This window comes from Kitasatospora sp. NPDC057015 (genome assembly GCF_042673745.1).
In the GTDB taxonomy this organism is placed as follows: domain Bacteria; phylum Actinomycetota; class Actinomycetes; order Streptomycetales; family Streptomycetaceae; genus Kitasatospora.
In genome coordinates this window covers 43,191-155,575 of record NZ_JBHUSG010000007.1, presented here as the reverse complement: position 1 = coordinate 155,575, position 112,385 = coordinate 43,191, and the positions used below count along the sequence as shown (strand labels likewise).

Annotated in this window: 102 protein-coding genes and 1 riboswitch (1 of these 103 only partly in view); of the genes, 40 read left to right on the top strand and 62 right to left on the bottom strand. The window is 73.9% G+C overall.

Going from position 1 to position 112,385, the window contains the following annotated elements; genetic code table 11:
• Together ACFTWP_RS09575 and ACFTWP_RS09570 are read right to left on the bottom strand one after the other, a co-directional pair.
• A protein-coding gene (locus ACFTWP_RS09575) for a LysR family transcriptional regulator (protein ID WP_380263717.1) crosses the window boundary here: on the bottom strand, nt 1-539 show its 5' portion. The gene continues 394 nt to the left of window position 1, outside the view; the window shows 539 of its 933 coding nt (coding positions 1-539); the start codon lies at nt 537-539; the stop codon falls past the left edge of the window.
• A gap of 115 nt (nt 540-654) precedes the next feature.
• Nucleotides 655-1,359 carry an ATP-binding protein gene (locus ACFTWP_RS09570; protein WP_380263715.1) on the bottom strand — a complete coding sequence of 235 codons (705 nt, stop codon included), beginning with the start codon at nt 1,357-1,359 and terminating at the stop codon, nt 655-657.
• A gap of 410 nt (nt 1,360-1,769) precedes the next feature.
• On the opposite strand from ACFTWP_RS09570, the gene ACFTWP_RS09565 reads away from it, so the two are divergent.
• From ACFTWP_RS09565 to ACFTWP_RS09520, 10 genes are all read left to right on the top strand, one after another.
• A complete protein-coding gene (locus ACFTWP_RS09565) occupies nt 1,770-2,597 on the top strand; it encodes a hypothetical protein (protein WP_380263713.1) in 828 nt (275 codons plus the stop codon).
• A gap of 155 nt (nt 2,598-2,752) precedes the next feature.
• A complete protein-coding gene (locus ACFTWP_RS09560; RefSeq protein ID WP_380263711.1) occupies nt 2,753-3,490 on the top strand; it encodes a YcnI family protein in 738 nt (245 codons plus the stop codon).
• Between the two features lie 74 nt (nt 3,491-3,564).
• The gene (locus tag ACFTWP_RS09555; protein ID WP_380263709.1) at nt 3,565-4,260 is read left to right on the top strand and encodes an SCO family protein; all 696 of its coding nucleotides are present in this window, start codon (nt 3,565-3,567) and stop codon (nt 4,258-4,260) included.
• Nucleotides 4,257-4,754 (top strand): copper chaperone PCu(A)C, encoded by a 498-nt coding sequence (locus tag ACFTWP_RS09550; RefSeq protein ID WP_380263708.1) that lies wholly within the window; start codon nt 4,257-4,259, stop codon nt 4,752-4,754. The genes ACFTWP_RS09555 and ACFTWP_RS09550 overlap by 4 nt, the downstream gene beginning before the upstream one ends.
• Before the next feature lie 3 nt (nt 4,755-4,757).
• Nucleotides 4,758-6,875, top strand: a complete 2,118-nt coding sequence (locus ACFTWP_RS09545) for a FixH family protein (protein WP_380263706.1) — start codon at nt 4,758-4,760, stop codon at nt 6,873-6,875.
• Nucleotides 6,876-6,880: 5 nt separating this feature from the next.
• Nucleotides 6,881-8,176, top strand: coding sequence for an iron uptake transporter deferrochelatase/peroxidase subunit (gene efeB / locus ACFTWP_RS09540; protein WP_380263704.1), 1,296 nt, complete (start codon nt 6,881-6,883; stop codon nt 8,174-8,176).
• A gap of 185 nt (nt 8,177-8,361) precedes the next feature.
• Complete coding sequence (gene pheA / locus ACFTWP_RS09535; RefSeq protein ID WP_380263702.1) at nt 8,362-9,297, top strand: prephenate dehydratase; 936 nt, start codon at nt 8,362-8,364, stop codon at nt 9,295-9,297.
• 867 nt (nt 9,298-10,164) lie between these two features.
• The gene (serS, locus tag ACFTWP_RS09530; RefSeq protein ID WP_380263700.1) at nt 10,165-11,448 is read left to right on the top strand and encodes a serine--tRNA ligase; all 1,284 of its coding nucleotides are present in this window, start codon (nt 10,165-10,167) and stop codon (nt 11,446-11,448) included.
• Nucleotides 11,449-11,527: 79 nt separating this feature from the next.
• The gene (locus ACFTWP_RS09525) at nt 11,528-12,373 is read left to right on the top strand and encodes an HAD family hydrolase (protein WP_380263698.1); all 846 of its coding nucleotides are present in this window, start codon (nt 11,528-11,530) and stop codon (nt 12,371-12,373) included.
• 338 nt (nt 12,374-12,711) lie between these two features.
• Nucleotides 12,712-14,472, top strand: a complete 1,761-nt coding sequence (locus ACFTWP_RS09520; protein WP_380263696.1) for an LCP family protein — start codon at nt 12,712-12,714, stop codon at nt 14,470-14,472.
• An 87-nt stretch (nt 14,473-14,559) separates the two neighbouring features.
• Here ACFTWP_RS09520 and ACFTWP_RS09515 read toward each other — a convergent pair whose 3' ends face one another.
• The gene (locus tag ACFTWP_RS09515) at nt 14,560-15,327 is read right to left on the bottom strand and encodes a sporulation protein (RefSeq protein WP_380263694.1); all 768 of its coding nucleotides are present in this window, start codon (nt 15,325-15,327) and stop codon (nt 14,560-14,562) included.
• A gap of 283 nt (nt 15,328-15,610) precedes the next feature.
• On the opposite strand from ACFTWP_RS09515, the gene ACFTWP_RS09510 reads away from it, so the two are divergent.
• Both ACFTWP_RS09510 and ACFTWP_RS09505 read left to right on the top strand, forming a co-directional pair.
• Nucleotides 15,611-16,342 carry a FadR/GntR family transcriptional regulator gene (locus ACFTWP_RS09510; protein WP_380263693.1) on the top strand — a complete coding sequence of 244 codons (732 nt, stop codon included), beginning with the start codon at nt 15,611-15,613 and terminating at the stop codon, nt 16,340-16,342.
• 66 nt (nt 16,343-16,408) lie between these two features.
• Nucleotides 16,409-17,638, top strand: coding sequence for a CynX/NimT family MFS transporter (locus tag ACFTWP_RS09505; protein WP_380263691.1), 1,230 nt, complete (start codon nt 16,409-16,411; stop codon nt 17,636-17,638).
• A 31-nt stretch (nt 17,639-17,669) separates the two neighbouring features.
• Here the strand turns inward: ACFTWP_RS09505 and ACFTWP_RS09500 are convergent, their stop codons facing one another.
• The 9 genes from ACFTWP_RS09500 to ACFTWP_RS09460 form a co-directional block, all read right to left on the bottom strand.
• Complete coding sequence (locus ACFTWP_RS09500) at nt 17,670-18,386, bottom strand: ABC transporter permease (protein WP_380263689.1); 717 nt, start codon at nt 18,384-18,386, stop codon at nt 17,670-17,672.
• 104 nt (nt 18,387-18,490) lie between these two features.
• Nucleotides 18,491-19,408, bottom strand: a complete 918-nt coding sequence (locus ACFTWP_RS09495) for an ABC transporter ATP-binding protein (RefSeq protein ID WP_380263687.1) — start codon at nt 19,406-19,408, stop codon at nt 18,491-18,493.
• 25 nt (nt 19,409-19,433) lie between these two features.
• A complete protein-coding gene (locus ACFTWP_RS09490; RefSeq protein ID WP_380263685.1) occupies nt 19,434-20,333 on the bottom strand; it encodes an ABC transporter permease in 900 nt (299 codons plus the stop codon).
• Entirely contained in the window at nt 20,317-21,372 is a 1,056-nt protein-coding gene (locus tag ACFTWP_RS09485) for an ABC transporter ATP-binding protein (RefSeq protein ID WP_380263683.1), read from the bottom strand. Before ACFTWP_RS09485 ends, ACFTWP_RS09490 begins: the two co-directional genes overlap by 17 nt.
• Before the next feature lie 176 nt (nt 21,373-21,548).
• Nucleotides 21,549-22,697, bottom strand: a complete 1,149-nt coding sequence (locus ACFTWP_RS09480; RefSeq protein ID WP_380263681.1) for a hypothetical protein — start codon at nt 22,695-22,697, stop codon at nt 21,549-21,551.
• Nucleotides 22,694-23,737 carry a hypothetical protein gene (locus ACFTWP_RS09475; RefSeq protein WP_380263679.1) on the bottom strand — a complete coding sequence of 348 codons (1,044 nt, stop codon included), beginning with the start codon at nt 23,735-23,737 and terminating at the stop codon, nt 22,694-22,696. The genes ACFTWP_RS09480 and ACFTWP_RS09475 overlap by 4 nt, the downstream gene beginning before the upstream one ends.
• Nucleotides 23,734-24,792, bottom strand: a complete 1,059-nt coding sequence (locus ACFTWP_RS09470; protein WP_380263678.1) for a hypothetical protein — start codon at nt 24,790-24,792, stop codon at nt 23,734-23,736. Before ACFTWP_RS09470 ends, ACFTWP_RS09475 begins: the two co-directional genes overlap by 4 nt.
• A gap of 40 nt (nt 24,793-24,832) precedes the next feature.
• Nucleotides 24,833-25,624, bottom strand: coding sequence for a hypothetical protein (locus tag ACFTWP_RS09465; RefSeq protein ID WP_380263676.1), 792 nt, complete (start codon nt 25,622-25,624; stop codon nt 24,833-24,835).
• 596 nt (nt 25,625-26,220) lie between these two features.
• Nucleotides 26,221-27,108, bottom strand: coding sequence for an LLM class flavin-dependent oxidoreductase (locus tag ACFTWP_RS09460; RefSeq protein WP_380263674.1), 888 nt, complete (start codon nt 27,106-27,108; stop codon nt 26,221-26,223).
• Nucleotides 27,109-27,170: 62 nt separating this feature from the next.
• On the opposite strand from ACFTWP_RS09460, the gene ACFTWP_RS09455 reads away from it, so the two are divergent.
• Nucleotides 27,171-27,419 carry a hypothetical protein gene (locus ACFTWP_RS09455; protein WP_380263672.1) on the top strand — a complete coding sequence of 83 codons (249 nt, stop codon included), beginning with the start codon at nt 27,171-27,173 and terminating at the stop codon, nt 27,417-27,419.
• Nucleotides 27,416-27,817 carry a DNA-binding protein gene (locus tag ACFTWP_RS09450; protein ID WP_380263670.1) on the top strand — a complete coding sequence of 134 codons (402 nt, stop codon included), beginning with the start codon at nt 27,416-27,418 and terminating at the stop codon, nt 27,815-27,817. Before ACFTWP_RS09455 ends, ACFTWP_RS09450 begins: the two co-directional genes overlap by 4 nt.
• A 159-nt stretch (nt 27,818-27,976) precedes the next feature.
• Here ACFTWP_RS09450 and ACFTWP_RS09445 read toward each other — a convergent pair whose 3' ends face one another.
• Nucleotides 27,977-28,666 (bottom strand): DUF6083 domain-containing protein, encoded by a 690-nt coding sequence (locus tag ACFTWP_RS09445; RefSeq protein WP_380263668.1) that lies wholly within the window; start codon nt 28,664-28,666, stop codon nt 27,977-27,979.
• A 230-nt stretch (nt 28,667-28,896) separates the two neighbouring features.
• On the opposite strand from ACFTWP_RS09445, the gene ACFTWP_RS09440 reads away from it, so the two are divergent.
• The 3 genes from ACFTWP_RS09440 to ACFTWP_RS09430 all read left to right on the top strand — a co-directional run bounded on the left by ACFTWP_RS09440 (nt 28,897) and on the right by ACFTWP_RS09430 (nt 31,218).
• Nucleotides 28,897-29,376 (top strand): hypothetical protein, encoded by a 480-nt coding sequence (locus tag ACFTWP_RS09440; RefSeq protein ID WP_380263666.1) that lies wholly within the window; start codon nt 28,897-28,899, stop codon nt 29,374-29,376.
• Nucleotides 29,377-29,471: 95 nt separating this feature from the next.
• The gene (locus ACFTWP_RS09435; RefSeq protein ID WP_380263664.1) at nt 29,472-30,578 is read left to right on the top strand and encodes a hypothetical protein; all 1,107 of its coding nucleotides are present in this window, start codon (nt 29,472-29,474) and stop codon (nt 30,576-30,578) included.
• Between the two features lie 157 nt (nt 30,579-30,735).
• A complete protein-coding gene (locus ACFTWP_RS09430) occupies nt 30,736-31,218 on the top strand; it encodes a GNAT family N-acetyltransferase (RefSeq protein WP_380263663.1) in 483 nt (160 codons plus the stop codon).
• Nucleotides 31,219-31,301: 83 nt separating this feature from the next.
• Here ACFTWP_RS09430 and ACFTWP_RS09425 read toward each other — a convergent pair whose 3' ends face one another.
• Nucleotides 31,302-33,053, bottom strand: a complete 1,752-nt coding sequence (locus tag ACFTWP_RS09425; RefSeq protein WP_380263662.1) for an LCP family protein — start codon at nt 33,051-33,053, stop codon at nt 31,302-31,304.
• Nucleotides 33,054-33,508: 455 nt separating this feature from the next.
• Here ACFTWP_RS09425 and ACFTWP_RS09420 point away from each other — a divergent pair, with 455 nt between their 5' ends.
• Nucleotides 33,509-34,363: an HAD family hydrolase gene (locus tag ACFTWP_RS09420; protein ID WP_380263661.1), complete on the top strand. Its 855-nt coding sequence runs from the start codon at nt 33,509-33,511 to the stop codon at nt 34,361-34,363.
• A gap of 60 nt (nt 34,364-34,423) precedes the next feature.
• Here ACFTWP_RS09420 and ACFTWP_RS09415 read toward each other — a convergent pair whose 3' ends face one another.
• From ACFTWP_RS09415 to ACFTWP_RS09330, 18 genes are all read right to left on the bottom strand, one after another.
• A complete protein-coding gene (locus ACFTWP_RS09415; protein WP_380263660.1) occupies nt 34,424-35,830 on the bottom strand; it encodes a cytochrome P450 in 1,407 nt (468 codons plus the stop codon).
• 171 nt (nt 35,831-36,001) lie between these two features.
• Nucleotides 36,002-36,916 carry a phosphate ABC transporter ATP-binding protein gene (locus tag ACFTWP_RS09410; RefSeq protein WP_380263659.1) on the bottom strand — a complete coding sequence of 305 codons (915 nt, stop codon included), beginning with the start codon at nt 36,914-36,916 and terminating at the stop codon, nt 36,002-36,004.
• 34 nt (nt 36,917-36,950) lie between these two features.
• Nucleotides 36,951-37,898 (bottom strand): sortase, encoded by a 948-nt coding sequence (locus ACFTWP_RS09405; RefSeq protein ID WP_380263658.1) that lies wholly within the window; start codon nt 37,896-37,898, stop codon nt 36,951-36,953.
• A 49-nt stretch (nt 37,899-37,947) separates the two neighbouring features.
• On the bottom strand, nt 37,948-39,735 hold the full coding sequence (locus tag ACFTWP_RS09400; RefSeq protein WP_380263657.1) for a phosphate ABC transporter substrate-binding protein PstS: 1,788 nt from the start codon (nt 39,733-39,735) through the stop codon (nt 37,948-37,950).
• Nucleotides 39,736-39,773: 38 nt separating this feature from the next.
• Complete coding sequence (gene pstA / locus ACFTWP_RS09395) at nt 39,774-40,937, bottom strand: phosphate ABC transporter permease PstA (RefSeq protein WP_380263656.1); 1,164 nt, start codon at nt 40,935-40,937, stop codon at nt 39,774-39,776.
• A 55-nt stretch (nt 40,938-40,992) separates the two neighbouring features.
• Nucleotides 40,993-42,009 (bottom strand): phosphate ABC transporter permease subunit PstC, encoded by a 1,017-nt coding sequence (gene pstC / locus ACFTWP_RS09390; protein WP_380263654.1) that lies wholly within the window; start codon nt 42,007-42,009, stop codon nt 40,993-40,995.
• Nucleotides 42,010-42,114: 105 nt separating this feature from the next.
• Nucleotides 42,115-44,700: a hypothetical protein gene (locus tag ACFTWP_RS09385; RefSeq protein ID WP_380263653.1), complete on the bottom strand. Its 2,586-nt coding sequence runs from the start codon at nt 44,698-44,700 to the stop codon at nt 42,115-42,117.
• Between the two features lie 255 nt (nt 44,701-44,955).
• Nucleotides 44,956-45,558, bottom strand: coding sequence for a hypothetical protein (locus ACFTWP_RS09380; RefSeq protein ID WP_380263652.1), 603 nt, complete (start codon nt 45,556-45,558; stop codon nt 44,956-44,958).
• A 109-nt stretch (nt 45,559-45,667) separates the two neighbouring features.
• Nucleotides 45,668-46,732 (bottom strand): substrate-binding domain-containing protein, encoded by a 1,065-nt coding sequence (locus ACFTWP_RS09375; RefSeq protein ID WP_380263651.1) that lies wholly within the window; start codon nt 46,730-46,732, stop codon nt 45,668-45,670.
• An 88-nt stretch (nt 46,733-46,820) separates the two neighbouring features.
• Nucleotides 46,821-47,861 carry a substrate-binding domain-containing protein gene (locus ACFTWP_RS09370; protein ID WP_380263650.1) on the bottom strand — a complete coding sequence of 347 codons (1,041 nt, stop codon included), beginning with the start codon at nt 47,859-47,861 and terminating at the stop codon, nt 46,821-46,823.
• A 116-nt stretch (nt 47,862-47,977) separates the two neighbouring features.
• Entirely contained in the window at nt 47,978-49,024 is a 1,047-nt protein-coding gene (locus tag ACFTWP_RS09365) for a substrate-binding domain-containing protein (protein ID WP_380263649.1), read from the bottom strand.
• Nucleotides 49,025-49,303: 279 nt separating this feature from the next.
• Nucleotides 49,304-49,708, bottom strand: coding sequence for a hypothetical protein (locus ACFTWP_RS09360; protein ID WP_380263648.1), 405 nt, complete (start codon nt 49,706-49,708; stop codon nt 49,304-49,306).
• Nucleotides 49,698-50,228: a DUF1508 domain-containing protein gene (locus ACFTWP_RS09355; protein ID WP_380263647.1), complete on the bottom strand. Its 531-nt coding sequence runs from the start codon at nt 50,226-50,228 to the stop codon at nt 49,698-49,700. Before ACFTWP_RS09355 ends, ACFTWP_RS09360 begins: the two co-directional genes overlap by 11 nt.
• Before the next feature lie 154 nt (nt 50,229-50,382).
• Entirely contained in the window at nt 50,383-52,215 is a 1,833-nt protein-coding gene (locus tag ACFTWP_RS09350; RefSeq protein WP_380263646.1) for a GAF domain-containing sensor histidine kinase, read from the bottom strand.
• 153 nt (nt 52,216-52,368) lie between these two features.
• Entirely contained in the window at nt 52,369-56,088 is a 3,720-nt protein-coding gene (gene cydD, locus ACFTWP_RS09345; RefSeq protein WP_380263645.1) for a thiol reductant ABC exporter subunit CydD, read from the bottom strand.
• An 82-nt stretch (nt 56,089-56,170) separates the two neighbouring features.
• A complete protein-coding gene (cydB, locus tag ACFTWP_RS09340; protein WP_380263644.1) occupies nt 56,171-57,196 on the bottom strand; it encodes a cytochrome d ubiquinol oxidase subunit II in 1,026 nt (341 codons plus the stop codon).
• A gap of 13 nt (nt 57,197-57,209) precedes the next feature.
• Nucleotides 57,210-58,754, bottom strand: coding sequence for a cytochrome ubiquinol oxidase subunit I (locus tag ACFTWP_RS09335; protein WP_380263643.1), 1,545 nt, complete (start codon nt 58,752-58,754; stop codon nt 57,210-57,212).
• Nucleotides 58,755-59,406: 652 nt separating this feature from the next.
• Nucleotides 59,407-59,745 (bottom strand): hypothetical protein, encoded by a 339-nt coding sequence (locus ACFTWP_RS09330; RefSeq protein ID WP_380263642.1) that lies wholly within the window; start codon nt 59,743-59,745, stop codon nt 59,407-59,409.
• Between the two features lie 126 nt (nt 59,746-59,871).
• Between ACFTWP_RS09330 and ACFTWP_RS09325 the strand changes: the two genes are divergently transcribed.
• Nucleotides 59,872-60,738: a Scr1 family TA system antitoxin-like transcriptional regulator gene (locus ACFTWP_RS09325; protein WP_380263641.1), complete on the top strand. Its 867-nt coding sequence runs from the start codon at nt 59,872-59,874 to the stop codon at nt 60,736-60,738.
• A complete protein-coding gene (locus ACFTWP_RS09320) occupies nt 60,698-60,901 on the top strand; it encodes a DUF397 domain-containing protein (RefSeq protein ID WP_380263640.1) in 204 nt (67 codons plus the stop codon). Before ACFTWP_RS09325 ends, ACFTWP_RS09320 begins: the two co-directional genes overlap by 41 nt.
• Before the next feature lie 55 nt (nt 60,902-60,956).
• Here ACFTWP_RS09320 and ACFTWP_RS09315 read toward each other — a convergent pair whose 3' ends face one another.
• The 9 genes from ACFTWP_RS09315 to ACFTWP_RS09275 all read right to left on the bottom strand — a co-directional run bounded on the left by ACFTWP_RS09315 (nt 60,957) and on the right by ACFTWP_RS09275 (nt 69,762).
• Complete coding sequence (locus ACFTWP_RS09315) at nt 60,957-61,232, bottom strand: DUF2087 domain-containing protein (RefSeq protein WP_380263639.1); 276 nt, start codon at nt 61,230-61,232, stop codon at nt 60,957-60,959.
• Nucleotides 61,169-61,870 carry a Uma2 family endonuclease gene (locus ACFTWP_RS09310; protein ID WP_380263638.1) on the bottom strand — a complete coding sequence of 234 codons (702 nt, stop codon included), beginning with the start codon at nt 61,868-61,870 and terminating at the stop codon, nt 61,169-61,171. Before ACFTWP_RS09310 ends, ACFTWP_RS09315 begins: the two co-directional genes overlap by 64 nt.
• 114 nt (nt 61,871-61,984) lie before the next feature.
• Nucleotides 61,985-63,532 carry a sensor histidine kinase gene (locus tag ACFTWP_RS09305; RefSeq protein ID WP_380263637.1) on the bottom strand — a complete coding sequence of 516 codons (1,548 nt, stop codon included), beginning with the start codon at nt 63,530-63,532 and terminating at the stop codon, nt 61,985-61,987.
• A 10-nt stretch (nt 63,533-63,542) separates the two neighbouring features.
• Nucleotides 63,543-64,313, bottom strand: a complete 771-nt coding sequence (locus ACFTWP_RS09300) for a response regulator transcription factor (RefSeq protein WP_380263636.1) — start codon at nt 64,311-64,313, stop codon at nt 63,543-63,545.
• Nucleotides 64,314-64,565: 252 nt separating this feature from the next.
• Entirely contained in the window at nt 64,566-65,246 is a 681-nt protein-coding gene (locus ACFTWP_RS09295; RefSeq protein WP_380263635.1) for a hypothetical protein, read from the bottom strand.
• A gap of 18 nt (nt 65,247-65,264) precedes the next feature.
• Nucleotides 65,265-66,476 (bottom strand): ABC transporter permease, encoded by a 1,212-nt coding sequence (locus ACFTWP_RS09290; RefSeq protein WP_190211471.1) that lies wholly within the window; start codon nt 66,474-66,476, stop codon nt 65,265-65,267.
• Complete coding sequence (locus tag ACFTWP_RS09285) at nt 66,473-67,336, bottom strand: ABC transporter ATP-binding protein (RefSeq protein WP_380263634.1); 864 nt, start codon at nt 67,334-67,336, stop codon at nt 66,473-66,475. The genes ACFTWP_RS09290 and ACFTWP_RS09285 overlap by 4 nt, the downstream gene beginning before the upstream one ends.
• On the bottom strand, nt 67,336-68,706 hold the full coding sequence (locus tag ACFTWP_RS09280) for an efflux RND transporter periplasmic adaptor subunit (protein ID WP_380263633.1): 1,371 nt from the start codon (nt 68,704-68,706) through the stop codon (nt 67,336-67,338). The genes ACFTWP_RS09285 and ACFTWP_RS09280 overlap by 1 nt, the downstream gene beginning before the upstream one ends.
• A 126-nt stretch (nt 68,707-68,832) precedes the next feature.
• A complete protein-coding gene (locus tag ACFTWP_RS09275; protein ID WP_380263632.1) occupies nt 68,833-69,762 on the bottom strand; it encodes a helix-turn-helix domain-containing protein in 930 nt (309 codons plus the stop codon).
• 192 nt (nt 69,763-69,954) lie between these two features.
• Here ACFTWP_RS09275 and ACFTWP_RS09270 point away from each other — a divergent pair, with 192 nt between their 5' ends.
• Nucleotides 69,955-71,346: an MFS transporter gene (locus tag ACFTWP_RS09270; protein WP_380263889.1), complete on the top strand. Its 1,392-nt coding sequence runs from the start codon at nt 69,955-69,957 to the stop codon at nt 71,344-71,346.
• Nucleotides 71,347-71,476: 130 nt separating this feature from the next.
• On the opposite strand, the gene ACFTWP_RS09265 is transcribed toward ACFTWP_RS09270, so the two are convergent.
• The 4 genes from ACFTWP_RS09265 to hisC form a co-directional block, all read right to left on the bottom strand.
• The gene (locus ACFTWP_RS09265; RefSeq protein WP_380263631.1) at nt 71,477-71,641 is read right to left on the bottom strand and encodes a hypothetical protein; all 165 of its coding nucleotides are present in this window, start codon (nt 71,639-71,641) and stop codon (nt 71,477-71,479) included.
• Between the two features lie 104 nt (nt 71,642-71,745).
• On the bottom strand, nt 71,746-72,021 hold the full coding sequence (locus ACFTWP_RS09260) for a hypothetical protein (RefSeq protein WP_191288444.1): 276 nt from the start codon (nt 72,019-72,021) through the stop codon (nt 71,746-71,748).
• 95 nt (nt 72,022-72,116) lie between these two features.
• Nucleotides 72,117-73,052, bottom strand: coding sequence for a hydroxymethylbilane synthase (hemC, locus tag ACFTWP_RS09255; RefSeq protein ID WP_380263630.1), 936 nt, complete (start codon nt 73,050-73,052; stop codon nt 72,117-72,119).
• A gap of 187 nt (nt 73,053-73,239) precedes the next feature.
• Nucleotides 73,240-74,319, bottom strand: coding sequence for a histidinol-phosphate transaminase (hisC, locus tag ACFTWP_RS09250; protein WP_380263629.1), 1,080 nt, complete (start codon nt 74,317-74,319; stop codon nt 73,240-73,242).
• A gap of 362 nt (nt 74,320-74,681) precedes the next feature.
• Between hisC and ACFTWP_RS09245 the strand changes: the two genes are divergently transcribed.
• The 3 genes from ACFTWP_RS09245 (at nt 74,682) to ACFTWP_RS09235 (ending at nt 78,516) form a co-directional block, all read left to right on the top strand.
• Nucleotides 74,682-75,839: a LacI family DNA-binding transcriptional regulator gene (locus tag ACFTWP_RS09245; RefSeq protein WP_380263628.1), complete on the top strand. Its 1,158-nt coding sequence runs from the start codon at nt 74,682-74,684 to the stop codon at nt 75,837-75,839.
• 113 nt (nt 75,840-75,952) lie between these two features.
• Nucleotides 75,953-77,362 carry a metallophosphoesterase gene (locus ACFTWP_RS09240; protein ID WP_380263627.1) on the top strand — a complete coding sequence of 470 codons (1,410 nt, stop codon included), beginning with the start codon at nt 75,953-75,955 and terminating at the stop codon, nt 77,360-77,362.
• A gap of 191 nt (nt 77,363-77,553) precedes the next feature.
• Nucleotides 77,554-78,516, top strand: a complete 963-nt coding sequence (locus ACFTWP_RS09235; protein WP_380263626.1) for a hypothetical protein — start codon at nt 77,554-77,556, stop codon at nt 78,514-78,516.
• 138 nt (nt 78,517-78,654) lie between these two features.
• On the opposite strand, the gene ACFTWP_RS09230 is transcribed toward ACFTWP_RS09235, so the two are convergent.
• The 4 genes from ACFTWP_RS09230 to ACFTWP_RS09215 form a co-directional block, all read right to left on the bottom strand.
• Nucleotides 78,655-79,068, bottom strand: a complete 414-nt coding sequence (locus ACFTWP_RS09230) for a hypothetical protein (RefSeq protein ID WP_380263625.1) — start codon at nt 79,066-79,068, stop codon at nt 78,655-78,657.
• Nucleotides 79,069-79,248: 180 nt separating this feature from the next.
• A complete protein-coding gene (locus ACFTWP_RS09225; RefSeq protein WP_380263624.1) occupies nt 79,249-79,638 on the bottom strand; it encodes a PPOX class F420-dependent oxidoreductase in 390 nt (129 codons plus the stop codon).
• 200 nt (nt 79,639-79,838) lie between these two features.
• Nucleotides 79,839-80,288, bottom strand: a complete 450-nt coding sequence (locus ACFTWP_RS09220; RefSeq protein WP_380263623.1) for a VOC family protein — start codon at nt 80,286-80,288, stop codon at nt 79,839-79,841.
• Nucleotides 80,289-80,423: 135 nt separating this feature from the next.
• Entirely contained in the window at nt 80,424-81,020 is a 597-nt protein-coding gene (locus ACFTWP_RS09215) for an NADPH-dependent FMN reductase (protein ID WP_380263622.1), read from the bottom strand.
• Between the two features lie 112 nt (nt 81,021-81,132).
• Here ACFTWP_RS09215 and ACFTWP_RS09210 point away from each other — a divergent pair, with 112 nt between their 5' ends.
• Nucleotides 81,133-81,969 (top strand): helix-turn-helix domain-containing protein, encoded by an 837-nt coding sequence (locus ACFTWP_RS09210; RefSeq protein WP_380263621.1) that lies wholly within the window; start codon nt 81,133-81,135, stop codon nt 81,967-81,969.
• Between the two features lie 140 nt (nt 81,970-82,109).
• Nucleotides 82,110-83,015 carry a Bro-N domain-containing protein gene (locus ACFTWP_RS09205; protein ID WP_380263620.1) on the top strand — a complete coding sequence of 302 codons (906 nt, stop codon included), beginning with the start codon at nt 82,110-82,112 and terminating at the stop codon, nt 83,013-83,015.
• A gap of 105 nt (nt 83,016-83,120) precedes the next feature.
• On the opposite strand, the gene thiC is transcribed toward ACFTWP_RS09205, so the two are convergent.
• On the bottom strand, nt 83,121-84,959 hold the full coding sequence (gene thiC, locus ACFTWP_RS09200; RefSeq protein ID WP_380263619.1) for a phosphomethylpyrimidine synthase ThiC: 1,839 nt from the start codon (nt 84,957-84,959) through the stop codon (nt 83,121-83,123).
• A riboswitch (TPP riboswitch) is annotated at nt 84,955-85,089 on the bottom strand. It overlaps the preceding gene by 5 nt.
• Before the next feature lie 114 nt (nt 85,090-85,203).
• Here thiC and ACFTWP_RS09195 point away from each other — a divergent pair.
• The 7 genes from ACFTWP_RS09195 to ACFTWP_RS09165 all read left to right on the top strand — a co-directional run bounded on the left by ACFTWP_RS09195 (nt 85,204) and on the right by ACFTWP_RS09165 (nt 92,575).
• On the top strand, nt 85,204-85,404 hold the full coding sequence (locus tag ACFTWP_RS09195) for a hypothetical protein (RefSeq protein ID WP_380263618.1): 201 nt from the start codon (nt 85,204-85,206) through the stop codon (nt 85,402-85,404).
• Nucleotides 85,405-85,546: 142 nt separating this feature from the next.
• Nucleotides 85,547-87,055: a flotillin family protein gene (locus tag ACFTWP_RS09190; RefSeq protein ID WP_380263617.1), complete on the top strand. Its 1,509-nt coding sequence runs from the start codon at nt 85,547-85,549 to the stop codon at nt 87,053-87,055.
• Between the two features lie 173 nt (nt 87,056-87,228).
• The gene (locus tag ACFTWP_RS09185) at nt 87,229-88,233 is read left to right on the top strand and encodes a 3-oxoacyl-ACP synthase III family protein (RefSeq protein WP_380263616.1); all 1,005 of its coding nucleotides are present in this window, start codon (nt 87,229-87,231) and stop codon (nt 88,231-88,233) included.
• Nucleotides 88,230-88,991 (top strand): glycosyltransferase family 2 protein, encoded by a 762-nt coding sequence (locus ACFTWP_RS09180; protein ID WP_380263615.1) that lies wholly within the window; start codon nt 88,230-88,232, stop codon nt 88,989-88,991. The genes ACFTWP_RS09185 and ACFTWP_RS09180 overlap by 4 nt, the downstream gene beginning before the upstream one ends.
• A gap of 73 nt (nt 88,992-89,064) precedes the next feature.
• A complete protein-coding gene (locus tag ACFTWP_RS09175) occupies nt 89,065-90,534 on the top strand; it encodes an AMP-binding protein (RefSeq protein ID WP_380263614.1) in 1,470 nt (489 codons plus the stop codon).
• Nucleotides 90,531-91,673, top strand: coding sequence for a cytochrome P450 (locus ACFTWP_RS09170; RefSeq protein WP_380263613.1), 1,143 nt, complete (start codon nt 90,531-90,533; stop codon nt 91,671-91,673). The genes ACFTWP_RS09175 and ACFTWP_RS09170 overlap by 4 nt, the downstream gene beginning before the upstream one ends.
• The gene (locus ACFTWP_RS09165; RefSeq protein ID WP_380263612.1) at nt 91,664-92,575 is read left to right on the top strand and encodes an NAD-dependent epimerase/dehydratase family protein; all 912 of its coding nucleotides are present in this window, start codon (nt 91,664-91,666) and stop codon (nt 92,573-92,575) included. Before ACFTWP_RS09170 ends, ACFTWP_RS09165 begins: the two co-directional genes overlap by 10 nt.
• A gap of 120 nt (nt 92,576-92,695) precedes the next feature.
• On the opposite strand, the gene ACFTWP_RS09160 is transcribed toward ACFTWP_RS09165, so the two are convergent.
• The 3 genes from ACFTWP_RS09160 to ACFTWP_RS09150 form a co-directional block, all read right to left on the bottom strand.
• On the bottom strand, nt 92,696-92,896 hold the full coding sequence (locus ACFTWP_RS09160; protein WP_380263611.1) for a DUF5326 family protein: 201 nt from the start codon (nt 92,894-92,896) through the stop codon (nt 92,696-92,698).
• 217 nt (nt 92,897-93,113) lie between these two features.
• Nucleotides 93,114-93,842 carry a thiaminase II gene (gene tenA, locus ACFTWP_RS09155; protein ID WP_380263610.1) on the bottom strand — a complete coding sequence of 243 codons (729 nt, stop codon included), beginning with the start codon at nt 93,840-93,842 and terminating at the stop codon, nt 93,114-93,116.
• Between the two features lie 182 nt (nt 93,843-94,024).
• The gene (locus tag ACFTWP_RS09150) at nt 94,025-94,342 is read right to left on the bottom strand and encodes a cupin domain-containing protein (RefSeq protein WP_380263888.1); all 318 of its coding nucleotides are present in this window, start codon (nt 94,340-94,342) and stop codon (nt 94,025-94,027) included.
• A gap of 228 nt (nt 94,343-94,570) precedes the next feature.
• Here ACFTWP_RS09150 and ACFTWP_RS09145 point away from each other — a divergent pair, with 228 nt between their 5' ends.
• A complete protein-coding gene (locus tag ACFTWP_RS09145) occupies nt 94,571-94,948 on the top strand; it encodes a phage holin family protein (protein WP_380263609.1) in 378 nt (125 codons plus the stop codon).
• A gap of 184 nt (nt 94,949-95,132) precedes the next feature.
• Here the strand turns inward: ACFTWP_RS09145 and ACFTWP_RS09140 are convergent, their stop codons facing one another.
• Both ACFTWP_RS09140 and ACFTWP_RS09135 read right to left on the bottom strand, forming a co-directional pair.
• Nucleotides 95,133-95,558: an SsgA family sporulation/cell division regulator gene (locus ACFTWP_RS09140; RefSeq protein WP_380263608.1), complete on the bottom strand. Its 426-nt coding sequence runs from the start codon at nt 95,556-95,558 to the stop codon at nt 95,133-95,135.
• A gap of 314 nt (nt 95,559-95,872) precedes the next feature.
• On the bottom strand, nt 95,873-96,598 hold the full coding sequence (locus tag ACFTWP_RS09135) for an IclR family transcriptional regulator (RefSeq protein WP_380263607.1): 726 nt from the start codon (nt 96,596-96,598) through the stop codon (nt 95,873-95,875).
• A 427-nt stretch (nt 96,599-97,025) separates the two neighbouring features.
• On the opposite strand from ACFTWP_RS09135, the gene ACFTWP_RS09130 reads away from it, so the two are divergent.
• Nucleotides 97,026-97,550 (top strand): NUDIX domain-containing protein, encoded by a 525-nt coding sequence (locus ACFTWP_RS09130; protein WP_380263606.1) that lies wholly within the window; start codon nt 97,026-97,028, stop codon nt 97,548-97,550.
• A 30-nt stretch (nt 97,551-97,580) separates the two neighbouring features.
• On the opposite strand, the gene ACFTWP_RS09125 is transcribed toward ACFTWP_RS09130, so the two are convergent.
• The 4 genes from ACFTWP_RS09125 to pdhA all read right to left on the bottom strand — a co-directional run bounded on the left by ACFTWP_RS09125 (nt 97,581) and on the right by pdhA (nt 102,952).
• Entirely contained in the window at nt 97,581-99,248 is a 1,668-nt protein-coding gene (locus ACFTWP_RS09125) for a globin domain-containing protein (protein ID WP_380263605.1), read from the bottom strand.
• 232 nt (nt 99,249-99,480) lie between these two features.
• The gene (locus tag ACFTWP_RS09120; protein ID WP_380263887.1) at nt 99,481-100,800 is read right to left on the bottom strand and encodes a dihydrolipoamide acetyltransferase family protein; all 1,320 of its coding nucleotides are present in this window, start codon (nt 100,798-100,800) and stop codon (nt 99,481-99,483) included.
• A 5-nt stretch (nt 100,801-100,805) separates the two neighbouring features.
• Entirely contained in the window at nt 100,806-101,801 is a 996-nt protein-coding gene (locus ACFTWP_RS09115) for an alpha-ketoacid dehydrogenase subunit beta (RefSeq protein WP_380263604.1), read from the bottom strand.
• Nucleotides 101,798-102,952, bottom strand: coding sequence for a pyruvate dehydrogenase (acetyl-transferring) E1 component subunit alpha (gene pdhA / locus ACFTWP_RS09110; RefSeq protein WP_380263603.1), 1,155 nt, complete (start codon nt 102,950-102,952; stop codon nt 101,798-101,800). Before pdhA ends, ACFTWP_RS09115 begins: the two co-directional genes overlap by 4 nt.
• Nucleotides 102,953-103,212: 260 nt before the next feature.
• On the opposite strand from pdhA, the gene ACFTWP_RS09105 reads away from it, so the two are divergent.
• Nucleotides 103,213-103,680 (top strand): Lrp/AsnC family transcriptional regulator, encoded by a 468-nt coding sequence (locus ACFTWP_RS09105; RefSeq protein ID WP_380263602.1) that lies wholly within the window; start codon nt 103,213-103,215, stop codon nt 103,678-103,680.
• A 101-nt stretch (nt 103,681-103,781) separates the two neighbouring features.
• Here ACFTWP_RS09105 and ACFTWP_RS09100 read toward each other — a convergent pair whose 3' ends face one another.
• Entirely contained in the window at nt 103,782-104,366 is a 585-nt protein-coding gene (locus tag ACFTWP_RS09100; protein WP_380263601.1) for a TetR/AcrR family transcriptional regulator, read from the bottom strand.
• A 32-nt stretch (nt 104,367-104,398) separates the two neighbouring features.
• Entirely contained in the window at nt 104,399-105,457 is a 1,059-nt protein-coding gene (locus ACFTWP_RS09095; protein WP_380263600.1) for a glycosyltransferase family 2 protein, read from the bottom strand.
• A gap of 207 nt (nt 105,458-105,664) precedes the next feature.
• Here ACFTWP_RS09095 and ACFTWP_RS09090 point away from each other — a divergent pair, with 207 nt between their 5' ends.
• From ACFTWP_RS09090 to paaN, 3 genes are all read left to right on the top strand, one after another.
• Nucleotides 105,665-106,120 (top strand): GtrA family protein, encoded by a 456-nt coding sequence (locus ACFTWP_RS09090; RefSeq protein ID WP_380263599.1) that lies wholly within the window; start codon nt 105,665-105,667, stop codon nt 106,118-106,120.
• 76 nt (nt 106,121-106,196) lie between these two features.
• On the top strand, nt 106,197-107,462 hold the full coding sequence (locus ACFTWP_RS09085) for a hypothetical protein (protein ID WP_380263598.1): 1,266 nt from the start codon (nt 106,197-106,199) through the stop codon (nt 107,460-107,462).
• A gap of 194 nt (nt 107,463-107,656) precedes the next feature.
• Entirely contained in the window at nt 107,657-109,357 is a 1,701-nt protein-coding gene (gene paaN / locus ACFTWP_RS09080) for a phenylacetic acid degradation protein PaaN (protein ID WP_380263597.1), read from the top strand.
• Between the two features lie 7 nt (nt 109,358-109,364).
• Here the strand turns inward: paaN and ACFTWP_RS09075 are convergent, their stop codons facing one another.
• Nucleotides 109,365-110,642: a glycosyltransferase gene (locus ACFTWP_RS09075; protein WP_380263596.1), complete on the bottom strand. Its 1,278-nt coding sequence runs from the start codon at nt 110,640-110,642 to the stop codon at nt 109,365-109,367.
• A gap of 100 nt (nt 110,643-110,742) precedes the next feature.
• Between ACFTWP_RS09075 and ACFTWP_RS09070 the strand changes: the two genes are divergently transcribed.
• Nucleotides 110,743-112,251, top strand: a complete 1,509-nt coding sequence (locus tag ACFTWP_RS09070) for an FAD-dependent monooxygenase (RefSeq protein WP_380263595.1) — start codon at nt 110,743-110,745, stop codon at nt 112,249-112,251.
• Nucleotides 112,252-112,385: the final 134 nt, after the last annotated feature.

Genomic DNA, 112,385 nt, shown 5'->3' with positions numbered 1-112,385 from the left:
TGCCCCGGCGGCAGCGCCACGTCCAGCGGGTCGCTGAGCAGCGGGAACCGCAGGAACCGCGGGTCGTCCGCGGACGGCAGCTGGACGGAGAGCGACAGTGCCAGGTCCACCTCCCCGACCGCGAGCAGCCCGTACGCGTCGGCGGCCTCGGCCTCCACCACCCGGACGGTCAGCTGCGGCGCCTCCGCGCGCAGCCGGCCGATCGCCGGCACCAGCAGCCCGGTGATCGCGGTGGCGAACGCCCCCACCCGCACCTCGCCGGCCTCGCCGTGCAGATACCCCGCCAGCTCCGCCTCGGCCCGCTCCAGCTGCCCGAACACCCGCTCGGCGTGGCCGAGCACCAGCCGCGCCGCGCTCGTCAGCCGAACCCGCCGGCCGTACGGCTCCAGCATCGGCGCCCCGAGTTGCCGGGCCAGCGCCGAGAGCTGCTGGGAGACCGCCGAGGGCGTCATCCGCAGCCGCTCGGCGGCGGCCGTGACCGTCCCGCACTCGTCGAGCGCCTGCAGTACCCGCAGGTTCCGGAGGTCCCAGTCGGTCATCGGGCCAGGGTAGGACGGCCGCCGGGGGCAGTCGGACCGGCGGCGGCCGAGCGAGGCGCGGGGCCCGGTGGGGCGGCGGGCGGACGCCGGGGCGGCGCGGCGGCCCGGCGAGCCGTCAGGAGGCCATCCCCAGCCGGGAGCCGTCCTGCCACGTGAGGATCTTGTCGAAGCTCACGATGGCGCCGCGCAGCGGGTGGTTGCGCAGTTGGACGTGGTCGGTGAGGGCGTGGATGAGGAAGAGGCCCCGGCCGCTCTCCGCGCAGAGGTCGGGGAGGGTCTCCCGGTCCACCGGGCGCGGGGCCGGGGCCGGGCGGCCCGGCGGGAGGACGTGGGTGTCGTAGGGGGCCGGGCCGCCGGTGGGCCCGGTGCGGGGGGCGGTCAGGGCGGCGGCGGGCAGCGAGGCCCGGCCGCGGCGGGTACGGCGGCGGACGGCGGGCCGGCCGACCCCTCCGATCGGCCGGCGCGGGGCGCGGCCGACGGCGGGTGGCGGCGCGGCGGACGTGTCGGGCGCGGCGAACACGGCGGACGCGGTGGACGCGGTGGACGCGGCCGACGCGGTGGGCAGTCCGGGGCCCGAGTCGGTCACCTCGATCCGCAGGCGGTCGCCGGTCATCGAGGCGGTGACCTGGAACCCCTCGTCGGGACAGCCGCCCGCCGCGTGTTCGACGGCGTTGGCGCAGGCCTCGGTGAGGGCGACGCCGAGGTCGTAGGAGACCTGCCGGTCCACCCCGGCGGTCTCCATCGCGCCGAGCAGGATGCGCCGGGCCAGCGGGACGCTGGCGGGGTCGCGCTTGAGGTGCAGAGTCCACCAGATGTCCACGGGAGGTCCCTCCTGGCTGCGGCTCCACATACGACTAGGTATCTCCGGGCGATCCGGCGGCGAACCGTCCGTAAGGCGCACCATCACTCCTTCGGCGGATGGACTGAGGCCCGGGGGTGTGCCGAGCGGCGCACGAACGGGTGCGCACGCCGGGGCCGAACGGGCTATTCGTAGCGAAATCACCTCTCCGGGCCGGCCCGCACCGGCCGGACGGCGGCGGGATCGGGCAGCCCCGTGAGGCGACCCGGCGACGGGATCCGGGAGCACCGGGAGAGGGCCCCGCGACGGGACCCGGCGGCCGTCCGCGGCGGCGGGATCAAGCCGCGGCGGGAGGATTTCCGGCCCCCGGCGCCGGGGATTTCGTACCCTGCCCCATGGCGCCGGGGCCTCGGTGAGATGATGTCCCGGCCATGACTGACCACCCCGCCACCCCGCACCCGGGTGCCGCCGTACCGGATGCGCCGGTTCGGGCGGCCGCCTGGGATCTGCGGCTGGCGCGGGCACTGCCGTTCGCCCTGGTCTGCACGCTGATCGCGGCGGCCGGGCACGCCCTGGCCGGCGGCGGGGACGTCACCCTGCCCACCCTGGCGACCGGCTTCGCCGCGGTGCTCGCGCTCGCGGCGCTGCTCGGCGGGCGGGAACGCTCGCTGGCCGGTATCGCGGGCGCCCTCGGCGCGGGCCAGCTCGCCCTGCACGGGCTCTTCCACGGGTCCGGCGCCGCGCACGCGACCTCGATGGCCGCGATGGGACACGGCGCCTCCGGCCCGATGACGGCGCCGCAGCTGGCGGTCCGACTGCTCTGCAACGAGGCCCACCCCGGCACGCTCACCGGCCTGCCCGGCGGCACCAGCGCCGAGCAGATCATCAGCAACGCCGGCCTCGACCCGAACGACTACGCCGCCGCGGCCTGGTGGCAGGGCGGCCTGTTCGGCCTGACGCCCGCCATGCTCGCGGGTCACCTCGCCGCCGCCCTGGTGGCCGGCTGGTGGCTGCGGCGCGGCGAGGCCGCGCTGTGGCGGCTGCTGCGGATCACCGCCGCCGCCGCGAAGGAACTGGCGGCGCCGCTGCGGACGGCCCTCGCGCTGCTCGCCTCGCTGCTGCGCGGGCTGCTCGGCACGCCCGGCGGGTCGGTCCGCCCGTACGGCACCGGTGAGGGGACGTGGCGGCTGCCTCCGGCGGCGGCGCTGCGGCACAGCGTGGTCCGGCGAGGTCCGCCGCGGGTGGCCTTCGCGCGCTGACGGGCCTGCCGCAGGGCAGCCGCAGGGCGCGCACGCGAAGCCGTACCCGTCGAGCGGTACGGCTGTCCGGCCAACCCCACGGCGTGGTCCGCCCGTGGTGCGGGAACCCCCGTGCCCGTCGCGGCCGCCCTCCTCCGATCGGAGACCCCACAGCCATGCGTTCCACTCCTGCCCGTCGCATCGTCGGTATCGCCCTCGCCACCGCCGCCGGCGTCGTAGCCCTGGCCGGCCCGGCCTTCGCCCACGTCACCGTGCAGCCCGGCAACGCCCAGCAGGGCGCCTACACCGCCGTGGACTTCCGGGTCCCGAACGAGAGCGACACCGCGAGCACCGTGAAGCTCGAGGTGAACCTGCCGCTGGACCACCCGCTGGCCTCCGTCCGCACGCTGCCGCTGCCCGGCTGGACCGCCACCCTGGAGAAGTCCAAGCTCGACAAGCCGATCAAGGTGCACGGCAACGACGTCAACGAGGCCGTCTCGAAGATCACCTGGACCGCCGACCCCGGCACGAAGATCGCCGCCGGGCAGTTCCAGGAGTTCCGGGTCTCGATCGGCCCGCTCCCGACCGACACCGACAAGCTGACCTTCAAGGCGCTGCAGAGCTACGACAACGGCGAGGTCGTCCGCTGGATCGACGAGGCCAAGGAGGGCCAGCCCGAGCCCGCCAAGCCCGCCCCCGTGCTGACCCTCACCAAGGCCGCCGCCACCGACGCGGCCGCCGACGGCCACCACGTCGAGGCCACCACCTCGCAGGACGCCGCCGCCCACGCCACCGTCAAGAGCAGCGACTCCACCGCCCGGATCCTCGGCGTGGTCGGCATCGTGGTCGGCGTGATCGGCGCCGGTGTCGGCTTCCTCGGCCTGCGCCGCAAGGGCGACAGCGCCGCCTCCTGACCGAAGCACCGGCCGGGCCGTACGCACCCGTACGGCCCGGCCGGTGAGACCCGCGCGCACGATCGGACCCCGCAATGCCCCGTACCCCCGCCACCCGCACCCCCGCCGCCCGCCGCACCGCACCGCGCCTGCTCGGCGCGGCCGCCGCCGGCCTGGCCGCCGTCCTCGCCCTCACCGCCTGCGGCTCCGGCGGCTCACCCGCGGCCGGGCCCGCGAAGGTCTCCAAGGAGGCCAAGGACTCCCCGTACGAGGGGACGGTGCTCGGCAAGCACTTCGACAAGCCCGCGCTGGTGCTGAACGACACCTCGGGCCAGCCCTTCGACCTGCGCAAGCAGACCGCCGGCCGCAGCACCCTGCTGTTCTTCGGCTACACCAGCTGCCCGGACGTCTGCCCCACCACCATGGGCGACATCGGCGTGGCGATGCAGAAGCTCCCCGCCGAGGAGCAGCAGAAGATCGACGTGGTCTTCGTCTCCACCGACCCCCAGCGGGACACCCCCCAGGTGCTGCGCACCTGGCTCGACTCGATGGGCAAGGGCTTCATAGGCCTGACCGGCGACCTCGACCAGGTCAAGGCGGCGGCGAAGACCCTCGGCATCCTGGTCGAGGACCCGGTGGTGAACAAGGACGGCAGCGTCACCTCCACCCACGGCGCGCAGGTGCTGGCCTTCCTGCCCGACGACAAGGCGCACCTGCTCTACCTGAGCGCCACCTCGCCGCAGACCTACCAGCACGACCTGCCGCTGCTCGCCCGAGGGGTTCCGGCGTGAGCAGCCGTTCGTTCCGGACCACCGCCATCACCGGCGCACTGGTGGCGACCGCCCTCGGCGCGGGCACCCTGCTGGTCGGCTGGGGGCCGGACGGCGGGAGCGGCACGGGCGGCGCGGCGCGGCTGAGCATCGCCGACCCCTACATCCCGCTGCCGGCCGGCGGCGGGATGGCCGCCGGCTACCTGACCGTGCGCAACACCGGCGGCGAGGACGAGCTGGTCAAGGTCAGCAGTCCCGGGGCATCCTCGGTCACCATGCACCACTCGACCGAGAGCTCGATGGAGAGCGCCGGGCCGCTCGCCGTGCCGGCCCGCGGTGCCCTGGAGCTCGCCCGGGGCGGGACGCACCTGATGATCATGGGGTGGTCGAAGCAGCCCGCCCTCGGTGACGAGCTCGAACTCGACCTGACCTTCGCCAAGTCCGGCACCATCGCCGTCAAGGTGCCGGTCACCTCGCTCACCTACCGGCCCGGCCAGCAGGACTCAGGAAACTAGGGGATGCGCCAGATGCTGAAGGCCAGTCACCGCAGGCTCACCGGACTGCTCGGGATCCTCGGCGCGCTGCTCGCGCTGATGATCGCGGGGGCCGGGCCCGCCTCCGCCCACGCGACGCTGGAGTCCACCGACCCCGCGCAGAACTCGGTGCTCGCCACCGCGCCGGGCTCCGTCACGCTGACCTTCAGCGAGAGCGTCTCGCTCTCCGGCGACTCGGTCCGGGTCCTCGACCCGGCCGGCAAGCCCGTCGACACCGGCAACCCCGGGCACGCCGACGGCCACCAGAACACCGCCCGGGTCGGGCTGACCGGCGGCCTCGGGAACGGCACGTACACCGTCGCCTGGCGGGCCGTCTCCGACGACTCGCACCCCGTCGGCGGCGCCTTCACCTTCTCCGTCGGCGCGCCCTCGGAGACCTCGGTCTCCACCGCCGCCCTGCAGGACGCCAAGGCCGACAGCGTGGTGGCCGCCCTCTACGGCACCGGCCGCGCCGTCGCGTACGGCGCCTTCGCCCTGCTGATGGGCACGGCCGGCTTCGTCCTGCTCTGCTGGCCGGCCGGCGCGGCGGTGCGCGCGGTGCAGCGGCTGCTGATGACGGGCTGGGTCTCGCTGCTGGTGTCCACCGTCGCCGTCCTGCTGCTGCGCGGGCCGTACGAGCGCGGGTCGGGCCTCGGCCAGGCCCTGGACCTGTCACTGGTGCGCACCACGCTGGACGAGCGGATCGGCACCGCCCTCGCCGCCCGGCTGCTGCTGCTCGCCACCGCGGGCGTCTTCCTCTCCCTGCTGGTCGGCCAGCTCGGCGGGCCGGTGCCGGCAAAGGCCGCCGGGCCGGCCGGCGACGAGCGGCCGGCCGACGACGGTGACGGTGACGGTGGCGGTGAGGCGGACGAGCTGCGCCGGCTGGAGCAGCGCGCCGCCGAGCGCCCGCAGCGCGAGGCCCGGATCGGCCTCGGCGTGGCCGGGGTGCTGCTCGCCGTCGCCCTCTCCGCCACCTGGGTGGGCGCCGACCACGCCTCGGTCGGCATCCAGGTCTGGCTGGCGCTGCCGTTCGGCGTCGTGCACCTGATCGCGATGGCCCTGTGGCTGGGCGGCCTCGCCACCCTGCTGCTCGGCCTGCGGCACGGCCTGGGGGCCGAGACCGCCGACCGCTTCTCGACGATCGCCTTCGGCTCGGTGGCCGCGCTCACCGTGACCGGCGTCTACCAGTCCTGGCGCGGGCTGGGCAGCTGGAGCGCCCTGGTCGACACGGAGTACGGCCGGCTGCTGCTGATCAAGGTCGGCTGCGTGGCCGTGATGCTCGGGGTGGCGTGGATCTCGCGCAGCTGGGTGGCCCGGCTGCGCGCCGCCGACGTCGAACGCCAGGGCGCCGCCGGCGCCGAGCACGCCCCGACGGCCCGGCCGACCGGCGCGGGCGGGACGGTCCGGACCGGCCGGACCGGCGAGGAGGCCGCCCGGGACGTGCGGGAGCTGGTGGCCGCAGGTGCCGGGGGCGGCGGCGCGGCCGAGACGGCGGATCCCGTCCGCCGGGCGCAGCTGGAGCGCCAGCAGGCGGCCGAGCGCAAGGCCGACCGGGAGCGGGGGTTCACCCCCGCCAAGGCCGGACTGCGCCGCTCGGTGCTGGTCGAGGCCGGGGTCGCGGCGGCGGTGCTGGTGGTGACCACGATGCTCACCAACGCGCCGCCCGGGCGGGTCGCCCAGGCGGTCGCGGCCGGCGCGGACCGGCCCGGGGCGAGCGCCCCGGCCGGCGGCGCGCAGGCCCCGCAGACCGTGCCCGGACAGACCCTGGAGCTGAAGCTCCCCTACGACACCGGCGGCCGGACGCCGAACGCCAAGGGCACCGCCACCGTCACGCTGAACCCGGCCCGGACGGGTGCCAACGAGGTGCACCTCAAGCTGGACGGCCCGGACGGCGGGCCGGTCGAGGTGCCCGAGGTGCAGCTCGCCTTCACCCTGCCCGACCGCGACCTCGGCCCGCTGCCGGTCACCCTCAGCGCCGAGGGCACCGGGCGCTGGACGGGCACCGCACAGCTGCCGCTGGCCGGGAACTGGGTGGTGTCGGTGGCGGTCCGCTCCTCCGACATCGACCAGGCCACCGAGACCAAGTCCCTCACGATCGGTTGAGCACCATGACCAGCACGGCCGACCCGGACGGTTCCGGACCGGGCGCCCCCGCCGCCGGCACCCCGGTCGACGGCCGCCCGAGGGCGGCGGGGTTCTCCCGGCGCGCGCTGCTGGGCGGAGCCGGCGCCGGGCTGGTCGCCGGCGCGGCGGGCGGCGCGGCGGGCGACCGGGCCGCCCGGACGGCGCCCGCCGCCGCCGGAGCGCCCGTCGGCCTGGGCGCCGGGCGGATCCCGTTCCACGGGCCGCGGCAGGCCGGCATCCTCGAACCGCAGCAGGCCCGGGTGCACCTCGCCGCCTTCGACCTGGTGCCCGGCGCCGGCCGGGAGGAGCTGCGGACCCTGCTGCGGCGTTGGTCCCGGACCTCGGCCCGGCTCACCCGGGGCGAGCCCGCCGACGAGTACGAGAGCCGGACGGCCGCCGACGCCGGACCGTGCTCGCTGACCGTCACCTTCGGCTTCGGCGCGACCCTCTTCGCCAAGGCCGGCCTCGCCGACCGCCGCCCGCGCGCCCTCGACCCGCTGCCGGACTTCCCCGAGGACGCCCTCGACCGGGCCCGCAGCGACGGCGACCTCTGGGTGCAGATCGGCGCCGACGACGCCCTGGTGGCCTTCAACGCCCTGCGCGTGCTCCAGCGGCAGGCGGCCGGCACCGCGGCGGCCCGCTGGCAGATGGCCGGGTTCAGCCGCACCCCCGGGGCCACCGCCCGCCCGATGACCGGCCGCAACCTGATGGGGCAGGTCGACGGCACCAACAACCCCCGGCCGCAGGACCCGGACTTCGCCGCGAAGGTGTTCTGCGGCGCCGAGGAGCCCGGCTGGCTGGCCGGCGGCTCGTACGTGGTGCTGCGCAGGATCAGGATGCTGCTCGACAACTGGGAGAACCTCCCGGAGGACCGCCAGGAGCGGGTGATCGGCCGGCGCAAGTCCGACGGCGCGCCGCTCTCCGGCGGCGGCGGGAGCACCGCCGTCGACCTCGCCGCGCAGAACGCCGACGGCACCCTCGCGGTGCCCGCCGACGCGCACGTCCGGGTGGCCGCGCCGGCCTCCAACGGGGGCGCGGCGATGCTGCGGCGGGGCTTCTCGTACCACGACGGCATGCTGCCGGACGGCTCCCCGGACGCCGGGCTGCTCTTCCTGGCGTTCCAGGCCGACCCCGGGCGCGGCTTCGTCCCGGTGCAGCGCAGGCTCGCGCGCGGGGACGGCCTCTCGCGCTTCCTGCGGCACGAGGCGAGCGGCCTGTACGCCGTACCGCCGGGCGCCCCCGAGGACGGCTACGTGGGCCAGGCCCTGCTGGAGGGCTGACCGGGGACGCGTCCGTCCGGCCGGGCGGCGGGCACTCTAGCCGACGGACAGCGTTCGCGTGCTCACCATGCGGATGCTTCGTTGCCCGGTGCGGCGAGTGACTAAGGTGGCAAGCCTGGTACCGCTGTGCAACACCCCTGCGCACCCACCCCTGCGCGGCACCCCTTTCTCGTACGGAGGCGGCAATGTCGGCCACCCGCTACACCTACCTCGGGCCCGAGGGCACCTTCACCGAGGCGGCCCTGCGGACCCTGCCCGAGGCGGCGACCCGGGAGCTGGTGCCGCTGACCTCGGTGCCCGCGGCCCTGGACGCGGTGCGCGAGGGGCAGGCCTCCGGGGCGTTCGTACCGATCGAGAACTCCGTCGAGGGCGCCGTCACCGCGACCAGCGACGAGCTGGCCTCGGGCGCGCCCCTGATGATCTACCGCGAGGTGCTGCTGCCGATCGCGTTCGCCCTGCTGGTGCGGCCCGGCACGGCGCTGGAGGACATCAAGACCGTCACCAGCCACCCGGTGGCCCAGCCGCAGGTGCGCCGGTGGCTCGCGGCCAACCTGCCGGACGCCCGCTGGGAGTCCGCCGCCTCCAACGCCGACGGTGCCCGGCTGGTGCAGGAGGGCCGCTTCGACGGGGCCTTCGCGGGGGAGTTCGCCGCTCCCGTGTACAACCTGGAGCCGCTGGTCAAGGACATCCACGACGCCGAGAACGCGGCGACCCGGTTCGTCCTGGTCGGCCCGCCCGGCCGGGTGTCCTCGCCCACCGGCCTGGACAAGACCTCGATGGTGGTCTGGCTGCCGGACGACCACCCGGGCGCCCTGCTGGAACTCCTCCAGGAGTTCGCGGTGCGCGGGGTCAACCTGATGCGGATCGAGTCCCGCCCGACCGGCGAGGGCATGGGCAACTACTGCTTCCTGATCGACTGCGAGGGGCACCTGGCCGAGCGCCGGGTGAGCGAGGCCCTGATGGGGCTGAAGCGGATCTGCCCGCAGGTGCGCTTCCTCGGCTCCTATCCGCGGGCGGACCGCCAGACCTCCACGTACCAGCGTCCGGGGACTTCGGACCGCGACTTCACGCAGGCGGCGGACTGGCTGTCGCGCTGCCTGGACGGACGCGGCGAGGTCTGAGGCCCGCCACCGCCTCTGACGCCTCCGCCCCGGACGCCGGCCGGGCCAGCGAGCAGCCCACTCGACCAGAGCGATCAGTGCTGATCGGAATCGACTGAATTTCGGCGCTTTCCGACGCGCCGGTGAGTTCACCCGCCCGGGCCACCCGATCACGGTCCACCCGGGCGGGTGGGCTCCGCGGCGCCCGGCCGCGCATCCCCGGTCGACCGGCGCCCTTCGTCCACAGGCGGCCCGGGCCGGGCGGCGGCCGTCCACGGCTATCCACAGGCGGCCCCTGGTATCCACAGGCCCGAGTTATCCACAGGCGTACGGGTGAGTCGACAAACCGGTATAGCCACTGACAGTCATGGTCGGATCATCGGTTTGCGGCACAGAGATGACTAATCGGACCGGAGTCACCCTTGTGCCATCAAATCACCCGTCCGAGCGGACTAATTCCCCCGCCCGAGAAGGTGGAATGAGGTTTCAAACCTCAATTCCTCAGCAGATCTCAATCTGGACCTTGAGTTCCCCGCGATCCACAGGCGCCGCCCGCGCCCTGTGGATAAGCGCCCGCGCAAGGTGTGATCCCCAGGGTTATCCACAGGATCCGAGGGGTTATCCCCAACCGGAATCAACAGGCTCCACGGGGCGCCCGTCGGTGCCTCGACCGCCCTCCGCAGGCCCTCCGACCTGCGATCCCTCCGACGGGCCGGCTCATGGTCGCAGAGAACCGGGCAGAAAGCGACATATCCGGATGAGTGGCGACCGGCCGTCGCCGGCCCGGTGCCGCCCCCTCCTCCATCCGCCCTCTGCCGGCACCCACCGTCCGCCGGCCGACGGAAACCGGTACCGATACCCCGGTCCCGTCCCGGTAGGCTTGCCCCCGTGATTGACCTTCGCCTGCTCCGTGAGGACCCAGACCGAGTGCGCGCCTCGCAGCGCGCCCGTGGCGAGGACGTCGACCTGGTCGACGCCCTCCTCTCCGCCGACGAGCGGCGGCGGTCCTCGGGCAGTCGCTTCGACGAGCTGCGCAACGAGCAGAAGACGCTCGGCAAGCAGGTCGCCAAGGCCCAGGGCGAGGAGAAGACCGCCCTGCTCCAGCGCACCAAGGCGCTGGCCGAGGAGGTCAAGGCCGCCGACGCCGAACAGGGCGCCGCCAAGGAGGAGGCCGACCGCCTCGTCCGCCGGCTGGCGAACCTGATCGACCCGGCCGCGCCGATCGGCGGCGAGGAGGACTTCGTCACGCTGGAGGAGATCGGCACCCCGCGCGACTTCGCGGCCGAGGGCTTCGAGCCCAAGGACCACGTCGAGCTGGGCCAGATCCTCGGCGCCATCGACACCGAGCGCGGCGCCAAGGTCGCCGGCTCGCGCTCCTACTACCTGACCGGCGTCGGCGCGCTGTTGGAGCTCGCCCTGGTCAACATGGCGATCGCGCAGGCCGTCGCCGCCGGCTTCACCCCGATGATCACCCCGGCGCTGGTCCGCCCGGCCGCCATGGACGGCACCGGCTTCCTCGGCCAGGCCGCCGAGAACGTGTACTACCTGCAGGACGACGAGCGCTACCTGGTCGGCACCAGCGAGGTCCCGCTCGCGGCCTACCACATGGACGAGATCATCGACGCGGAGAAGCTCCCGCTGCGCTACGCCGGCTACTCCTCGTGCTTCCGCCGCGAGGCCGGCACGTACGGCAAGGACACCCGCGGCATCATCCGGGTGCACCAGTTCGAGAAGGTGGAGATGTTCGTCTTCACCACGCCGGAGGAGGCGGAGGCCGAACACCGCCGCCTGCTCCAGTGGGAGAAGGACTTCCTCAACGCGCTCGACCTGCCGTACCGGGTGATCGACCTCGCCTCCGGCGACCTCGGCTCCTCGGCCGCGCGCAAGTTCGACATCGAGGCCTGGGTGCCGACCCAGGGCAAGTACCGCGAGGTCACCTCCACCTCGAACTGCACCGAGTACCAGGCCCGCCGGCTCTCCATCCGGGTCCGCGAGGACAACAAGGTCCGCCCGCTGGCCACCCTGAACGGCACCCTGGTCGCCGTCCCGCGCGTCATCGTGGCGATCCTGGAGAACCACCAGCAGGCCGACGGCTCGGTGGTGGTCCCCGAGGCGCTGCGGCCGTACCTGGGCGGACGCGCGGTGCTCGAACCGGTCAAGGACCGTGTCTGACGAGGCCCGGCAACCGGCGCCGCGCGGCACGGCCGCGCGGCGCCCGCACGACGACACCGATCCCGGGAGACGCAAGGCCATGAGCACCGACCGCGCCGACTCCGTCTCCCCCGGTGGTGGCGACCTGCCCTTCCGGCTGGTCGCCACCGACCTCGACGGCACCCTGCTGAACAGCGCCGAGACCGTCTCCGCGCGCAACCGCGCCGCGCTGGCCGCCGCCACCGCCGCCGGGGCCTCGCACATCATCGTCACCGGACGCTCGGCCGGCTGGGCCCGCCCGGTCTTCGACGAGATCGGCTACACCGGGACGGCGGTCTGCGGGCAGGGCGCCCAGGTCTACGACGCGGGCGCGCACAAGCTGATCACCTCGATGACCCTGGACCGCCGGCAGGCCGCCCTCGCGATCGCCAAGATCGAGGCCGAGACCGGCCCGCTGGCCGTCGCCGCCAACCAGGACGGCCTGGACGGCCAGGTGCTGGCGGGCCCCGGCTACGCGCTGCAGATCGGCACCGAGCTGCCGATCCTCCAGGTGCCCTCCGACGAGCTGCTGAGCACCCCGGTCAGCAAGCTGTACATCCAGCACCCGGGCCTCACCGACGACGAGCTCGCCGAGGCCGCCCACCGGGTGGCCGGCGACCTGGTCGGCGTCGTCATGGCCGGCCCGGGCATCGTGGAGCTGCTGCCGCTCGGGCTGAGCAAGGCGACCGGACTCGCCGTGGCGGCCCGCCGCCTGGGCTTCCGCCCGGCGGACACCATCGCCTTCGGGGACATGCCCAACGACGTGCCGATGTTCGCCTGGGCCGCGCACGGCGTCGCGATGGCCAACGCCCACGAGCAGCTGCTGGCGGTGGCCGACGAGGTCACCGTGAGCAACGACGAGGACGGCGTGGCCGTCGTCCTGGAGCGGCTCTTCCCCGCGGTCTGACGGGCCGGACCGGCCCCGCCCGCGGCCCGCGACTCCGTGCTCCCCGGCCCCGCGACCGGCCGCCCGGAACGTGATCGTCGCCACCCGGATGCCGTCCTCACAGGAAGAGTTTGTATGCTCCGCTGAAGCTCCATGCCCAGGCCGGAGCTCTGTAGGAGGTATCACCGAGCGAACCCCCGGGGACGCTCGACCGCTCCTGCGATCCTCGTCCGTGCAACCTGAGGGCCTTCTCGATCGTCTCTTTGGGTGCGGTGCTCCTTTGCACACGGCGCTCTCCGGGTGCGGTGCTCCCCAGGGGCAGTGCGAGGTTGCTGCTTCCGCCGGTGAAAGGTACACGCATGTCAGGCCAGTGGGACGAGAGCCCCTACCGGGGCGACGGGCAGTGGCATGACGACGCGACGGACGGCGCCGTGCGCACCGACCAGCCCGGTACGGGCGGCGGCTCGGTACCCGCGCCCAGGACGGGCGGCCGGGCCGAGGCCCGGCGGGCCGCGCAGGGGCGCGGCGGCCACGGCAAGTCCGGCGGGGGGCGGGCGGCGGGCGGCGGGCGCGGCAGGAAGCCCCAGCGCAACAACAGGAAGAAGTACGTCGCCTGGACCGCGGCCGGCGCCATGGTCCTGATAGTCGCCGCGGGCGGCGCGCTGTACCTGAAGCTCAACGGGAACATCAAGACCTTCGACTCCGACGCGATCAGCGCCGACCGCCCGCCCGAGACCCAGGCCGACGCCAACGGCAACAAGCCGGTCAACGTCCTGCTGATCGGGTCCGACAGCCGCAGCGGCAACAACAGCGACCTCGGCGGCGGCGACGAGGGCGGCGCCCGCTCGGACACCACGATCCTCTTGCACGTCTACGCCGACCACAAGCACGCCGTCGGCATCTCCATCCCCCGCGACGCCCTGGTGACCGTTCCCTCCTGCAAGCTCCCGAACGGGAAGTGGAGCAAGGAGCTGACCAACCAGATGTTCAACTCGGCCTTCTCCACCGGCAACTCCGAGGAGGGCAACCCGGCCTGCACGCAGAACACCGTGGAGAAGCTGACCGGCATCCGGGTGGACCACACCATCGAGGTCAACTTCGAGGGCTTCGCCGCGATGACCGCCGCGGTGAACGGCGTGGACGTCTGCCTGCCGAACGCCATCTACGAGAACGACCTGAACGAGAAGCTCCCCAAGAAGGGCGCCGAGGTCTTCAAGAAGGGGCAGCAGACCGTGCAGGGCAAGCAGGCCCTGGACTACGTCCGGCTGCGGCACGGCATCGGCGACGGCTCGGACATCGGCCGGATGAAGCGCCAGCAGGCCTTCATGGGCTCGCTCATCTCCAAGGTGAAGAAGCAGGGCCTGAGCCCGACCACCCTGCTGCCGCTGGCCGACGCCGCCACCAAGTCGATGACCGTCGACCCGGACCTCAGCACCGCCGACAAGCTGCTGTCCTTCGCCCTGTCGATGAAGAACATCGACATGCACGACCTGAAGTTCATCACCGCGCCCTGGGTCTTCAGCACCACCCACACCGGCCGGATCGAGCTGGTCCACCCGGCGGTGGACAACCTGTGGGCGACCCTGAAGGCCGACCGCACCATCGACGGCCAGGACGCCACCGGTCAGCAGCCCGACGCCGCGGCCTCGCCCGCCGCCGACCAGGCGTCCGCCCCGGCCGCGCCGGCGCCCGCGCCCGCCCCGGCGGCCGACACCGACGGCGCCGGCATCAAGGTCGCCGTCTACAACGGCACCACGGCCCCGGGCATGGCCGGCAAGGCCAGCGAGGCGCTGAAGGCCTCCAACTTCACCGTCACCAAGGTCGCCACCGCCTCCTCCACCAACCACAGCAGCACCGTGGTGGAGTACGGCCCCGGGATGAAGGCCAAGGCGGACAAGGTCGTCGCGCTGTTCCCCGGTTCCACCGCCGCGGCGAGCAGCGCGGCGGGCATCAGCCTCGTCCTCGGCAAGGACTACGCCGCCGCGAACGGGGGCGGCACCACCCCCGGCGCCACCGCGGCACCGACGGTCCCGGCCCCGCTGCCGAGCAGCGTCACCGCCGAGGCCCGCTCCGCCGACGACGACATCTGCGCGAACACCACGTACGGCGCCGGCGGCTGATCCGCCCGAGGCGTGCGAAACGGGTGTGCCCGCCGGTCAGGACCGGCGGGCACACCCGTTTCCACCCGGCGTCGGCGCCGGGGCCGCTCAGAGCGCCGCGCGGACCCAGCCGTCGACGAGGGCGGTGAGGTCCTGGTCGGCGGCGGAGTGCTCCACCACGTGCGTCCTGATCACGTCGCCGCCGCCGTGGCCGAAGATCCCGCCGCGCTTGTCGGCCTCCAGCACGACCTCGACCCGGTGCGGGGTCGCCAGGAAGGTCACCTCGACCGAGTTGCAGGCGTGCGCGTACTGCGGCGCCGCCGAGAACTCGATCTCCTGGTAGAACGGCAGGCTCTGGCCGGTGCCGCGGATGTGGCCGGCCTCCAGGTCGGCGGAGCGGAAGCGGAAGCCGAGCGCGAGGAAGGCGTCCAGCAGCCGGCGCTGGACGGGCAGCGGCTCGACGTCCAGCGGGTCGGAGTCGCCCTTGTCGAGGGCGCCGCTGATGTCCACCTCGGTGCGCACGCCGAGTGCCATCCCGGACAGCCGCTGCCCGGCGATCGCGGTCACCGGGGTCTCGTACGGCACCGGGAAGGCGAACGGGATGCTGCGCGTCTCGCCGGGCGCGAGGTGCAGCGGCGGGGTGACGGAGAAGCGGGCGAACGGGTGGAGACCGGTGCTCTCGCCCTCCTCGTGCTCGATCTCCACCCGGGCCACCAGGGTCAGGGTGATGCCGGCGATGTCGGCCGCGACCGTGCCGCCGGTCAGGTTGACGTGCCCCTGGAGCGAGCCGCCGGGCTGCACCACCGGGGTGGTCAGGACGGTGTCGACGGCGGGGCCGCCGACACCGAGGGCGCCGAGGAGCTTCTTGAACACCATGCGGGTGCTCTCCTTGAGTGTGTGCGGGTGCGGGTGGACTCGGGTGCGACGCGGGATCCGCCGTTCCGGCCGATCGGAGGAACGCCACGCGGCGCCGCGCGGTTCCCCGACCTCGTCGACACGAGTTGTAGGATGACCGGACAAGCAGTTGTAGGATGACTGCCGAAGCCGCCCCGGGCCGACCCGGAGCGGCCGCGCAGCAGCGCACCGCGGCAGAGCACCGCAGCGGCGCACCACGCGCGGAGCACCGCGACCGAACCGCATCCGACCCCGGGGGCCGACCGTGACCAGCCCGAACGACAGTCTGCAGGCCGCCGGCAAGCGTTCGCTGGTGGACGCCGCCATCGAGCAGCTGCGCGAGCAGCTCGCCGCCGGCACCTGGCCCGTCGGCACCCGGATCCCCACCGAACACGAGCTGGCCGAGCGCCTCCGGGTCGGTCGCAACACCGTCCGGGAGGCCGTCCGGGTCCTGGTGCACGCCGGCATGCTCGTCACCCGGCAGGGCGAGGGCACTTTCGTCCGCAGCAGCAGCGACCCGGCCTCCGTGCTGCGCGGAGTGCAGCGCTCCGGCGTCCGGGACGTCCTGGAGGTCCGGGCCGCACTGGAGACGGAGGCGGCCCGGCTGGCCGCGCTGCGGCACACCCCCGAGGACATCGTCCGGATGCGGGCCGTGCTGGCCCGGGAGGCCGAGGTGATCGCCGGCCACCCCGAGCGGGCCGGCCGCGAGGCCACCGTCGAGCACGACCTGGAGTTCCACACCGCCGTCGTCGAGGCCGCCAACAACCCGGCACTGACCGAGGTGTACCGCTACTTCGGCGCCTCGGTGCGCGAGTCGATGCGGACGGCCTTCGGCGACCACGAGATGCCCGAGGTGGTCGTGGCCACCCACGAGGCCCTGGTGGACGCCATCGAGAGCGGCGACCCGGACCGGGCCGAGGCCGCCTGTCGCGAGCTGCTGAACGGCCCGATCGCCGCCGTCGAGCAGCTCCTCGCCAGCATCGCCGCGCGGAAGTGACCCGGCGGGGCACCGCCGCCCCGTACCGCTTCCCCGAAACCGCACCCCGGAAAGAGCCCCCGTCCCATGGCAGTCACCCGTGCCCGGCAGCCGCTGGTCACCTCCCCGATCCCCGTCCGCGCCCGGCTCGCCCACCCGGCGCTGCTGCTCACCGGCATCCTGCTGGTCGCCCTGAACATGCGGGCCTGCCTCGCCGCGATCTCGCCGATGGTGGGCGAGATCCAGCAGACCCTGGGCCTCTCCTCCACCGTGAGCGGCCTGATCACCACCGTTCCGGTGCTGTTCCAGGGCCTCGGCGCACCGCTCACCCCCCGGCTGACCCGGCGGTTCGGCACCGAGCGGGTGGTGCTCGGCGCGGTGCTGGTGCTCGGCGCCGGCGTCCTGCTGCGGGTGCTGCCCTCGATCGCCGCGCTGTTCGCGGGCTGCGTGGTGATCGGCGTCGCGATCGCCGTCCTGAACGTCTCGCTGCCCGGCCTGGTCAAGCGGGAGTTCCCCGGCCGGGCCGCCACCATGACCGGCGTCTACTCGACCACCATGCTGGTCGGCGCCACCCTGGCCGCCGGGGTCTCCGTACCGCTGGAGAAGGCGCTCGGCGGCGGCTGGCAGGCCTCGCTCGGCGCCTGGTCGGTGCTGGCGCTGATCGCCGCGGTGGCCTGGCTGCCGCAGGTCCTGCGCTCCCGCCAGGAGCGCGCGGTGGTGGCCGCCGCCCCCGCCGGGCCGCCGATCGAGGGGATCTGGCGCTCGCCGCTGGCCTGGCGGATCAGCCTGTTCATGGGCATCTCCTCGCTGCTGGTCTACACCCTGGTCGCCTGGCTGCCGACCATCCTGGCCGACCACGGGATGGACCGCGGCGAGGCCGGCCTGGTCTTCGCGTTCAGCAACCTCGTCCAGGTGGCCGGCGCCTTCCTGGTCCCGCTCGCGGCCGGCCGGATGACCCGCCAGCGCGGCCTGGCGGTGGCGATGGCGGGGCTGAACGCGCTGGGCATCGCCGTCCTGCTGCTCTCGCCCGTCCCCGGGGCCTGGGTGTCGGCCACCCTGCTGGGCATCGCCCAGGGCGGATCGCTGGGCCTGGCCCTCGCCTTCATCGTGCTGCGCACCGGCAGCGCGGCGGGCGCCGCCCGGCTCGGCGGCATGACCCAGGCGGTCGGCTACCTGGTGGCGGCGGCCGGCCCGGTCGGCGCCGGCGCCCTGCACCAGCTGACCGGCAGCTGGAACACGCCGCTGGTGCTGCTGCTGGTGCTGGCCGGCGTCGCGGCGGTGGCGGGCTGGGGCGCGGGCCACAACCGGACGCTCTGAGCGCCCCCGCGTCCGACGGGTACGCTCCCGCTCAGTCCTCGGCGGCCAGGGTCAGCCCGGCCAGCCGGACCGAGGCGAGCACGGTGGCCGCCACGGTGACCACGACCAGCAGCGGGACGGCCGCGCCCAGCGCCACGTCCGCCGTGATCGCGCCCTCGGCGGCCACCGCCTCGGCGACCGACAGGCCCCACTGCTGCACGCTCAGGGTCCTGGCCCCCTGGACGAAGTTGCCGATCAGGCTCTCCCAGACCAGCGCGTACGCCAGACCCGCCACCACGGCGTGCCGGGTGACGACGCCCAGCAGCAGGAACAGCGCGCTGTACGCGGCCCCGGCCACCAGGGTGGCGACGGTGAAGGCGAGCGCCAGCCCGTCCTTCGTCCCGTACAGGATCAGTCCGGCGACGAAGGTGGGGACGGCCGCGATCACCCAGGTGGTGCCGATCGCCACGGCCAGCTTGGTGGTGATGATCTGCCAGCGCGGCAGCGGCTTGGAGAGCAGGTAGACGATCGAGCCGTCGTCGATCTCGGTGGCGATGACACCGGTGCCGACGACCAGGCCGAGGATCGGCACCAGGGTGCCGAGCGACAGCTGACCGAGGATCTTGACGGTCAGGTCGTGCTCGTCCCCGCTGGAGGTCGTGGCGATCACCGAGATGATCAGCAGCAGTGCGGGGACGACCAGCAGCAGGACGCCGCGGCGGCGGCCCAGCAGGCCGCGGACGGTCAGCCTGGCGACGGTCGTGTTCACGGTGATCGGCCTTCTTTCGGTGACCGGGTCGGTGCCGGGTCGGTGCCCGGCGGATGCCGGGTCGGGGGCGGGTGGCGGGGCGGCGGCCCCGGGGCGGGCCCGGGTCAGGAGGAGACGAGGTAGGAGAAGACGCTCTCCAGCGACTCGTCCGCCGGGGAGACGGTGTACAGCCGGATGCCGGCCTCCCGGGCGACCTTCGGCAGCAGGGTGGTGAAGCCCTGGAAGTTGATCGCCTGGATCCGCAGCGCCTTCTCCTGCCAGTCCAGCTCGATGCCGGCCGTCGAGCCGTCGGCGATCAGCGCGGCGGCGAGCCTGCGGTCGTCGCTGGAGCGCACCAGGTAGCGGTGCGGGCGGTCGGTCATCAGCCGGCGGATCCGGCGGAAGTCGCCGGAGGCGGCGTGCCGGCCGGCCACCACGACCTCGATGTGCCGGGCCAGCTGCTCGACCTCCTCCAGGATGTGCGAGGAGAACAGCACCGTCCGCCCGTCGGCCCCGAAGCGGCGCAGCAGCTCCATCAGCTGCAACCGCTGGCGCGGGTCCATGCCGTTGAAGGGCTCGTCGAGCAGCAGCACGGACGGCTCGTGGACCAGCGCCGACGCCATCTTGACCCGCTGCTTCATGCCCTTGGAGTAGGTGCCGGTCTTCCGGTCCTGCGCGTACTCCATCTCGACCAGGCCCAGCGCCCGCCGGGCGGCCGCCCCGGGGTCGGCCAGGCCGTGGAGCTCGGCGTTGGCGAGCACGAACTCCCACCCGGTCAGGAAGTCGTACATCGACTCCCGCTCGGGGACGAGCCCGATCCGCCGGTACACCTCCCGGTTGCGCCAGATCGGGGCGCCGTCCAGGGTGACCGCACCCGAGGACGGGGCGAGGAAGCCGCTCATCATGTGGATGAGGGTGGACTTGCCCGCGCCGTTCGGCCCCAGCAGGCCGGTGACACCGGGGCCGATCGTCATGCTGACGTCGTTGACGGCGACGACGTTGCCGAACCAGCGGGAGACCTTGTCGATGGTGATGGTGGCCATGGCGCCCTCTCAGAAACTCGGTCGGTCAGATGCCGCGGTAGCGGCGCCGCAGCAGCCAGTACGAGCCGGCGACCAGCGCGGCCGCCTCCAGCGCGAACACGGCGACGCCCAGGCCGCCCGGGGCGTGCAGCGCGTCGGCGCCGCCCAGGCCGAAGAGCTGCACGGACAGGCCCTCGACCAGCCAGGCGGGCGAGAGCAGGCCGGCCCAGTTCGCGGACTCGGGCGGCGAACCGGCCAGCCCGCCGGCGATGCCGTAGACGATCAGCGCGATGGCCTGGCCGACCACCAGGAAGCCCATGATCGCGGCGACCCCGAAACCGCGCCGCGGCGTGCTCGCGGCGATCAGCAGCCCGATCGCGGAGTACACCAGGGCGAACATCGCGACGGTCAGCAGCCCGTACAGGAGGTGCACGGTGTTGTGGCCGAAGGGCATCCCGCCGAGCACGGCCCCGAGGTAGAGCACCACGAGCGGGGCGGTCATCAGCAGCAGCATCGCGACGACCATGGCGGCGGCCTTGGCACGGACGTAGTCACCGCGGGTGATCGGCCGGGAGAAGTAGAGCGGCACCGTGTGGTACCGCAGGTCCCGGGACATCAGCACCGGCGCCTGGGCGGCCACGAAGAGCTGGACGACCAGACCGAACGCGCTCGGGTAGCCGGGGTAGTCCAGCGGCAGGTCGGGCCGGCCCTGCACGATCGCGAGGGCGACGATGACCACCGCGGGCAGCGTGACCACCGCCAGCACCAGCATCGGCAGCACCTTGGACTTCCCCGAACGGCCGAGCCCGTAGGCGGCGCGCAGGCTCTGGGTGAAGAGCGAGCGGGTGGCGTAACCGCGGCCCAGTCGCGGACCGGTGTAGCCGCGGTAGCCGATGTCGTGGATGACGCCGGTGTCGACCGTCCTGCTCTCAGGGGGCAGCGACATGTGCGGTACCTCCCTCGGGTGCGTCAGGCTCGGATGCGGCCGGCTCGGATGCGTCCGGGTGCGGGGTCGGCCGCCCGGCCGGTGGGACGGCGGGGTCGGCGGGCGAGGTCCCGGCCGCGGCGGTGAAGATCTCGGCGACCCGGTGGCGGCGCTGCTCCAGCCGCACCAGGCCGAGGCCGAGGCCGGCCACGGTGTCGCGGATCGTGTCGTAGGTGTCGTCGTCCTCGATGCCGACCAGCAGCACCCGGGAGCCCTCCACGCCCACCGTCAGGCCGGCCGCGACGAGCCGCTCGCGGACGGCGCCGCCGCTGTCGTACGAGGCGTCGTCCGGACGGTCCGTCACCTCCACGGCGAGCAGCTGGGTGGCCTCGGTGAAGGAGGCCGTCGACGAGGACCGCAGCAGCCGACCGCCGTCGATGACCACCAGGTGGTCGCAGGTGCGCTCCAGCTCGCCCAGCAGGTGGGTGGTGACCAGGACGGAGATCCCGAAGTCGGAGTGCACCCGGCGGATCAGCGACAGCATGTCGTCCCGGCCGACCGGGTCGAGGCCGTTGGTCGGCTCGTCCAGCAGCACCAGGTCGGGGTCGTGGACCAGCGCCTGGGCCAGCTTGACCCGCTGCTTCATGCCCGTGGAGTAGCCGCCCATCGGGCGGTACCGCTCCTCGTAGAGGCCCACGTGGCGCAGCGTGTCGGCGGTCCGCTCGCGGGCCGCGGCGGCCGGCAGGCCGGCCATCCGGGCCATGTGCACGACGAACTCGGTCGCCGACACGTCCGGCGGGAGGCAGTCGTGCTCGGGCATGTAGCCGACCCGCTCGCGGATCGCCGATCCCTCGGTGGCGATGTCCAGGCCGAGCACCTGGCCGGTGCCGGAGGTGGCCGGGGCCAGCCCCAGCAGGATCTTGATGAGTGTGGACTTGCCCGCGCCGTTCGCCCCGACCAGACCGACCACCCCGGGCTGCACCTCTACGGTGAGCTGATCGAGGGCGGTGACCCGGGGGAACCTCTTGGTGAGGCCGTCCGTCTTGATGACAGTGGACACGCTCACAACGTAGTGGGCGGCGGCCGCGCAGGATATGCGCTGGAATGACGAGCTTTCGCAGTACTCCGGGATGACGGCGGATCAGCCGCCCCCTAGGGGTCGACCGCCGCCGCCCGCCGGACGCCCCCGGGGGCGGCGCCTCGCGGCGCTGCGGGGGCGTCCGACGGACCCGGGCCTCAGCCCAGCAGTTCGGACTGCAGCAGGACGACCTGGTGGAAGGCCTTCAGCGGCACGCCCGCCGGGTTGGTCATCACGACCAGGCCCACCACGTCGCCGGCGAGCAGGAATCCCGCCCGGGTGCTGTCCGGCGTCCCGGCCGCCGGGTCGCCGCTGTGACGCAGCTGCGCCCCCACGCCGACGGTGGTGGGCAGGCCCTTGCCGTCCCGTTCGATGGTGAGGCTCTCGACGTCCTTCAACGCACCGCTCAGCCAGAGGTAGTTGGAGACCTTCGAGGCCTCCTCCCGCGAGCCGAAGCTGAGCAGCCTGATCCGGGCCTTGGTGCCGTCCTTCGCCGTCCACTCCCGGACGGCACCGGCACGGCAGGCGTTCTCCAGCAGGCTGGCCTTCATCTCGGCCTCCGCCTTCAGCTCGGCGGCCAGGTCCTCGCAGGCGGCCCACTCCGCCGGAGGCGGACCGGCCACCGGAGCCGGGGTCGCCGGGACCGAGGCCGACGCGGACGCGGTGGCGGACGGCGCGGCGGACGGCGCGGCGGACGGCGCGGCGCCGCCGGTGGCGGCCGGGCCGACCGCCTCCTTCGGTGCCGGGAGCACCAGGTACCGCAGGTCCGCCGCGTGGCGCAGCTCGGCACCCGAGGCGCTCGGGGCGGGCCGGCCGGAGGGCAGCGGCGGCAGCACGAGCTGCGGGAAGGTGTAGCGGCCGTCCTTCGGCGTGGCCAGCCCCGGCAGGTCGGTGCGGTCCGGCGTGGTGACCGCGTAGGCGCTCGCGGTGCCCGCGATCAGCAGGACGAGCGCGGCCGCGCCCCTGCGCAGCAGCGTGGCCCGCCGGCGGCGGATGCGCTCCAGGCGCTGCTCCTCGGTCTCCGGCGGCCCGAACGGGCTGACGGCGCCCCAGGGGCCGTACGGATCGCCGGAACCGTAGGCGCCGTACGGGTTGTGGGGTCCGTGCCCCTGGGGCTGCCCCGCGCCGGCCGCGGCCGGTGCCGGACCCTCCTCCAGGATGATCGCCGTGGCGGGAGCGGCGTCCCCCCAGGCGGCGGGCGGACCGGCGGCGCCGGCGTCCGGTGCGGTGGCGGCGGCATTGGGTGCGGTGCCGGCGGCGTTGGGTGCGGCGGCGGCGTTGGCCGGCGGGCCGATGCGGTCGGTCATGCGGACGCTCCAGGGCTGGCGAGCCGGTCCAGCTGCGCGGTGAACAGGCTGACGATCTTGTCCTTGGGCAGCTGTGCCACGCCCTCGACGTCCATGACGACGAGCAGGTCCCCCTCGGCGGCGGAGCACTCCAGGTAGTCGATCTGCGCGCTGGGCGCCACGGGCATCAGGTAGCAGTGCGCCTCGGGGTGTCCGGGGATCTCGGGGCCGGTCCGGAACAGGCCGGTGTCGCCGGTGAAGATGGCGGTGTACTGGTTCTCCTTCTGCACCTCCTGCTGGTTGAACTGACGCAGCTTGAGGCTGACCACCAGTTCACCCGCGGAGGCCTTGAAGGTGCGCACTCCGGTGCCCTTGACGTGCAGGCCGTCCCAGTAGGCCTTCACCTGCTGGCGCTTGTCCGCCGGCACGTCCTTGAGGCCCTCGTCGATCTCGGCCGCCAGCTGCTCGGCCGTCAGCTCGGTGTCGTTGCCGTACGTGCCGTAGTCCGGCCCGAGGCCGAAGCCGGCCGGGACGGGCAGCAGGAGGTCGCGCAGCCCGCCGAAGTGGTTGCCGTTGGACTTGGCACCGAACGGGGTCGGGCTCGGCGCGGGGGCGGCCGGAGCGGGCCCGGCGGCCGGCGCCGCGGCGACCGGAGCGTCGTCGTACCCGACCTCGATGATCCCCACGCCGACGACCACGCCGACCAGTGCGGCCGCCACGGTCGCGGCGCCCGCGCGCAGGATGCGGCGGCCGGTGCCGCCGGGCCCGCGCGGCGCCGGGGCCGGGGCCGGAACGGGCCCCGCGAACGGCTGGGCGAACGGATCGGCGAGCGGCTCGGACGGGCTCGCGGCCGGCTCGGACGGGACGGCGACGGGCTCGACGACCGCCTCCGACGGGACGGCCGGGACCGCGACCGGCTCGGACGACTCGGTCGGGACGGCCGGGACGGCCTGCTTGGTCAGCAGATCGGGCCGGCGGCTCGGGTCGGGCTGCTGACCGGACCCGCCGGGCGGGGTGTCGGCCGCGTCGGACGGGACCCGTCCCACGGTGGTGTCGCTCATGCCAGCCGCTCCCACTGCTTCTTGGCGAGGTCCTTGAGTGCGGCGGCGTCCACCAGCTGCGGTGCGAAGACCTCGATCTCCATCACCAGGGTGCCGCGCCGCGCGACGGCGTAGCCGTACCAGTACTTGTCGGTGCTCTCGGCCCAGTTCTCGGGCTCGGTCTGCACCTCGTAGGCACCGTTGACGCCGTCGGCGAACTTGGTGCTCGCGGCGCTCGACATGTCCCTGACCTCGGTCGCGGCACTGTCCGAGTCGTCCGGGCCGAACTGGACCAGCGTCACCCGGTACCGGGTGTTGTCCTTCTTCCAGTCGACGCCCGCCGCGCGGCGGAAGCCCCGCTGGTTGAGGAGGGCGAAGACCTTCTTGGCGTTGCCGGTACGCTCCGCCAGCTCACCGACGGAGATCCAGCTCGGGACGTCCGGGTTGTCCGCCCACGGCTCGGTGCCGCCCGGACGCTCCATCACCAGCTTGCGCAGGTCGCCGTCGATGGCCAGCGGCTTGGGCGCGGCGTCGGCGGCGGCCTTGGCGTCGAGCACGGCGGCCGGGTAGCCGGGGAGCGCGACCTGCAGCGGCGGCAGCGGTGTCGGCGGGCGTCCGGCCTGGATCCCGTAGCCGGCCCCACCGCCCAGCAGCAGGCCGAGCACCAGAGCGGAGGTCAGCAGCAGGACGGGTCGCGGGCGGCGCACCCGGGCCGGCGGGCCGGACTCCGGTCCGCCGGCCGCCAGGAAGTCGACGGCCGGACCACCGGCGGCGGGACCGTCGGCGGGCGACGGGACGCCGGCCGGCCCGGCGGCAGGGGCGCCGGTGACCTGGCCGGGAGGGGCGTACGGGTCACCCGAGGGCGCGTACGGGCCTGCGGCGGGGGCGGCGGCCGACCCCGGCGCGGCCCAGGGGCTGACCTCGACGGGAGGGTTGGAGCCGGGCGTCGCCTCGGCGGCGGTCGTGACCGGCGCGGCGACAGGTGTCGTGACCGGCGGCTCGGCGGGCGGTGCGGCAGGTGGTGCGGCGGCGGGAGGCGCGTCGGGCGACGACGGCTCCACGGGATCGGTGCTCACGGAGTGGCTCCAGAAGAATGGGAGGGAGGGGAGGCGGGGCTCAGCCGCCGGAGGACAGGCGGTCGACCTGACGCTTCATCACGTCGGCGAGCACGGCCTTGTCGGGGTCGCCCTTCACCTCGATCGTGATCTCGAACTCCACGTCGCCCTTGCTGGCGACGCCGACCATCGCGCCGGTGTAGGCCTTCTGCTCGGGCTTGAACATGAAACCGCGGGCCCCCGGAACACCCCCGACCTCGAAGCTCTCGCCCTCCGAGAAGCTGGCGCCCTTGGCGAACTCCGAGGCATTGCCGGTGGAGGAGAAGCGCATCAACCGAATACGGACGTTCGCAATTCCGTCGACCGTCCGGTAGGAACGCTCCGCCGCCTCCTTGTAACCGTACGAACCGAGGACGGACATGATGTTCTTCTGGCCGTCGTACTCCGCGACGAGGTCCTCGTCCGTCATCTTGAAACCGTCGGCCGGCCCGAAGGACTCGCCGCCGTCGGGAATCGGGGCGAAGAAGTACCGCAGGTCGCCACCGTGCGTGCCGCCGCTGACCGTGCCGTGCAGGGTGCTGGCCGGCTTCGGCGCCGGGGCGGGCGGCGAAGGCAGCGGCACGGCGGGGGAGGGCGACGGCGACGGCGAGGCCGAGGGCGAGACCGACGCGGACGGTGCGGCGGTGCCCGGCGCCGGCGACGGAGCGCCCTGCGCCACGGGCCGCCGGTCGTCCGGTCGGCCGACCGCCACCGTCACGGCGGCGCTGGTCGCGGTCACCGCGAGCAGGGCGAGGGCGGTCAACGCCACCCGGGCCGCGCGCGGCAGCCCGCGCCCGCCGACCTCCTGGTCCACGGGTGGGAGCCCGGCGCCGACGGCCGCCCAGGGAGCCCCGACGGGGACCGGAACGGGCTGCGGCACGGCCCCGGACCCGTCCACGGCCGGCGCCTCGGACGCGGCGACCGCACCCGGAACCGCCTCGGGAACGGCCTCCGGCGCAGGGGCGGAAACGGCTGCGGCGACGGCCGGGGAGGCTGCCTCGGACTCCGTCGCGGGGCGGGGCTCGGGTGTGTCCCGCGCCGTCGGCGCGGGAGTCCCCTCGGGTACGGGCGTCACGTCGGCCGGATCAGCCGGTGACGAAGTGTCGGGCGCAGACAAAGGGATCCCCCAGAGCAGGTGAAATGGGCCGCGTGCGGGCCCACCACAGGCCACCCCCGAGGCCCCTCCAGACCGACGATCACGCGCGTCAGCTGGAATTATGAGAGCCGCCGCTCCCCCCCGCCAACAGAGTTAACCCAGACACTCCACCCAATGATCAACTAATCGGACATGCCGTGATCGAACCGCAACGAGAGCGGCACCGTTGGCATCCGAAGCGCCCGCCGGGCCGATGACGCACGAGCGCCCGGCCGGCCCCCGCGTGCGGGCCGACCGGGCGCTCCGGCGGGGCCTCAGCCCAGCTGCGCGAGACCCTCGGTGGCGATCCGTTCGAAGACCGCCAGGTCGCCCGCGAAGATCGAGTTCGGCACCGGCCAGTGGATGACGAGCTCGGTGATGCCCAGCTCCCGGTACCGGCCTGCCCAGTCGACGAACGCGTCCAGCGACTCCAGCGGCCGCTCCGCCGTGGACCCCTGCAGGAGCACCTTCTCCAGCGTCGCCACGTCCCGGCCCCGCGCCTCGCAGGCCGCCGCCAGCTTGGCCAGCTGCGCCTCGATCACGGCCGGCGCCTGCTCCACCGGCACGTCCGCCGGTCCGCGCGCGTCACCGTACGTCACCCAGCCCTGGCCGTACTCGGCGGCCAGCCGCAGCCCGCGCGGGCCGGTGGCGGCGACGTAGAACGGCACCCGCGGACGCTGCACGCAGCCCGGGATGTTCCTCGCCTCGACGGCGGAGTAGTACTGCCCCCGCTCCGTCGTGGCGTCCTGGGTGAGCAGCTTGTCCAGCAGTGGCAGGAACTCGTCGAAGCGGTCCGCCCGCTCCTTCGGCGTCCACTCCTCCTGCCCCGTCACCGTCGCGTCGAAGCCGGCCCCGCCGACCCCGATCCCCACCGTGAGCCGCCCGTCGGAGACGTCGTCGACGGACATCAGGTCCTTGGCCAGCGTGACCGGGTGCCGGAAGTTCGGCGAGGTCACCAGCGTGCCCAGCCGGATCCGCTCGGTCGCCGTCGCGGCGGCCGTCAGGGTCGGGACGGCCCCGAACCAGGGCTCCTCCCGGAAGGACCGCCAGGAGAGGTGGTCGTAGGTGTACGCGGCGTGGAAACCGAGGTCCTCGGCCCGCCGCCAGATCTTCTGCCCCTCGCTCCACCGGTGGATGGGGAGGATCACTGTGCTCAGACGCATAATCCCGACCTTATGTCCCGAGCAGCCCCCCACTCAGGTGCATACCGGAGTATGCTCCACTCATGGCAGCGACCACGCGCATCACCGTCACCCTTCCGACGGAACAGGTGGAAGAGCTCAGAAAGCTCACCGACAACGTCTCCGGGTATGTCGCGGAGGCAGTCGCCCGCCAGATCAGGCACCAGCTCATTGCGGACGACCTGCGTCGCTACCAGGACGAGCAGGGCGAGTTCACCGATGTGGAACTCTCCGAGGCGCACGCCAGGATCTTCGGCTCCACCGGTTCGGCGGGTTCGGCGAGCGCCGCGTGACCGAACGCTTCGAGACTGTCGTACTGGACTCCGAGGGACTGTCCTCGTGGATCACGCAGGACCGCAGCGTGTTGGCGATGCTTCAGGTCTTCCACGCCATGGGGGCCGATTTCGTGGTCGGCGCGAACACGATCGTGGAAGTCACGCACGCCCGCGTGAACGAAGCACGGTTGAACTGGACGCTCTCCCGGGTCAAGGTCGAGGCGGTCACCGATCAGGCCGCGAGGGCCTCGGCCAGGCTGCTGAAGCAGGCCGGACTGCACGGGCACGAGTACGCGATCGACGCGACCGTGGCAGAGATGGCGCTGCGGCAGCCGGGGTCGGTGGTCATGCTCACCTCGGACATCGACGACATGGCCAAGCTCTGCGGCACCCGCGTACGGCTCATCGCCATCTGAGCCCGAACGGGACTCGAACCCTCTCAATGGGTGTTCCCGCAGGTCAGGACGCGATAGGCGAACGAGGCTCGCCCGAGGTCACCAGCGTCCCCGGCCGGATCCGCGCGGTCGCCGTCGCGGCGGCCGTCAGGGTCGTAACGGCCCCGGACCAGGGACCGGCTACGGCACCAACCGGCCCGCCCGTCCGGCGTGCTGGTGCCAGAGGCCGAGCAGGACCGACGAGTCGTAGGGGGCCGGCTCCTCCGGGCAGGCGTCGAAGTGGCTGATCCGGCAGGTGCCGGACGGGTCCGCCACGCCGAGGGCGACCGCGGTGCCGTCCGCGGTGATCCGCCACCGCTTGCCGACCGGGACGGCACCGGTCGGCCAGTCGCCGGGCTCCAGCAGGACCCAGCGGCCCCGGAGCGTCCGGTGCCAGCGTGCCCGCGCGCCGCAACGGAGGCAGCCGGCGAAGGCGTTGGCCGGGCTGCCGTCGGACGTACCCTCGCCGGACGTGCCGTCGCGGCCGGACGCACCCCCACTGTCGGACGCACCCCCGCCGCCGGCCGCCGCGCGCTGCGCCGGGAGCAGGCGGCCGGCCCGGGCGGTCCGCGCGACCTCCTCGAAGGCGCCGACCAGGGCCTCGGCCAGCGGGACGGGCTCGCGGTCGTGGTCGGGCCGGCCGCCGCCGGGCCGGTCGTGGTCGGGCCGGTCGGCTGCGCAGGCGGTGCAGCGGGTCGCGCCGAGGGCGGCCGTCCACCGCGGGAGGGGTCGGCGGCAGGAGTCGCACGCGGAGGATCCGGGGCTGCCGGCCCGGCGCGGTGCGGCGGGGCCGGTCGGGTCGCGCTCGTCGTTGCGGTAGCGAGTCGGCATCGGACTTCCCTTGGGCCGGGGTTGCCGAGGTGATTCCTGCCCAGATCCCCGCCGCTGATACCTCGACCGGCGATCAATCGGCCGACGCCTGCGCCGGCGGGGCCGACACGACCGACAGGGTCAACAGGGCCGGATCGGGGACATCGGGCGCGGGGGCGGCCGGGCCTATACGGAGAGGGGGTATTGTCGGCAGCCGAAGACCACCCGTCGGAGACAGGGGCCGGAGGACGATGAGCGGCGGCAGACGGACGGGCGGCCGGGCAGTGGCCCACCTGCTGCTGCTCTGTGCCGTGCTGGCCGGCCTGTTCCTGATGCACGGCGCCCCCACCTCGGCCGGCGGCTGCCACGACGCGGTCGTCGCGGCGACGCTCCCGCACCCGATGCCCGGCGCAGCCCGCCCGGGCCTCCGGCCGGAGGACGGCCGGCACGAGCAGCCCCGGCACGAGGCCGCCCGGCACACCGCCGGCGCCGCCGAGCTCTCCTCGCGGGCGCCCGGCACCCCCGGGCCGCACGGCCGGGACACCCGTTGCCTGGCGACCAAGAGCCGGGACGGCGTACCGCTGCCGGCCCCCGCGCCGGTGACGAGCGGCGCGCCCCGCGCCCTGCCCACCGCCCTGGCCACCGGGCCGCGGCCACTCGCCCACTGCCGGCGGGCACCGCCCGGCACCGGGCGACGGATCCTGCTGCGGATCTGCGTCGCGCGGACGTGACGGGGCCCGCCCCGGCTCCCCAGGAGCCCGGGCGCAGCGCCCCTGATCCCCGCGCGCCGCCGACGACGGCGCCCACCCCGGAAAGCCACCGAACCATGCCCACCGAGTCGTACCCGCCCGCCCTCAACCACCCCGGCGCCACCGACCACCCCGGCACCACCTACCACCCCGGCGCCACCGACCGCCCCGGCACCGCCAACCGCCCTCGCCGCAGGCCCGCCCGGGCGGCGGCGCTCGCCGCCGCGGCCACCGCGCTGGCCCTCACTCTGGGGGCCTGCGGCTCCCCGGCCGGCAAGTCCGGCGCGGGCGACGGCCACGGCGGCCACAGCCATGCCGGCACCGGCCCGACCGGCTCCGCCGGGCACTCCGATCACGCCATGCCCGGTCACGACATGCCGGGTCACGACATGCCCGGCATGACACCCGGAGCAGCGGCCGGCGGGCCGGGTGCCGCAGCCGGTCTGGCCGCCGAGCGGAACGGCTACCGCTTCACCGCCGCCGCCGACAGCCTCCCGGCCGGTGCGCCCGCCGAGTACCGGTTCACCATCACCGGTCCGGACGGCGGCCCCGTCACCGCCTTCGCCGTCGAGCAGACCAGGCGGCTGCACTTCTACGCGATCCGCACCGACCTGACGGGTTTCCAGCACCTGCATCCGGAGATGGCGGCCGACGGTACCTGGACGGCCCCGCTGGCCGCACTCGCCCCGGGCGACTGGCGCCTGTACGCCTCCTTCACCCCGGACAGCGGGGCCGGCCGGGGGACCGCGCTGGTGCTCAGCCGCCCGGCGACCGTCACCGGAGCGGCCGCCCCCGCCCCGACGGCCACCGGCACCGAGGCCGGCGGCACCGCGACCGGCAGCGGCAGCGCGACCGGCAGCGTCGACGGCTACACCGTCACCGTGGAGGGCGCACCGACCGCCGGAGTCGCCGCCGAGCTGCGGGCGACCGTCAGTAGGGACGGCAAGCCCGTCACCGACCTCCAGCCGTACCTGGAGTCGTACGCGCACCTCACCGCCTTCCACGCCGGTGACCAGGCCTTCGCCCACCTGCACCCGGAGGCCGGGGTGTCGGGCGCGGCCGGCGGTCCCACCCTGCCGTTCCACGCCGAACTGCCGGCCCCCGGCGCATGGCGGCTGTTCGTGCAGTTCCAGACCGCCGGGACGCTGCACACCGCGACGGTGGACCTGCGGGTGGCCGGCTGACCCCGGTCGCCGGCCGGCGCTCCCGTCGGCGACCGCCCACCGGTCGCCGACGGGGGCGCCGGCCCCGCACCCGCCCTCTCGGAGGGGGCCCACCAAGGCGCCCGGGCCCCGCGGAAATGCCGGCGACCGGCGGCCGGTCCGCGGGTAGGGTGCCGCGATGACCTCAGCATTTCGCCTGGTGGAGATCACCACCGAGAACGTGGAGGACGCCTGCCGGCTGTCCGTCCGCCCCGACCAGCGGAACCTGGTGCAGCCGGTCGCGCAGTCCCTGGCCCTGGCCTACGCGTTCGGGGAGCGGGCCTGGCCCCGCCTGGTGACGGACGGCGAGGAGATCGTCGGGTTCCTGATGGCCTTCGTCGGAGTGCCGTTCGACGCCGACCCGCCCGGCGTGACCCGGGCCGGGCTGTGGCGGTTGAACGTGGCGGCGGACCACCAGGGCCGGGGCGTCGGCCGGTTCGCGGTGGACCGGGTCGCGCAGGAGCTGCGGCGGCGCGGCTGGGGCCTGCTCACCACGTCCTGGCACGTGGCGGAGAACGGACCCGAGCCGTTCTACCGCCGGCTCGGCTTCCGGGTGACCGGCGAGCTGGTCGAGGGCGAGGTCGTCGGCGAGCTCGACCTGGGCGGCGGCGCCCCCGCCTGAAGCGCCCGCCTGAACCGCCCCCGCCTGAACCGCCGGCGGCGCCCCCGTGGGGGATGGCGGGCGCCGTCAGACGCCGCGCGCCGTCACCCGCCCGTCCCGTACGTGGTGTTCTCGCAGATGTCGTCGTCGGCGGACCGCGCGTCGGCGGTGTCGGCGGGGGCCAGGGCCGGCGGCGGAGCGGCCGTGGCCGGGGCCCCGGGCTTGGCACCGCCGTTGGCGTCCGCGTAGTCCTTGCCCAGGATCAGGCTGATGCCGGCGGCGCTGCTCGGGGTGAGCGTGGCGCCGGGGAAGAGCGCGGCCACCTTCTCGGCGCCGGCCTTCTGGCCGGAGCCGTACTCGACCAGGGTGGTGGCGTGGTCCTTGCGCGGGGCGTCGGCGGTCTTGGTGACGGTGAACTTCGCCGCCTTCAGGGCCTCGCCGGCCTTGCCCGCCATGCCGTCGGCCGTGGTCCCGTTGTAGACGGCGACCCTGACCCCGGCGCCGTTGGAGTCGGCGGCGGGCGGCGCGGCCGGCGTGCTGACGGGCGCGGCCGGCGCGGACGCGGTCGCGGCCGGGGCCTCGGCCTGGCCGGTGGCGTCCTGGCCGTCGATGGTGCGGTCGGCCTTCAGGGTGGCCCACAGGTTGTCGACGTTCGGGTGCACGAGGTCGATGTTCTCGGCGTGGTACTGCCAGCGGGGGGTCAGGAACTTCAGGTCGTGCATGTCGATGTTCTTCATCGAGAGCCCGAAGGAGAGCAGCTTGTCCACGCTGTTCAGGCCCGGGTCGACCGTCATCGACTTGGTGGCGGCGTTGGCCAGCGGCAGCAGTGTGGTGGGGCTGAGGCCCTGCTTCTTCACCTTGGAGATGAGCGAGCCCATGAAGGCCTGCTGGCGCTTCATCCGGCCGATGTCCGAGCCGTCGCCGATGCCGTGCCGCAGCCGGACGTAGTCCAGGGCCAGCTGCCCGTCGACCTTCTGCCTGCCCTTCGGCAGGACGACCTTGCCCTTCCTGCCGAGGTTCGGGTTGATGTCCCCCTCGTAGATGGCCTCGGGCAGGCAGACGTCGACGCCGTCGACGGCCTTGGTCATCGTGGAGAAGCCCTGGAAGTCGACGACGATCGTGTGGTCGACCCGGATGCCGGTCAGCTTCTCGACGGTGTTCTGGGCACAGGCCGGGTTGCCCTCCGGGGTGCCGCCGAGCGCGAACGCCTCGTTGAAGAGGGCGCCGGTCTTCTCCTTGGTCCACTTGCCGCTCGGCAGCTTGCACGAGGGCAGCGTGACCAGGGCGTTGCGCGGTATGGATATCCCGACGGCGTGCTTGTGGTCGGCGTAGACGTGCAGCAGGATCGTGGTGTCCGAGCGGGCGCCCTCCGCGTCGCCGCCGCCGAGGTCGCTGTTGGCGCCGCTGCGGCTGTCGGAGCCGAGCAGCAGCACGTTGACGGGCTTGTTCCCGTTGGCGTCGGCGGCGGCCTCCGGCGGGCGGTCGGTGGAGACGGCGTCCGGGTCGAAGCTCTTGATGTTGCCGTTGAACACCAGGTAGAGCGCGCCGCCGCCGGCCACCATCAGCAGCAGGGCGCCGGCCGCCGTCCAGGCGACGAGCTTCTTCCGGTTCCGCCGGGGCCTGCGCCCGCGGCCGCCGGCCTGGCCGGCGCCGCCCGCCGCACTCCGGCCGCCGCGTCCCTGTGCCGCCTTGCGGGCCTCCGCGCGGCCGCCCGGTCGGGGCGCGGGCACGACGGCCTCGGGCCCCGCCCCGGTGGCGGGGCGGGAGGTGGCGCCGGTGCGCACGGCGGTGTCGGGCGCGGCGTCGCGCTGCTCGCCGCCACCCCCGTAGGGACCTTCGTTCCACTGCCCCGACACACGCGCACCCTTCACCGATGGAACCGGCACGAACGTGAGCACCGTATCCATACAGACGCTCGAAAGATGGTCGGATGTTACACATCAGAAGATTACCGAACGTCAACAGGCTTGCCGTGCACGGGTCCTCGCACGTCGGAAACCCCAACCGGCGCCCGGGGTACGGCTACCGGCGGCCCGCGGTGCACCCCACGCGACCGTGACGTTCTGCGACCACGCGGACACGGCGCCGTCCGCCCCGGGGTGCAGCGCTCCGGAGCACCGACGGAGCACGACCGCGTACCGACCGCGTACCGACCGCGGTCCGAGCGAGCACCGGCCGCGTACCGACCGAGCGCCGACCGGGGCGCGCTGCCGGGCGCGCCCGCCGCCGAGGGGCGCGGGGAGCCCGCCCGGGGGCTCCACCGGGCGACCGGATCGGCGCCCGCCGACGACCGGTGAGCGAAGATGGACCGGTGACCACCTCCCCGGGCCACCCGACGCCCCGCACCCGCCTGATCGCCACCGACCTGGACGGCACCCTGCTCTGCTCCGGCGGCACCGTCTCCGCGCGGACCGCCGCCGCGCTCGCGGCCGCCGAGGCGGCCGGGGTGCACGTGGTGTTCGTCACCGGGCGGCCGCCCCGCTGGATGCAGCAGGTCAGCTCGCACGTCGGCGGCCACGGCGTGGCGATCTGCTCGAACGGCGGTGCGGTCGTCGACGTCCGGCGCGGGGAGCTGCTGGAGTCCTTCCCGCTGGCGGCCGAGGACGCGCTCGCGGTGATCACGGCGCTGCGGGCCAAGCTGCCCGGCACGGCGTTCGCCTTCGAGTACCCGGGCGGCTTCGCCCGCGAGCCCGGGTACGAGGTGCGGATGTGGGGCTCCGACGAGTCCCACCCGATCGGCCCGGCGGAGGAGCTGCTCGGCCCCGGCGGCGAGGTCCGCGGCCTGTTCAAGCTGCTCGCCAAGCACCCGGACCTCGAACCGGACAAGCTGCTCGCCGAGGCGCGGAAGGCCGCCGGGCACCTGGCCGAGATCACCCGGTCCAGCCCGATCCCGCTGCTGGAGATCAGCGCGCCGGGCGTCACCAAGGCCAGCACCCTGGCCCGCTGGTGCGCCGGGCACGGGATCGACAGCAGCGAGGTGGTCGCCTTCGGCGACATGCCCAACGACCTGGAGATGCTGGCCTGGGCCGGCCGGGCGTACGCGGTCGCCAACGCCCATCCCGAGGTGCTCGCCGCCGTCGCCTCGCACACCGTGAGCAACGAGCAGGACGGCGTGGCGGCCGTCCTGGAGGCGCTGCTGGCCGCCGAGGCCGCGCCGTCGTCCTGAACCCCGTGGCTCAGGACGCCGGCCGCGTCGCCCAGGACGCCGGCCCCGCGGCCCCGGGCGTCAGCCCCGCGGCCCCAGGCGCACCGGCAGCCGGGTCAGCCGCCAGCCGTCCGGCACCGGCGCGTGTTCGAGCTGCTCGGGGGCGACCGCGAGGCTGAGCCCCGGGTGGCGCCGCAGCAGCGCGGCGAGGGCGACCTCGGCCTCCTGACGGGCCAGCGCGGCGCCCAGGCAGTGGTGCAGGCCGTGCCCGAAGCCCACCTGCTGCTCGCCCGGGCCGACCGGCTCCCTGGTCAGGTCGAGCCGCTCCGGGCGGGGGTAGCGGCGGGGGTCGAAGTCGGCCGCCACCAGGACCAGCCGCACCGCCTCGCCCCGCCGGATCCGGGTGTCCCGGAAGGTCAGGTCCTCGGTGGCGTAGCGCAGGCCGGTCATGTGGACCGGGCCGCACCAGCGCACCAGCTCCTCGACGGCGCGCGGCCACAGGGCCGGGTCCGCGTCGAGGCGGGCCCGCTCCCCGGGGTGCGAGAGCAGGGCGGCGGCGCCGTTGCCGATCAGGTGGGCGGTGGTCCCGTACCCGGCCGGGACCAGCGCCAGGACCAGCGAGACGATCTCCTCGTCGGTGAGCCGGTCACCGTCCGGCCCCACCCGGCCCGCCTCGTCGGCGCCGGTGGTCCGTCCGCCCCCGTCGGCCGGGACGCCCCCGTCGGCCGGGCCCGGGCGGAGCAGTGCGCCGATCAGGTCGTCGGCCGGCTCGGCCCGCCGGCGGCCGACCAGCTCCCGGACCTGCCCGACCAGGGCCGGTGTGGAGACCCGCAGCCGCTCGGGGTGACCGGCGGCGAGGTCGGCGCTCCAGGTGTGCCACAGCGGCCGACCGGCCGGCGGCACGCCCACCAGCTCGCAGAGGGCGCCGAGCGACAGCGGGGACGCGAAGTGTTCGACGAGGTCGACCACCCCCGCCTCGGCGTGTCCGGGCAGGGCGTCGAGCAGGTCCTCGGCGAGGGCGCCGACCCGGGGGCGCAGGGCCTGCAGCCGGCGGGCGGAGAAGGCCCGGGCGAGCGGCCGGCGCAGCCGGGTGTGGACGGGCGGATCGCTGTCCGGCAGCGCGGCGAGCAGCAGCGGGTGCAGCTCGGCCGGCAGCCCGCTCCGCTCCAGCTCCGCGACGCGCGGGTCCTCGCCGGTCCAACCCGGCACCGCGGTGAGCGAGTTGACGAACCGCTGGTCGCGCAGCAGCTCCCGGACGTCGTCGTGGCGGGTGACCAGCCAGACCGGTGCGTCGTCCGGCATCCGGCCCCGGACGATCGGGCCCTGCTCGCGCAGCCGCCCGTAGCCGCCGAACGGATCGGCGAGCAGGGCGGGATCCATCAGGGCCGGCTCCCCCGGATGCGCCGCCGCCCGCTCACCGAGTCCGGCCGGGGCCTCCCTGGCGGGCGGCACGGCAGTGGCGGTCTCGGCTCTCGCGGGCGTGGGCATCGTCCGGTCCTCTCATCGGTGAACAGGTCCACCCGGCCCAACGAGAACTGTTCGAACCGGTAACGGCGGGGCCGGGCACCCGGGCGGCGGCGCCCGTGCGGTTCCCCCCTTCGGCCCAGCGGCCGGGTGCGGCCCCGGGCCGCACCCGGTCACCCGGCCGCCGGACAGGCGCTAGCCGAAGCGGCCGTTGACGTAGTCGGCCGTCCGCTGGTCGCGCGGACTGCCGAAGAGCTGCTCCGTGGGGCCGGCCTCGACGATCCGGCCCGGGGTGTCGTGGGTGGCGAGGAAGAACGCGCAGGACTGCGAAACCCGCTGCGCCTGCTGCATGTTGTGGGTGACGATCACGATGGTGAGCCGGCCGCGCAGCTCCGCGATGGTCTCCTCGACCCGGCGGGTGGAGGTCGGGTCGAGCGCCGAACAGGGCTCGTCCATCAGCAGGATGTCCGGCGACACGGCCAACGACCGGGCGATGCAGAGGCGTTGCTGCTGGCCGCCGGAGAGGGCGCCGCCCGGGGTGTGCAGCCGGGTGGCGACCTCGTTCCAGAGTCCGGCCCGGCGCAGGCTGGACTCCACCAGGTGCTCGCGCTCGGCCTTGCCGACCTTGATGCCGGCCAGCTTGAGGCCGCTCGCCACGTTGTCCTGGATGGACATCGCGGGGAAGGGGTTGGGGCGCTGGAAGACCATGCCGATCCGGCGCCGCACCTCGGCGGGCCGCCGGCCCGGCCGGTAGACGTCGTCGCCGTCCAGCAGCACCTCGCCGGAGAGGGCCGCGCCGCGCACCATCTCGTGCATCCGGTTGAGGATCCGCAGGTAAGTGGACTTGCCGCAGCCGGACGGGCCGATCAGCGCCGTCACCTCGCCGGCGGCCATGCCGAGCGAGACCCGCTCCAGCACCTTGTGGGAGCCGAACCAGGCCGACACGTCCCGGGTTTCGAGGCCGGCCAGGCCCTCGGTCGGCGGCACGTCGGTGACGGCGTCGGCCGGGACGGGCGGCAGGACGAGCGTGGTCTCGGCGGCGCCGGGCACCGCCGAGGAGGCGGAGCGGGCGACGGGCAGGGCGGCGGTCAGGTTCGGTGCGTCGGTCATCGGTGCGGTCCTCCGGAGCGCGAGCCAGCGCGCGTCAGTAGAGATTGGGCAGCAGGGCGGCGGCGTTCTCGTACACGCTCCAGAGCAGCGCGCCGAGCACCGGCGCGAGGCTCAGGTAGGCGGCCGAGCGGCGCCACCAGCGGGCCGCGACGGTGGCGGCCAGTACGGCGCCCAGCAGCCCGAGGGTCCAGAGCTGCAGGGCCGCGAGCGCGCCCTTGTCGGCCGCGAGGGCCTTGTCGTAGCCGATGGTGGCGGGCCGGCCGCCCGGGTTGGGCTGCGCCTCGCCGTCGAGCCGGGCGCCGATCAGCACGGTGCCGGAGGGGATCCAGCCGGAGTCGCCGGTGACCAGCACCAGCCGGTTCCGGGCCGGGTCGGTGATCGGCTGGTCGGCGTCCCCGTAGACGTTCACGGTGTACGTGAACCGGCCCTGCCCGGTGGTGGCGGTGATCTGGTCGCCGACCCGCAGTTCGGACAGCCGGGCGAACGGCGCGCCGAAGCTCGCCCCGCGCCCGAACAGCACGCTCACGCCCGTCTGTCCCGGCAGCGCGGTGTCCCGGCGGTGCCCCGGACCGCGCATCAGGTCGCGGCCGGTGGTGCCCTCCACCACCACGGCCTGGCGCAGACCGATGGCGGGGATGTCGATCAGTGCCACGGGCTCGCCGTCGGCGGCGGCGCCGGTGGGCGCCACCGCCTTGGCGAGCTGGTCCCGGAAGCTCTTGTAGGAGGTCGACTGGAAGTGCCGCTCCTGCAGGTGGGAGAGGGTGAAGAGGTAGCCGACGAAGCCGGTGAGCAGCGCGGCGGCCAGGCTGGCCGCCCAGGCCGCCTGGAGGAAGCGCCGCCGGGCGGTGGAACGGCCGCCGGCCGGGGGCGCCGCGGCGGGGGCCGGCGCCGGGGCCTTCGACGGGGTCGCCGCGGGCACCGCCCCGGGGCCGGCCGGGGCGGGGGCGGCTACGGACGCCTGGTCGATCGTGGGTGCGCTCACCGTCTCCTCCTCTGCGTCGTCGCTGCGGGCGTGGTGGTCCGGCGGTCGGTCATGCCGGGCCGCCCGGGGTCTGCCGGCGTCGCCGGAGCAGGTAGCCGCCCAGCAGCGGCGGTACCGCGACCACGGCGAGCAGTTCGAGTGCGGTGAGGGTGGTCAGCAGCCAGTCCTCGGGCCGCCCGTCGACGGCGACCACGGTGGCCGGGAGTTCGCCGGCAGCGCCGCCGCCGCCCCGGGCCACCACCTGGCCGGTCTGCGGGTCGACCACCTGCTCGGCGGCGGCCTCCTCGCCGTCGGCCGGCGCGGGGGCCGCGCCCGCCGGGTCGCCGCCGCTCCCGCCCGTACCGCCGGTGCCGCCCGTGCCGGAGCCTGCGCCGCCCGTACCGCCGGTGCCGCCGCTCCCGCCCGCGCCCGGGGTCTTGCCGCCGCCGCTGCCGGCCGTGCCGGCGCCGGTGCCTCCGGTGCCGCCCTTCGGCACGGCCTGGCCGCCCTGGACGGTGCAGTCGAGGGGCGTGCCGACCTTGTCGCAGGGGCTGGGCTGCGGCGCGTTGGTGAGCACGGTGAGCTGGCCGGCCGAGTTGAAGGTCGGGTTGGCGCAGTTGTTGAGCGAGTTCGGGTCCACCGGACTGGCGTTGCCCGGGATGTGCTGGACCTGCAGCATCCCGCCCTTCACCAGGCCGCGCGGGATCGGCGAGTACCCGAGGCCGTCCGCCTCGCCCTGGCCCTCGCAGAGCACGTAGGCGATGAACCGGCTCAGCGCGCTGCCCTTGTCGTTGTTGAAGCGCGGCGGCACCGGCAGGCTCGCCGCGGCGCGCGGCACGATCAGGTAGCTGTAGCTGGAGATCGGGTACGAGCGCGGGTCGTTCATGGTGTAGACGCCGTCGAGGTTCTGCTGCAGGTAGTCGGGGTCGTCCGGGGAGGTGGCGTCGTCCACGCCGCGGATCTTGGCCGCGGTCAGCGCGATGGCCACGTTGGAGGCGGTCGGCAGCGAGTAGTACCCGGCCGGGTTGAGCACCTTCACGACCGGCCAGTTGCTGCGCTTGGCGAAGGCGTACTCGTCGTAGCCGATGGTGCCGAGCCCGGACTGGGACTTGATGTAGCCGGCGACGACGTCGGAGCCGTTCTGCGCGACCATCCGGCCGGACGGCGGGAAGAACTCGGTGTAGTCGCCGCAGCTGGTGCCGTTGATCTGGCCGCAGTACGCGTCCCACTGGTCCTTGTGGGTGTGCGACATCCAGCGGGTGAACTGGGCGGTCGCACCGGAGCCGTCGGAGCGCACGACCGGGGTGATCGGCAGCTTCGGCAGCGCCCGGCCGTAGTCCGCGGTGATCTTGGGGTCGTCCCATGAGGTGATCTTGTTGGTGAAGATGTCCACCACGGTCTGCGGCGAGAGCCGCAGGTCACGGACCTGCTTGCCGGCCACCACCAGGTTGTACATGAACGTGGTGCCGCCCGCCGTGATCGGCACGTACGAGAAGCCGTACCGCGGCGACTCGGGCTGCCCGCTCCCGGCGCTGTGCGCGGCGTCGCCGAGACCGTCGTCCCGCTTGGTCCGGAACGGGACGTCCGAGGCGGTGAAGTCGTCCTGCCCGAGGCTCCACTGGGCGCGGCCCGCCGCCGAGCCCACCGGGTTGAAGTTGATCTGGATCCCCTGCGGCGAGACGTCCTGGCGCCACTGGTCGATGGCCGGGCCGGCCCAACTGGAGCCGTCCGCGTTCAGCGAGGTCGACGCGTACGCGGACGTGCTCTGTCCCAGCAGCACGGCCATGGCGACGGTGAGCACTGTCAGCAGCAACGCCACCGGTCGCGGCACAGGGCGGCTTGTGGCCTCCCACGACATGGGAACTCCTCTTTGGCGCAAGGCGGTTGGGAAGGACATCAGTGCTCCCGGATGGCGGGGTGGGCGGCACGCGCGATCCGCCGGCGCTGGCGCCGGGTCAGCCGGCCCGGCGTACGGCCGCCGACCACGCGTGCGGTGACGAACAGGATCAGCACCACGACCATCAGCGTCAGCGCGGCGGCGAAGGCCCGCGAGACCATCTCGGGGTAGGGCTGCTTCACGTAGTTCCAGATGTACAGCGGCAGCGAGACCTGGTGCTCGGCGAACGGGTTCCCGTTGAACTGCGAGGTGAAGCCCGAGGTGAGCAGCACCGGCGAGGTCTCCCCCACGCCGCGTGCCATGCCCAGCACCACGGCCGTGACCAACCCGGGCCTGGCGGTGGGCAGCACGACGTTCCACACGGTCCGCCACTGGCTGCCGCCGAGCGCGTACGAGGCCTCCCGCAGGGTGCCCGGCACCAGCCGGATCACCACCTCGGCGGCGCGGGTGACGATCGGCATCATCATCACGGTCAGCGCGAGGGAGGCCGCGAAGCCGCTCTTCTCCCAGCCCAGCGTGACGATCACGATGCCGAGGATGAACAGGCCGGCGACGATCGACGGCAGTGCCGTCATCGCCTCGACCAGGGTGCGTACCGGCCGGGCCATCCGGCCACCGACCTCGGACATGAAGACGGCCGCGGCGATTCCGAGCGGCACGGCGAACAACGTTGCCAGGCCCAGCTGTTCGAGCGAGCCGACGACCGCGTTCAGGGCGCCGCCGGAGGTGATCGGGGAGAGCGCGGCGGTGTGCTCCATCGACTCGGTGAAGAAGTTCAGGTGGCTCGCCGCGTGCAGCCCGCGCACCAGCACGTAGCCGATCTGGTCGACGATCGCCCCGAGCACCAGCAGGCCCGAGCTCCAGGCCAGCACGGCCACCAGCCGCTCGCGGACCAGCTGCGGCCCCCACTGGAGCCGGCCGAGCAGGACGTAGCCGGCCAGGAACAGGACGTACCAGCCGACCAGGAAGCCGAGCGCGCCGCTGAACGCGAGGATCCGCTCGTACAGCATCCAGTCGAGCGCGAGGGAGCCGGTGACGGCGCCGGCCAGCGTCAGCACGTCCTCCCGGGTGACGCCGCCGAGGCGCACCCGCCGTTCGGGTTCGGCCACGGCGGCGGCGGGGGCCGTCGCCACGGGGGCGGCGGGCAGGTCGAGGGTGGTCATCCGGTGATCCCTTCGGGGCGGCGGGGCGGCAGGACTACGGGCAGGTCGGCCACGGTCAGTCCGCCGTGGCCGCGCCGGAGCGGGACCGGTTGATGACGACGCCGGCCGCGACGTTGACCAGCAGCGTCAGCAGGAAGAGCACCAGTCCGGCCGCCATCAGGGCGGACAGCGACAGCTGGTCCGACTCCCCGAAGCGCAGGGCGATCAGCGCCGAGATCGAGTTGGCGCCGTTCTCCAGCACGTGGGTGATCGCCTTGAAGTTCGGCGAGATGATCAGCGCGACCGCGATGGTCTCGCCCATGGCCCGGCCGAAGCCGAGCATCACGGCGCCGATCACCCCGCCCCGGCCGAACGGCAGCACCACCGTGCGCACCATCCCCCAGCGGGTGCTGCCGAGCGCGTACGCGCCCTCCCGCTCGCCCTGCGGCGCCTGGGAGAACACCTCCCGGCTGAGCGAGGTCACGATCGGGATGATCATCAGCGACACGACCACGCCCGCGATGAACGTCGACGAGGTGTACGAGGTGCCGATGTCCCCCGTCCGCACCTTGAGGAACGGGATCGCCCCGCCCAGGTGCATCGCCGTCCACCGGACGAAGCCGATGATCCGCGGCTGGAGGAAGAACAGCCCCCACAGCCCGTAGACGATGCTCGGGATCGCCGCCATCAGGTCGATCAGCGAGACCAGCGTCGCCCGCACCCGGACGGGTGCGTACTCGGCGACGAAGACGGCCGTGCCGAGCGCCACCGGCACCGCGATGACCAGCGCGATCACGGCGATCAGCAGGCCGTTCGGCAGCACGGCCGCGATGCCGAAGTCGTACGTCTGGGTCCGCCAGCGCTGTTCGGTGAGGAACGACCAGCCGACCGCCCGCAGGGCGTCCGAGCCGCGCAGCAGCAGGAAGAAGGCGATCAGGCCCATGATCGCGAAGACCGAGAGGCCGGCGGCCCGCAGCACCCCGCGGAACACCCGGTCCCCGGGAGTCGCGGGCGCGGTGATCGTACGCGGTACGTCGGGATCGTCGGGCGGGGCCTGGGCGAAGGGTGCCGCGGGGCCGATGGCGGCTGTCATGGTCTGCTCTCCGGCGCACTCGGATCGGAAGGAGGGTCATGCCTGCGGGCCGGCTGGCCGGCACCCGCCCGGCGGGGCCCGGTCAGGGCCCCGCCGGACGTACGGTCAGCTCCCGCCCCGGCGCAGCCGGGCCCAGCCGGTGCGCAGGCCGCCCACGATCCGCGCGCCGGCGGACGTGCCGCCCAGCACCAGCGCGGCGGGCCCGCCGACCAGCAGCACCAGGCCGGCGATCAGCGCGACGGGCAGCAGCAGCCGCGCCGTCCCCGCCCGGTCCGGCGCGGGCCTGCCCGCGGCGACGGGGGCGGCGGTCAGCGGCGTGGCACCCGGGGAGGCTCCGGGGGTCGCGGCGCCGGCCTTCGCGGGGGCGGTGGCGGGGGCGCCGGGCGTACCGCCGGCCGCTCCCGCGGTGTCCGTCGTGCCGAGGCCGCCACCGGTGGTGGAGTCGGTGCCGGTGCCGCCGCCCGAGGTCGTACCGGACTGCGTGTCGCCGCCGGACGCGGTCGTACCCGCTCCGGCGCCGGAGTCGGTACCGCCCGTGGTGCCGCCGCCGGTGACCGGCGGGGCGGTCTGGTTGCCGGGAAGTGCGCTGTCCTGCGCGGCCACGTGGGTCGTGGCGGCCTTCGCCTGGGCGACCTGGGCCGACGTCAGCCCGAGGAAGCCGGGTGCGAGCTGCCCGGGGTTGGTGCCGTAGACCTGGCCCTCGCCCTGGTCGGTGACGCGCCCGAGGAAGGAGGACAGGGCGGTCGCCTTCGCCGCCGGAAGGCCCGCGGTCGGCACCATCGCGTACTGCACGGTGGTCAACGGGTAAGCGGCCCGGTCCTTGGCGAAGTCGGTGCCGGACACCCCGTACGGCAGCTGCTGGGTGCCGGTGAGCGGATCGACCGGCATGTCGGCGAGAGCCGCCTGGAACGAACCCAGGCTCGGCGTCACGAAGTCACCCGCCGGGTTCCGCAGGGCCGCCTCGGGCATGGCGAACGCCGTCGCCTGGCCGGCGTCGAGAATGCCGAACAGGGTGCGCCCACCGATGATCTGCGGCGGGATCTTCGGGTGGTTGCCGCTCCCGTCGGCGACGGTCGAGAGCGCCGTGCTCTGGAACTGCAGGAGATTGCGGCCCACCTGGCCCAGCCCGCCGAGCAGCGGGTTCCACTCGTACATCTTCCACTTGCTCCGGTCGTCGGTCGCGCCGACCACCCCGGAGAAGTCCTGCGGCTGGAACGCCTCCGTCGGGTAGCCCTCGTACTTGGGCCGCATGTAGAAGGTGTCCACGTGCATGCCCCACGGATCGGGGGAGCCCTGGAGGAACTGTGCGGCCTCCGGGTCGGCTGCGATCCATGAGGTCACCTGGTGGGCCAGGTCCGTGGTGCCACCGAGCACGACGGGCGTCGTGGCATCGCCGCAGGCCGGCCAGTGGAGCCCAGCGGCGGTGGCCTCCGCGTTCAGCTTCAGGAACTCGGGGTCGGCGAAGATGCAGACCGGGTTGTCCGCAACCGACGGAAGGTCACCGTTGCCCAGTCGGTAGGACTGGGTCAGCATCTTGGCCAACAGCCGCGCGTTGAGGCGAACGTTGCGGATCTGCGCTCCGGTCACCGGATCGTCGAGCAGGAAGACCACCGAGATGCCGGTCGTCGCCAACGGCGCGTAGACGTAGGGCCTGGGCGCGGCTGCCCGGTCCGGCCTCGCCGTGAGCGCCACGTCGGCGCCCGCGCCGCCGAGGAAGTCCGCCCGGGCCTGCGGCTCGCCACCGGCGGAGGTGTACTGCAGGCTGATCGGTGCGGTCCCCGCGCAGAGACCCGCCCGCCACTGCTGCATGGCCCGGTTGGCCATCTCCAGTCCGGCGGCGGTGAAGTCGGCGTGGGCGGCCTTGCAGTCGTCGGCGGTCGGAGCGAACTCCAGGGGGACGACCGCACGGTGCGTCCAGGCGCACTGCTCACCGGTCTGGTGGTTGGTGTTCGGGTTGGACCGTCCCGTGTACACGATGTCCGTGGCGTTGTCGGTCTCGAAGTCCATGTCCATCGAGTGGTCCGAGCAGTCCGCGGCCCCACCGCGCCGGTTGAGCCAGTCGAGCGGGTCGCCGCCGTAGTTCGGCTCCACCACGATCGAGCAGGGGTGGGTCGCGTCACAGCCCAGGGAGGTGCTCTGGCGAGAGGTCCAGACCTCGAAGCCGGCGGTGCCGGAGCCGTCCGGGCCGGTCACCGCGATCCGGTGGTTGGAGGGGAAGTCGGGAGTGGTGGTGCCCGGCGGGCGGGTCTCCTGCTCGAAGCCGAGGGCCGGATCCCCTCCGTACATGGTGTTGCCGTAGCAGTCGGTCGGCTTCGGATCAGTGCCCCGGCACTGGTAGATCCGCACCGCGTACATCACCTGCTGGTTGAACTCCACAGCCGTGGCCGCGGGAGTGCCGTCCCAGTTGACCGTGGGCGTGAAGCCGCTCCAGGAGACCTGGACGACCTCGTTGGTGAGGTTCTTGCCGTGCGAGACCGAGACCTGGCCCTTCGCTCCGTACGTCCCGGTGGCCGGGATCCAGATCTCCGGCCCCTCCACGGTCACCCCGGCCGCCGCGCGCGCCTCGGTGGCCGGCCCGAAGCCCAGGGGCAGCAGCGAGAGCGTGGCGACCACGGCCCAGGCGAGCGCCAGCGCAGGCAGTCTCCTCCGCCACCACCCCTGGTGTCTCGGGTCTGGCAGGCGGACTCTCATGGCGGGCACCTCCGTGCGAATGCGCAGCAACAGTGCGCGGGTGAAGGACAGTTGAGCGGACGGACCAACGGTCTCGGTGCGTACCTATTCGGCCATCCGGAGATGGCCGGATCCGGTCGGCGGGATGTACGAGGCCACAACACGCTCACTTTTCAAGCAAGTTGCTCGAAACGGCGGTGCGGACCCACGCGGGAGCACGCGTGGGTCCGCACCTCGGCACCGCGGCGGCAGCCAGCGGGCTGCCGGAGGCGTCGGTCAGCCGGCCGGGGTGAAGGTGATCGAGAGCGAGCCGATGGACTGGCCGCCCTGGAAGAAGGTGGTGTTCAGCTTGCCGTCGACGTACTGGGCGCCCTCGGCGTCGACCTTGAGGTCCGAGGCCTCCAGCGTCTGGGTGGTGCCGGTGCGGCCGATCTGGTTGTCGCCGGCCGGGGTGAGCAGGTTGACCGGGGCGGTGGCGCCGAGCGGCACGCCGGTGAGCTTCCAGGTGTCGGCCTGGAAGGCCAGCTGCTTGAAGATCGCGGTCTTGCCGGTGAACAGGTTGACGAACAGCAGGCCGCCGCCGAGGTCGATCTTGTCGTAGTAGGCCTGCAGGTTGGCGTCGCCGCCGGTGGCCGGGAAGGTCGCCGAGAAGCCCGTGGCGCTGTCGTAACCGGGCTGGCCGGCGGGGAGCGGGACCACCACGACGCCGGCCGCGGCCGTCTGCTGGATGAACGCGGTGCTCTCGTGGACCACCACGCTGCCGCTCGCCGCGGTGGCCGGGGCCGGGGTGGTGTCGGCGGCGGCCGCGCCGGACAGACCGGTGACGGCGAGGACCGCGGTGGCGGCGGTGGCGGCGAGGCGAACGCTGGTGCGGGACATGCTGGTCTCCTTGGGATGCGCACTGGGCGGGGTGGAGCAGCGGGACGGCCGGCCGCCGTGGAGCGGCGGCCGGGTCCGACCCTTGCCGTCAGGCGGTGCTGACGGACGATCAGTGGGGCGAGACGGTGCCGCACGCGTTCGCGGGCAGCGCCAGGAAGCCGTAGCTCTGGACGTCGGCGGCCCCGTTCGTACAGATCCAGCCGTTCGGTCCGAAGACGGACCGCAGCGCGATGCCGTGCGCGTCGGTCGCGGACCACTCGGCGGCGCGGACCACGTTGTGGACGTACCGGCCGAACGCGCCGTAGGTGAACGTCGCGTTGGCGAAGGTCGGGTTGATCGTGTGCGCGGCGGTCAGCGGGGCGACGCCGTTCACCGCGCGAACGGTGAGCGGGCCCGGCGCGTCCGCGGTGGTGGTGTGGCCGCCGTAGACCTGGCCGATCCAGTGGCCCACCGAATACGGGAAGATCACGTCCGGGTCGCTGAACACCGGTGCGGTGCCCTCGTTGTCGTCCGTGGCGGCGACCACGGCGGGCGAGAGCAGCGGGGATCCGATGGCCTTGAGGAAGACCGCTCGGATCCCGGAGCCGACCTGCGGCAGGTACGGCTTGATCACACTGTTCGGCCCGACGTAGCCCGGGATGTCGGTGATCTGGTTCCAGGTGGTGTAGACGCCGCTGTAGATGTTCCTCAGGTCCGCCGCGGTCAGGTTGGCGGGGGCGTTGCCTCCCGCCGGGGCGGACCAGCTCACCGCGTCCTTGGCGAAGCGCACGAAGGTGGCGTCGGGCACGACGTAGCCGGGGAGGTCGGCGGGGAGCGCCTCCACCCGGACGAAGTCCACCGTGAAGTGCGTGTACTGGTCGAGCGCGAGCACGCTGACCGCGACGCCCGGCCGGCTCAGCTGCGTGGCCCCCACCTTGGTCGTGAGCTGCGCCGAGCCCTCGGAGTCCCAGTTGTAGAGCCGCGGCGAGGTGGTGTCGCCCAGGCCCGCCAGGTAGGCGTTGTAGTCGGTGGAGAACCGGTCGAGCACACCCTGGGTGGTCTGCCCCCCGAAGCCCACGACGGCGGTGGCCGGCGGCAGGGCGGGCGGGTCGGCCACCGCGTCCACGGTGACCCCGGAGACCAGTGCCGTCGCGAGCGCGACGGCGCCGAGCAGCCTGCTTGCGGTCGTGCGCATGGTGCCCCCTGGGCGGTGGTTGCGGGTACGGGACCGGTTCGGCCCGGCAGGTGCGGTACCGGCGGAGACCGGGCGACGAGCGCGAGGGTCAGCTGTGCGTGGTGCCGCCGCAGGCCGCGACGGTCAGGAAGCCGTAGCTGCGGATGTCGGCCTGGCCGGCCGTGCAGATCCAGCCGCCGGGTCCGAAGATGTTCCGCAGCGCGGCGCCGTGGGCGTCGGTGGCGTTCCACTCCGCCACCCGGACCACGGAGTAGAAGGTCCGGCCGTACGGGCCGGCGGCGAGGGCGGGGTTGACCGTGTGGGTCGGGGTGATCGGCGCGACGCCGTTGACGGAGCGCAGGCTCAGGTAGCCGGGCGCGTCGGTGACGGTGGCGTGGCCGCCGTACACCTGGCCGACGTAGTGGCCCACCGAGTAGGGGAAGACCACGTTCGGATCGCTGAACGCGACGTCCGTGCCCTCGTCCTCCTGCGGGCCGACCAGGACGTTGGCGCCCGGGGTGGTGACGCCGATCGTCTTCAGGAAGAACGCCCGGGTCGAGGAGCCGGTCTGCGGCAGGTACGGCTTGATCGCCACGTGCGGGCCGGCGTAGCCCGCGATGTCGGTGATCTGGTCCCAGGTGGTGTAGACGCCGTTGTAGATGTTCTTCAGGTCGGCCGTGGTCAGGTTGGCGGGGGCGTTGCCCCCGGCGGCCTTGGCCGACCAGGTCACCGCGTCCTTGGCGAGGACGACGAAGAGGTCCGACACCGGGTCACCGGCCTGCGGGCCCCGGTCGCTCCGGACGTAGTCCACCGTGGCGGCGGTGGTGGTGTCGAGCAGTTGCAGACCGGTGTCCGAGGTACGCGGACGGGGGACGGAGCCGGCCCCGACCTTGGGCACGATCGTCGCGGAGCCGTCGGCGTCCCAGCTGTACAGGCGGGGCGAGGTGGTGTCCCCCGCTCCGGTGAGCTGGGCGTTGTAGTCGGTGGAGAACTGGCCGTAGAGGGCCTGGGTGACCCGGACCCCGACTCCGACGATGCTGTTGGCGGGGGGCGCCACCGGCGGGTCCGCCACTGCGGTGCCGGTCGCCGCACCGAGCAGCGAGGCGGCGAGGGCGGCGGCGGTGAGCAGCTTGGCGGCGGTCGTGCGCATCGTCTGGCTCCCTGGTCCCGAGTGGTGCGGAAGTCGCCGGTCGGCCCGGCGGCCGGGGGCGTGCTGCCCCCGGCCGCCGAGTGTGTGACGGTGGATCAGATGTGCGTGGTGGTCGATCAGATGTGCGTGGTGCTGCCGCAGCCACCGATGGTCAGGAAGCCGTAGCTGGCGATGTCGGCGGCGCCGTTCGTGCAGATCCAGCCGCTGGTGCCGAAGATGTTGCGCAGGGCGGTGCCCTTGGTGGTGGCGGCGGTCCACTCGGCGTTACGGACCACGTTGTACAGGGTGCGGCCGTAGGTCGGGTTGGCGAAGGTCGGGTTGATCGTGTTGCTCGCGGTGAGCGGGGCGACACCGTTGATCGAGCGCAGGCTCAGCACGCCGGCCGCGTCGGTGCCGGAGGAGTGGCCGCCGTAGACCTGGCCGACGTAGTGGCCGACCGAGTACGGGAAGATCACGTTGGCGTCGTTGAGGGCGGCGTCGGTGCCCTCGTTCTCCTCGGGGCCGGTGACGACGTTCGCACCCAGGGTGGTGACGCCGATGGCCTTGAGGAAGAAGGAGCGGGTGCCGGAGCTGGCCTGCGGCAGGTACGGCTTGATCGTGACGTTCGGGCCGGTGTAGCCCGTGATGTCGGTGATCTGGCTCCAGGTGGTGTAGGTGCCGTTGTAGATGTTCTTCAGGTCGAGCGTGGTCAGGTTGGCCGGCGCGTTGCTGCCGGTCGACTTGGCCGACCAGGTGACCGCGTCCTTGGCGAAGCCGACGAAGATGTCGGTGGCCAGGTCGCCGGTCTGCGGCGCACGCGAGGAGCGGGCGAAGTCGATCGGCAGGACGGTCGGGCTGGTCTGGTTCAGCGCGGTGATGCCGGCGCCGGAGCCGTTCGGGCGGGCGAAGGCGGTGGTGCCGGCCTTGGCGGTGATGTTCGCCGAGCCCGTCGCGTCGAAGCTGTAGAGGCGCGGGGAGGTGGTGTCGCCCAGGCCCGTGAGGTAGGCGTTGTAGTCGGTCGAGAACTGGTTCAGAACGGTCTGCGTGGTGTCCGAGCCGACGCCCACGATGTCCTGGGTGGCCGGGACGACGGACGGGTCGGCCATCGCCGTGCCGCTCGCAATGGAGACGAGCGAGGTCGCGAGGGCGGCGGCGGTGAGCAGCTTGGCAGCGGTCTTGCGCATGTTCCGATTCCTCCGGTGGGAGAGACGTACATCGCTACCCGGGGCCCTGATGAGGCCCGGGGCCGGAGTCCGCGGCGGCCGCTCCGGCAGACCTGATCCTGTCGGCCCGGGCGGGACTCCCGGAAGGCCCGGCCGGCCGGCGGCGGCGCCCGGCGCATCGGACGGCGCACGGGCGTCCGGGCAGGTGGCGGGGGCAATGGAGGGGGGCGTGGAGAGGCCGTCGGCCCGGCGACGTTCTTCTCTCGGTGGCGGTTCGGGACCTTGCCGGAAACCTTTGATTCACCAGGGCCACCGGTCGCCCTGGCCGCTGCGGCGGAGCTCCCGGCCGAGCGTCTGGAGGGCGGCCAGGAAGCTGTCCACGCCGCCCTGGCACTGGTCGCGGCGCAGGTAGCCGCGGGCGCTGCGGGCGATCGGTTCGGCCTCCTCGGCGCCCGGCCGGGTGCTGCGCGGCGGGAGGTAGGCCGTCCAGACCCAGAGCCGGGCCTCGGACTGGCCGACGGTGCACCGCAGGGCCGCCCGCTCGATGAGCAACTGTCTTATCGCGGCGGACAGTTCGACCTCACCGCGGTAGGCGCGGGCACCGACGGCGAGCTGCCGGCCGTTGGCGGCGCGCATCGACCAGCCGACCCCGCGGTCCGCGCCGTGCACGGTCAGCAGCCGTGGTCCGCGCGGCTCAGCGGGCATCGGAGGGTCTCAACCGTCTTATCTCCGGCGGGAGTTGCTCCGCGACCTCGGACTTCGGAACCTCGGACTTCGCAGCCTCGGGCGCGGTGGCCAGCTCGGGCGCGGTGGCCGGCTCGGGCGGCTCGGCGGGCTCGACCGCCGGCTCGGCCAGCTTGGCGAGTAACACGACGAACCTCCGGAAGGCGTTCTGGCAGGTCGCGTACCGCTCGTACGGCCGGCTGGAGCGGATCTCGGGCAGTCCGCGGGTGCCGGGGACGACCCAGATCCAGCCGATGCCGTCCCGGACATGGGTGATCCGGGCCACCAGTTCCGGCGCGGCGGTCCGCAGGCTCTCGAAGCTCCGCTCGGCCTCGGCCGGCGTCTCGAACGCGGCCGGTGACACCGCCACGAGCCGTCCGTTCGACGCCTTCAGCTGCCACCGGTACCGCCCGTCGGGCCCGCGTTCGGCCCGGAACCCACCCCTCGGTCCTGCTTTGCCTAAACCTGGCGATACGGCGCGACCACGGGCCGACGCGTCCACTGCTCCCCCCGTCCGATAAGCGAGACGGAGCAAAACTATGTGTGCACACGAGCGCACAGGAAGGGCAGCAAATACACAACTTGCTCCGTTGGCCGGGAAGTTCTCCCTCGTTAAACTTTCACCAAGTGCACACCTCGCGTTGCCTGCGACGTCGTCAGAGCCGAGCCGTCCAGCGCACCGAGGTGCCCTTGCCGTACGGCCCGGGCTCGTGCCAGGCGTCCCCGCCCAGCGCCTCCGCCCGGCGGGCCAGGTTGCGCAGCCCGCTCCGCCGGCCGCCGGCCGGGATGCCCACCCCGTCGTCCGTCACGGACAGCAGGACACCCGGGCGCCCGGACCGCTCCAGCGACTCCGGATCACCCGGGACGGGGTGGCCCTCGTCGTCCAGGTGGACGGTGGCGTCCACGTCCACCCGCACCCGGGACGCCCGCGCGTGGCGGGCCGTGTTGGAGAGCATCTCCCTTAGTGCGGCCAACAGTTGACGACCTGCCTTCTCGCCGACCAGGCTCTCCACCGGGCCGGTGAAGGCCACCGACGGCTTGAACCCCAGCGCGGCCGCGGCCTGGCTGCCCTCGCGCAGGACCCGGGTGCGCAGGGTGTCCGGCTCGTCGCCGCCCTGCCCGTCGTGCTGGAGCGCGTAGATGGTGGTGCGGACCTCCTGGATGGTCGCGTCCAGCTCGTCGACGGCCCGGCCGATGCCGGTCTGCACCTCCGGCACCACCGCCCGCCGGGCGGCGCTCTCCAGCATCATGCCGGTCGCGAACAGCCGCTGGATCACCAGGTCGTGGAGGTCCCGGGCGATCCGGTCGCGGTCCTGGAACACCGCCAACCGCTGCTGGTCGCGCTGGCCCTCGGCCAGCCGCAGCGCCAGCGCCGCCTGCGACGCGAAGGTCTGCGCGAGCTGCTTCTCCGCATCGGTGAACGAGGCCGCGCCCTTGCTGCGCCACACCCCCAGCGCGCCGAGCACCCGGCCGGCGGCCACCATCGGCACCGCCATCGACGGCCCGAAGGTGCGGGCGAGCCTGATCTCCACCGTGGGATCCCCGGACATGTCGTCCAGGTAGACGCTCTCCCCCGCCAGCAGCCTGGCCGCGAACCCGCTCTGCGGCACCAGCTCCCCGGTGACGAACTCGGCCGCCTCCCCGGAGGCGTGCGAGACCCGCAGCTGCCCGTCCCCCGTCGGCAGCAGGATCATCCCGAGCGCCGCCCCCGCCAGCCCGCGGACCTGCTCGGCGGCCACGGTCAGTGCCACCTGCGCCTCGTCGGTGGACAGCAGCGCCGTCGTGACCGCGTTCGCCCCGGCGATCCACCGCTCGCGCCGCCGGCCCTCCTCGTAGAGCCGGGAGTTCTCGATCGCGACGCCGGCCGCGGCGGCCAGCGCGTGCAGCACCTGTTCGTCCTCGGGCGTGAACGCGCCGCCGCCCGTCTTCTCGGTCAGGTAGATGTTGCCGAACACCTCGCCGCGCACCCGGATCGGCTCCCCCAGGAAGGAGGTCATCGGCGGGTGGTGCGGCGGGAACCCGGCGGAGCGCGGGTCCTCCGCCAGATCGGTCAGCCGCAACGGCTCGGGCCGGTCGATCAGCGCCCCCAGGATTCCCCGGCCGGCCGGGAGCTCACCGATCCTGGCGGCCGTCTCCTCGTCCACCCCCACGTGGATGAAGTCGGCCAGCCCGTGGCCGGTGGGCGAGATCACGCCGAGCGCCGCGTACCGGGCGTCAACCAGCTCGGCCGCCCCGATCGCGATCCGCTGGAGCGTGGCGTGCAGGTCCAGCCCGGCGCCGACGGAGACCACGGCCTCCAGCAGCCGCTGCATCCGGTCAGTGACGGCGGCGGCCGACTGCAGCCGCTCGGCGACCTCGGTGACCAGGGTGTCCAGCCCGAGCGAGGCGATCTCGGGTACGCGGTGGGTGCTCGGGGGAGGCCCGGCGGGGGCGGGACCGCCCTGGGCGCGGTCGTCGTGCTGGTCGGGGGAGTCCGGGGTGCGCGCCATGCTTCGAGCCTAGTTTGGGCGGATTTGGACTGCTGGGCGGATGGCGGATCCGGCGCGTCGGACGGTAGGCAAGAGGATGGTGGCGAGGGGATGGTGGGGAGGGGTGGGGAGGGGAGGGGCAAGGGGGACGGCGGGCGCGGCGAGGGGGAGGGGCTAGGGCGCGTCGAGCAGGAGCAGGCCGTCGGCCGCGCGCTCGCGCTGCCACATCGCGTGCAACCGGCTCTCCGGGTCGGCGGTCAGCTCGGCCCAGCCGCCGCGCTCGACCACCCGGCCCCGGTCCAGGACGAGGATCTCGTCGACGGCCCCCGGAGCGGCCAGGCCGGCCAGCCGGTGGGTGATCAGCAGGGTGGTCCGACCGGCGGTCGCCGCCAGCAGGTCGGCGGTGAGGGCGTCGGCGGTGGGGAGGTCGAGGTGCTCGGCGGGCTCGTCCAGGACCAGCACGGGGAAGTCCGCGAGCAGCGCGCGGGCCAGCGCGAGACGCTGGCGCTGGCCGCCCGAGAGCCGCCCGCCGTGCTCGCCGACCATGGTGTCCAGCCCCGCCGGCAGGGTCTCCACCCAGTCGAGCAGCCGGGCCGCCCGCAGCGCCGCGCGCAGTTCCTCCTCGGTGGCGTCGGGTCGGGCCAGCCGGAGGTTCTCGCGCAGTGAGCTGTCGAAGACGTGCGCGTCCTGCGCGCAGAGACCGATCACCCGGCGGACGTCGTCGCCGGCCAGCTCGGCACTGTCCACAGCCTGTGGACGACCGTCGGCCAGCGTGACCGTCCCGCCCGTCCGGTCCAGGAACCGCAGCAGCGCCAGCGCGAGCGTGCTCTTGCCGCTCCCCGACGGCCCCACCACGGCGATCCGACGGCCCGGTGCCAGGGTGAGCGTGACCCCGCCGACCGCGTCCCGCTCCTGGCCCCGGTGCCGGGCGCTCAGAGCCCGGACGGCGATCGGCAGCGGCTCGGCGGGCAGCCCCGCCGGAGCGGCCGGCTCGGTGACGGGCACCGGGGAGTCCAGCACGTCCGCCAGCCGAGCCCGCGCCGCCCTGCTGCGCCCCCGCGCCTGGACGGCGAGCGGCATGCCCGCCACCCCCTCGAACGCGGCGAGCGGCAGCAGGACCACCACCGCCAGGCAGACCGGCGCCAGGGTGCCGTCGGCCACCCCGCGCAGACCGACGGCCGCCGCCGCCGTCACCGTGAGGCCGGTCAGCAGCGACACCAGGCCGGCGCCGAGCGCCGTGGTCGCGGCCGACCGGGCCGCCAGGGCGGTCAGCGCCGCGTCGGCCGCCCGGACGGCCGCCAGCCGGCCGGCGAGCGCGCCCGAGACGGTGAGCTCGGCGGTGCCCGTGAAGGTGTCGACCACCGTGTTCGCGAGCTCGCCGCGGGCCGGCGCCTGCTGTCGCTCCGTCCGGCCGGAGAAGCGGGCCGCGAGCGCCGGCACCACCGCGCCCGCCAGCAGCAGGCCGATCGCGAGGACCACCCCGGCGGCGGGCAGGAACAGCCCCAGGGCGACCGCCGAGACGACGGAGACCGCGCCGGCGATCGTGGCCGGCAGGCGCCAGCGCAGGTAGTGGTCCTGGATCGCGTCGACGTCCGCGACCAGACGGGAGAGCAGGTCCCCGCGGCGGTAGGCCGGCAGGCCCGCCGGGGCCAGCTGCTCCAGCCGGCGGTAGACCGCGGTGCGGAGCGTGCCGAGGGTGCGGAGCACGGCGTCGTGCGAGACCAGCCGCTCGGCGTAGCGCAGGACGCTGCGGCCGATGCCGAAGGCGCGGACGGCGGTGACGGCCATCATCAGGTAGAGGACCGGGGGCATCTCGGAGGCGTACGAGATGAGGTAGCCGGAGGTGGCCATCAGGGCTACGGCGCAGAGGAGGGCGGCGGTGCCGAGGGTGGTGGCTGCGGTGAGGCGGGGTGCTCTGGGGGTGCTCTCGGGTGGGTGGGTGCGGGGGCGGCTCCCGGGGTGGGCACTACGGGGGGCTGCACGATTATCCGACTGCCGACCCTCGTGTGCCGGGTCCTCACCGTTGGCAGTCGGATAATCGCGCACCACGCCCCCCTCCGTGCCCACCCCGTCCGCCGCCCCCTCGCGCAGCCCGACCCTCTCGCTGGTTGGGGTGGGGGGAAGGGGGGTGGTGGGGGTGGGGAGGTGGGTGCGGGTGGTGGGGGTGGGGAGGTGGGTGCGGGTGGTGGGGGTGGGGAGATGGGTGCGGGTGGTGGGGGTGGTGGGGGTGGTGGGGGTGCTCAGGTGGGTGTGGTGGTCGGCTGCTGCCAGGAGGGCGGGGCGGTGGGCGATCAGGAGGACGGTGCGGGTGGGGTCGGTGGTGAGGGTGCGGACGGCGGCGACCACGGCGGCCTCGCTCTCGCCGTCGAGGTTCGCGGTGGGCTCGTCGAGCAGGACGAGGGGGCGGTCGGTGGCGAGCAGGGCGCGGGCCAGGGCGAGGCGTTGGCGCTGGCCGGCGGAGAGGCCGGTGCCGCCCTCGCCGAGGGGGGTGTGGATGCCCTGGGGGAGGCGGGTGGTGAAGTCCAGGGCGTGGGCGGCGGCGAGGGCGGTGCGGACGGCGTCGTCGGTTGCGTCGGGGGTGTTGAGGCGGACGTTGTCGGCGATGCTGCCGGCGAAGAGGTGGGGGTGCTGGGGGACCCAGGCGATCTGGCGGCGCCAGGTGGCGAGGTCCAGGTCGGCGAGGTGGTGGGCGGTCCCGTCCGGAGTGGTCACGGTGACGGTGCCGGCGTCCGGGGCGGTGAGGCCGAGCAGGACGGCGAGCAGGGTGCTCTTACCGGCGCCGCTGGGGCCGGTGAGGGCGGTGGTGGTGCCAGGGGCGAGGGTGAGGGCCGCGTCCTGGAGGGCGGGCGTGCTCCGGCCCGGGTGGGTGACGGTGAGGCCGGTGACGGTGAGGGTGGCGCCGGCCAGGGCCGGGGCCGGGGTGGTGCCGGCGGCCGGGAGCGGGGTCTCCAGGACCTGGAAGATCTCGTCGGCGGCGGTCAGGCCCTCGACGCTGGAGTGGTAGAGGGCGCCGACCTGCCGGATCGGGAAGTAGACCTCCGGGGCGAGGATCAGCACGAGCAGGCCGGTCTCCAGGTCGAGCGTCCCGTCGACCAGCCGGAAGCCGATCGAGACGGCGACCAGGGCGACGGACAGGGTGGAGAGGAGTTCCAGCGCGAAGGAGGAGATGAAGGCGATCCGCAGGGTGCGCAGGGTCGCGCGGCGGTAGTCGGCGGTGATCCGGCCGATCGTCTCGGCCTGGGCCTTGGCCCGGTTGAAGACCTTGAGGGTGGGCAGGCCCGCGACCACGTCCAGGAAGTGGTGGGAGAGCCGGGACAGCCCCGCCCACTGACGGTCCATCCGGGCCTGGGTGGCCATCCCGATCAGGGCCATGAAGAGCGGGATCAGCGGGAGCGTCCCGGCGATGATCGCGGCGGAGGTCCAGTCGGCGCCGACGATCCGCAGCAGCACGACGACCGGCACCACCACGGCCAGCGCCAGTTGCGGCAGGTAGCGGGCGAAGTAGTCGTCGAGGGCGTCGACGCCCCGGGTGGCGAGGGTGGTGAGCTCGCCGGTGCGCCGGCCGGCGAGGTAGACCGGCCCGAGCGCGGTGGCGTGGTCGACCAGCCGGCGGCGCAGGGTGGACTTCACCCTGGCCACCGAGCGGTGCGCGGTCAGTTCGGTCAGCCAGGCGACCAGCGCCCGACCAGCGGCGGTGAGGGCGAGCAGCAGCAGCGGGCCGGTGAGCTGGTCGAGCCCGGCCCGCTGCTGGAAGCCCCGGACGACGATCTCGGCGATCAGGCTCGCCTGCGCCACCACCAGGACGGCGCCCGCCCCGCCGAGGATCACCGACCCCGCGAGGAAGGCGCGGGTCGTGCGGGCGTACCCCAGCAGGCGGGGGTCGACGGGCTTCACGACGGTTCTCCTTGGCGGTGCGGACGGCGCTACGACCGGCCGGGGAACGTGACGGCTGGTCGAGCGCGGCGGCCGGGGAACGTTACGGCTGGTCGAGCGCGGCGGCCGGGTCGTGCCCCGGGATGTGCTGGACGCCGATCCGCTTGCGGAACACCCAGTACGTCCAGGCCTGGTAGAGCAGCACGATCGGGGTGAAGATCGCGGCGACGATCGTCATCAGCTTGAGCGTGTACGGCGAGGACGAGGCGTTGCTGACGGTCAGGCTCCACTCCGGGTTCAGGGTGGAGGGCATCACGTCGGGGAAGAGCGCCAGGAAGAGCATCCCCACCGCGGCCACGATGGTCAGCCCCGAGAGGCCGAACGCCCAGCCCTCGCGGCCCAGCTGGTTGGTCACCAGCGCCCCGACCAGGGCCAGCACCGCGATCACCAGCGCGGCCAGGCTCCAGCCGTCGCCGCTGTCGGCCTGCGTCCAGATCAGGAAGACCAGCGCGAGGACGGCCGTGGCCAGCCCCAGCTGGAGGGCCATCGTCCGGGCCCGGCCCCGGATGTCGCCGACCGTCTTGAGGGCGGCGAACACCGCGCCGTGGAAGGTGAAGAGGAACAGCGTCACCAGCCCGCCGAGGAGGGCGTAGGGGTTGAGCAGGTCCCACAGGGTGCCGGTGTAGTTCTTCTGCTGGTCGATGTCGACGCCCGCCACGATGTTGGCGAACGCGACGCCCCACAGGAAGGCCGGGATCAGCGACGTCCAGAAGATCGCGTGCTCCCAGTTGCGCTGCCAGCGCTCGCCGTCCCGCTTGTGCCGGTACTCGAAGGCCACGCCTCTGACGATCAGGCAGACCAGGATCACCAGCAGCGGGATGTAGAAGCCGCTGAACAGCGTCGCGTACCAGTCGGGGAAAGCGGCGAAGGTGGCGCCGCCGGCCGTCAGCAGCCAGACCTCGTTGCCGTCCCAGACCGGCCCGATGGTGTTGATCAGGACCCGGCGCTCGGCGGTGCCGCGGGCCAGCAGCTTGGTGAGGATGCCGATGCCGAAGTCGAAGCCTTCGAGGAAGAAGTAGCCGATCCACAGGACGGCGATGAGGATGAACCAGACGTCGTGGAGTTCCATGGTCTCTCTGTCCTCAGTAGGCGAAGGCGAGGGGCTTGTCGGCGTCCTCGTCGGAGGACGGTCCGCGCAGCGTCGGGTCCTTCGCCGGGGGCAGCTCGGCGGTGTCCGGGCCGGCCTTGGCGTACTTGACCAGCAGCTTCACCTCGACCACGGCGAGGATCGCGTACAGCAGGGTGAAGGTGCTGAGGGCGATCACCTGGGTGGTCACGCTGACGTTCGGCGAGACGGCGGCGGCCGTCTTCATCAGCCCGAACACGGCCCACGGCTGGCGGCCCATCTCGGTGAAGATCCAGCCGAAGCTGTTGGCGATCAGCGGGAACCCGAGGGTGACGATGCCGATCCGCCAGCTCCACCGGGTGAGGAACGGCCCGAGTTCGCGCTCGGGGGTGAGCATCAGCTTCGGCACCTCGTCGTCCGCGGTGCGGTGCTCGGGCGCCAGGAATCTTCTCTTCCGGGTCGTCCAGAGGCCGAGCAGGCCGACCACGAAGGAGGTCATCCCGAAGCCGATCATGAGGCGGAAGCCCCAGTACGTGACGAAGATGTTCGGGATGTAGTCCTTGGGGTCGCCGCCGTACTTCGCGGCCTCGGCGGCGGCGGTGTCGTTGATGCCCGGCACCGGGGAGCTGAAGTTGCTGTTGGCGAGGAAGGACAGTATCCCCGGGATCTCCAGCTCGACCGAGTTGTGCCCGTCGTTGACGTTGCCGACGGCGAAGATCGAGAAGGGCGCCGGGTCCTGGGTCTCCCAGAGCGCCTCGGCCGCCGCCATCTTCATCGGCTGCTGCTTGAACATGACCTTGGCCAGTTCGTCGCCGCTGAGCGCACTGCCCAGACCGAAGATCACCGCGAGGACGAGCCCGAGCCGCAGCGAGGTGCGCATCACGGCGGTCCGCTTGGGGTCGGCGTTCTCGGGCTTGCGCTTGGCCCGCCAGAGGTGAAAGGAGGAGATGCCGATCACGAAGGCCGCGCCGGTGAGGAAGGCCGCGGTGAGGGTGTGCAGGACGACGACCACGGCGGTGTCCTGGAACAGCACCCGCGCGATGTCGTTGAGCTGGGCCTTGCCGGTGGCCGGGTTGATCTCGTAGCCGACCGGGTGCTGCATCCAGGAGTTCGCCGCCAGGATGAAGTAGGCGGAGAGGGCGGTGCCGATCGCGACCATCCACATGCAGGCGGCGTGCAGCTTCTTCGGCAGCTTGTCCCAGCCGAAGATCCACAGCCCGATGAAGGTCGACTCGAAGAAGAAGGCGATCAGCGCCTCCATCGCGAGCGGGGCGCCGAACACGTCACCGACGAAGCGCGAGTAGTCGGACCAGTTCATCCCGAACTGGAACTCCTGCACGATGCCGGTGACCACGCCCATCGCGATGTTGATCAGGAAGAGCTTGCCCCAGAACTTGGTGGCGTGGAAGTACTTGTCCTTGCCCGTCCGCACCCAGGCTGTCTCCAGCCCGGCCACGATCGACGCCAGGCTGATCGTCAGCGGGACGAAGAGGTAGTGGTAGACGGTGGTGATGCCGAACTGCCACCGCGCAATGGTCTCGTGAGCGACTGCTAGGTCCACTTCGCCCTCTCTCCGGCAGGGTTCCTTTTGATCACATAGCGGACAAACTTCATCTATAGCGACAGAGCATCACGTTGCCACGCAAGCTTGTCCGCTTGTGAACGTGAATACATTCACAAGGGCAGTATCCATCATACTTATGGAGCTGCCGCAAGGGGGGTGGGGGTAGCCGGTGAAGCACTCGATGGAGCACCCGGCGAAGCACCCGGGGGACGACCGGGACGCGGACGGTCGGGCGCGCGCGGGCCGGGCGCGGGGCAGGCGCGCCCGGGTTCGCCGTCGCTGCTTCCCTGCCCCTGCCCTGCCGCTGTCCCGGCCAGTGTGCGCAGCGGCCTCCGCGCCCCACAATCAGCAGCCGGTCGGCCCCGGCGGACGTTTTGGACGATCAGGCGCTTGACACCGCCCGCCCGTCGCCACGGCGGCACTCCCCCAGCAGCCCCAGAACCGCCCGGACGGGAAGTGCGCGCCCCAGCGCCGGGCCGTACCGAGCGCCGCCCAGGCGGCCACCTGACGGTGGGGATCCGGCGGCAGCCGGCCGCAGAGATGGTGAGCGCGGCAGGACCACACCTCGGCCCCCAGCTCCAGGAGGAGGCCGGCCGCGGCGCCCGGCACGCAGAGGCCGACGCCCCCGGGCCCTCCGGGACCGTCCCGGTCAGACGTGCGGGCCATCGATCCACCGCGGCTCGACGTCCCACTCCACCCCGCCGGACACCGGCCGGAGGAAGACCGCGTTGCCGAGGCGCCCCATGAAGACCCCCGGCCTGCCGTTGAGAGCGTCCCGGACCAGTTCCCCGACCCTGCGGGGAACGTACGGATCGACGGGCGGCCGCACCCCGCCGCCGGACGGCGGGACCTGCGGGTACGGGCTGACGAGTCTCAGCCCCGCCTCGGGCCGGCCCCCGCAGTCCCGCGGGCAGCGGCAGTCGGCCAGCTGCCGGTCGTTCAGCGGGTCGGGGGCCGGTTCGTCGACGCCGGGCTGAGTGCTCGTCATGATCGTTGCTCCTGGCAGTACTTGACGGCCATCACCGTCTGTACTCCAAGCGTCGCCCTGCGCAGCTACCCTGGGGAAGTCCGACCGTGTTCCACGACCGGACGGGGAACACGAAGGAGCCACCGGATGGTCTTCAAGGGACGTGACCTCCACCCGGAACGATCCGCCCGGGACCTCTACGGCGCCGAGATCCGCCGCCACCGCCTGAGAGCGGACGGGATGTCGTTGGCGAGACTGGCCGACGTTCTGAACTTCTCCAAGGCCCATCTGTCGCGCATCGAGACGGCGGAGTCCGCCCCGCCCGAGGGCCTCTCCGAGCGCCTGGACGCGGCCTTCGGGACGGACGGCCTGTTCGCCAAGCTCTACCCGCTGGCTCGACGGGAGGAATTCCCGGACAGGTATCGACGACAGATGGAGTTGGCCGGCGTCGCCGCACTCCACGAGAGCTACACCGTCACGATTCACGGGCTGCTCCAGACACCGGCCTTCGCGGAGGCGATGCTGCGCGCGGGCGACCCCTTCGCCACCACGGACGAGATCGCCGACAGGCTGGCGGCACGACTCAGGCGGCAGGAGCGACTTCACGGACCGAACCCGCCGCGCTACTGGTTCATCACGGACGAGGTCGCCCTCCACCGGCCGGTGGGCGGCCCGACCGTCATGCGGGAGCAACTGGGCACACTGCTGGCCGCGGGCGAGCTGCTGCACGTGACGATCCAAGTCCTGCCGTACACGGCAGGGGAACACTCCGAGATGGGCGGCTCACTCACCCTGCTGACACTGCCCAACCGGTCCGAGATCGCGTACGAGGAGGGCAGCCGGTCCGGATCGCTCATCGACGACCCGAAGGCTGTCGCGAAGCGACGGGCGCTCTACGATCTTCTCAGGGCGCAGGCCCTGTCGCCCAAGGAGTCCACGGCGATGATCAGTTCAGCACTGGAAGGATTCAGCAATGAGCTCCGACGCACATCCCGCCCGGTGGCGGAAGAGTAGCTACAGCAACGGCGACGGCGGAGAGTGCATCGAGGTCGACGACGCCAACCCCGGCCGCGTCCGTGACTCCAAGGACCCGCACGGCCCGGTCCTGACCTTCGCCCCCGCGGCGCTGAACGTCTTCGTACGGGCCGTGGCGGCCGGGGAGTTCGACGGGGTGTGACCCTCGGAGTACTCCCTGACCGGGTCTCACATGTTCGAGGGGCGACGCGGGCCGGTCAGCCGGCCCGGCGGTAGCTGCTGCCGTCCCTGGTGCGCTCGAGCAGGTGGGCCTCGACCAGGTAGCGGCGCAGGGCGGAGTGGTCGTCGTGGACGGTGAGCAGGGCCTCGTTCACCTCGCGCTCGGTGTAGTCCCGGCCGGGCTCGAAGAGGGTCTGGGCGAGGTGGCTGAGCAGCTGGTCGCGGCGGGCCGCCTTGCGGGGGATCGTGGTCAGCCGGCCCTGGCTGAAGAGGTTCTCCACCCCGCGTGAGCTGCTGTTCTCATGGTCGGACATGGGTCGAAGCCTCCCCTGCCGGGCCGTCGGGAGCAAGGAGATTTCGGGCGGCGCCGGTCACAGCGCGGGCCACCGGTGATGTCGGGCCCGATCACGAAACCCTTGGCGGGCCCCTCCGGGATGATCGCCTCCTCGCCGTACGGGGTGCGGACCGAACTCGCGTAGCTGCCCCTGACGGGGTCGGGGCCGGAGAGCACGGTGACCGAGCCGCCGTCGTCGAAGTCGTCGATGATCACGTAGATCGGGATGCCCGCCGTGGCGTACGCGCGGTGCTTGCGGACCAGGTCGCGCTTGCGCCTCTCGCTGCCCGGCGAGACGGTCTCGGCGACCGGCGCCACACCGGAGGCCAGGACGCCGAAGCCGTCGGGGTCCCCGAACTCCGCGAGATCGTCGGGGGCGACGAAGACGTCCGGAACGAGGACGTTGAGGCCGTGGATGACGTTGCCGCCGCTCGCGGGACCACGGCCGGTGCCGCCCAGGTGGTCGAGCAGGGATCCGTGGAGCCGCCGGTTGACGGTGAAGTGCCGCACCCCTTCGGTGGGCGACAGTTCGACGGCCTCCCCGATGACCTCCGCCCGGAAGCCCTCCGGGACGTCCATGGCCTTCCATACCTGCCACAACGCCCCGTCCAGGTCCACGACGGCTCCCCATCCTCGGGCGGGACCTCGGGACCCCCCGGGGTCGTGGCCGTACCGTCGCACACGATCACCGGCCGACGGGTGCCGTCCGGGCCGGATCACCCCTTCGGGTGGTCACCGCTGGCGCGGGATCTCCATCCGGAAGACCGCGCCGTCGCCCGGGGCGCTGTGCAGGGTGAGGGTGCCGCCGTGGGCGTGGGTGAGGGCGGTGGCGATGGCGAGGCCGAGGCCCGCGCCGCCGCCGTCGTTGCGGCTGCGGGAGGCGTCGACGCGGTAGAAGCGGTCGAAGACGCGTTCGGCCTGGTCGCGGGTGAGGCCGGGGCCGGAGTCGGCGACCTCCAGCAGGCAGTCGCCGTGGGCGGTGCCGACGCCGATCCGGACGGGGGTGCCGGGCGGGGTGTGCTTGACGGCGTTGCCGACCAGGTTGGTGACGACCTGCCGCAGCCGGGCCTCGTCGCCGAGGACGGGCGCGGCGCCGGGCGCGCCGTGGCCGGAGGGGCCGGTGAGGGCGACCGGGCGGGAGGGGTCGAGGGCGGTGAGGTCGTGCAGGGCGTCGGCGGCGAGGGTGCGCAGGTCCATCGGCGCCAGGTCGAGCGGGCGTTCCTCGTCCAGGCGGGCGAGCACCAGGAGGTCCTCGACCAGGGTGCCCATCCGGACGGCCTCGCTCTCGATCCGGGTCATCGTGCGGGTGACGTCGGCGGTGGTGGGCAGGGCGCCCATCCGGTAGAGCTCGGCGAAGCCGCGGATGCCGGCCAGCGGGGTGCGCAGTTCGTGCGAGGCGTCGGCGACGAAGCGCCGCATCCGGGCCTCGGACTCGGCGCGGGCCGCGAAGGCCGCCTCGATCTGGGTGAGCATCCCGTTGAGGGCGGCGGAGAGCCGGCCGACCTCGGTGCGGGTGGAGAGCTCGGGCATCCGGTGCGAGAGCTCGCCGGAGGCGATCCGGGCGGCGCCCTTCTCGATGCCGCGCAGCTGCCGCAGTCCGGCCCGGACGGCGAAGAAGCCGAGGGCGGCGATCAGCAGCAGGACGACCCCGCCGATGGCCAGGAAGGAGGTGCGCAGCTTGGCGACGGTGGCGTCGACCTCCTCCCGGGAGACGGCGACCAGCAGGTACGAGGCGTTCGGTGCGGCGAACTCGCTGCCGACGGCCTGGCGCTGCAGCGGCAGGACGACGGCCCGCCAGTTGCCCCGGCCCCGGGTGTCGGGCAGGTCGAAGGCGACCTGCGGGGTGGTTCTCACGGGGTCGAGGCGGCCCAGCTCCGGAGCCGGGTCGGACTCGCTGAGCGGCTGGCGGACGACCTGCTGCACCTTGCCCTCGGCGGACAGGTACAGGACGGTGTACTGGCTCGGCAGCGCGGCCAGCAGCGGTTGCGCCCGCTTCCCGGCGACGGCCGGCGGCTGACCCTTGTCGCCCCAGGTCTGGCGGCCGGCCGCGCGGTGCGACAGCGGATCCGCTACCCGCTGGAGCTGCTCGTCCAGGCGCTGTTCCAGCTGGTGGCGGACGGTACCGAGGACGACCGTGTCGCTGACCGCGAGGCCGGTGGTGACCAGGATCAGGGCGAGGACGAGCAGCCGGGCCCGCAGCGAGAGCCGGGACATCAGCGAGCCGGGCCGCGGCAGCCGGGGTCGGGGCAGGCGGGGTCGGGGCAGCGCGGGCCGGGTCATCCGGGGCCGGTCAGTTCTGCGGCGGCCGGCGCAGGGCGTAGCCGATGCCGCGGACGGTGTGGATCAGCTTGGGCCCGTGGCTCGGCCCGGAGTCGAGCTTGCGGCGCAGGTAGGAGATGTACGACTCGACGATGGAGAGGTCGCCGCCGAAGTCGTACGCCCAGACGTGGTCGAGGATCTGCGCCTTGGAGACCACCCGGCCGACGTTGGCGAGCAGGTAGTGCAGCAGCTTGAACTCGGTCGGCGAGAGCGAGACCGGGACGCCGGCCCGGGTGACCTCGTGGGCGACCGGGTCGAGGGTGAGGTCGGCGACGACCAGGCGGCCGTCCTCGGCGGGCCCGCCGGCCCGGCGCAGGATCGCCCGGATCCGGGCGATCAGCTCCTCCAGGCTGAAGGGCTTGGTGACGTAGTCGTCCGCGCCCACGGCCAGGCCCTGGACCTTGTCGCCGACGCCGTCCTTGGCGGTGAGGAAGAGCACGGGCAGATGGTCGCCGGTGTGCGCCGGCCCGGCGATCCGGTCCCGGCCGGTCTGCTCGCGCAGCCGCTCGACGACGGTGAAGCCGTCGAGGTCGGGGAGCATCACGTCGAGCACGACCAGGTCGGGGCGTTCGGCGGCGACGGCGGCGAGGGCCTCCTCGCCGGTCGCGGCGGAGGAGACCCGGAAGCCGGAGAACCGCAGCGAGGCCGAGAGCAGCTCGCGGATGTTCGGTTCGTCGTCGACGACGAGGAGGAAGGCTTCACCCGAGGTGCCGGCGCTCGCCGCGGTCCCTGATGTCGACACGATCCCTTGCACGGCTGTTGCGCCTCCCGGTCGGACGATGACACTCATCGGACGATAGCCCTGGGAGGCTACGCATGGTTGATGAATGTTGGATTAACCAGCTTAACCGGGGGGGGATTTCCCGGGACAAGGGCCCTTCGCAGCCGAACACCCGGTCGAAGCCCTCCTGCGGGCTCCTCAGAACCTACCCCGGCACGGAGCCGGCCCGGCCGGCTGACGCCGGCCGGGCCGTGGATTCCGGCGACCGCGGGGTCAGCCGCCGGAAGGCGTGCGGGCGCCGCCGAAGCCGCCGAAGCCGCCCGTCGCCGCGCCCTCGACCAGCTGGGTGGCCGCGTAGGCACCCGAGGCGTCCGGGGTCCCGACCACCGTGACGCTCTGCCCGGGCTGCAGGTCGCCGACCTTGCCCTCCTTGTTGAGCTGCACCTTGGTCGAGTCGCCGGTGGTCACCTTCACGGTGTTGCCGTTGGCGTCGGTCAGGTAGACGGTGGTGCCGTCCACCACCTTCACGGTGCCCCGGGTGAAGCCGCCCGCGCCGGTACCGCCGGGCGCACCCGCACCACCGGCCGCGCCGGTGCCGCCCGTCTGGCCGTTGCGGCGGCCGGTGCCCTGACCGGCCGCGCCCTGGCCCGCCGTGCCCTGGCCGCCGAAGCCGCCGGCGGCGCCCTGGCCGGTGGCCCGCTGCTGCCCCCCGCCGCCCGCCGCGGTCTTCTGGGTGCCGTGGTTCTGCTGGTACCAGACGCCGCCGCTGAACGCGGCCGCGGCGAGCACCCCGCCCGCCAGGGCGAGCGTCACCCAGGGCAGCCGGCGGCGCGGCGGCGCGGCCAGCTCGGCGGTGATGTCACGGGCGTCCGGCGCACTGGAGAGCAGCTCGACCTGCGCGATCGGGCTGTTGTCGTCCTCGCGCGGCACCAGCGAGTGGTTGTCGTTGCTCATGGTGGTCAGGGCTCCTTGTCACTCGTGCCGGAGGGCGTCGATGGGCCGCAGCGAGGCGGCCCGGTTGGCCGGGTAGCTGCCGAAGAACAGGCCGATGGCGACCGCGATGCCGAACGCGGCCAGCACCGACTCCGGGATCACCACCGGTTTGATGCCGACGATGCTGAAGTGCGAGCCGATCAGACCCGCCAGCACCCCGAGTCCGGCCCCGAGCACCGACAACAGGGTCGACTCGGTCAGGAACTGCCCGAGGATGACGCCCTTCGGCGCACCGAGCGCCTTGCGGATGCCGATCTCCCGGGTCCGCTCGGTGACGGTGACCAGCATGATGTTGGTGATCCCGATCCCGCCGACCAGCAGCGAGATCGCCGCGACCGCGCCGAGCAGCACCGTGAAGGTCTTGCCGGTGCTCTCCCTCGCGGTCAGCAGCGAGGCCTGGTTGCTGATCCGGAAGTCCAGCTTGGTGGCGTCCGCCAGGGCGTGGGTGCCCATCAGGATCTGGGTGATCTCGGCCTGCGCGGCGGTGGTGGTCTCCGCCGAGGTCGCCTGCACCAGGATCTGGTTGACCGAACCGAAGCCGGTGAAGGCGTTCTGGACGGTCGGCAGCGGGGCGATCACCAGGTCGTCCGGGTCGTTGAACCCGGTGCTGCCCTTGGTCTTCAGCACGCCGCTCACCGTGAACGGCGTACCGCCGATGGTGATCTGCTTGCCCACCGGGTCCTCGGTGTCGAACAGCTGCTTGGCCGTGGTCGAGCCGAGCACCGCGACCTTGCGGGCGTTCAGCACGTCGTCGTTGCTGAAGTAGTCGCCCTTCTCGACCTTCTGGTTCGAGGTCTCGAAGTACGCCGGGTAGGTGCCGACGATCGAGCCCGGCGTGTACGAGATGTCCCCGTACAGCGCGGCTCCCGTGGTGGTGACCACCGGCGCCACGGACTTGATGTCCGGCGCCTGCGCCGAGGAGGCCAGTGCCTTGGCGTCGTCGACCGTGAGCTTCTTCGCGGTCGACGCGCCACGGGCCCCGCCGAAGGAGGAACCGGCCGACACCGTCAGCGAGTTCGTCCCCAGCGCGGTGATCGAGTCCTTCACCGCGACGGAGGAGCCGTTGCCGACCGCGAGCAGCAGGATCACCGAGGCGACCCCGATCAGCACGCCCAGCATGGTCAGGGCGGAGCGCACCTTGTTGGCGGCCAGGCCGCCGAAGGCGAAGCGGAGCATCTGCCAGAGGATCACGACCGGCCTCCGACCAGCTCGGGGCGGATCGCCGGCGGCGGGCCGGCCACCGGGCCCTGCCGGACGTCCGACACGATCGCGCCGTCCACCAGCCGGATCACCCGCTTGGCGTGCCGGGCGACCTCGTCCTCGTGGGTGATCAGCACGACGGTGCGGCCGATGGCGTTGAGCCCGTCGATGATGCCGAGCACCTCCTCGGTGGAGCGGCTGTCCAGGTTGCCGGTCGGCTCGTCGGCGAGCAGCATGGCGGGCGCGGTGACCAGTGCCCGGGCCACCGCCACCCGCTGCTGCTGACCGCCGGAGAGCTCGTTGGGCTTGTGCCCGGAGCGGTCGGCGAGGCCGACCAGCGAGAGCGCCGCCAGCGCCCGGCGCCGCCGCTCGGCGGACCGTACGCCCGCGTAGGCCAGCGGGAGTTCGACCTGGGCGAGGGCCGTGGTGCGGGGCACCAGGTTGAAGGACTGGAAGATGAAGCCGATCTTGCGGTTGCGGACCAGCGAGAGCTGCCCCTCGTCGAGGTGGCCGACGTCGGTGCCGTCCAGCAGGTAGCGGCCCCCGGTGGGGACGTCCAGGCAGCCGAGGATGTTCATCAGGGTCGACTTGCCCGAGCCCGAACTGCCCATCACCGCGACGAAGTCGCCCTGCTCGATGTCCAGGGTGACGCCGAGCGGCTCCCCGGTCACCGGGTCCGACGGGCCGCGCAGCGCGTGCACGGTCGCGTCCCCGTGGCCGTAGGACTTGGTGACCCGGCGGATCTGGATCACCGGCGGGGGGCCGGAGTCGCCCCCGGTGGCGGCGCCCGCGCGGGCGACGGTGCCGGCGTGCCGCCCGCCGCCCCGCGGGCCGGAAGTGACGCGGCCCATCAGCGGTTGCCGCCCCGCGCGCCGGTCCCGGCGCCGCCGGGGATCGCCGCGCCCTGGCCGCCGGCCGCGCCGCCGAGCCCCGGGAAGTTCCCGCTGGGGAACCCGTTGCTCGATCCGGAGGTGGTGGAGGCCAGTTCGACCTTGTCGCCCTCCTTCAGGCCCTCGGTCACCTCGACCGTGGAGTCGCCGACCACGCCGACCGTCACCGTCACCCGGGAGGTGCTGCCGTCCGCCGCGACCAGGGTCGCGGTGCGGCTGGCGCCGGTGCCGGCGAGTGCGGCGGCGGGCAGCGACAGGGCGTTGTCCGCCTCGCCGGTGACCACCGAGACGGTGGCGCTCAGGCCGGTCCGCAGCTTGCTGGTGTCACCGGTGATCTGCAGCGTCGCGCCGTACTGCACCGCGCCACCGCTCCCGCTGCTGGTCGGCAGCGAACTCACCGACAGGACGGTGGCGTTGAGCTTGGTGTCGGACTGCGCGTTGAGCGTGACGGTGGCCGCCTCGCCCTTCTTCAGCTTGAGCGAGTCCAGCTCGGAGAAGGCCGCGGTGACCTGCATCCCGGTCGGGTTGGTCAGCACGATGAAGCCGCTCGGCGTCGCGGAGCCCGAGGTGCCCGTCGTGCCGGTCGTCTTGCTGCTGGTCGAGCCGGTCGAGCCGGTGGCGCCGCCCGAGGCTGTGTCGCCGACCTTGCCGCCGACCGAGGCGACGGTACCGTCCACGGAGGCGGTCAGCGTCGTACCGGCCAGCGTGGCCTGGGCGTTGGTGAGATTGGTCTGTGCCGTGTCCACCTGCTGCTGGGCCTGGGCGACCGCCGCGTCGTCCACCTTGGTGGTGGTGATCGTGGTGGTCTGCGGCGTCGGGGTGGCGCTCGCCGTGGCGGTCGCGCCGGTACCGCGGCCGCCGCTGCCCGAGGAGCCGGAACCGCCGCCGGAGGAGCCCGAGCCGGTGGAGGCGGGCAGCTGGGAGGTGGTCGTGGTGGTGACGCCGGCCTGGGCCTTGGTCAGGTTGGCCTTGGCCGCGGTGAGCGCCGACTGGGCGGCGGCCACCTGCTGCTGGGCCGCCGTGGTGTCCACGGTCGCCAGCACCTGGCCCTTGGTCACCGTGTCGCCGACCGCGACCTTGACCGCGGTCAGCTTGCCACCGGTGACGAAGTCCTGCCCGGCGTCGGTCGGCGAGGCAAGGGTGCCGGTTCCGGACACGGTGGCCAGGACCGTGCCCTTGGCCACCGTCGCCGTTCGTACCTGGGCCTTGCCTGCCGCCACGCTGGTACCGCTGTCCAAGGTGGTGTACACCAGGGCGGCGCCCCCCAGGAGGGCCACGCCGAGTGCGGAGTTGACGAGGACGGCACCACGCCGTCGCGGGAACACCTTCATGGGGGCAAGCCTCGCCCCGGGCTCTTGCGGAGTCCTGGGGCGCAACTGGGAGATCCCTGAGCCCGGAAAACCGGACATTCGGGGTTCTAACGACACACCCTTGGCCGGTCCGGGCCGACCGCCTCATCAGCGGTTGACCGAACTCCCAGGAAGTTCCCAGCCATCCACAGTGATCCCGCAGTCCGGGCCGGCCGCGCCCGCCGACGCACCGGCCGCCGCGCCCGCCAGCAGCCGCAGGGCCGCCTCGTCGGCCGACCCCGGCGCGGCGCTGTACAGCAGCATCCGGTGGCCGCCGCCCTCCGGCAGCGGCATCGCCTCGAAGGCCGGCTCCAGCCGGCCGACCACCGGGTGGTGCAGCACCTTGGTGCCGAACAGGCAGTCGTTGACCGGGTGCCTGGCCCAGAGCGCGGCGAACTCCGGGCTGTTCATCGACAGTTCGCCGACCAGTGCGGCCAGCTCGCGGTCGTCCGGGTGCCGGCCCGCCGACAGTCGCAGGTACGCGACGTTGGCCCGCGCCTCCTCCTCCCAGCACGGGTACAGCTCCCGGGTGTGCGGGTCGAGGAAGAGCATCCGGGACAGGTTCGGCCGCTCCCCCCGGCGGTCCGGGCTGCCCGGATCGAGGTGGCCGGCCAGCAGCGCGTGGCCGAGCACGTTCCACGCCAGCACCTCGTTGCGGTGCCCGACCACCACCGCGGGCACCTCCCGCATCGCGGCGATCAGCTGCCGGGTGCCGGGCCTGGCCCGCTCGAAGCGGTCCGCCGGGCGCGGCCGGACCCGGCCCGGGCGGGCGATGTTGCGCAGGTGGGCGTGCTCGTCCGGGCTGAGCCGCAACGCGCGGGCCAGCGCGTCCAGCACCTCGTCGGAGGCGTTGAGACTCAGCCCCTGCTCCAGCCGGGTGTAGTACGTGACGCTCACCCCCGCCAGCTGGGCCAGTTCCTCCCGGCGCAGCCCCGGCACCCGGCGGCGCGCGCCGTACGCGACGAGGCCGACGTCCTCGGGCTGCAGACGGGCCCTGCGGGTGCGCAGGAAGTCACTCAACTCCGGCGGTGTGTCCATGACTCCAGTGAACACCGGCCGGGCCCGCGCAGCCTGCCCCTGCCAGTGCTACCCACCGCAGGGGGCTGGGTCCGCGCGGCGGACGCGCGCAGGCTGCTGCCCGTACCCACCGCACCGCACCGATCCGGAGGAACCGCCGTGACCCTGCTCGACAAGACCCCCGCACCGCCGGCCGCGCCGGCGACCGCCGCCATGACCGGACGCCAACGGATCGTCCTGGTCGTCCTGTTGGCGGCCCAGTTCATGCTGGCCGTGGACTTCTCCATCCTGAACGTCGCCCTGCCGGTGATCGGCCGCGGCCTCGGCTTCCCGCTCGGCGGCCTGCAGTGGATCGTCACCGCCTTCGCGCTCGGCGCGGCCGGGTTCAGCCTGCTGTTCGGCCGGGTCGCCGACCTGTACGGCCGCCGCCGGGTGTTCCTGCTCGGGCTCGGAGTGCTGGCCGCCGCCTCGCTGGTCGGCGGCCTGGCCACGACGCCGGCGGTGCTGCTCGCCGCCCGGGTCGTGCAGGGGCTGGCCACCGCCGCCGTCACCCCCGCCGGGCTCGCGCTGCTCACCACCGCCTTCCCCGAAGGGCCGCTGCGTGAGCGGGCCCTGGGCCTGAACGGCGCGCTGATGTCGGCCGGCTTCACCTCCGGCGCCGTCCTCGGCGGGCTGCTGACCGACCTGCTCAGCTGGCGCTGGGCGTTCTTCGTCAACGTCCCGGTGGCCCTGGCCGTGCTGCTCGTCGCGCCGCGCCTGATCCCCGAGTCCGCCGCGGCCGCCGGCGCCGGGCGCGGCAGGATGGACCTGCCGGGCGCCGCCACCGTCACCGGCGGCCTGCTCGCCCTGGTGTACGGCCTCACGGCGGCCGGTGAGCACGGCTGGGGCGACCCGCTCGCGCTCGGCGCGCTGGCCGTCGGCGCGCTGCTGCTGGTGGCGTTCTGGTTCGTCGAGCGGGCCGCCGCCCACCCGCTGGTGCCCGTCCGGGTGCTGCGGCGCCGGACCGTGGTCTGGGGGAACGCCGCCGGGCTGGTCGCCTTCGCCACCGAGACCTCGCTGGTGTTCCTGATGACGCTCTACCTCCAGCGGGTTCTCGGCTACTCCGCCCTCGCCACCGGCCTGGCCTTCGGCGTGCTCGGCGCCGGGACGGTCCTCGGCGGGATCCACGCACCCCGGGTGATCCGCCGGCTCGGGACGCGGAACGCGCTGGTCACCGGTCTGCTGGTGCAGGCCGCCGCCACCGCCGCACTGCTGCTGCTCGGCACCGGCCACGGCTGGCTCACCCTGTTGCTGGCGGCCACCTTCGTCGGCGGCGTGGGCAACATGCTGGCGATCGTCGGCTTCATGGTGACCGCCACCTCCGGTCTGCCCGACCACGAGCAGGGCCTCGCCACCGGGGTCGCCACGATGACCCAGCAGGTCGGCATCACCCTCGGCACCCCGGTGATGAGCGCCGTCTTCACCGCCCGGACGGCCGCCCTCGGCGGCGGCACCGCCGCCGCCACGGTGCTGGGCGGCGTCGACCTCGCCGTCCTGGTCAACACCGCGCTGGTGCTGGTCGGCGCGGTGGCCGCGGCGGTCTTCCTGCGCCGGCGCAGCGGGTGACGGACGGCGACGGCGTGCACGTCGACGGGCGGACCGGGGGCCGGGCGGGCGGGCCCCCGGTCTCCCGGTCCGCCCGCCTTCGGCGCCGGGTGCCGGATGCCGGGTGTCGGGTGCCGGGTGTCGCGCGGACTCAGCCCGCGTGCGGCGTCCCGAAGCGGGGCGGGCAGTGCCAGAGCCGCTTCAGCGCCTGCGGGTCGTACCGGCCGGTGCCGGCGGCGCAGCGCCTGCTGCTGCGGGGAGCGGACGTGTCGGCGGTCGTCCCGGCAGTCTGCGCGCCACCGGGACGCGAGGGCACCGGAATCCTCCGCCCTCCCGGGTCGGGGCGACGGACGCCGGACCGCGGGGACGCCGGGCCTCGGACACGCCGCGGGCGCCAGGCCGGGCACTGGGCGGCGCGCCTCACAGACTCCGCAGGGCCGCCTCGCACTCGCGGCAGCGCCGGGTGCGGTGCAGCGGCGGGTACCAGGGCTCCCCCGGTCCGGACGGGCGGTAGGGCTCGGGCTCCAGGGGCGTGGTGTCGAGGCCGCAGAACGTCCGCTCCCCCGGGTCGCCGGGAGCCTCCGGATCGCCCGGTGCGGCGTGCACCCAGCGCACCCGGGCGCCGACGTCGACCTCGCCGGCGTCGAGCACCTCGGTGGACGGCTCCAGCTCCAGCAGCACGATGATCGAGGCCATACCCCGACCCTGCACCGCCGGGCCGCCGGCCGCATCCGGGCGGCGGCCACCGGTGCCGGGGCCCGGTGCGGGCGGCGGTCCGACGGTGCCGGGGCTCAGTGCGGGATGGTGTCGATCAGCTCGCGCGCGCCCTGGCGCAGCAGGGCGACGGCGACGGAGGTGCCCAGGGTGGCCGGGTCCAGCGGGCCGGCCCACTCGTGGGCGTCGAGCACGGTCTTGCCGTCGGGGGAGAAGACCCGGGCGCGCAGCGAGAGGCGGCCGTCGCGCTCGGCCTTGGCATAACCGGCGATCGGGCTGTTGCAGTGGCCCTGGAGGACGTGCAGGAACATCCGCTCGGCGGTGGTCTCCCGCCAGGTGTCGGCGTCGCCGAGGCCGGAGACGGTGTCGATGGTGCGGGTGTCGTCCTCGCGGCACTGCAGGCCGAGGACGCCCGCGCCGATCGGCGGGCACATCGTCTCGACCGGGAGGATCTCGGTGATCAGGTCGGGCCGCCCGATCCGCTCCAGGCCCGAGACGGCCAGCAGCAGCGCGTCGGCCTCGCCGGCCAGCAGCTTCTCCAGCCGGCGGTTGGCGTTGCCGCGCATCGGCACGCACTCCAGGTGCGGGTGCGAGACGGCCAGCTGGGCGCGGCGGCGGACGGAGGAGGTGCCGATCCGGGCCCCGGCGGGGAGCTCGTCGAGGGTGCGGCCGGCGGGGTGCACCAGGGCGTCCCGGATGTCGTCGCGCTTGAGGAACCCGGCGAAGACCGTCCCGGCGGGGAGCGGCCGGTCGGCCGGCACGTCCTTGACGCAGTGCACCGCGAGGTCGGCCTCGCCGGCGAGCAGCGCGGCGTCGACCTCCTTGGTGAAGGCGCCCTTGCCGCCGAGCTGGGCGAGGTCCCCCATCCAGCGGTCGCCCGAGGTGGTGACGGGGACGACCTCCGTCCTGATCCCGGGATGCAGCGCGGCCAGCTCGGTGCGGACCCGCTCCACCTGCGCGAGGGCCATGGGGGAGGAGCGGGAGACGATGCGGATCAGCTCGGCAGAGGACATGCCGAAAACGATAGACCGTCAGATTCCCGGTTTCCCAAACTCCCTGGTGGAGTCGGGCCGACCACCCGGACGCCGCACCGGCGGGCCGCACCGCGGGGCGGCAGCGGCACCGGGGGCGGGCAGCACGAAGGGGTGCACCGCCGGCGGCGGGCACCCCTTCGATCCGAACAGGACCGGCGGCCGGCGGCTACAGCGCCTTGCGGAAGGTCTCGGCCGTCGCGAGGAAGATGTCGTTGCCGGCCACCTCGCCGATGGTGACCCGGACGCCCTCGCCGGGGAACGGGCGGACGATCACACCGGCCGCGCCGCAGGCGGCGGCGAAGTCGAGGGTGCGCTCGCCGAGGCGCAGCCAGACGAAGTTGGCCTGCGAGTCGGTCACCGTCCAGCCCTGCTCGGTGAGGGCGGCGAGCACCCGGGCCCGCTCCTCGACCAGGGCCTCGACCCGGACCAGCAGGGCGTCCTCGGCGCGCAGCGAGGCGACCGCCGCGTCCTGGGCGAGCCGGCTGACGCCGAACGGGACGGCGGTCTTGCGCAGCGCGGTGGCGACCGGCTCGTGGGCGACGGCGAAGCCGACCCGCAGGCCCGCCAGGCCGTACGCCTTGGAGAAGGTCCGCAGGACGCAGACGTTGGGGCGGTCGCGGTAGAGCTCGATGCCGTCGGGCACCTCGGCGTCGCGGATGAACTCGATGTACGCCTCGTCGACGACGACCAGGACGTCGGCCGGGACGGCGTCCAGGAAGCGCTCCAGCTCGGCGCGGTGGATCGCGTTGCCGGTGGGGTTGTTGGGGTTGCAGACGAAGATCAGCCGGGTCCGCTCGGTGATCGCGGCCAGCATCGCGTCGAGGTCGTGGTCCTCGGTCGCGGTGAGCGGCACCGGGACGGGGGTCGCGCCGGCGACCTGGGTGATGATCGGGTAGGCCTCGAACGAGCGCCAGGCGAAGATCACCTCGTCGCCGGGGCCGGCCGCGGCGAGGATCAGCGACTGGGCCACGCCGACCGAGCCGGTGCCGGTGGCGATGTGCTCGACCGGGACGCCGAACCGGGCCGCGAGCTCCTCCGTGAGCTCCGAGACCGCCATGTCGGGGTACCGGTTGAACGAGCCGGCCGCCGCGACCGCCGCGTCGAGCACGCCCGGGAGCGGCTCGTACGGGTTCTCGTTGGAGGACAGCTTGTAGGCGTCGGCTCCGGCGGGCTTGCCGGGCTTGTAGGTGGGGATGCCGTCCAGGGTCGGCCTCAGCCGTGGGCCCTGCGCTGCCGTACCGCTCACGCTCGTCTCCTTCTGTGCTCTGCCGCCGCACCCCCTGTTTGAGGGGACGCAGTGCTGATCATGTCCGCCGCGCCGCGGGATCGCCGTGCGCGGGGTACTCGGGTGCGCACCGCCCCGCCCCCGGTCGGGTGCCATGAACGATACCGACCGCCCTCACCCGTAGGGGTGACATGCCCGAGCGGTCGAGGGGTGCAGATCAGCCATTCTGCCGGGTTCCAATGGCACATGTCAGAGGTAAGACGGCTGATTTCCGCCGGGTATCGAAGGGAGTGCCTCCGCCTCGTTCATGGAGAAACGTATCTTCTCCGCTTCCGAGCGCCTCGGTCACGGGGAGCCGTCATGAGCCATACGATCGGTCCGCCATGACAGCAGCAGCCAACCAGAGCGGTCGGCGACCCACCACCTCACGACGTCTGGAGCGGGCCGGCATCCGGGATGTGGCAGCAGCCGCCGGAGTGTCGATCACCACGGTCTCCGACGCGCTGAACGGTAAGGGCCGCCTACCCGACGAGACCAGAAGCCGGGTCCGCGAGGTCGCCGAGCGCCTCGGCTACCGCCCCTCGGCCGCCGCCCGCACCCTGCGCACGGGCAGGTCGGGCCTGATCGGACTGACCGTCACCACCTACGGCGAGGAGCCGTTCACCTTCACCGAGTTCGCCTACTTCGCCGAGATGGCCAGGGCCGCGACCAGCGCGGCCCTCGGGCGCGGCTACGCCCTGGTGGTGCTGCCCGCCTCCTCCCGGCACGACGTCTGGAGCAACATCGCCCTGGACGGCACCGTGGTGATCGACCCGCCCGACCAGGACCCGCTGGTCAGCGAGCTCTACCGGTCCGGCGTGCCGGTGGTCAGCGACGGCAAGCCCGGCAACTGCCCGGTCACCGCCTGGGTCGACAACGACCACGAGGCCGCCGTCCTCGGCATCCTCGACCACCTCAGCGAGTCCGGCGCCCGCCGGATCGGCCTGCTCACCGGCACCAGCACCGACACCTACACCCGGCTCTCCACCGACGCCTACCTCGGCTGGTGCGTCCGGGTCGGCCAGGAGCCGGTGTACGAGACCTACCCGGCCCACGACCCGGCGGCCGGCGCCGTGGCGGCCGACCGGCTGCTCGCCCGTCCGGACCGCCCGGACGCCGTCTACGGCCTCTTCGACCCGAACGGCACCGACCTGCTCGCCGCCGCCCGGCGGTACGGCCTGCGGGTGCCCGACGACCTGCTGCTGGTCTGCTGCAGCGAGAGCGACGTGTACGCCGGCACCGAGCCGCCGATCACCACCCTCTCGCTCAAGCCGCGCCGGATCGGCACCACCGTGGTCAATCTGCTGATCGACGCCATCGAGGGGGTCGACTCGGGCACCGGCGTGGACGTCGGACGGCTCTTCCCGCCCCGCTACCGGACCGCCGGGACGGGCCCGCCGCCCGGCACCCTGATGCCCACCGAGCTCATCGTCCGGGCCTCGTCGCAGCGCCGCAGCTCCCGAAGGACCGTCAGCCCGCCCCGCTCACCAGGCGAGGTCTAGACCATCCCAGGACGGGATAAAACGGACCGCACGGACCGCACGGCTGACGCTCCGGAGAATTGGATACCCACCAGGTGAGGACGGCGGGAGAGTGCTCTTCCTATGATGGGCGGATGACACCCGAGGACCGCTTCCCCGGGCCTGAACAGCCGGACTCAGGCCCCCGCCATCAGCCGGACCTCGACGTGCTGCCCTACGGCTCCTACTTCGAGCCCGCCGAACCCACCGGCTACACCGACGGCTACTCCGAGACGTACAGCGCCTACGGCGGAGCCCGCTACCTCGAACAGCACTGGCCCGCCGGTGCCCACCAGGGCGCCCCGCACGGCGAGCGGCAGCACGGGGAGCGGCACCACGACGCGCCGGCGCACGGGGTCAGCCCGCACGGTGTCCCGCACCACGACACCCCGCACGACCAGGCCTTCCACGAGTCCGGCTTCGCCGAGGCGGGCTTCCCGGGGGAGCCCGCGTACCAGGAGGCCGGGTACCCGGAGGCCGGCTACCCGGACGCCGACTACCAGGACGCCGACTACCAGGAGCCGGGGTACCACGAGCCCGCCTTCCACGCGCCCGCCGGGCACGAGCCCACCCTGCACGACCGGGCCGCCCAGCCCCTGCAGCGCGAGGACCCGCCCACCATCGAGCTCGGCCCGCCGCTCACCGAGGACGGCCTCCCCTACTCCACCCCGTACCCGGCGCCCGAGCCCGGCGACCCGCCCGGCCCGCTGTACGTGGTGGGCGACGTCCACGGCTACCTCGACGAACTGGTCGCCGAGCTCCGCCACCAGGGCCTGATCGACGCCGACGGCCACTGGTCGGCCGGCCGCTCCCGGATCTGGTTCCTCGGCGACTTCACCGACCGCGGCCCGGACGGCATCGGCGTGATCGACCTGGTCATGCAGCTCGCCGCCGAGGCCGCCGCCGCCGGCGGGTACTGCCGCGCCCTGATGGGCAATCACGAACTGCTGTTCCTGGGCGCGCACCGCTACGGCGACGAGCCCGTCCAGTCCACCGCCGGCACCGCGTCCTTCCTCGCCGCCTGGCGGCTCAACGGCGGCCAGCAGCACGACCTCGACCGGCTGGAGTCGCACCACATCAGCTGGCTCTCCCGGCTCCCCGCGATGGCGCTGGAGGACGGGCACCTGCTGCTGCACTCCGACACCACCGCGTACCTGGAGTACGGCGAGTCGATCGCCGAGGTCAACGACGCCGTCCACCACCTGCTCGCCGACGAGGGCGCCGACGAGTGGTGGGACGCCTTCCGCCGCTTCACCAAGCGGTTCGCCTTCCGCGGCGAGGCCGGCCCGACCGCGGTCCACGAGCTGCTCGACGCCTACGGCGGCGGACGCGTCGTGCACGGCCACAGCCCCATCCCCTACCTCACCGGTGCGGCGCACGCCGACGACGGCGCGCCCCCGCACATCCCCGGCCCGTACGTCTACGCGGACGACCTCGCCATCGCCATGGACGGCGGCGTCACCATGGAAGGCCGGCTGCTCATCGCCCGACTGCCCGTCAACTGAAGGGGCTCGGAACGGATCGCCCGGGCGCATCACACGCCCCGGGCGCTGAAATTCCGGAAACCGACTGTCTGTGCGCCCCCACCCGCCCCTACCATCGAGGCACACCGCACCAGGCCGCCCCGGCCCCACCCTCCGAGGGCACCGCCCCCGGTGCGGAAGTCCACCTCCGTGACGGAGCGAACGGGGTCCGCATGAACAACGCCCCGCACCTGCTGGCCGAGGACCGCCCGGACTTCGAGCGCCTCCTCGACGAAGCACTGCGCGACGGAACCATCCTGGCAGCGCTGCGCGAACGCGAGCCGGGCACCGGAGCCGGCACCATCGGCACCGGCAGCACCACCCGCCTCACCTCCGAGCAGCTGCGCACCAAGGCACTGCTCGCCGCGAGCGCCATCGCCTCCGGCGCCGCCGTCGAGTACGAGCACTACACCCGGCTGCGCGAGAACCTGCGCGACGGCGCCGGACGACCACGGCCCGTCCCGGTCCACGAGTCCACCCCCCGCAGCACCGGCCCGCAGACCGTCGGCGAACTCGCCTCCCAGCTCCGCTCCGAGGACGGCGCCGGGCTCTTCCCCGTGCTCACCGTCCTCGCGCCGATCCTGGCCGGCGCCGCCGGACTGGTCTTCCTGCTGCTCGGGTACGTGCTGCGCACCACCGCGCCCGAACTGCTGCTGGGCCGCTCGCTGCTCACCGCGGGCTGGCTGGCGCTGGCCATCGGCGCCGCCGCCATGGTCTTCGGCATCGTTGGCCTGGTCCTCACCGCCCTGCGCGACGGCGCCGGACCACCGGACGAGAGCGACCCGGACCTGCGCGCCGAGGTCGCCGACGCGCGCCGCGCCTGGCACCTCGCCCTGCGCGACCGCGCCCTGCTGCCGTACCTGCGGGCCAACCTGGACTCCGAACCGGCGCTGTCGCCGTTCACCCCGGCGCCCCGACCGGCACCGCCCGTCGAATCCACCGCCGAGCGCCCCGATCCCCCCACCCCGCCGGACTTCAGCAGCCCCGGCTACACCGGCGCGAGCTTCAGCAGCCCCGGCTTCTCCAGCCCCGGCGTCGAGGGCGTCACCGACCCCGAGGGCCGCCACCCCCGCCCCGCCGAGTTCAGCAGCCCCGGCTACAGCCCACCGGCCTTCACCAGCCCCGACGACGTCTGATCCGGACCGGGGCCGAACCCGCCCCGGGGCCGTGACGGGCCGGGGCCGTGACGGGCCGGGGCGAACGCGGGACGCCGCCCCGGCAGGCCGGGGGCCTGCTGTCGGGACGGCGTCCGTCGCTGCTCCGGTGCGCTCGGCTCAGCCGGCCGGGTGCTCCTGGGCCGGCTGCGCCGGCTGCTGGGCCTGCGGAGCCGGCGGGTAGGCCGCCTGGCCGGGCTGCGCCTGCGGGTAGGCCGCGGGCTGCGGCGGCAGGAAGGGCTGCGGCGCGGGCGTGTTGCTCCGGTTGGCCAGCGAACGCACGAAGTTGAAGATCATCACGCCCGGCAGGATGAACGCCTTGAAGAACAGGAGGTAGCTGCCCCCCTCGAAGATGAACCCGAGGTAGATGCCGTAGCCGAAGAAGCCGACACCCGCCACCAGGTTGAATATGCGCCAGCCGGTGCTGAGTGCGCCGAAATTGATGGCACCCATGACGACCATGGCGACACCGCTGAAGCACAGCAGCACCACGTACCAGGAGAAGAGGGGTTCGGCGCTGAAGTCGAGATTCATGAGCATTCCTGTGGGTTCAACGGACGATCAGTCGAGAAGGACGACGGCGTACGCTACTGGACCGCGCCCTGCCGCGTCTCCTCGGTTTTCCCTCGCGGTATCCCCGCGAGAGCTGATGTCCTGACATTCCCTACGGAATTCCCCCACCGCGACACCGAACCGCAATTCGGGCCCGCTCGCTCAGGGCGAGAACGTGACCACCCGGCTCGGCAGCACCCGGACCTCCAGCCGTACCACCTCGGCCTCCTCGGCCGGCGGCTCGATCCCCAGGTACTTGCGGGAGAGCACCCTCGGCAGCTCCCGCGCGGGATCCTCCCGCAGCTCGGCGACGCCCCGGATCTCCACCGTCCGGTACGGATCCGCGCGGTCGAAGAGCGTGAGGCTGACCCGCGGATCCTTCAGCAGGTTGCGTGCCTTCTGCCGCCCGGCCGTGGTCGAGAACACCACCGTGTCGCCGTCCCGCATCACCCAGACCACCGAGGTCTGCGGGCCGCCGTCCGGGTTCAGCGTCGCCACGGTCGCGAAGTTCCTCCCGTCCAGCATCCGGCGGGTCGCCTCGTCCAACGTCACTGCCGCTGCCGCTTCCACTGCCACGTGCCGGCCCTGCCCCGTGCTCGCGACCCACCCGCGGGCCGTGCCCGCCGGAACGGCGTCCCGGTGGCCGCTCGGTGTGATCGGCCCACACGCTACGGGCCGGCGGCGGCCGACGGCCGCTCCGAACCGGCTTCTCCTCCGATCGAGTGAACGGCCGCCGGCGACGGCCGCGCCCGCTACTGGACGTCGAACTCGTTGCCCTCCGGGTCCGTCATGGTGACGTGCGTCGAGCCGTGCTCGTTCACGACCCGCAGGACGGTCGCCCCCAGCCCCTCCAGGCGCCGGACCTCGGCGTCCCGCTGCTCGGGCCCCGCGTGCAGGTCGATGTGCAACCGGTTCTTGACCGTCTTGGGCTCCGGTACGCCCTGGAAGAGCACGCGCCGGCCCAGCCCCGTGCCGGTGTCCGGATCGACCGGGTCCTCCGGGTGGCGGACCGCCGCCAGGCCGCGGAAGTCCTTCCGCCCGTCGACCTCGACGTAGTCCTGCTCACCGATCGCACCGAGCCCGATCAACCGGTCGATGAACTCGCCGTGCTCCTCCACCTCGTACCCGAGCGCCCGCGCCCAGAAGCCGGCCAGCCGGTGCGGGTCCGAGCAGTCGACGACGAGCTTCCAGTTCAGGGCCATCCAGTCCTCCGCGAGCTCCGGGACGCCGCCCGTCGCGGCCAGCCCAGGCTAGGCCGTCCGGCCGGGGCCCGCGACCGGGTCGGCGATCCCCCGGCCCCTGCGGGCACCCGTCACCCGGGCACCCGCCCGATCCGCTCAGGCCGGGTAGGGGGCGGCCGCCCGCGCGGCGCGGAGCGCCTGCGCCCACCAGGCCAGTTGATCGAGCAGCGTCTTCGCGTACCCCGGGGCCCCCGGGTCGAGCGGGCGACCGTCCTGCCAGGCCGTGAAGTAGTTCGGGAAGGCCAGACCGTCGCGGACGGTCACCGCGTGCAGCTCGGTCAGCACGTTCTCCAGATGCAGGACGGCATGCCGCCCGCCGGCCGCACCCCCGTAGCTCACGAAGGCGACCGGCTTCGCCGTCCACTGGGTGAAGTGCCAGTCGACCGCCGCCTTCAACGACGCGGGATAGCTGTGGTTGTACTCGGGCGTCACCACGACGAACGCGTCGGCGCCCTCCAGAGCCGCGGTCAGCGGCGCCATCCCGGCCGGCCGGGGGTACTCCTCACCCGCGTACTTCGGCGAGGCCGCCGGCAGCGCCAGCGGGATGTCGATCCCGGCCAGATCGACCACCTCCACCTCGAACCCGCCATGGGTGCGCGCCTGTTCGGCCACCCACCCGGCCACCACCGGGCCGAACCGGCCCTCCCGGACGCTTCCGACCACGATCACGAGCCTGCTCTTGCGCTTCTCCATGCCCACCACGATCGGCCCGGCCGGCGACGGCAACCAGACCGTGCCCGGGCTGGCCCCCGCAGGGCCACCCTGAGCACTCCACGGCCCGCCGGGACGCCGCTAACCTCGAAGCATGGGTACGCCGTTGGGGGACTTCATCCGGGCCAGGCGCGACCGCATCCAGCCGGAGTCCCTGGGGGTGCCGGACCACGGGCGCCGCAGGTCACCCGGTCTGCGGCGGTCGGACCTGGCGACCCGGGCCGGCATCAGCGTCGAGTACCTGACCCGGCTGGAGCAGGGCCGGGACCGCAACCCCTCGGTCGCGGTGGTGAACGCGCTGGCCGACGCCCTCGGCCTGGACCCGTCCGAACGCACCCACCTGCGCTACCTCACGAAGATCACCGGCGGCGAGTGCACCGCACACCCCCGCCCGGAGCCGCCGCGCCGCGAGGTCCGCCCCGCCGTCCGGGAGACCCTGCGCCTGCTGGAACCGGGGATCGCCGTCCTGACCAACCGGCTGGGCGACGTCCTCGCCCGCACCAGCGGCTACGAACTGCTGATGGGCGCCGGCGGACTGCTCGACGCCGACACCCCGAACCTCACCCGCTACGTCTTCACCGACCCCCGGGCCAGGACCTTCTTCGCCGACTGGGACGACGTCGCGGACGAGCAGGCCTTCGACCTCTGGCTCGGCCCCTCCGTCGAGAACAGCGAGTGGCTCACGGCCGAACTCGCCCCCACCGCCGGCCCCGAGTTCACCCGCCAGCTGAACAGCCACCTGGTACCGGCCCGGGGCGTCCTGCGGATCGACCACCCGTCGGGGCACGCGCTCCGGCTCCTGCGCGAGACCCTCGAACTCACCGCCGACGCCCAACAACTGGTCGTCCTCCTCCCGGCCGACGACGCGAGCGCCCAGGCCCTCGACCAGCTCCGCCACCGGGCCCCCGGCCGGCTGCGGGCGATCTCGTAGGGCGCCCCCGGCCGCCGCAGCCACCCCGGGCACACGGCTGCGGAACGCACGAGTCGATGCGCCGATGGTCACTGGTCGTACCGCATACGAGTGAAGTTGCGCATCCGTATCCGCCGACCAGGTGAATCGTTGGACGGGGCATGACGACGCAGAGCAGTGCCCTCGCCCAGTTCGACTTCCAGGGCCACGAGGTCCGTGTGGTCACCGTCGACGGGGAGCCGTGGTGGGTCGCCGCGGATGTCGCCGCGGTGCTCCAGATCGCCCGCGTGCACAGTGCTGTACGCGGGCTCGACGACGACGAAAAGGGTGCGCATACTATGCGCACCCCTGGTGGTGACCAGCAGCTTTCCATCATCAGCGAGTCCGGGCTGTACTCACTGATCCTTCGTTCCAGGAAGCCCGATGCCAAGAGGTTCCGCCGCTGGGTGACCCACGAGGTGCTCCCCGCGATCAGGCGGACCGGCCGCTACCAGGCCGAGGACAACCCGGCGTCGGAGCTCCCTGCCGAGACCGCCGTGATCTTCAGGTCGGTCGCGCGAGCCGGCCTGGAGGCCCTCCTCGCCCTGGCCAGGACCGACCCCCGGGACGCCGCCGCCGTCATCGCCGAGGCGCTGTCCCGGGCGAGTCCGGAGCAGGCATCGGGCGTCCTCGCCGGCCTTCGGGTCGACCACGACGCCGCACCGCCCGCCGTGCCTGCCCAACGGGAGCCCTCGGCCCCCCTCTGGCATCCGCGGATCCCCGAGGCCGCCGTCTCCTTCGGCGCGATGGCCGAGGTCCTCGGCTGCGAGTTCGACCGCCCCGACCTCAGCCGCGACCAGCTCTTCGCGATCGCCCGGGACGCCCGGCTGCTGCAACCGCTGGCGGCACCGTACAGCGGCAACACCCTCGCGGACCCGCGCCTCTCGACGCTCTTCGTGATCCGCCGCATCGCCGGAGCCTCGCACGGCTGGCCCTGCACGCACCACTACCAGCCGCTCGCCCTGCCGCCGGGTCTCATGATCATGCGCCAACTGGTGGCGCAGGACATCGACCGCGGAGTGCTGTAGCGCCGTGTCCGGCGCGGCTCGACCCACTGCCGGAGCGCCCCGGGCTCGCCGATCCCCGGTCCGCGCCCTCCCCTGCGGGGCGCGGACCGGGACTCGGCCGTGCCGTCAGTCCGCCAGCGGCAGGTACACCCGGTTGCCCTTGGCCGCGAACTCGGCGGACATCGCGGCCATGCCGGCCTCCGCCTCGCCGTCCAGGGCCGAGGCGACGGCGGTGGACCCGTCACCGTGTTCGTCGCGGATCTTCTGACTGATCTTCATCGAACAGAACTTCGGCCCGCACATCGAGCAGAAGTGGGCCGTCTTGGCGGGCTCCGCCGGGAGCGTCTCGTCGTGGAAGGCGCGGGCCGTCTCCGGGTCGAGGGCCAGGTTGAACTGGTCCTCCCAGCGGAACTCGAAGCGGGCGTCGGAGAGGGCGTCGTCCCAGTCGCGGGCGCCGGGGTGGCCCTTGGCGAGGTCGGCGGCGTGCGCGGCGATCTTGTAGGTGATCACGCCGGTCTTGACGTCGTCCCGGTTCGGCAGGCCCAGGTGCTCCTTGGGCGTGACGTAGCAGAGCATCGCGGTGCCCCACCAGGCGATCATCGCGGCGCCGATGCCCGAGGTGATGTGGTCGTAGCCGGGTGCGACGTCGGTGGTGAGCGGGCCGAGGGTGTAGAACGGCGCCTCGTCGCAGATCTCCTTCTGGAGATCCATGTTCTCCTTGATCTTGTTCATCGCGACGTGCCCGGGGCCCTCGATCATCACCTGGACGTCGCGCTCGCGGGCGATCCGGCCGAGCTCCCCGAGGGTCTGCAGCTCGGAGAACTGCGCCTCGTCGTTGGCGTCCGCGGTGGAGCCGGGGCGCAGGCCGTCACCGAGCGAGAACGTGACGTCGTAGCCCGCGAGGATGTCGCAGAGCTCCTCGAAGTTGGTGTAGAGGAAGTTCTCCCGGTGGTGCGCCAGGCACCAGGCCGCCATGATCGAGCCGCCGCGCGAGACGATGCCGGTCTTGCGGCGCGCGGTCATCGGCACGTACCGCAGCAGCACGCCGGCGTGCACGGTCATGTAGTCGACGCCCTGCTCGCACTGCTCGATCACGGTGTCGCGGTAGACCTCCCAGCTCAGGTCCTCGGCCTTGCCGTCGACCTTCTCCAGCGCCTGGTAGAGCGGCACCGTGCCGATCGGGACGGGGGAGTTGCGCAGGATCCACTCGCGGGTGGTGTGGATGTTGCGACCGGTGGAGAGGTCCATGACGGTGTCGGCGCCCCAGCGGGTGGCCCAGGTCATCTTCTCCACCTCCTCCTCGATCGAGGAGGTGACCGCCGAGTTGCCGATGTTGGCGTTGATCTTCACCAGGAAGTTGGTGCCGATGATCGCCGGCTCGACCTCGGGGTGGTTCACGTTCAGCGGGATCACCGCGCGGCCGCGGGCCACCTCGGAGCGGACGTACTCCGCCTCCATGCCCTCCCGCAGGGCGATGAACTCCATCTCCGGGGTGATGATCCCGCGCTTCGCGTAGGCGAGCTGGGTGACGGCGGCGGAGCCGCGGCCGCGCAGCGGGCGGCGCGGGCGGCCGGGGAAGACGGCGTCCAGGTTGCGCAGGTCCCCGCCGCGCGGCGAGGTGTGCTTGATCCCGTCGTCCTCCGGGCGGGCCTCCCGGCCGTCGTACTCCTCGACGTCGCCGCGCTGACGGATCCAGGAGTCGCGCAGGGCGGGCAGCCCGCGGCGGACGTCCGGCTCGTAGCCGGGGTCGGTGTACGGGCCGGAGGTGTCGTACAGCGGGACGCTCCCGCCGTTGGTGAGCACCACCTCGCGGTAGGGAACCCGCAGGTCGGGGCGGGATCCCTCGCGGTAGGCCTTGCGCCACGCGGGGGTCGGGTAGCCGGTGGCCGCGCTGCTGACGGTGCTTCCGGACGTGCCGTTCGCCGGATTCCGGACAGACTTCTCCGGTGTTTCGAACATGGTCATCTGACCTTCTACTCCCTACGCCGGCATTACCCGGTCCAGGTTCCTGCGGTCGACGCAGCGGTCGGTACGCGTGGTGCGTGCCGTTCAGCGCCCTCTCAGCCCGGTGCTCCGAGCTCCCGTGTCTACGGACGGTTTTGTCCGCAACAAGACCTCAACACCGTAGCGGGCACTCCGGCGGTGGTCCAGAGGGGGTCCGCGGAGCGGCCGGCGGGCAGACTGGGACCGGACGGAGAGAGGAGCCGCGGTGGTCGGCAGCACGGGACGGGTCACGGGGACGGTCGGCGACGGCCTGGTCGGCGAGGTGATCATCCACGTTCCGGCCCGGCAGGGGTCGGAGGCCTTCCTCGCCCATCCGGCGTTCCCGGGGGAGCGGTTGGCGGTCGGCTCCCGGGTGGTCGTGGTCGAGTACCAGCCGCCACGGACCGTGTACGTAGCACCGGCCTGACCGGCTGATACAGAATCAGGACATCAACTGCTTCCCAACTGATCGGAACAGGCGCAGAATCCTGCTGCCACCGCGTTCCGCGCCACCCTGCACAACCGAGCGCAGCCACGGAACCGGTGTGCCCTGAAGGGGGAATCAGCCGATGCTCATCGGCATCGCAGGGGCGGCCGTCGCCTCGATCTTCATCCTGATCGTGCTGTTCAAGCTCATGTGGCGGGTCGCCGAGCCCAACGAGGCACTGATCATCTCCGGGTCCAGGCACCGCGCCGAGGGAGTCGGCGAGGGCCTGGGGTTCCGGGTCGTCACCGGCCGCGGGACGCTCGTGACCCCGGGCGTCCAGGTCGTCCGCAAGCTGTCGCTGGACCTCAACGAGGCCGACCTCGACGTCGAGTGCGTGACCTCGCAGGGGATCCCGGTGCACGTCAAGGGCGTCGTGATCTTCAAGGTGGGCGACGACACGGTGTCGATCGCCAACGCCGCCCGCCGCTTCCTGGACCAGCAGCAGATGATGGGCCACCGGGTCCACAACGTCTTCGCCGGTCACCTGCGCTCCATCGTCGGCGGGCTGACCGTCGAGGACATGATCCGCGACCGCGAGCGGCTCACCGGGGAGACCCGGGCGGCCTCCGGCACGGAGATGGAGAAGCTGGGTCTGATCATCGACTCGCTGCAGATCCAGGAGATCCTCGACCCGACCGGGTACATCCAGAACCTCGCCGCCCCGCACGCCGCGCGGGTCATGCGGGACGCCCGGATCGCCCAGGCCGAGGCGGACCGCCAGGCCACCGAGGCCGAGCAGGAGGCGTTCGCCCGCAAGGCCGAGGCGACCCGCAACAGCGGCATCCAGCAGGCCGGCTACCAGGCCGAGATGGAGACCGCGACGGCCCGCGCCATGCAGGCCGGACCGCTCGCCCAGGCCGCCGCCCGCCAGGAGGTCGTGGTCCAGGAGACCAAGGTCGCCGAGCTGGAGGCGCACCGCAAGGAGCAGCAGCTCCAGGCGGACGTCCGCAAGCCCGCCGACGCCCGTGCGTACGAGACCCGGACCAAGGCCGACGCCGACCGCGACGCCCGGATCTCGGCCGCCCAGGCGCAGGCCAAGGAGACCGAGCTGAAGGCCGGCGCCGAGGCGAACCGGGTGAAGATCGCGGCACTCGCCGAGGCCGAGGCCACCAAGGCCAGGGGCCTGGCCTCCGCCGAGGCGACCCGCGCCACCGGCCAGGCCGAGGCCGCCTCCGCGGAGGCGAAGGGCCTCGCGGCGGCGGAGGCCGCCCGGGCGCTCGGTCTGGCCGAGGCCGAGGCGATCAAGGCCCGTGCGGCGGCCCTCGCGGAGAACCAGGAGGCCGTGGTCGCGCAGCAACTGGCCGAGAACTGGCCGGAGATCGTCCGGGCCGGCGCGGAGGCCTTCGGCAACGTCGAGCACATGGTGCTGCTCAACGGCGCGGAGGGGATGGGCGAGATGTTCGCCAAGGCGCTGACCATGGGCGGCACCGGCCTCGGCCTGGCCCGCCAGCTGCTGGGGACGATGAACGGCGCGGTGACCGGCCCGGCCGCCGCCGTGGCGAACGGCGCCGCCCCGGCGCCCGCCGACCCGACCGCGCCGGGCGGACCGGCCCGCCCGCGGGCCCAGGCGATCCCCGTCCAGGACGCCTGAGGTCGATCCGTCGACGTCGGCCGGGGCCCGGCCGCGTCGCCCGTCCACCGCGTCGCCCGTCCACCGCGTCGCCCGTCCACCGCTGCGGTGGGCGGGCGACGCCGGTGTCCGGGCTCCCGAACTGAGTACCCGTACTCAAGCCACCGCCGCCGCCCCGAGGGGAACATGAGGACATGGACCTTCCGATAGCGCGGGTCGGCATCACGGCCGTCGGCTCGTACCTGCCCTCCCGTCGGCTGACCTCCCAGCAGCTCCAGGACGAGGTGACCGCCGGACTCCGGCTGCCGGAGCGGATGTTCGAGAAGGCGACCGGCATCGTCACCCGGCACTTCGCGGCCGAGGGCGAGTACGCCTCCACGCTGGCCCTGGGCGCCGCCCGCCGGGCCCTCGACGCCCGGGGCGTCGACCCCCTCGACATCGACCTGCTGCTCTACGCCTCCGCCACCCGCGACGTCTGCGAGCCGGCCACCGCCCACCTCGTCCAGGCCGAACTCGGCTCCCGGGCGCACGCCCTGGACGTCGGCAACGCCTGCAACAGCTTCCTCAACGGGATCGACCTGGCCCGCGCGATGATCCTGGCCGGCCGGGCCCGCCGGGCCCTGGTGGTGACCGGCGAGACGCCCAGCCGGGCCATGCGGCGCGACCCGGGCGGCCTCGCGGACTTCCGGGAGGGGTTCGCCGGCTACACCTTCGGGGACGCCGGGGCCGCGGTGGTCGTCGAACCGGTGGAGCGCGGCGGGATCCTCGACATCGAGACCGAGACCGCCTCCGAGCACTGGGCGGTCGGCGGCATCCCCGGCGGCGGCTCGCGCCACCCGCGCGGCGACGAGTACAGCTACTTCCGCGGCGGCGGCACGGAGTTGCGCGGCGTCTTCGAGAAGATCGGCGGCGACATCCTGACCAGGGTCGCGGCCCGCACCGGTCTCGGCTGGGACGCCTACGCGCGCGTCCTGGTCCACCAGGTGACGGTGCCCTACCTGGAGCGCTTCGTCGAGCTCACCGGCGTGCCGGCCGAGAAGCTCGTCCTCACCGTGCCCGATCTCGGGAACATCGCCAGTGCCACGCTGGGTGTCCAACTGGACCGCGTCCAGCACGAACTGAACCCGGGGGACCGGGTGCTGCTGGTCGGCCTCGGCGGCGGGGTCAGCCTGATGACGATGGTCTGGGAGGCGTCGTGAGCGGCTCCCCCGCCGGCCCGGGCAGCCTCTGGGTGATCGTCCCGGCGTACCAGGAGGAGGCCAGGATCGGGGACACCCTGACCGCCCTCGCCCGGCAGCACGACCGGGACTTCACGCTCCTGGTCGTCGACAACGGATCCACCGACCGGACGGTCGAGCTCGCCCGCGCCTTCGGCGAGCGGGCGCCGTTCCCGGTCCAGGTGCTGATCGAACCGGAGAAGGGCGTCGGCTGCGCCGTCGACACCGGGTTCCGGCACGCCGTCGCCCGGGGCGCCCGGCTGCTGGCCCGCACCGACGCCGACTGCGTCCCGCAGCCCACCTGGACGGCCGCCGCCCGGATCGCGCTGACCGAGGCCCCCGGCCTGGTCTGCGGGCGCATCGTCGCCCGCCCCGACGAGCACGGCCCGCTCGGCCGGGCCGGGTTCCGCCTGCTGGTCGCCACCGCCGCCGCGTTCGGCCGGCTGCGCCCGGCCCACCACCGCCGGCACGGCTACCTCGCGCCCTACCGGATGCACGCGGGCAACAACATGGCCGTCACCGCGGAGCTCTACCTGGCGGTCGGCGGGATGCCCCGGCGCCCGTCCCCGACCGACCGGGCCTTCCTCAACCGGGTCCGCCGGCACACCACCGCGATCAGCCGCTGCCGGGCGATGGTGGTGCACAACTCCACCCGCCGGCTGACCGCGTACGGCGTCCTCAGCACCGCCCGCTGGTACCTGGACCGGGGCAGCGGCCGGCACACCGACGATCCGCGCTGAGGCGCGGACCCGGCCCGTCCGGCAGACCCGGCCCGCACCCCTCGCACCGCCCGCACAGAAAGGACCACCTCCCGTGCTGGAAACCCTCGTCCCGGCACTGCGCGCCGCCGGCACCCGCCCCGCCGTCCTGCGCCGGACCAGGACCGGCGCGGTGCGGGTGCAGGCCCGCGCGGCCGACCTCGCCGACCTCGCCGAGGCGTACGCCGCCGCGCTGCACCGGCGCGGCCTGGCCCCGGGCGACACCCTGGGGGTGGCCGTCCGCCCCGGCCCGCGCGCGCTGGCCGTCCTGCTCGCCGCCCACCACCTGGGCGTACGGATCGCGGTGCTCGACCCGTCCGCCGGCCCCGACGTACTGCGGGCCCGGCTGTCACTGGCCCGGCCGACGCTGATCCTGGCGGACGCCGCCGCGCAGGCGGTGGCCGGCTGGGCCGGGCCGCTCGCCCGGCGGGCCGACCTCGCGCTGCCGCCGCTCGCCGAACTCGGCCCGGTCGCCACCCTCGGGATCCGCTGGCCCGGCTGCGCGCCGCGGCTGCGCCCCGCCCCCGGCGGCCCGCCCCGCGCCGCGGACCCGGGCCCGGAGGCGGACGCCGTCATCGTCTTCACCTCCGGCACCACCTCCAGTCCGCGCGCCGTGGTGCACAGCCGGGCCGGCCTGGCGGCGGGCCTGCGGACCGTCGGCGAGCTGGTCCGCCCGCAGCCGGGCTCGACCGTGCTCGGCGGCACCTTCTTCGTCCTCGCGCCCGCGCTGGCGGCCGGTGCGACGGTCGCCCTGCCGGCCCGCTCACCCGACGGCCTGGCCGACCAACTAGGCCTCCTGGCACCGGCCGAGACGTACCTGACGCCACCACAGCTGCGCGCCGCGCTGGCCGCCGGCGCCCGCTTCTCCGGTCGGGTCTGGACGGGCTCCGCCCCGGCCGGCGCGGAGCTGCTGGGCCGGGTCAAGCAGGCAGGCGCCGCCGAGGCCTGGAGCGTCTACGCGCTGACCGAACTGTTCCCGGCGGCCGCCGTGGAGGAGGCCGAGAAGGCCGCCTACACCGGGGACGGCGACCTGGTCGGCCACCCGCTGCCCGGCGTACGGGCCGCCCTCTCCCCCGCCGGCGAGCTGCTGCTCACCGGGCCCGGCGCGCGCCACCGCTACCTGGGCGAGGAGCCGGACCCGTGGATCCGCACCGGGGACCGCGCCGAGCTCACCGCCGACGGCCGGATCGCGCTCGCCGGCCGCTGCAAGGACATGGTGCTGCGCCGCGCCGAGAACATCTACCCGGGTCTGTACGAGCCGGCCCTGCACCTGCCCGGGGTCGAGCTGGCCGTCCTGGTGGGCGTCCCCGACGGGGAGGGCGACGAGCGCCTGGTCGCGCTGGTCCAGCCCCGCTCCGGCACCGACCCGCGGCGGCTGCGCTCCGCCCTGGAGGCTCCGCTGGCCCGGATGGGCAGCGCCCGGCCGGACGCCGTCCTGTTCGCCGACGTCCCGCTGGCCGGGCGCTCGCGCAAGCCCGACCGCGGCGCCGCGTCCCGGTTCTGCGCCGAGGAGCTGGCCCGGTGACCGCGCCGCTCGTCGGGCCGTACGCCACCCCCCGCAGGGCGCAGCGCACCGCCCGGCGCCGCGACCGCCGGGTCTACCTGCGCAGCCACCCGTTCCTGTTCGCGCTGCTCGCCGCGACCCGCCGCCGCCCGGTCGTCCGGATCGGCCGGACCGTCCTGGTGCACGGCGCCGACGCCTACCGCGAGGTGCTCACCCGCGTCCCGCTGGACCGCACCGCCGAGGGCACCACCGGCGGAGCCGCGGCCCGGCTCACCGACGGCGGGCTGCTCTTCGACCAGGACGGCGCCGACCACCGGGCCGCCCGCCGGAGCCTCGCCGGCGATCTCGGCAGCGGCGCGGTCGCCCGGCTCCGCCCGCTCTGGCAGGGCATCCTGGCCGAGCGGCTGCCCGCCCTGGGCGGCGGTCACGGCGGCCCCGACCGGCACCGTGCGGACGACGGCGACACCATCGATCTGGTCTCACTGGCGAGGGAGTTGGCCGGTGCCACCACCGCCGCGCTGACCGGCTGCAGCGCAGATCCGGGCACCCTCGCGCGCGCCGCCGCCGACGCGGCGGCCACCGCCGCCCGGGACCACCTGCCGGGCCCGCGCCGGCCCGGCACCGCCGCGGCGGCCGGCGCCGCCGCCGCCGAGCTGACCGCGCTGCTCCCCGACAGCCTCGACGCCATGCTCGCCGTCGCCGCCGTCAACACCACCGTGGCCGCCCTCCCGCGCGCCGTCGCCTGGTGCGCCGACGCCGGCCTCTGGGCCGGCCTCACCCCCGCGACGGCGCCCGCGCTCGCCGCCGAACTGCTCCGGCTGACCGCGCCCTCGCCGATCCTGCCCCGGGTCGCGGCAGCCGACGCCACCGTCGCCGGCTGCCCGCTGCGCCGGGGCGACCGGCTGATCCTGGTCGCCCGGCACGCCGCCCGGGCGCAGCACGACACCCCCGCCGACCCGGCCGCGGCCGCCCGGGCCGTGTTCGGCGCCGGACCGCACACCTGCCCGGGAGCCGCCCTGGCCCGCGCCCAGCTCGCCGACGTCCTGCTCGCCCTGGCGCCCTACCGGCCGGTGGTGGTGCGGGCCAGGGTCGACCGCCGCTCGGCCCTGCCCGGCTACGCCGAACTCCTGGTGCGCGGGGGCGCGCCGCGATGCGGATAGCCGTCACCGGCGCGAGCGGGTTCTGCGGCTCGTACGTGGCCCGCGCGGCCGCCGCCCTGGGCGCCGAGGTGCTCTGCCTGGGGCGCCGCCCCGGCCCGCTCGGTCGTCACGTCCCCTGGGACGCCACCGCCGGCCGGCCGGACCTGGCGGGCGCGGACCTGGTGGTGCACTGCGCGGCGGCGGTCGGCGACCCCGCCCCGGGCTCACCCGCCGAGGCGCAGCAGTACGCCGTCAACGTCGGTGGCACCGCGCGGCTGCTCGAAGCGGCGGCCGGCCGCCCGGTGGTGTGGGTCAGCAGCGCCAGCGTCTACGACCCGCGGCTCGACCGCTCGCTGGTCGGCGAGGAGCACCCCACCGGGGGCGGTCACCTGAACGCGTACGGCCGTAGCAAGGCGGCGGGCGAACGGCTCGCGCTGGCGGCCGGGGCGGTGGTGCTGCGCCCGCGCGCGGTGTACGGCCCGGGGGATCCGCACCTGGTGCCGCGGCTGCTGGAGCGGGTGCGCCTGGGCCGGTTGCTGCTGCCCGGCCCGGACGTGGCGCTGAGCCTGACCGCCGTGCAGAACCTCGCCGACGCCTGCCTGGCGGCGGCCGACTGGCCGCCCGGCGCGTACAACATCGCCGACGCCCGGCCGTACCGGCGCGACGAGGCCGTCCGCCAGGTGCTGCGGGCCCACGACCGGGAGGTGCGGATCGGTCACCTGCCCGTCCGGCTGGCCGAGTTCGCGGCCCGCACCCGGCTGCTGCCGGGCCTGACCCCGTACGCCGTCGACCAGTTGGCCCGCAGCGTGGTGCTGGACACCGCCCGTGCCCGCGCCACCGGTTGGCGGCCGCGCCGGGACCTCGAAGCCGTCCTGCGGCAGGAGCGGCGCGAGCGCTCCGGGCGGGGGCGCCCCGGGCCGTAGCGCGACGGCCGTCCGCACCGGGGCGGTCGGGACGACGCGGTCGGGACGACGCCGGCGCGCGGCGGGAACGACGCAGCGCCCGCCCCCGGGAGACGGGGTGCGGGCGCTGCGCGGGCGGGGTCAGCTCTTGGCTGCCTTCTTCACCAGGATCACCACGGCGGCGGCGATGCCGACCACCACCAGGGACTTGACCAGGAACCCGATCAGGGCGCCGACGATGCCGAACACGAACCACAGCAGGTTCCACGCCAGCACCAGCACGACGATCGGGACGACGATGTTGCGCACCCACGAGGGCAGCGACTTCCAGAGCTCAGCCATGTCCGTTCCTTACTCTCCCCTCGGGCCGGCTGCCTGCTGGTGCCGCATCCCGTCTGCTTCGGTACTTCGATCGTACGGGTGCCGATGGACGGGAACGAGGGGCGGCGGCCCGGAGAGAACCCCGAGATCACCCCGAGGCCGAACCCCTACGCCGGACCCCGGGTTCGGCCGCGACCCGGAGCCCGGGCCGCGGCCGGGGGCCACCCGCCGGCGGGGATCAGACCGGCCAGGTCTCGCCGCGCCAGGCGGCGTCCCAGAACATCCACTCGTAGCGCGAGGTGGTGCCGAAGTGCTCGACCACCCGGCGCCGCTCGGCCGGTGAGATCTCCTCGCCGAGCCGGTCGGTGAGCGCCAGCACCCGCCGGACCACCGACTGGAAGGCCTCGTCGCCGTAGGTGGCGATCCAGCGGGCGTACAGCGGGTCGGGGGAGGACTTGGCGAGGAGCTGCTCGCCGACCCGGGCGTAGATCCAGTAGCAGGGCAGCACCGCGGCGACGGCCTCGGCGAAGGAGCCGCCGTAGACGGTCGCCAGCAGGTAGCTGGTGTAGGCCCGGGTGGTGGGCAGCACCGGCTCGGCGGCGGCCTGTTCGGCGCTGTCGCCGAAGGCGTCCATGAACTCGGCGTGCATCCCCTGCTCGGCGGCGAGCGCGCCCACCGCGTCGTCGGCGAACGCCCGGACGTCCTCCTCGCCGGGGGCCTTGGCGGCGCAGACGGCGAGCGCCCGGGCGTAGTCGCGCAGGTAGTGCGAGTCCTGGACGACGAAGTGCCGGAAGGCCGCGCGCGGCAGCGTCCCGTCGGTGAGGCCGCCGAGGAAGGGGTGGTCGAGGATCCTCGCGTAGACGGGCTCGATCGACGCCCAGAGTTCCTCGGTCAGGCTGGCGGCGGCCGGGCCGCCGGCGGGCCGGGCGGCTGCGTTCCGGCCGTCTTCGGTCGGGTTCGCGGTCATGGTGCTGCTCCCTCCCTGTCCCGGACGGGAGGCTCCCCCGTCACGGCCAGGTTCTGGCGGTCGGCGCGGCCACCGGGCCCGGCATCGGCTGCCGTCGGCCCCCAGCGCCCTCTCAGCCCGCTGCCGCGGGCTCCCGCGGTGATCACGGACTGGTCGGGCCCGACCCTACCGGCCCCGCCCGGTCAGTCCTCCGGCGGGGAGAACACCACCAGCACCCGCAGCTCCTCGGTGATGTGGTGGAAGCGGTGCGGCACCCCGGCGGGCACGTACACCACGGTGCCGCGGCCGACGGTGGCGGTCTCGTCCCCCACGGTCAGCTCGGCCCGTCCGCTGACCACCTGGTAGATCTCGTCCTGGGCGTGCGCGGTCTGCGGGTCGGTGTCGCCGGGGGAGAGCGCGTACAGGCCGGCGGACATGTGGCGTTCCTTCAGGAAACGCAGGTACGCGCCCTCGTTGGCGGCGCGTTCCGCGTCGAGCCGGTCCAGCCGGAAGACCTTCATCGGGGCTGCCCTTTCGTCCGCCCCGGGCGCGGCCGGGAGCACGGGTGCTCCGGGCACCCGGCCCGGCGCGTTCGTCATCGGGCATTCAACAGCACCCGCCCTGTTCAGTGCCCTGCCGGTGGGGGCGCGGCACCGAAACCGGGTGCCTCCCGGGCCTAGGTTGACAGCCCCTCGGTCGGGCATCGTAGGTAACAACCTTCGGCCACCAGACAGGACACGTGGTAAACCGTGAAATCCTTCACCATCAAGACCCTCATCAACGCGGCGGCCATCTGGGTCGCCGCCTGGATCGTCACGGGCATCACCCTGTCGGGACAGGACGGCTGGGGGCAGCAGACCCTCACCGTGATCGCGGTGGCCCTGATCTTCGGCGTGGTGAACTGGCTGATCAAGCCGGTGGTGAAGCTGTTCTCACTGCCGCTGTTCGTCCTGACCCTGGGCCTGATCACCTTCGTGATCAACGCCCTGATGCTGCTGCTGACCTCGTGGGCCTCGGACAAGCTCGACCTGGACTTCCACGTGGACGGCTTCTGGCCCGCCCTGCTCGGCGCCCTGATCATCAGCCTGGTCTCCTGGGGCCTCAGCCTGGCCCTCGACAACGACTGACGACGGCCGCCCGTACCGCTCCCGCCCGGCCGGCCAGGCCGGTCGGGCGGGCCGGACGCCGGGGAGGGGCCCTGCAGCGCTTCCCGCGCGCAGGGCCCCTCCCGGTTCACCCGTCCGTACCGCTGCCTCCCCCGGCCGGCGGCGGCCGGCGGCCGGTCTCTCCCGCGGGGCCGTCGCGGCCCGGTCAGCCCGCGTTTTCACACCCCCTGAGGATGTCGGCGAGCTCCGCGTCGAGCTCACCGCCGGTGAGTTCCTCGCCCATCGGCACCAGCCGGTCCGTCCGGCTCAGGAAGGCGATCAGCGGCGGGGCCGAGGCCCGTAGCAACGCGTCGCCCTCGGGGGAGTGCAGCACGATGCAGACGTCGGAGAGCTCCTCCCCGCCGATGGGGTGGATGTGCACATCACCCTCACCCGTCGGTCGGCTGATCCCGTCGAGCAGCAGCTCGCGGGCGAACACCCAGGTCACCGGCTCGTCGCCGGGCAGGTGGAAGGTGAACCGAACCGCGTACGGGTCACTGGGGTCGTAATCGAGATCGACCACGATGCGGAAGGAGAGCTCGTTCGAGACCACGAGGTTCATGACCACGTGGCCCTGGACTGTGCTGTGCATGCGCCAGTACCTCTCGTTCTGCCCGACCGTGCGTGCTGTTGCGCCACCGGCGGCCGGACACTGCGGTTCGCTGTGTAGGAACGGTGCCCCGGGTGGGCGCTCCACCCGCCGGGGACGGCGGGACTCCCCGGCTCTGGAGCCGGGGGTTGGAGTGCGGCTCACGACTCTGTGAAAGTCCTGCCAATTCTGTACTTTCGCCCCGATTCCCCGTTCAAACCTCATCGTCCACGTTTGGGGAGGTAGTGGACAAGGTGTGCTTTTTCAAATGGTGAACGAGCGGGAGCCCGTGGCGGCCCGTTGGGCCGTCCGCGCCGTCAGAGGACGAACGAGGGCGACATCGCACCGACCTTGACCCGGAGCAGCTCGGCGGCGGCCCGCAACCGGTCCGCCTGCTCCAGGGGCAGCGACAGCGCCATGGTGGCGACCACGGCGCCGACGGTGATCGGCACCGCCGCGCAGACGGTGCCGAGCGCGTACTGCTGCCGTTCGATCACCGGCTCGGCCGGCCCGACCGCGGCGAGCACCCGCAGGACGGCGGACTCCCGCACGACGGTCGACGGGGTCAGCCCGACCGGCGGGTGGCGCAGCAGGTGGTCCCGCCGGTCCGCCTCGGAGAGCTGGCCGAGCAGGCACTGGCCGATCGCGTGGGCGTGGGCGGTGGACCGCAGGTCCGCCCAGACCTCCACGGCCGGCTGGCTCGGCCCCGAGGCGATGTCCACCACCCGGACCTCGCCCTCCTCGTAGACCGCGAGGTAGACGGCGGCCCCCAGCTCGTCCCGGAGCCGCTCCATCCGGGTGCGCAGGTCGCTGCGGCCGGACTGCAGGTCGTCGGCCCGGCTGATGCCCCCGACCGAGTGGCCGTAGTAGAACTTCCCGTCCGCCCGGCGGAGGTAGCCCTCGTGGGTGAGGGTGCGGAGCAGGTGGTAGGTGGTGCCCAGCGGGAGCCCGGCGGCGCGGGCGAGCTGCTTGGCGGTGGCCCCCTGGAGGAAGCCGCCGACCGCCTCCAGGAGTCGTAACGCCCGCTGCACCGAGGCGATCAACGTGGGCTGCCCGTCCTTCTTCCCCGCGGGCCTGGTCGTGGGCGACCTCGCCGTCCGACCGATTCGAACGGTGTTCGATGTTTCCGTGATCCGATCCATGGCCAACCCCAGCCCCCAGCCCGAGTCATTGCACAGGAGGGCATACGGAGCGCGTCACTCCGCTTCGCCCAGCAGTCGCTCATTGCAGCACAGGGCGAGCCCCGTCGCAATGACGGTCGTCCGTATCACCGGCAAAAAGCCTTCGAATCGAAGCCAAGATGCTTGATTGGGTTGGATGTCACGATGAATCCCGACTCAAATCCTTCACATCCAAGATCCACTGGCTGCTGTTCCCTCTGCCCGAACGGACGCACCCGGGCCCGGCCGCGTTTGGCCCGGCCCCGCCTGCGGCAGACTCCCGCACAACGCTCCAGCCCCGGAGGTGGCCATGGCCAACCCGCCGCGCCCCGTCGTCAAACGCACCGCGCGGGCCATCCTGCTGGAACTCGACCCGGACGAGGCGCACGCTCCCGCCTCCATCGTGCTGATCAAGCGCACCCGGCCCGGCAGCCGTCCCTACTGGATCACCCCCGGCGGCGGCGTGGAGCCCGAGGACCGCACGGTGGTCGAGGCGCTCCACCGCGAGGTGGACGAGGAGCTCGGCGGCAAGGTCGTGGACGTCGTCCCGGCCTTCGTCGACACCATCAGCCACACCCACCACGACGACGGCACGCCGGCCCACCCGCACGGCGTCAAGGTCCAGCACTTCTTCGTCTGCCGGCTGGCCGCCATGGACCCCTCGCGCCGGCACGGCCCCGAGGTGGACGAACCGCAGGGGGAGTACGAGATCGTCCGGCTGCCCTTCACCCGCGAGGGCGTCACCTCGGTCAACGTCGTCCCGCCGAGCCTGCGCGCCTACCTCGCCGCCAACATCGAGGGCGTCCGCGCGATGCTCGCCCCCGACCTGGGCTGACCGCGCCCGCCGGGAGTCGTCGGGCCCGGCCTACGCCGCGGCGAGGTCGCCCACCAGGTCGTGCCGGATCCGCCCGGGCGCCACGCCGGCCCGCAGCAGTATCCCGACCGAACGGCGCACCATCGCCGGCGGCCCGCTGACGTACGCCTCCCGGCCGGCCCACGGGCCGAAACGGGCCGCCACGTCGGGCAGCTCGCCCGACAGCGCGGAATCCGGCCCGGCCATCCCGCCGGAACCCGACAGCACCGGGTGCACCGACAGCCACGGATGCCGCTGCGCGAGCCCGCGCAGCACCTCCAACCCGTACAGCTCCGCCTCCTGGCGGGCGCCGTAGAAGACCTCCACCGAGCGGCCGGCCGCGCCGTGCTCGGCGACCTCCTCCACCAGGGCGCAGACCGGCGCGATACCGGTGCCGCCGCCCAGGCACAGCAGGTCGGCGCCCGCCGCGTGGTCGAGCACCATCGAGCCGGCCGGCGGGCCGAGCCGGAGCACGTCCCCGGGAGCCGCCCGGCGGACCAGGGCGTTGCTGACCCAGCCGGCCTGCACGGCCTTGACGTGGAAGGTCAGCAGACCGTCCGGCCGCGGCGCCGAGGCGAACGAGAAGTGCCGCCAGACCCGGGGCCACCAGGGCGTCTCCAGGGTGGTGTACTGCCCGGCCCGGTACGGGTAGGGCTGGTCGGGGCGGACGGTGACCACCGCGATGTCGCGGGTGCGCTGCTGGTGCGAGACCACCTCGGCCTGCCACCAGGGCGGCGAGGTCCGGGCCGCGCCCTCGGCCGCCTCGATCATGATGCCGGAGATCAGCCGGTAGGCCCGCCGCCAGGCGAGTTCGGTCGCGGCGTCCCAGCGGCTGCCGGCGTACCGGGCCAGGGCCGCCACCAGGCACTCGCCCACCGGGCCGTAGTGGCCGCCGAGCGTGCCGTACTTGCGGTGCCCCCGGCCCAGCGCCGTCAGGTACTCGGTGAGCCCGGCCGGGTCGTGCGCGCTGCGGGCGGCCTGCAGCAGGGCCCGGAACAGCCGGTCGCGCTGGACGTCCATGGCCGCCGGGAAGAGCGCCCGGACCTCGGGGTGGTGCAGGAAGATCAGCGCGTAGAAGTGCGCGGTGGCGCGGTCCGCGACCGGTTCGACCACCGCCAGGGTGTCCCGGATCAGCTCGATGTCGTGGACGGTCGGCGGCTGCTCGGCCGGATCCGCCGCACGGACGACGCCGGCTCCCGGATCCGCCGCCGGCTGTGCCGCTGCCTGCGGCGCGGGCTCCGGGCCGCCGCCCTCCAGGGTCCGAACCGCCCAGGCGCGGCTCCAGGAGTCCCCCGGGCCGGCCCAGTTGAGGCCCGGCGCGTCGGTGAACAGCGGCGCGACGGAGGTGCTCCCGACCGGTGCGCCGCCGGGGAGGGCCGGCGGCATCCGGGGCGCGGCGGGGATCGACGGCGGCACGGTCGGCCGGGCCGGGATCGGCGGCCCGGGCACGGAGGCGGGTTCGGCCTCCGCCTCCGCCCGCTCGGCCGGCTCCGCCGCCGATCGGGTCTCCGTCCCGGCCTCCCCGGCGACCGCGCCCGCGTCGCCGGCCGCGCCGCTCGTCGTCGGCGCGTCGGAGGCCGGGGCGGGCCCGGCCGGTGGGAGCGGGGGCAGTCCGGGCACCGCGGTGGCCGCGGCCGATCCGTGCCTGGCCCGGACCAGGAGCGCTCTGGGTGACTTCACCGCAACTTGACGAGTACTCAAGAGAATCGTTTCGCCTCCGGCCGACCCTGCAACCACCTGGCTTGTCCCTGCTGAAGCCTTGGTAGCGTGGCACGCCCGAACAGCTCATCCGACAACTCGCGCGAAGCCCGGACAGACGGGGCGCCGGCGCGCTACGCTCCCCCGACCTATGGCCGTCGCCTTGCGTGGCGGGTCCAGCACGCAAGGCGACGAGCGCGGGCCAGGGCCGGTCTCAGAGCTGGCGCATCAGCATGCCCGGCTGCTCGACGCAGTCCGCGACGAACCGCAGGAACCCGCCCGCCGTACCGCCGTCGCAGACCCGGTGGTCGAAGGTGAAGGACAGCTGGGTCACCCGCCGGACCGCCAACTCCCCCTGGTGCACCCAGGGCTTGGCGACGATCCGGCCGACCCCGAGCATCGCCGCCTCGGGGTGGTTGATCAGCGGGGTCGAGCCGTCCACACCGAAGACGCCGTAGTTGTTGAGCGTGAACGTTCCGCCGGTGAGCTCCGCCGGGGTGAGCGATCCGGCCCGCGCCGACTCCGTCAACCTGGCCAGTTCCGCGCCGAGTCGGACGGTGTTGAGCAGGTGCGCGTCCCGGACCACCGGGACGACCAGACCGCGCTCGCTCTGCGCCGCGAAGCCCAGGTGCACGGCGGTGTGCCGCCGCAGTGCCACCGGGGCGCCGGCGGCGTCGCACTCCACGCTCGCGTTCAGCTCGGGGAACCGGGCCAGCGCGGCGGTGGAGATCCGGGCGAGCAGCGCCAGCAGTCCGATCCTCGGACCACCCGAACCGTTCAACTGCTCGCGCAGCGCGAGAAGTTCGGTGGCGTCGGCGTCCACCCAGCAGGTCGCGGCGGGAATCTCCCGATGGCTGAGGGTCAGCTTCTCGGCGATCGTCCGGCGCAGGCCGCGCAGCGGCACGGCGCCCTCGGCGGCGGTGGCCGCCGGTCGCGTCGCACCAGCCGCGACGGCGGCCACCGCGCGGTCCACGTCGGCCCGCAGGATCAGCCCCTCGGGGCCGCTCCCGGTGAGCCCGGCCAGGTCGATGCCGTGCTCACGGGCACTGCGCCGGACCAGCGGGGAGATCACCGCGACCACCGCCGGAGGCCGCACCGCGGCCACCGGGGCGGCGGCCGCCCGCGCGGGAGCCGCGCCCGCCGGGGCGCCGCCGGGCCGGACTCGGCCACGCCGGGCACCCCGGCCGCCCTCCGACGTCCCGTACCCCACCAGCACGTTGCCGGAGCCGGAGGCCGCCGGCTCCGAATCGGACCGTACGGAGTCCAACAGCGCCGAGGAGCCGTCCGCCGGGGACACCGCGACCGTCACCAGCGCCGCGCCGACCGGCACCTCCTCCCCCGGCTCGCCGTACCGCGCGGTGACCACCCCGCCGTACGGGCAGGGCACCTCGACCACGGCCTTCGCCGTCTCCACCTCCACCACCGGCTGGTCGACCGCGATCACCTCGCCGACCTCGACCATCCAGCGGACCACCTCCGCCCCGGTGAGCCCCTCACCGAGGTCGGGCAGCGTGAACTCGCGCACGACGGGCATCATCCTCAGTCCTCCCACTGCAGCCGGGCCACGGCGTCCAGGATCCGGTCCACCCCGGGGAGGTGGTGGTGCTCCAGCATCGGCGGCGGGTACGGGATGTCGAACCCGGTCACCCGCAGGACGGGCGCCGCCAGGTGGTGGAAGCAGCGCTCGGTCACCCGCGCCGCGATCTCCGCGCCCGTCCCGCCGAAGCCGCTCGCCTCGTGCACGACGACCGCCCGGCCCAGCGAGCGCACCACCCGGCAGACCGTCTCGTCGTCGAAGGGCACCAGGGTGCGCAGGTCCAGTACCGCGAGGTCCCAGCCCTCGGCCTTCGCCGCCTCGGCCGCCTCCAGGCAGACCGGCAGCGAGGGGCCGTAGGTGATCAGGACGGCGGACCGACCGGTCCGCCGCAGCACGGCCCGCCCGATCGGCTCGACCGGGGCGGTCGGGTCCAGGCCGTCCTTGCCCCAGTAGAGCCGCTTGGGCTCCAGGAAGACCACCGGATCGTCCGAGGCGATCGCGGCCCGCAGCAGGCCGTAGGCGTCGCCGACGGTCGCCGGCGTGACCACGTGCAGGCCGGGGGTCTGGACGTAGTACGCCTCGGAGGAGTCGCTGTGGTGCTCGACCCCGCCGATGCCGCCGCCGTACGGGATCCGGATGGTGATCGGCAGCGGCAGCTTGCCGGCCGTGCGGTTGCGCATCTTCGCGACGTGCGAGACGAGCTGCTCCATCGCCGGGTACGCGAACGCGTCGAACTGCATCTCGACCACCGGGCGCAGCCCGTACATCGCCATGCCGACGGCCGTCCCGAGGATGCCGGCCTCGGCGAGCGGGGTGTCCAGGCAGCGGTCCGAGCCGAACTCGGCGGTCAGGCCGTCGGTGATGCGGAAGACGCCGCCGAGCGCGCCGACGTCCTCGCCGAGCAGGTGCACGGCCGGGTCCTCGCGCATGGCGTCGCGCAGGGCCGAGTTGAGCGCCTGCGCCATGGTGCTCGTCCGAGCGGGGGTGGCTGTGCTCATCGGTGCTGCACCTCGGCCTCGGCGGCCAGCTCGGCGGCGAGTTCGGCGGCCAGCTGGGCCGCCTGCTCGCGCAGTTGCGGGGTGGGCTCGGCGTAGACGTGGGCGAAGAGCGACATCGGGTCGAGCTCGGCGTCGCTGTGGAACTCGGCCCGCATCCGGGCCGCCAGCGCCTCCGCCTCCTCGGCGGCCTGCCGGACGAGCTGCTCGTCCAGCAGCCCGGCCTCGCGCAGGTGCCGCTCCATCAGCAGGACGGGGTCGTGCTCCCGCCAGGCCGCCACCTCGTCGTCCTCCCGGTACCGGGTGGCGTCGTCGGCGTTGGTGTGCGCCTCCAGCCGGTAGGTGAGCGCCTCGACCAGGGTCGGACCGCCGCCGGAGCGGGCGCGCTCCACGGCCTCGCTCAGCACCGAGTGGACGGCGGGCGCGTCGTTGCCGTCCACCAGCCGGCCGGGCATGCCGTAGCCGACGGCCTTGTGGGCCAGGCTGGGCGCGGCGGACTGCCGGGTCAGCGGAACCGAGATCGCGTACCCGTTGTTCTGGACCAGGAAGACCACCGGGGCCTGCAGCACGGCGGCGAAGTTCAGGGCCTCGTGGAAGTCGCCCTCGCTGGTGCCGCCGTCGCCGAGCAGCGCCAGCGCCACCACCGGCTCGCCCTTGAGCCGGGCGGCGTGGGCCAGGCCCACGGCGTGCGGCGCCTGGGTGGCCAGCGGGGTGCAGAGCGGCGCGGTGCGCACCGCGCGCGGGTCGTAGCCGGTGTGCGCGTTGCCGCGCAGCAGGGTGAGCGCCTCCAGCGGGTCGACCCCGCGGGACACCACGGCCAGGGTGTCGCGGTAGCTCGGGAACAGCCAGTCGCCGGCGCCAAGCGCCATCGCCGCCGCGACCTGACAGGCCTCCTGGCCGGTCGAGGCCGGGTAGACGGCCAGCCGGCCCTGCTTGGTGAGCACGGTGGCCTGCTGGTTGTAGCGGCGGCCGACGACCAGCCGGCGGTACAGCTCGCGCAGCAGCGCCGGGTCGTGCTTCTCCAGGGCGGGGGTGCCGAGCACCCGTACCGGGGAGGCGTCCGGGAGCAGCGGCGCAGGGTCGGTGCGCGGGGCGGTGGCCCCGGGCAGCCAGCCCGGCACGGACGTGTGGTGTCTGTGATCGAGAACGGTCATCTCGGGCACCTCCAAGGGGTGGGGGAGGGGCTGCGGGAGGCAGCGGGTGGTGCCGTGGTGCTCGGGACCGCGACGACGGCACCCTCCGCCCCGGGTCGGGCTGGAAGGCGCCGGCAGCGGGTTCCTCCCTACCGATTGTTCGGTTGTCTGGTCATTCTGACCACAGCTGCGCCAAGGTGGTGGACAATCGGCCGCAACAGCGGTCGACTGGAGGCAGCACGTCCACGACCGAGGGGTGGGGGGCCATGTCCGCTGAACAGATGTCCAGAGCCAAGGAGCCGGCCCCCGCGCTGGACCGGGTCGACAGGTCCATCCTGCGCCTGCTCCAGCAGGACGGCAGGGCGTCGATACGCTCGGTGGCCGAGCGGGTGCACGTCTCCCGGGCGAACGCCTACGCCCGGATCTCCCGGATGGTCGACGACGGCGTCATCCGCGGCTTCACCGCCCGGGTCGACCACGAGCGGGCCGGCCAGGGCGCCTCCGCCTACATCACGCTGAAGATCGTCCAGAACTCCTGGCGGACGGTCCGCGAACAGCTCCTGGAACTGCCCGGGGTGGCCCACATCGCCCTGGTCGGCGGCGAGTTCGACGTCCTGTTGCTGGTCCACACGGCCGACAACCGGGCCCTGCGGGAGCTGGTGCTCGGCCGCATCCAGTCGATTCCCCAGGTCCTGGCCACCCAGACCCTGATCGTCTTCGAGGAGACCGACCAGGTGCCGCCTGACTGATCTTGTGCGCCCGCCCCACAGGCCCGTGACCTACGGAAGAACCGCCCCGCGTACGGGCAAGCCCTCGGCGCCGTGACCTGCGGGAGGCGAGCGAGCCTGGATCAGACGGCCCGCAGGCCGTCGAAGGCGAGGCGGACGACCGTGTCGGCGACGCCGTCGGCGGCCTTGGCGCCCGGGCGGTACCACTCCACGATCGAGTTGATCATGCCGAAGAGCAGCCGGGTGGCCAGCCGCGGGTCGACGTCGGAGCGCAGCGCGCCGTCGGCGACGGCGGCGCGGACCAGTTCGGCGACCCGGTGGTCGAACTCGCGGCGGCGCTCCAGCGCCCACTGCTCGGTGGCGGTGTTGCCGCGCACCCGCAGCAGCAGCGTCACGTAGGGGAGTTCGGCCAGCAGCACCTCGGTGGTGCGCCGCACCACGTACTCCAGCCGGTGCACGGCCGGGCCCCGGGTGGCGCCGGGTTCGGCGAGGGTGCCGAAGAGGCCGTCCAGGGCCCGCCCGACGGCGAGCCGCAGCAGCTCCTCCTTGCCCCGCACGTGGTGGTAGATGGAGGACTTGGAGATCCCGGCGGCCCGGGAGAGGTCCTCCATCGAGGTGCCGTCGTAGCCCCGCTCGTTGAACACGTCGACGGTCACCGCGAGCAGCGACTCCACGGTGTAGGCGGTGCGGGTGGTGTGATCGGCCATCCTCCGAGTATCCCCGGCGGCCGGACGCGCGGTCAGGCCGGGGGCAGGTGCCCGGCCTCGGGCCGGCCGGAGGGCACCCGGGCCTCGGCGCCGGACCCGCCGCCCGCCGCCGCCGGCCGGCTCGCCGCCTCGGGGGCCGCCGCGGAGCCGCCGGTGTCGCGGGCGACGAAGTAGGTGGGCCGCTGCTGGACGGCGGTGTAGATCCGCCCGACGTACTCGCCGAGCAGGCCGAAGCAGATCAGCTGGACGCCGCCGAGGAAGAGCATGGCGGTGAACAGCGAGGTCCAGCCGGGCACGGTGTTGCCGAGCGCGTAGGCCGCCAGGGTGAAGACCAGCATGGCCAGGCAGGTGAAGAAGCTGATGATGCCGAGCCAGGTGGCGATCCGCAGCGGGGCCGCCGAGAAGCTGGTGATGCTGGTGATCGCGAGGCCGACCATCTTGCGCAGCGGGTACTTGGTCTCGCCGGCGGCGCGCTCGTCGCGGTGGTAGGTGACCTGGCCGCTGGGGAAGCCGAGCCAGGGCACCAGCAGCCGGTAGACCTGCTGCTGGTCGGGCAGGGTCTTGAGGGCGTCCACCGCCTCGCGGCTGAGCAGCCGGAAGTCGCCGGCCTGGGCGGGCACGCTCTTGCCGACGAGCCGGCGGATCAGCCAGTAGTAGGCGCCGGCCGTCCAGCGCTTGAAGCCGGTGTCGGTGGAGCGGTCGGAGCGGATGCCGTAGACGATGTCCAGGCCCTGGGCCTTCGCGAGGTCCAGCATCTCGGGGATCTTCTCCGGCGGGTCCTGGAGGTCCGCGTCGATGCTCGCCACGTACGCGCCGCGGGCGTTGTGGAGTCCGGCGGTGAGCGCCGCCTGGTGGCCGGAGTTGCGGCGCAGCGCGACGACCCGCAGTTGCGGCCACTGGGCCCGGAAGTCCTCCAGCCGGGCGGCGGTCTTGTCGGTGCTGCCGTCGTCGACCGCGACCACCTCGTAGCCGACGCCGGTGCCGTCCAGGACCGGCCTGAGCCGGTCGACCAGGGCCGGCAGGACGTCCTCCTCGTTGTACATGGGGATGACGACGGAGAGCTCGGTGCGATCGTGGTGCACAGCGGTCATCGGTTGTCCTGGCCCATGGGAGGAGGGGGTGAGCGGCGGGTGTCGCGAACGGGTCAGGGAGTGCCGTCCACGCCCATACCGTAGACTGCGCCGATGCCGAGTGGGAGCTTTGCGGTCCGACAACTGTCGATCGGTACAGACCAATTTTCTCCGCGGCTGACCGTTTGGCAGGGTTTTCCGACTCCTCGAACCAGGGTTCCGTGACCGATGCCGTTCGATGCCGATCATGACGCCACCGCGCCGCCACCGGCCGTGCGCCGACCGCGGGCCGTGCGCCAGCTGCCCGTCTTCGCCGTGGTCGGCGCGGTCTCCACGATCGCCTATCTGGGCCTGTACGTGGCCCTGAGCCCCCTCGTCGGCGACCGGACCGCCAACTTCACCGCGCTGCTCGTCACCGCCGTCGCCAACACCGCCGCGAACCGCCGCTTCACCTTCAAGGTGCGCGGGGCGGCCGGGGCGGCCCGGCAGCAGGTGCAGGGGCTGGTGGCGTTCGTGGCCGGGCTGGTGCTCAGTGACGGCGCGCTGGAGCTGGTCGCGCGGGCCGCGCCGGAGGCGTCCTCGCTGGTCAAGGTGAGTGCCCTGGTCGCCGCCAACGCCGCGGCGACGCTGCTGCGCTTCGTGCTGCTGCGACTGTGGGTGTTCCGAGAGCCGGCCGACCGGTGAAGCTCCGGGACCAGGTCTGGACCAGTGTCCTAGACTCGGCGCACCATCGTCCGCGGCAGGGTGGGATCAGGTCTTGATGAACGCAGAGAAGGCAGTGGCCACCGGCGTGCCCGAACAGCGCGAGGGCGAGCCGACGGCGGAGGCCGACGGCCTGCGCGCGAGGGCGACCCGGCTGGCGGTCCGCTACGGACCGGCCGTCTGGTGCTACACGGTGCTGAAGCTGGTCGGCTTCACCGTGTTCATGCGCATGCTCCAGTTCGCCGGCGACTACACCAAGAAGGACGCGCGCTTCGGCGGCGGCGCCCAGCCGTGGGACGTCCTGGCCTCCTGGGACGGCTGGTGGTACCGGCAGGTCGCCGAGTTCGGCTACCACCCGCAGCTGATCCACGTCCCGGGAGCGGTCGGCGGCTTCACCATCGAGCAGAACTCGGCCGCCTTCTTCCCGCTCTACCCGGGCCTGATGCGGCTGGTCTCCGAGTGCACCGGCCTCGGCCTGTACGGCGGCGGGATGCTGGTCTCGGTGGTCGCCTCGCTGTTCGCCGCGGCCGGCATCTTCGCGGTCGGCGAGCGGCTGGCCGGTACCCGCGCCGGGGTGATCGGGGCCGGCCTGTGGGCCGTCATCCCGGGCTCGGGCGCCGAGTGGGCGATCTACTCCGACTCCACCTTCGTGGCGCTCGCCGCCTGGTCCTGCTACCTGGTGATGACCCGTCGCTGGATCGCGGCCGGCGTCGTCACCCTGGTCGCCGGGCTCAACCGGCCGACCGCCGCGGCGCTGATCGCGGCCGTCGGCATCGCGGCGCTGATCGACCTGTACCGCCGGGAGAGCGGCGTGCTGCGCCCGGTGACGGCGATGCTGCTCGCACCGCTGGGCCTGCTCGGCTACGTCGGCTGGGTGGGCTGGCGGATGGGCGACTGGGGCGGCTACTTCAAGCTCCAGCGCGAGGCCTGGCTGCACTACTTCGACTACGGCCTGAGCACCTGGAACTCCATGCGCGGGGTGATGCTCGGCCGCTACGACTACCCGTTCGCCTACCCGATCCCGGACATGCTGGCCGTGCTGATCGTGCTGGCCCTGCCGATCCTGATCGTGCTGATGCTGCGGCTGCGCCCGCCGGTGGTCCTGGTCGTCTACACCCTGGTCACGCTGGTGACGGTGCTCGGCAGCGCGCAGATCTTCGGCAACGTCTCGCGCTACCTGCTGCCGGTCTTCCCGCTGTTCGTGCCGCTGGCCATCGCGCTGCGCAAGCTGAGCTGGCCGGTCCTGGCGACGGTGCTGGGCTCGGCGGCGATCGCCTCGGGCTGGTTCGCCGGGTACATCCTGTTCGAGCTCGGCGTCCCGTAGCCGGGCCCGCCCCCGCACACCGCCACGCCCCGGCCGGACATCCGGCCGGGGCGTCGTCGTGTCCCCGGGGTCCGGGCGTGTCGGCCGGGTGCGGGGGTCCGCCCGCGGAAAGGCGCCCGCCGAACCCCTTGAGCCGACCGATCGTTCGGTTACTCTGTGACGTGTCCCGTCCGCCTCCTCCGAGGAGCGCACCAATGGCTGCTGCGGTCACCCACCCCCTCGTCGCCGAACTCGTCGAACGCCACCAGGACACCCTGAACCGGGCGCTCACCGCCATCACCGAACGCGACTACTGGTCGCCGTACCCCGAGTTCCCCAAGGCCTACGGCGAGAGCGGCGCCGCGGACGGCAAGGCCGCCTTCGACGCCCTGCTCGGCGCCCCCTTCACCATCGAGGGCCAGCCCACCGACGGCGACCCGGTCGGCGGCGAGGCCTCCCCGTACGGCGTCGAGCTGGGCATCAGCTACCCGCACTCCGGCCCGGACCCGCTGATCGCCGCCCTGGAGGCGGCCCGCCCCGGCTGGGCGGCGGCCGGCCCGGCCGCCCGCGCGGCGCTCTGCCTGGAGATCCTGGCCCGGATCAACACCCGCTCGCACGAGTTCGCGCAGGCCGTGATGCACACCACCGGCCAGGCGTACGGCATGGCCTTCCAGGCCGGCGGCCCGCACGCCCAGGACCGCGGCCTGGAGGCCGTCGCGTACGCCTACGCCGAGCAGACCAGGCTCCCGCTGCGGGCGAGCTGGACCAAGCCGCAGGGCAAGCGCGAGCCGCTGGCGATGACCAAGGAGTTCACCGTCGTCCCGCGCGGCGTCGCGCTGCTGATCGGCTGCAACACCTTCCCCACCTGGAACGGCTACCCGGGCCTGTTCGCCTCGCTGGCCACCGGCAACCCCGTCCTGGTCAAGCCGCACCCGCGCGCCGTGCTGCCGCTGGCGCTGACCGTACGGATCGCCCGCGAGGTGCTCGCCGAGGCCGGCTTCGACCCCAACCTGGTCTGCCTGGCCGCCGAGCACGAGGGCTCCGCGCTCGCCAAGGTGCTGGCGGTGCGCCCCGAGGTGAAGCTGATCGACTACACCGGCTCCACCGAGTTCGGCGACTGGCTGGAGGAGAACGCCCGGCAGGCCCAGGTCTACACCGAGAAGGCCGGCGTCAACACGGTGGTGCTCGACTCCACCGACGACTACCGGGGCATGCTGGCCAACCTGGCCTTCTCGCTGTCGCTCTACAGCGGCCAGATGTGCACCACCCCGCAGAACCTGCTCATCCCGCGCACCGGCATGCGCACCGACCAGGGCGACAAGTCCTACGACGAGGTGGTCGCCGACCTCGCGGGCGCCGTCGAGGGCCTGCTCTCCGACGACGCCCGGGCCGCCGCCGTGCTCGGCGCCGTGGTCAACCCCGGGGTGCTCCAGCGCACCGTGCAGGCCGCCGCCGGCGAGTACGGCGAGCTGGCCCTCGCCCCCCGCGTGGTCACCTCCCCCGACTTCCCGGCCGCCACCGTCCGCACCCCCGCCCTGGTCAAGGCCGACGCCGACAAGCCGGACGACCGGGCGGCCTTCCTGGCCGAGTGCTTCGGCCCGGTCTCCTTCGCCGTCGCCGTCGAGTCCGCCGAGGCCGCCGTCGAGCTGCTCCGCCGCACCGTGCGCGAGCAGGGCGCCATGACGGCGGCCGGCTACACCGTCGACCCGCAGATCGAGGCCGCCCTGGTCGAGGCCGCGCTGGACGCCGGCGTCTCGCTGTCGCTGAACCTCACCGGCGGGGTCTACGCCAACCAGACCGCCGCCTTCTCCGACCTGCACGGCACCGGCGCCAACCCGGCCGCCAACTCGGCGTACTGCGACGCGGCCTTCGTCGCCAACCGGTTCCGCACGGTCGAGGTCCGCCGGCACGTCTGACCCGCCCTCACCCCCTTCGGCCCCGGGCGCCGCGCCCGGGGCCGAAGACCCAGACCCGCAGCAGCACGAACCGCACCACGGTGGCCAGCGCGTTCGCCACCACCAGCGCGGTCAGCTCCGCACCGTGCCCGGCCTGCGGCCGCGCCAGCCCGAGCAGCGCGATCGCGCCGCTGCTCAGGCCGAGCCCGATCAGGAACGCGATCCCGCCCTCCACCTGGTGCTTCAGGGCGTCCCGCGAGCCGGTCACACCGAAGGTGAAGCGCCGGTTGAGGGCGGTGTTCGCCACCGCCGTGACCATCAGCGCCAGGGCGTTGGCCGGCAGCGCGGGCACCAACTGACGCAGCCCCAGGTAGAGCAGCACGTAGGCCGCGGTGGAGAGCGTGCCGACCACCGCGAAGCTGGCCAGCTGCCAGCCGAGGCCCGGGGCCAGCCGGGCCTGCTGCACCCGCGGCGGCACCGGCAGCCGGGTCGCGCCGGACAGCGATCGGCGCGCGACCCGCGCCATCCCCCGCAGGTCGTCCAGGACCGTCCGGACGATGTCCACCCGGCTGTCCGGGTCGTCCACCCAGTCCACCGGCACCTCGTGGATCCGCAGGCCGGAGCGTTCGGCCAGCAGCAGCAGTTCGGTGTCGAAGAACCAGGCGTTGTCCTCCACCTCGGACAGCAGCCGCTGCACCACGTCCGTCCTGGCCGCCTTGAACCCGCACTGCGCGTCCGAGAACTTCGCCGCCATGGTGGCCCGCAGCAGCACGTTGTAGGTGCGCGAGATGAACTCCCGCTTGGGCCCGCGCACCACCGCCGAGCCACGGTGCAGCCGGCTGCCGATCGCCAGGTCGCTGTGCCCCGACAGCAGCGGCGCGACCAGCGGCAGGAAGGCCTCCAGCCCGGTGGACAGGTCGACGTCCATGTACGCCACCACGTCCGCGTCACTGTCGCCCCAGACCTGCCGCAGCGCCCGGCCGCGGCCCTTCAGATCCAGGTGCACCGCTCTGACCTGCGGGATCTCGGCCGCCAGCGCGGTGGCCACGGCCCAGGTGCCGTCGATGCTGGCGTTGTCGGCGACGGTGATCCGGTAGTCGTAGGGAAAGGTCTCGTCGAGGTAGGCGTGCAGCCGGCGCACGCACCGCTCCAGCACGTGCTCCTCGTTGTAGACCGGCACGACCACCTCGACGAGCCTGGTCCCGACCCGCGACGGCGCGCCGCCGCGCGGGCCGCCGGAGGGAATTGCGCCGGCGCGCGCCGGGGCGGCGTCCCGGTCGGTCTCGAATGGTGCGGACTGAGTCATGATTCAGAGATTCACAGGCTCCGATGGGCCCGCGATGATGGGAGGCTGAGAGCGCGCTGAGAACCCGCTCCCACCCTCGCCCCCCATCGGGAGATGACATATGACCGAGAAGCAGCTCAGCACCGATGTCGTGGTGGTAGGAGCCGGACCGACCGGACTCCTGCTGGCCGGTGATCTGGCCACCGCGGGGGTGCGGGTGACGGTGCTGGAGAAGCGCGGCGGCGAGTCCAACCTCACCCGGGCGTTCGCCGTGCACGCCCGCACCCTGGAGCAGCTGGACGCCCGCGGCCTGGCCGACGACCTGATCGCCACCGGCACCGCGCTCTCCTCGCTGCGTCTCTTCGGCCGGCTGCGGATCGAGCTCGGCGCGCTGCCGACCCGCTTCCCGTTCGTCCTGATCACCCCGCAGTCCAACACCGAGCGGCTGCTCCAGGAGCGGGCCCTGAAGGCCGGCGCGACGATCCTGCGCGGCGTCGAGGTGACCGGGCTGCGGCAGGACGCCGAGCAGGTGCGGATCGAGACGGTCGAGAACGGCGCGACCGCCGTCCACCGGGCCCGCTACGCGGTCGGCGCCGACGGGGTGCACAGCACCGTGCGCGACCTGCTGGGCATCCCGTTCCCCGGCGAGTCCGTGGTGAACTCCGTCCTGCTGGCGGACGTCCGGCTGGAGCGGGCCCCCGAGGAGGTGCTGACGGTCGGCGCCAACGAGAACGGCTTCGCCTTCGTGGCGCCCTTCGGCGACGGCTGGTACCGGGTGATCGCCTGGGACCGCGCCCGCCAGCTGCCGGACAGCGAGCCGGCGAGCCTGAACGAGATCGCCGACATCACCCGCCGGGCGCTCGGCGAGGACTACGGCCTGCACGACGCCCGCTGGTCCTCCCGCTTCCACAGTGACGAGCGGCAGGCCCCGAACTACCGCTCCGGCCGGGTCTTCCTGGCCGGCGACGCGGCGCACTGCCACTCCCCGGCCGGCGGCCAGGGCATGAACACCGGCCTGCAGGACGCCGCGAACCTCTCCTGGAAGCTCGCCGCCGCTGTCCGGGGCTGGGCCCCGGACGCCCTGCTGGACACCTACCAGACCGAGCGGCACCCGGTCGGCCGGGCCGTCCTGCGCAGCTCCGGCGCGCTGGTGCGGCTCGCGCTGGCCCGCTCCGCCGCCACCCGGGCGCTGCGCTCCGCGGTGACCGGCTTCGCCGACAACCTGGGCCCGGTCGCCGCCCGCGGCGCCCGCACCGTCTCGGGGATCGGCGTGCGGTACCCGGCGGGCAAGGACGCCCACCCGCTGGCCGGCCGCCGGGTGCCGGACCTGCGGCTGACCGGGCTGCACCCCGCCGAGGGCCTCTCCGGCGGGGCGGGCGGCCCCGGGCGACTGTACGAGGCGCTGCGGACCGGCCGTTTCGTGCTGGTCAGCAACGACGAGTTGTCCGCCGCCGACCCGTGGGCCGACCGCGTGGTCACCGCCGCCCCGGCCGACCCGCACGGCAAGCTCAGCGACACCGTCCTGCTGATCCGCCCGGACGGCTACGCCGCCTGGGCCGCCGTCGACCCGAGCCGGGGCGAGCTGCGGGCCGCGCTGGCGCACTGGCTGGGCGCGCCCTCGGACGACTGAGACCGGCCGGCGGGGGGGGGGGGGGGGCGCCCCCCCCGCCGCCCCCCCCCCCCCCCCCCCCCCCCCCCCCCCCCCCCCCCCCCCCGGCCGCGCCCCCCCGCCCCCCCCCCCCCCCCCCGCCCCCCGGCCCCCCC

What these genes read in the sequence shown, in the direction of transcription:
- ACFTWP_RS09565 (WP_380263713.1), top strand. Translation starts at nt 1,770, where the DNA reads ATGACTGACCACCCCGCCACCCCGCACCCGGGTGCCGCCGTACCGGAT.
- ACFTWP_RS09560 (WP_380263711.1), top strand. Translation starts at nt 2,753, where the DNA reads ATGCGTTCCACTCCTGCCCGTCGCATCGTCGGTATCGCCCTCGCCACC.
- ACFTWP_RS09555 (WP_380263709.1), top strand. Translation starts at nt 3,565, where the DNA reads ATGCCCCGTACCCCCGCCACCCGCACCCCCGCCGCCCGCCGCACCGCA.
- ACFTWP_RS09545 (WP_380263706.1), top strand. Translation starts at nt 4,758, where the DNA reads ATGCGCCAGATGCTGAAGGCCAGTCACCGCAGGCTCACCGGACTGCTC.
- efeB (WP_380263704.1), top strand. Translation starts at nt 6,881, where the DNA reads ATGACCAGCACGGCCGACCCGGACGGTTCCGGACCGGGCGCCCCCGCC.
- pheA (WP_380263702.1), top strand. Translation starts at nt 8,362, where the DNA reads ATGTCGGCCACCCGCTACACCTACCTCGGGCCCGAGGGCACCTTCACC.
- ACFTWP_RS09525 (WP_380263698.1), top strand. Translation starts at nt 11,528, where the DNA reads ATGAGCACCGACCGCGCCGACTCCGTCTCCCCCGGTGGTGGCGACCTG.
- ACFTWP_RS09520 (WP_380263696.1), top strand. Translation starts at nt 12,712, where the DNA reads ATGTCAGGCCAGTGGGACGAGAGCCCCTACCGGGGCGACGGGCAGTGG.
- ACFTWP_RS09515 (WP_380263694.1), bottom strand. Translation starts at nt 15,327, where the DNA reads ATGGTGTTCAAGAAGCTCCTCGGCGCCCTCGGTGTCGGCGGCCCCGCC.
- ACFTWP_RS09505 (WP_380263691.1), top strand. Translation starts at nt 16,409, where the DNA reads ATGGCAGTCACCCGTGCCCGGCAGCCGCTGGTCACCTCCCCGATCCCC.
- ACFTWP_RS09495 (WP_380263687.1), bottom strand. Translation starts at nt 19,408, where the DNA reads ATGGCCACCATCACCATCGACAAGGTCTCCCGCTGGTTCGGCAACGTC.
- ACFTWP_RS09490 (WP_380263685.1), bottom strand. Translation starts at nt 20,333, where the DNA reads ATGTCGCTGCCCCCTGAGAGCAGGACGGTCGACACCGGCGTCATCCAC.
- ACFTWP_RS09480 (WP_380263681.1), bottom strand. Translation starts at nt 22,697, where the DNA reads ATGACCGACCGCATCGGCCCGCCGGCCAACGCCGCCGCCGCACCCAAC.
- ACFTWP_RS09475 (WP_380263679.1), bottom strand. Translation starts at nt 23,737, where the DNA reads ATGAGCGACACCACCGTGGGACGGGTCCCGTCCGACGCGGCCGACACC.
- ACFTWP_RS09460 (WP_380263674.1), bottom strand. Translation starts at nt 27,108, where the DNA reads ATGCGTCTGAGCACAGTGATCCTCCCCATCCACCGGTGGAGCGAGGGG.
- ACFTWP_RS09455 (WP_380263672.1), top strand. Translation starts at nt 27,171, where the DNA reads ATGGCAGCGACCACGCGCATCACCGTCACCCTTCCGACGGAACAGGTG.
- ACFTWP_RS09445 (WP_380263668.1), bottom strand. Translation starts at nt 28,666, where the DNA reads ATGCCGACTCGCTACCGCAACGACGAGCGCGACCCGACCGGCCCCGCC.
- ACFTWP_RS09440 (WP_380263666.1), top strand. Translation starts at nt 28,897, where the DNA reads ATGAGCGGCGGCAGACGGACGGGCGGCCGGGCAGTGGCCCACCTGCTG.
- ACFTWP_RS09435 (WP_380263664.1), top strand. Translation starts at nt 29,472, where the DNA reads ATGCCCACCGAGTCGTACCCGCCCGCCCTCAACCACCCCGGCGCCACC.
- ACFTWP_RS09430 (WP_380263663.1), top strand. Translation starts at nt 30,736, where the DNA reads ATGACCTCAGCATTTCGCCTGGTGGAGATCACCACCGAGAACGTGGAG.
- ACFTWP_RS09415 (WP_380263660.1), bottom strand. Translation starts at nt 35,830, where the DNA reads ATGCCCACGCCCGCGAGAGCCGAGACCGCCACTGCCGTGCCGCCCGCC.
- ACFTWP_RS09410 (WP_380263659.1), bottom strand. Translation starts at nt 36,916, where the DNA reads ATGACCGACGCACCGAACCTGACCGCCGCCCTGCCCGTCGCCCGCTCC.
- ACFTWP_RS09400 (WP_380263657.1), bottom strand. Translation starts at nt 39,735, where the DNA reads ATGTCGTGGGAGGCCACAAGCCGCCCTGTGCCGCGACCGGTGGCGTTG.
- pstA (WP_380263656.1), bottom strand. Translation starts at nt 40,937, where the DNA reads ATGACCACCCTCGACCTGCCCGCCGCCCCCGTGGCGACGGCCCCCGCC.
- pstC (WP_380263654.1), bottom strand. Translation starts at nt 42,009, where the DNA reads ATGACAGCCGCCATCGGCCCCGCGGCACCCTTCGCCCAGGCCCCGCCC.
- ACFTWP_RS09385 (WP_380263653.1), bottom strand. Translation starts at nt 44,700, where the DNA reads ATGAGAGTCCGCCTGCCAGACCCGAGACACCAGGGGTGGTGGCGGAGG.
- ACFTWP_RS09380 (WP_380263652.1), bottom strand. Translation starts at nt 45,558, where the DNA reads ATGTCCCGCACCAGCGTTCGCCTCGCCGCCACCGCCGCCACCGCGGTC.
- ACFTWP_RS09375 (WP_380263651.1), bottom strand. Translation starts at nt 46,732, where the DNA reads ATGCGCACGACCGCAAGCAGGCTGCTCGGCGCCGTCGCGCTCGCGACG.
- ACFTWP_RS09370 (WP_380263650.1), bottom strand. Translation starts at nt 47,861, where the DNA reads ATGCGCACGACCGCCGCCAAGCTGCTCACCGCCGCCGCCCTCGCCGCC.
- ACFTWP_RS09365 (WP_380263649.1), bottom strand. Translation starts at nt 49,024, where the DNA reads ATGCGCAAGACCGCTGCCAAGCTGCTCACCGCCGCCGCCCTCGCGACC.
- ACFTWP_RS09360 (WP_380263648.1), bottom strand. Translation starts at nt 49,708, where the DNA reads ATGCCCGCTGAGCCGCGCGGACCACGGCTGCTGACCGTGCACGGCGCG.
- ACFTWP_RS09350 (WP_380263646.1), bottom strand. Translation starts at nt 52,215, where the DNA reads ATGGCGCGCACCCCGGACTCCCCCGACCAGCACGACGACCGCGCCCAG.
- cydB (WP_380263644.1), bottom strand. Translation starts at nt 57,196, where the DNA reads ATGGAACTCCACGACGTCTGGTTCATCCTCATCGCCGTCCTGTGGATC.
- ACFTWP_RS09330 (WP_380263642.1), bottom strand. Translation starts at nt 59,745, where the DNA reads ATGACGAGCACTCAGCCCGGCGTCGACGAACCGGCCCCCGACCCGCTG.
- ACFTWP_RS09325 (WP_380263641.1), top strand. Translation starts at nt 59,872, where the DNA reads ATGGTCTTCAAGGGACGTGACCTCCACCCGGAACGATCCGCCCGGGAC.
- ACFTWP_RS09320 (WP_380263640.1), top strand. Translation starts at nt 60,698, where the DNA reads ATGAGCTCCGACGCACATCCCGCCCGGTGGCGGAAGAGTAGCTACAGC.
- ACFTWP_RS09315 (WP_380263639.1), bottom strand. Translation starts at nt 61,232, where the DNA reads ATGTCCGACCATGAGAACAGCAGCTCACGCGGGGTGGAGAACCTCTTC.
- ACFTWP_RS09305 (WP_380263637.1), bottom strand. Translation starts at nt 63,532, where the DNA reads ATGACCCGGCCCGCGCTGCCCCGACCCCGCCTGCCCCGACCCCGGCTG.
- ACFTWP_RS09295 (WP_380263635.1), bottom strand. Translation starts at nt 65,246, where the DNA reads ATGAGCAACGACAACCACTCGCTGGTGCCGCGCGAGGACGACAACAGC.
- ACFTWP_RS09285 (WP_380263634.1), bottom strand. Translation starts at nt 67,336, where the DNA reads ATGGGCCGCGTCACTTCCGGCCCGCGGGGCGGCGGGCGGCACGCCGGC.
- ACFTWP_RS09280 (WP_380263633.1), bottom strand. Translation starts at nt 68,706, where the DNA reads ATGAAGGTGTTCCCGCGACGGCGTGGTGCCGTCCTCGTCAACTCCGCA.
- ACFTWP_RS09275 (WP_380263632.1), bottom strand. Translation starts at nt 69,762, where the DNA reads ATGGACACACCGCCGGAGTTGAGTGACTTCCTGCGCACCCGCAGGGCC.
- ACFTWP_RS09270 (WP_380263889.1), top strand. Translation starts at nt 69,955, where the DNA reads ATGACCGGACGCCAACGGATCGTCCTGGTCGTCCTGTTGGCGGCCCAG.
- ACFTWP_RS09260 (WP_191288444.1), bottom strand. Translation starts at nt 72,021, where the DNA reads ATGGCCTCGATCATCGTGCTGCTGGAGCTGGAGCCGTCCACCGAGGTG.
- hemC (WP_380263630.1), bottom strand. Translation starts at nt 73,052, where the DNA reads ATGTCCTCTGCCGAGCTGATCCGCATCGTCTCCCGCTCCTCCCCCATG.
- ACFTWP_RS09245 (WP_380263628.1), top strand. Translation starts at nt 74,682, where the DNA reads ATGACAGCAGCAGCCAACCAGAGCGGTCGGCGACCCACCACCTCACGA.
- ACFTWP_RS09240 (WP_380263627.1), top strand. Translation starts at nt 75,953, where the DNA reads ATGACACCCGAGGACCGCTTCCCCGGGCCTGAACAGCCGGACTCAGGC.
- ACFTWP_RS09235 (WP_380263626.1), top strand. Translation starts at nt 77,554, where the DNA reads ATGAACAACGCCCCGCACCTGCTGGCCGAGGACCGCCCGGACTTCGAG.
- ACFTWP_RS09230 (WP_380263625.1), bottom strand. Translation starts at nt 79,068, where the DNA reads ATGAATCTCGACTTCAGCGCCGAACCCCTCTTCTCCTGGTACGTGGTG.
- ACFTWP_RS09220 (WP_380263623.1), bottom strand. Translation starts at nt 80,288, where the DNA reads ATGGCCCTGAACTGGAAGCTCGTCGTCGACTGCTCGGACCCGCACCGG.
- ACFTWP_RS09215 (WP_380263622.1), bottom strand. Translation starts at nt 81,020, where the DNA reads ATGGAGAAGCGCAAGAGCAGGCTCGTGATCGTGGTCGGAAGCGTCCGG.
- ACFTWP_RS09210 (WP_380263621.1), top strand. Translation starts at nt 81,133, where the DNA reads ATGGGTACGCCGTTGGGGGACTTCATCCGGGCCAGGCGCGACCGCATC.
- ACFTWP_RS09205 (WP_380263620.1), top strand. Translation starts at nt 82,110, where the DNA reads ATGACGACGCAGAGCAGTGCCCTCGCCCAGTTCGACTTCCAGGGCCAC.
- thiC (WP_380263619.1), bottom strand. Translation starts at nt 84,959, where the DNA reads ATGACCATGTTCGAAACACCGGAGAAGTCTGTCCGGAATCCGGCGAAC.
- ACFTWP_RS09190 (WP_380263617.1), top strand. Translation starts at nt 85,547, where the DNA reads ATGCTCATCGGCATCGCAGGGGCGGCCGTCGCCTCGATCTTCATCCTG.
- ACFTWP_RS09185 (WP_380263616.1), top strand. Translation starts at nt 87,229, where the DNA reads ATGGACCTTCCGATAGCGCGGGTCGGCATCACGGCCGTCGGCTCGTAC.
- ACFTWP_RS09165 (WP_380263612.1), top strand. Translation starts at nt 91,664, where the DNA reads ATGCGGATAGCCGTCACCGGCGCGAGCGGGTTCTGCGGCTCGTACGTG.
- ACFTWP_RS09160 (WP_380263611.1), bottom strand. Translation starts at nt 92,896, where the DNA reads ATGGCTGAGCTCTGGAAGTCGCTGCCCTCGTGGGTGCGCAACATCGTC.
- tenA (WP_380263610.1), bottom strand. Translation starts at nt 93,842, where the DNA reads ATGACCGCGAACCCGACCGAAGACGGCCGGAACGCAGCCGCCCGGCCC.
- ACFTWP_RS09150 (WP_380263888.1), bottom strand. Translation starts at nt 94,342, where the DNA reads ATGAAGGTCTTCCGGCTGGACCGGCTCGACGCGGAACGCGCCGCCAAC.
- ACFTWP_RS09140 (WP_380263608.1), bottom strand. Translation starts at nt 95,558, where the DNA reads ATGCACAGCACAGTCCAGGGCCACGTGGTCATGAACCTCGTGGTCTCG.
- ACFTWP_RS09130 (WP_380263606.1), top strand. Translation starts at nt 97,026, where the DNA reads ATGGCCAACCCGCCGCGCCCCGTCGTCAAACGCACCGCGCGGGCCATC.
- ACFTWP_RS09120 (WP_380263887.1), bottom strand. Translation starts at nt 100,800, where the DNA reads ATGCCCGTCGTGCGCGAGTTCACGCTGCCCGACCTCGGTGAGGGGCTC.
- ACFTWP_RS09115 (WP_380263604.1), bottom strand. Translation starts at nt 101,801, where the DNA reads ATGAGCACAGCCACCCCCGCTCGGACGAGCACCATGGCGCAGGCGCTC.
- pdhA (WP_380263603.1), bottom strand. Translation starts at nt 102,952, where the DNA reads ATGACCGTTCTCGATCACAGACACCACACGTCCGTGCCGGGCTGGCTG.
- ACFTWP_RS09105 (WP_380263602.1), top strand. Translation starts at nt 103,213, where the DNA reads ATGTCCAGAGCCAAGGAGCCGGCCCCCGCGCTGGACCGGGTCGACAGG.
- ACFTWP_RS09100 (WP_380263601.1), bottom strand. Translation starts at nt 104,366, where the DNA reads ATGGCCGATCACACCACCCGCACCGCCTACACCGTGGAGTCGCTGCTC.
- ACFTWP_RS09095 (WP_380263600.1), bottom strand. Translation starts at nt 105,457, where the DNA reads ATGACCGCTGTGCACCACGATCGCACCGAGCTCTCCGTCGTCATCCCC.
- ACFTWP_RS09090 (WP_380263599.1), top strand. Translation starts at nt 105,665, where the DNA reads ATGCCGTTCGATGCCGATCATGACGCCACCGCGCCGCCACCGGCCGTG.
- ACFTWP_RS09085 (WP_380263598.1), top strand. Translation starts at nt 106,197, where the DNA reads ATGAACGCAGAGAAGGCAGTGGCCACCGGCGTGCCCGAACAGCGCGAG.
- paaN (WP_380263597.1), top strand. Translation starts at nt 107,657, where the DNA reads ATGGCTGCTGCGGTCACCCACCCCCTCGTCGCCGAACTCGTCGAACGC.
- ACFTWP_RS09075 (WP_380263596.1), bottom strand. Translation starts at nt 110,642, where the DNA reads ATGACTCAGTCCGCACCATTCGAGACCGACCGGGACGCCGCCCCGGCG.
- ACFTWP_RS09070 (WP_380263595.1), top strand. Translation starts at nt 110,743, where the DNA reads ATGACCGAGAAGCAGCTCAGCACCGATGTCGTGGTGGTAGGAGCCGGA.